General features: G+C 31.1%; 104 protein-coding genes and 5 tRNA genes (2 of these 109 only partly in view). 41 read left to right on the top strand and 68 right to left on the bottom strand.

The features are described 5' to 3' along the window. From ACQ65T_RS06610 to ACQ65T_RS06595, 4 genes are all read right to left on the bottom strand, one after another. Positions 1-106 carry the start of an ABC transporter permease gene (locus tag ACQ65T_RS06610; protein ID WP_430400295.1) on the bottom strand. It extends 1,202 nt beyond the left edge of the window, so only the first 106 of its 1,308 coding nucleotides appear in the window; it begins with the start codon at positions 104-106; its stop codon lies off the left edge, out of view. Between the two features lie 24 nt (positions 107-130). Further along, positions 131-1,051: an ABC transporter ATP-binding protein gene (locus tag ACQ65T_RS06605; RefSeq protein ID WP_430400294.1), complete on the bottom strand. Its 921-nt coding sequence runs from the start codon at positions 1,049-1,051 to the stop codon at positions 131-133. Between the two features lie 159 nt (positions 1,052-1,210). Beyond that, positions 1,211-2,335 (bottom strand): molecular chaperone DnaJ, encoded by a 1,125-nt coding sequence (dnaJ, locus tag ACQ65T_RS06600; RefSeq protein WP_430400293.1) that lies wholly within the window; start codon positions 2,333-2,335, stop codon positions 1,211-1,213. A 36-nt stretch (positions 2,336-2,371) separates the two neighbouring features. Continuing rightward, positions 2,372-2,935, bottom strand: coding sequence for a nucleotide exchange factor GrpE (locus tag ACQ65T_RS06595; RefSeq protein ID WP_430400292.1), 564 nt, complete (start codon positions 2,933-2,935; stop codon positions 2,372-2,374). 158 nt (positions 2,936-3,093) lie between these two features. Here ACQ65T_RS06595 and ACQ65T_RS06590 point away from each other — a divergent pair, with 158 nt between their 5' ends. Then, positions 3,094-3,726 carry a YceI family protein gene (locus tag ACQ65T_RS06590; protein ID WP_430400291.1) on the top strand — a complete coding sequence of 211 codons (633 nt, stop codon included), beginning with the start codon at positions 3,094-3,096 and terminating at the stop codon, positions 3,724-3,726. A 43-nt stretch (positions 3,727-3,769) separates the two neighbouring features. Here the strand turns inward: ACQ65T_RS06590 and ACQ65T_RS06585 are convergent, their stop codons facing one another. After that, positions 3,770-4,675, bottom strand: coding sequence for a TIGR01777 family oxidoreductase (locus ACQ65T_RS06585; protein ID WP_430400290.1), 906 nt, complete (start codon positions 4,673-4,675; stop codon positions 3,770-3,772). Positions 4,676-4,757: 82 nt separating this feature from the next. Then, positions 4,758-5,213 carry a DUF4442 domain-containing protein gene (locus ACQ65T_RS06580; protein ID WP_430400289.1) on the bottom strand — a complete coding sequence of 152 codons (456 nt, stop codon included), beginning with the start codon at positions 5,211-5,213 and terminating at the stop codon, positions 4,758-4,760. Between the two features lie 154 nt (positions 5,214-5,367). Between ACQ65T_RS06580 and ACQ65T_RS06575 the strand changes: the two genes are divergently transcribed. From ACQ65T_RS06575 to ACQ65T_RS06555, 5 genes are all read left to right on the top strand, one after another. Next, entirely contained in the window at positions 5,368-5,823 is a 456-nt protein-coding gene (locus ACQ65T_RS06575) for a DUF4870 domain-containing protein (protein WP_430400288.1), read from the top strand. Positions 5,824-5,884: 61 nt separating this feature from the next. Beyond that, positions 5,885-6,214 (top strand): PadR family transcriptional regulator, encoded by a 330-nt coding sequence (locus tag ACQ65T_RS06570; RefSeq protein ID WP_430400287.1) that lies wholly within the window; start codon positions 5,885-5,887, stop codon positions 6,212-6,214. Positions 6,215-6,219: 5 nt separating this feature from the next. Continuing rightward, entirely contained in the window at positions 6,220-7,962 is a 1,743-nt protein-coding gene (locus ACQ65T_RS06565) for a PspC domain-containing protein (protein ID WP_430400286.1), read from the top strand. 11 nt (positions 7,963-7,973) lie between these two features. Continuing rightward, entirely contained in the window at positions 7,974-8,699 is a 726-nt protein-coding gene (locus tag ACQ65T_RS06560) for a head GIN domain-containing protein (RefSeq protein WP_430400285.1), read from the top strand. Between the two features lie 311 nt (positions 8,700-9,010). Further along, positions 9,011-9,844: a GIN domain-containing protein gene (locus ACQ65T_RS06555; protein ID WP_430400284.1), complete on the top strand. Its 834-nt coding sequence runs from the start codon at positions 9,011-9,013 to the stop codon at positions 9,842-9,844. A gap of 76 nt (positions 9,845-9,920) precedes the next feature. Here ACQ65T_RS06555 and trxB read toward each other — a convergent pair whose 3' ends face one another. From trxB to ACQ65T_RS06480, 15 genes are all read right to left on the bottom strand, one after another. Next, positions 9,921-10,868 (bottom strand): thioredoxin-disulfide reductase, encoded by a 948-nt coding sequence (gene trxB, locus ACQ65T_RS06550; protein ID WP_430400283.1) that lies wholly within the window; start codon positions 10,866-10,868, stop codon positions 9,921-9,923. A gap of 131 nt (positions 10,869-10,999) precedes the next feature. After that, positions 11,000-11,326 (bottom strand): hypothetical protein, encoded by a 327-nt coding sequence (locus ACQ65T_RS06545; protein WP_430400282.1) that lies wholly within the window; start codon positions 11,324-11,326, stop codon positions 11,000-11,002. 46 nt (positions 11,327-11,372) lie between these two features. Next, a complete protein-coding gene (locus ACQ65T_RS06540; RefSeq protein ID WP_430400281.1) occupies positions 11,373-11,864 on the bottom strand; it encodes a hypothetical protein in 492 nt (163 codons plus the stop codon). 130 nt (positions 11,865-11,994) lie between these two features. Next, positions 11,995-12,930 (bottom strand): hypothetical protein, encoded by a 936-nt coding sequence (locus ACQ65T_RS06535; protein ID WP_430400280.1) that lies wholly within the window; start codon positions 12,928-12,930, stop codon positions 11,995-11,997. Positions 12,931-12,960: 30 nt separating this feature from the next. Continuing rightward, complete coding sequence (locus tag ACQ65T_RS06530) at positions 12,961-13,476, bottom strand: nuclear transport factor 2 family protein (protein WP_430400279.1); 516 nt, start codon at positions 13,474-13,476, stop codon at positions 12,961-12,963. 5 nt (positions 13,477-13,481) lie between these two features. Then, positions 13,482-14,249: a hypothetical protein gene (locus tag ACQ65T_RS06525; protein ID WP_430400278.1), complete on the bottom strand. Its 768-nt coding sequence runs from the start codon at positions 14,247-14,249 to the stop codon at positions 13,482-13,484. A 1-nt stretch (position 14,250) separates the two neighbouring features. Then, positions 14,251-15,111 carry a hypothetical protein gene (locus tag ACQ65T_RS06520; RefSeq protein WP_430400277.1) on the bottom strand — a complete coding sequence of 287 codons (861 nt, stop codon included), beginning with the start codon at positions 15,109-15,111 and terminating at the stop codon, positions 14,251-14,253. A 59-nt stretch (positions 15,112-15,170) separates the two neighbouring features. Beyond that, complete coding sequence (locus ACQ65T_RS06515) at positions 15,171-16,403, bottom strand: hypothetical protein (RefSeq protein WP_430400276.1); 1,233 nt, start codon at positions 16,401-16,403, stop codon at positions 15,171-15,173. A 59-nt stretch (positions 16,404-16,462) separates the two neighbouring features. Beyond that, a complete protein-coding gene (locus tag ACQ65T_RS06510; RefSeq protein WP_430400275.1) occupies positions 16,463-16,804 on the bottom strand; it encodes a hypothetical protein in 342 nt (113 codons plus the stop codon). Positions 16,805-16,843: 39 nt separating this feature from the next. Next, positions 16,844-17,230, bottom strand: coding sequence for a hypothetical protein (locus ACQ65T_RS06505; RefSeq protein WP_430400274.1), 387 nt, complete (start codon positions 17,228-17,230; stop codon positions 16,844-16,846). Continuing rightward, positions 17,230-17,616, bottom strand: a complete 387-nt coding sequence (locus ACQ65T_RS06500) for a hypothetical protein (RefSeq protein WP_430400273.1) — start codon at positions 17,614-17,616, stop codon at positions 17,230-17,232. Before ACQ65T_RS06500 ends, ACQ65T_RS06505 begins: the two co-directional genes overlap by 1 nt. Positions 17,617-17,686: 70 nt before the next feature. After that, positions 17,687-18,565 (bottom strand): hypothetical protein, encoded by an 879-nt coding sequence (locus ACQ65T_RS06495; protein ID WP_430400272.1) that lies wholly within the window; start codon positions 18,563-18,565, stop codon positions 17,687-17,689. Positions 18,566-18,699: 134 nt separating this feature from the next. Then, the gene (locus ACQ65T_RS06490) at positions 18,700-19,440 is read right to left on the bottom strand and encodes a LytR/AlgR family response regulator transcription factor (protein WP_430400271.1); all 741 of its coding nucleotides are present in this window, start codon (positions 19,438-19,440) and stop codon (positions 18,700-18,702) included. Beyond that, positions 19,440-21,620 (bottom strand): tetratricopeptide repeat-containing sensor histidine kinase, encoded by a 2,181-nt coding sequence (locus ACQ65T_RS06485; RefSeq protein WP_430400270.1) that lies wholly within the window; start codon positions 21,618-21,620, stop codon positions 19,440-19,442. Before ACQ65T_RS06485 ends, ACQ65T_RS06490 begins: the two co-directional genes overlap by 1 nt. 172 nt (positions 21,621-21,792) lie before the next feature. Beyond that, positions 21,793-21,867, bottom strand: a tRNA-Pro gene (locus ACQ65T_RS06480). A gap of 123 nt (positions 21,868-21,990) precedes the next feature. Between ACQ65T_RS06480 and udk the strand changes: the two genes are divergently transcribed. From udk to ACQ65T_RS06445, 7 genes are all read left to right on the top strand, one after another. Then, the gene (gene udk, locus ACQ65T_RS06475) at positions 21,991-22,599 is read left to right on the top strand and encodes a uridine kinase (RefSeq protein ID WP_264560604.1); all 609 of its coding nucleotides are present in this window, start codon (positions 21,991-21,993) and stop codon (positions 22,597-22,599) included. After that, positions 22,600-22,941 carry an FtsB family cell division protein gene (locus ACQ65T_RS06470; protein WP_430400269.1) on the top strand — a complete coding sequence of 114 codons (342 nt, stop codon included), beginning with the start codon at positions 22,600-22,602 and terminating at the stop codon, positions 22,939-22,941. Between the two features lie 12 nt (positions 22,942-22,953). Further along, on the top strand, positions 22,954-24,324 hold the full coding sequence (locus tag ACQ65T_RS06465) for a methylmalonyl-CoA mutase subunit beta (protein ID WP_430400268.1): 1,371 nt from the start codon (positions 22,954-22,956) through the stop codon (positions 24,322-24,324). Between the two features lie 3 nt (positions 24,325-24,327). Continuing rightward, positions 24,328-26,469, top strand: coding sequence for a methylmalonyl-CoA mutase (gene scpA / locus ACQ65T_RS06460; RefSeq protein WP_430400267.1), 2,142 nt, complete (start codon positions 24,328-24,330; stop codon positions 26,467-26,469). A 134-nt stretch (positions 26,470-26,603) separates the two neighbouring features. Beyond that, positions 26,604-27,872, top strand: a complete 1,269-nt coding sequence (locus tag ACQ65T_RS06455; RefSeq protein WP_430400266.1) for a Y-family DNA polymerase — start codon at positions 26,604-26,606, stop codon at positions 27,870-27,872. Next, positions 27,863-28,297, top strand: coding sequence for a LexA family protein (locus tag ACQ65T_RS06450; RefSeq protein WP_430400265.1), 435 nt, complete (start codon positions 27,863-27,865; stop codon positions 28,295-28,297). The genes ACQ65T_RS06455 and ACQ65T_RS06450 overlap by 10 nt, the downstream gene beginning before the upstream one ends. Before the next feature lie 2 nt (positions 28,298-28,299). Then, complete coding sequence (locus ACQ65T_RS06445; protein ID WP_430400264.1) at positions 28,300-29,427, top strand: methionine aminotransferase; 1,128 nt, start codon at positions 28,300-28,302, stop codon at positions 29,425-29,427. 190 nt (positions 29,428-29,617) lie between these two features. Here the strand turns inward: ACQ65T_RS06445 and ACQ65T_RS06440 are convergent, their stop codons facing one another. Continuing rightward, entirely contained in the window at positions 29,618-30,175 is a 558-nt protein-coding gene (locus tag ACQ65T_RS06440; RefSeq protein WP_430400263.1) for a hypothetical protein, read from the bottom strand. 154 nt (positions 30,176-30,329) lie between these two features. Here ACQ65T_RS06440 and ACQ65T_RS06435 point away from each other — a divergent pair, with 154 nt between their 5' ends. The 7 genes from ACQ65T_RS06435 to ACQ65T_RS06405 are packed head-to-tail and all read left to right on the top strand — an operon-like array spanning position 30,330 to position 36,007. After that, the gene (locus ACQ65T_RS06435) at positions 30,330-31,094 is read left to right on the top strand and encodes a ParA family protein (RefSeq protein WP_430400262.1); all 765 of its coding nucleotides are present in this window, start codon (positions 30,330-30,332) and stop codon (positions 31,092-31,094) included. Between the two features lie 5 nt (positions 31,095-31,099). Further along, on the top strand, positions 31,100-31,999 hold the full coding sequence (locus ACQ65T_RS06430; RefSeq protein WP_430400261.1) for a ParB/RepB/Spo0J family partition protein: 900 nt from the start codon (positions 31,100-31,102) through the stop codon (positions 31,997-31,999). Continuing rightward, complete coding sequence (locus ACQ65T_RS06425; RefSeq protein WP_430400260.1) at positions 31,999-32,553, top strand: DUF5683 domain-containing protein; 555 nt, start codon at positions 31,999-32,001, stop codon at positions 32,551-32,553. Before ACQ65T_RS06430 ends, ACQ65T_RS06425 begins: the two co-directional genes overlap by 1 nt. 45 nt (positions 32,554-32,598) lie before the next feature. Then, positions 32,599-33,294, top strand: coding sequence for a 4-hydroxy-tetrahydrodipicolinate reductase (dapB, locus tag ACQ65T_RS06420; protein WP_430400259.1), 696 nt, complete (start codon positions 32,599-32,601; stop codon positions 33,292-33,294). 29 nt (positions 33,295-33,323) lie between these two features. After that, a complete protein-coding gene (gene lepB / locus ACQ65T_RS06415; RefSeq protein WP_430400258.1) occupies positions 33,324-34,934 on the top strand; it encodes a signal peptidase I in 1,611 nt (536 codons plus the stop codon). A 17-nt stretch (positions 34,935-34,951) separates the two neighbouring features. After that, positions 34,952-35,395, top strand: a complete 444-nt coding sequence (locus tag ACQ65T_RS06410) for a hypothetical protein (protein ID WP_430400257.1) — start codon at positions 34,952-34,954, stop codon at positions 35,393-35,395. Then, a complete protein-coding gene (locus ACQ65T_RS06405; RefSeq protein WP_430400256.1) occupies positions 35,396-36,007 on the top strand; it encodes a WbqC family protein in 612 nt (203 codons plus the stop codon). Here the strand turns inward: ACQ65T_RS06405 and ACQ65T_RS06400 are convergent. The 7 genes from ACQ65T_RS06400 to ACQ65T_RS06370 all read right to left on the bottom strand — a co-directional run bounded on the left by ACQ65T_RS06400 (position 36,000) and on the right by ACQ65T_RS06370 (position 42,207). Continuing rightward, entirely contained in the window at positions 36,000-37,043 is a 1,044-nt protein-coding gene (locus tag ACQ65T_RS06400) for an endonuclease/exonuclease/phosphatase family protein (protein WP_430400255.1), read from the bottom strand. The two genes, ACQ65T_RS06405 and ACQ65T_RS06400, sit on opposite strands and share 8 nt — an antisense overlap. Beyond that, positions 37,043-37,903 carry a rhomboid family intramembrane serine protease gene (locus tag ACQ65T_RS06395; protein WP_430400254.1) on the bottom strand — a complete coding sequence of 287 codons (861 nt, stop codon included), beginning with the start codon at positions 37,901-37,903 and terminating at the stop codon, positions 37,043-37,045. The genes ACQ65T_RS06400 and ACQ65T_RS06395 overlap by 1 nt, the downstream gene beginning before the upstream one ends. 10 nt (positions 37,904-37,913) lie before the next feature. Further along, positions 37,914-38,666 (bottom strand): rhomboid family intramembrane serine protease, encoded by a 753-nt coding sequence (locus ACQ65T_RS06390; RefSeq protein ID WP_430400253.1) that lies wholly within the window; start codon positions 38,664-38,666, stop codon positions 37,914-37,916. Beyond that, positions 38,663-40,522 (bottom strand): DNA mismatch repair endonuclease MutL, encoded by a 1,860-nt coding sequence (gene mutL / locus ACQ65T_RS06385; protein WP_430400252.1) that lies wholly within the window; start codon positions 40,520-40,522, stop codon positions 38,663-38,665. The genes ACQ65T_RS06390 and mutL overlap by 4 nt, the downstream gene beginning before the upstream one ends. Beyond that, a complete protein-coding gene (locus ACQ65T_RS06380; protein ID WP_430400251.1) occupies positions 40,523-40,822 on the bottom strand; it encodes a hypothetical protein in 300 nt (99 codons plus the stop codon). 109 nt (positions 40,823-40,931) lie between these two features. Next, complete coding sequence (ribH, locus tag ACQ65T_RS06375) at positions 40,932-41,420, bottom strand: 6,7-dimethyl-8-ribityllumazine synthase (RefSeq protein ID WP_430400250.1); 489 nt, start codon at positions 41,418-41,420, stop codon at positions 40,932-40,934. 1 nt (position 41,421) lies between these two features. Beyond that, positions 41,422-42,207: a tetratricopeptide repeat protein gene (locus ACQ65T_RS06370; RefSeq protein WP_430400249.1), complete on the bottom strand. Its 786-nt coding sequence runs from the start codon at positions 42,205-42,207 to the stop codon at positions 41,422-41,424. A 124-nt stretch (positions 42,208-42,331) separates the two neighbouring features. Here ACQ65T_RS06370 and recF point away from each other — a divergent pair, with 124 nt between their 5' ends. From recF to ACQ65T_RS06325, 9 genes are all read left to right on the top strand, one after another. Next, positions 42,332-43,411, top strand: coding sequence for a DNA replication/repair protein RecF (gene recF, locus ACQ65T_RS06365; protein ID WP_430400248.1), 1,080 nt, complete (start codon positions 42,332-42,334; stop codon positions 43,409-43,411). Positions 43,412-43,455: 44 nt separating this feature from the next. Then, entirely contained in the window at positions 43,456-44,463 is a 1,008-nt protein-coding gene (gene murB, locus ACQ65T_RS06360; RefSeq protein ID WP_430400247.1) for a UDP-N-acetylmuramate dehydrogenase, read from the top strand. A gap of 60 nt (positions 44,464-44,523) precedes the next feature. Further along, entirely contained in the window at positions 44,524-44,727 is a 204-nt protein-coding gene (locus ACQ65T_RS06355; RefSeq protein ID WP_430400246.1) for a membrane or secreted protein, read from the top strand. Between the two features lie 15 nt (positions 44,728-44,742). Next, the gene (locus ACQ65T_RS06350; protein WP_430400245.1) at positions 44,743-45,852 is read left to right on the top strand and encodes a glycosyltransferase; all 1,110 of its coding nucleotides are present in this window, start codon (positions 44,743-44,745) and stop codon (positions 45,850-45,852) included. Next, positions 45,843-46,409 carry an RNA polymerase sigma factor gene (locus ACQ65T_RS06345; RefSeq protein ID WP_430400244.1) on the top strand — a complete coding sequence of 189 codons (567 nt, stop codon included), beginning with the start codon at positions 45,843-45,845 and terminating at the stop codon, positions 46,407-46,409. The genes ACQ65T_RS06350 and ACQ65T_RS06345 overlap by 10 nt, the downstream gene beginning before the upstream one ends. A gap of 48 nt (positions 46,410-46,457) precedes the next feature. Continuing rightward, positions 46,458-47,702: an MFS transporter gene (locus ACQ65T_RS06340; RefSeq protein ID WP_430400243.1), complete on the top strand. Its 1,245-nt coding sequence runs from the start codon at positions 46,458-46,460 to the stop codon at positions 47,700-47,702. A 78-nt stretch (positions 47,703-47,780) separates the two neighbouring features. Beyond that, positions 47,781-48,650, top strand: a complete 870-nt coding sequence (gene lipA / locus ACQ65T_RS06335; RefSeq protein WP_430400242.1) for a lipoyl synthase — start codon at positions 47,781-47,783, stop codon at positions 48,648-48,650. 2 nt (positions 48,651-48,652) lie between these two features. Continuing rightward, complete coding sequence (gene gap, locus ACQ65T_RS06330; protein ID WP_430400241.1) at positions 48,653-49,654, top strand: type I glyceraldehyde-3-phosphate dehydrogenase; 1,002 nt, start codon at positions 48,653-48,655, stop codon at positions 49,652-49,654. A gap of 45 nt (positions 49,655-49,699) precedes the next feature. Further along, entirely contained in the window at positions 49,700-51,907 is a 2,208-nt protein-coding gene (locus tag ACQ65T_RS06325) for an ATP-binding protein (protein ID WP_430400240.1), read from the top strand. Here ACQ65T_RS06325 and ACQ65T_RS06320 read toward each other — a convergent pair. Both ACQ65T_RS06320 and lpxK read right to left on the bottom strand, forming a co-directional pair. Next, a complete protein-coding gene (locus ACQ65T_RS06320) occupies positions 51,891-52,703 on the bottom strand; it encodes a purine-nucleoside phosphorylase (protein WP_430400239.1) in 813 nt (270 codons plus the stop codon). The genes ACQ65T_RS06325 and ACQ65T_RS06320 overlap by 17 nt on opposite strands. Beyond that, entirely contained in the window at positions 52,675-53,694 is a 1,020-nt protein-coding gene (gene lpxK / locus ACQ65T_RS06315) for a tetraacyldisaccharide 4'-kinase (protein ID WP_430400238.1), read from the bottom strand. Before lpxK ends, ACQ65T_RS06320 begins: the two co-directional genes overlap by 29 nt. A gap of 66 nt (positions 53,695-53,760) precedes the next feature. On the opposite strand from lpxK, the gene ACQ65T_RS06310 reads away from it, so the two are divergent. Beyond that, complete coding sequence (locus ACQ65T_RS06310) at positions 53,761-54,855, top strand: Nif3-like dinuclear metal center hexameric protein (RefSeq protein ID WP_430400237.1); 1,095 nt, start codon at positions 53,761-53,763, stop codon at positions 54,853-54,855. 1 nt (position 54,856) lies between these two features. Further along, entirely contained in the window at positions 54,857-55,636 is a 780-nt protein-coding gene (locus ACQ65T_RS06305; protein ID WP_430400236.1) for a zinc ribbon domain-containing protein, read from the top strand. A 47-nt stretch (positions 55,637-55,683) separates the two neighbouring features. On the opposite strand, the gene ACQ65T_RS06300 is transcribed toward ACQ65T_RS06305, so the two are convergent. After that, positions 55,684-57,000, bottom strand: coding sequence for a TlpA family protein disulfide reductase (locus ACQ65T_RS06300; RefSeq protein WP_430400235.1), 1,317 nt, complete (start codon positions 56,998-57,000; stop codon positions 55,684-55,686). A gap of 69 nt (positions 57,001-57,069) precedes the next feature. Between ACQ65T_RS06300 and rluF the strand changes: the two genes are divergently transcribed. Further along, a complete protein-coding gene (gene rluF / locus ACQ65T_RS06295; RefSeq protein ID WP_430400234.1) occupies positions 57,070-57,858 on the top strand; it encodes a 23S rRNA pseudouridine(2604) synthase RluF in 789 nt (262 codons plus the stop codon). Here the strand turns inward: rluF and ACQ65T_RS06290 are convergent, their stop codons facing one another. The 31 genes from ACQ65T_RS06290 to ACQ65T_RS06140 all read right to left on the bottom strand — a co-directional run bounded on the left by ACQ65T_RS06290 (position 57,859) and on the right by ACQ65T_RS06140 (position 90,200). Next, positions 57,859-58,875, bottom strand: a complete 1,017-nt coding sequence (locus ACQ65T_RS06290; RefSeq protein WP_430400233.1) for a hypothetical protein — start codon at positions 58,873-58,875, stop codon at positions 57,859-57,861. 4 nt (positions 58,876-58,879) lie between these two features. Continuing rightward, complete coding sequence (locus tag ACQ65T_RS06285; protein ID WP_430400232.1) at positions 58,880-59,377, bottom strand: GNAT family N-acetyltransferase; 498 nt, start codon at positions 59,375-59,377, stop codon at positions 58,880-58,882. A gap of 56 nt (positions 59,378-59,433) precedes the next feature. Continuing rightward, the gene (locus ACQ65T_RS06280; RefSeq protein ID WP_430400231.1) at positions 59,434-59,742 is read right to left on the bottom strand and encodes a DUF3467 domain-containing protein; all 309 of its coding nucleotides are present in this window, start codon (positions 59,740-59,742) and stop codon (positions 59,434-59,436) included. 77 nt (positions 59,743-59,819) lie between these two features. Continuing rightward, positions 59,820-64,127, bottom strand: a complete 4,308-nt coding sequence (rpoC, locus tag ACQ65T_RS06275) for a DNA-directed RNA polymerase subunit beta' (RefSeq protein ID WP_430400230.1) — start codon at positions 64,125-64,127, stop codon at positions 59,820-59,822. 219 nt (positions 64,128-64,346) lie between these two features. Continuing rightward, complete coding sequence (gene rpoB / locus ACQ65T_RS06270; protein WP_430400229.1) at positions 64,347-68,159, bottom strand: DNA-directed RNA polymerase subunit beta; 3,813 nt, start codon at positions 68,157-68,159, stop codon at positions 64,347-64,349. Between the two features lie 124 nt (positions 68,160-68,283). Further along, entirely contained in the window at positions 68,284-68,652 is a 369-nt protein-coding gene (gene rplL, locus ACQ65T_RS06265; protein ID WP_430400228.1) for a 50S ribosomal protein L7/L12, read from the bottom strand. A gap of 58 nt (positions 68,653-68,710) precedes the next feature. After that, positions 68,711-69,208, bottom strand: a complete 498-nt coding sequence (rplJ, locus tag ACQ65T_RS06260) for a 50S ribosomal protein L10 (RefSeq protein ID WP_430400227.1) — start codon at positions 69,206-69,208, stop codon at positions 68,711-68,713. Between the two features lie 22 nt (positions 69,209-69,230). Continuing rightward, on the bottom strand, positions 69,231-69,920 hold the full coding sequence (gene rplA, locus ACQ65T_RS06255) for a 50S ribosomal protein L1 (protein ID WP_430400226.1): 690 nt from the start codon (positions 69,918-69,920) through the stop codon (positions 69,231-69,233). 11 nt (positions 69,921-69,931) lie between these two features. Further along, positions 69,932-70,375 (bottom strand): 50S ribosomal protein L11, encoded by a 444-nt coding sequence (gene rplK, locus ACQ65T_RS06250; RefSeq protein ID WP_264560532.1) that lies wholly within the window; start codon positions 70,373-70,375, stop codon positions 69,932-69,934. A gap of 61 nt (positions 70,376-70,436) precedes the next feature. Next, complete coding sequence (gene nusG, locus ACQ65T_RS06245; RefSeq protein WP_430400225.1) at positions 70,437-70,988, bottom strand: transcription termination/antitermination protein NusG; 552 nt, start codon at positions 70,986-70,988, stop codon at positions 70,437-70,439. Between the two features lie 7 nt (positions 70,989-70,995). After that, complete coding sequence (secE, locus tag ACQ65T_RS06240; protein ID WP_320815228.1) at positions 70,996-71,190, bottom strand: preprotein translocase subunit SecE; 195 nt, start codon at positions 71,188-71,190, stop codon at positions 70,996-70,998. A 15-nt stretch (positions 71,191-71,205) separates the two neighbouring features. After that, positions 71,206-71,276: transfer RNA gene (locus ACQ65T_RS06235), tRNA-Trp, on the bottom strand. Between the two features lie 64 nt (positions 71,277-71,340). Next, entirely contained in the window at positions 71,341-72,528 is a 1,188-nt protein-coding gene (gene tuf / locus ACQ65T_RS06230) for an elongation factor Tu (protein ID WP_430400224.1), read from the bottom strand. Between the two features lie 65 nt (positions 72,529-72,593). After that, positions 72,594-72,665: transfer RNA gene (locus ACQ65T_RS06225), tRNA-Thr, on the bottom strand. Between the two features lie 64 nt (positions 72,666-72,729). After that, positions 72,730-72,811, bottom strand: a tRNA-Tyr gene (locus ACQ65T_RS06220). A 36-nt stretch (positions 72,812-72,847) separates the two neighbouring features. Continuing rightward, positions 72,848-72,921 (bottom strand) — tRNA-Thr (locus ACQ65T_RS06215). Between the two features lie 91 nt (positions 72,922-73,012). Continuing rightward, complete coding sequence (hpf, locus tag ACQ65T_RS06210; protein WP_430400223.1) at positions 73,013-73,315, bottom strand: ribosome hibernation-promoting factor, HPF/YfiA family; 303 nt, start codon at positions 73,313-73,315, stop codon at positions 73,013-73,015. Between the two features lie 33 nt (positions 73,316-73,348). Continuing rightward, positions 73,349-74,245, bottom strand: coding sequence for a tyrosine-type recombinase/integrase (locus tag ACQ65T_RS06205; RefSeq protein ID WP_430400222.1), 897 nt, complete (start codon positions 74,243-74,245; stop codon positions 73,349-73,351). 71 nt (positions 74,246-74,316) lie between these two features. Beyond that, positions 74,317-74,511 carry a 30S ribosomal protein S21 gene (rpsU, locus tag ACQ65T_RS06200; RefSeq protein ID WP_264560526.1) on the bottom strand — a complete coding sequence of 65 codons (195 nt, stop codon included), beginning with the start codon at positions 74,509-74,511 and terminating at the stop codon, positions 74,317-74,319. A gap of 85 nt (positions 74,512-74,596) precedes the next feature. Next, positions 74,597-75,766 (bottom strand): acyl-CoA dehydrogenase family protein, encoded by a 1,170-nt coding sequence (locus tag ACQ65T_RS06195; protein ID WP_430400221.1) that lies wholly within the window; start codon positions 75,764-75,766, stop codon positions 74,597-74,599. Between the two features lie 25 nt (positions 75,767-75,791). After that, entirely contained in the window at positions 75,792-76,553 is a 762-nt protein-coding gene (locus ACQ65T_RS06190) for a ComEA family DNA-binding protein (protein ID WP_430400220.1), read from the bottom strand. A 127-nt stretch (positions 76,554-76,680) separates the two neighbouring features. Next, positions 76,681-76,842, bottom strand: a complete 162-nt coding sequence (locus tag ACQ65T_RS06185; protein WP_430400219.1) for a hypothetical protein — start codon at positions 76,840-76,842, stop codon at positions 76,681-76,683. Positions 76,843-76,864: 22 nt separating this feature from the next. Then, the gene (locus ACQ65T_RS06180; RefSeq protein WP_430400218.1) at positions 76,865-78,535 is read right to left on the bottom strand and encodes a sodium-dependent transporter; all 1,671 of its coding nucleotides are present in this window, start codon (positions 78,533-78,535) and stop codon (positions 76,865-76,867) included. An 83-nt stretch (positions 78,536-78,618) separates the two neighbouring features. Continuing rightward, complete coding sequence (locus tag ACQ65T_RS06175; RefSeq protein ID WP_430400217.1) at positions 78,619-78,837, bottom strand: PspC domain-containing protein; 219 nt, start codon at positions 78,835-78,837, stop codon at positions 78,619-78,621. A 9-nt stretch (positions 78,838-78,846) separates the two neighbouring features. Next, positions 78,847-80,112 carry a DUF2851 family protein gene (locus ACQ65T_RS06170; protein ID WP_430400216.1) on the bottom strand — a complete coding sequence of 422 codons (1,266 nt, stop codon included), beginning with the start codon at positions 80,110-80,112 and terminating at the stop codon, positions 78,847-78,849. Positions 80,113-80,205: 93 nt separating this feature from the next. Beyond that, positions 80,206-81,567: a pyridoxal-phosphate dependent enzyme gene (locus ACQ65T_RS06165; protein ID WP_430400215.1), complete on the bottom strand. Its 1,362-nt coding sequence runs from the start codon at positions 81,565-81,567 to the stop codon at positions 80,206-80,208. A gap of 159 nt (positions 81,568-81,726) precedes the next feature. Further along, positions 81,727-83,622 (bottom strand): putative porin, encoded by a 1,896-nt coding sequence (locus ACQ65T_RS06160; protein ID WP_430400214.1) that lies wholly within the window; start codon positions 83,620-83,622, stop codon positions 81,727-81,729. 93 nt (positions 83,623-83,715) lie between these two features. Further along, a complete protein-coding gene (locus ACQ65T_RS06155) occupies positions 83,716-84,717 on the bottom strand; it encodes a hypothetical protein (protein WP_430400213.1) in 1,002 nt (333 codons plus the stop codon). 13 nt (positions 84,718-84,730) lie between these two features. Then, entirely contained in the window at positions 84,731-85,573 is an 843-nt protein-coding gene (locus ACQ65T_RS06150) for a hypothetical protein (protein ID WP_430400212.1), read from the bottom strand. 16 nt (positions 85,574-85,589) lie between these two features. After that, the gene (locus ACQ65T_RS06145) at positions 85,590-87,077 is read right to left on the bottom strand and encodes a SusD/RagB family nutrient-binding outer membrane lipoprotein (RefSeq protein ID WP_430400211.1); all 1,488 of its coding nucleotides are present in this window, start codon (positions 87,075-87,077) and stop codon (positions 85,590-85,592) included. Between the two features lie 12 nt (positions 87,078-87,089). Then, positions 87,090-90,200, bottom strand: coding sequence for a SusC/RagA family TonB-linked outer membrane protein (locus ACQ65T_RS06140; RefSeq protein WP_430400210.1), 3,111 nt, complete (start codon positions 90,198-90,200; stop codon positions 87,090-87,092). Positions 90,201-90,400: 200 nt separating this feature from the next. On the opposite strand from ACQ65T_RS06140, the gene ACQ65T_RS06135 reads away from it, so the two are divergent. Then, positions 90,401-91,000, top strand: a complete 600-nt coding sequence (locus ACQ65T_RS06135) for a ribonuclease HII (protein WP_430400209.1) — start codon at positions 90,401-90,403, stop codon at positions 90,998-91,000. Here ACQ65T_RS06135 and lipB read toward each other — a convergent pair. Next, on the bottom strand, positions 90,997-91,704 hold the full coding sequence (gene lipB, locus ACQ65T_RS06130; RefSeq protein ID WP_430400208.1) for a lipoyl(octanoyl) transferase LipB: 708 nt from the start codon (positions 91,702-91,704) through the stop codon (positions 90,997-90,999). The two genes, ACQ65T_RS06135 and lipB, sit on opposite strands and share 4 nt — an antisense overlap. A gap of 269 nt (positions 91,705-91,973) precedes the next feature. Between lipB and lysS the strand changes: the two genes are divergently transcribed. The 3 genes from lysS to ACQ65T_RS06115 all read left to right on the top strand — a co-directional run bounded on the left by lysS (position 91,974) and on the right by ACQ65T_RS06115 (position 94,622). Continuing rightward, positions 91,974-93,671: a lysine--tRNA ligase gene (gene lysS / locus ACQ65T_RS06125; protein ID WP_430400207.1), complete on the top strand. Its 1,698-nt coding sequence runs from the start codon at positions 91,974-91,976 to the stop codon at positions 93,669-93,671. Between the two features lie 129 nt (positions 93,672-93,800). After that, positions 93,801-94,223 (top strand): Spy/CpxP family protein refolding chaperone, encoded by a 423-nt coding sequence (locus ACQ65T_RS06120; RefSeq protein ID WP_430400206.1) that lies wholly within the window; start codon positions 93,801-93,803, stop codon positions 94,221-94,223. Positions 94,224-94,295: 72 nt separating this feature from the next. Further along, a complete protein-coding gene (locus tag ACQ65T_RS06115; RefSeq protein ID WP_430400205.1) occupies positions 94,296-94,622 on the top strand; it encodes a hypothetical protein in 327 nt (108 codons plus the stop codon). Between the two features lie 34 nt (positions 94,623-94,656). On the opposite strand, the gene hemL is transcribed toward ACQ65T_RS06115, so the two are convergent. Genes hemL through ACQ65T_RS06095 form a run of 4 tightly spaced genes read right to left on the bottom strand, consistent with a single transcriptional unit; the run spans position 94,657 to position 99,605 of the window. After that, the gene (gene hemL / locus ACQ65T_RS06110; RefSeq protein WP_430400204.1) at positions 94,657-95,946 is read right to left on the bottom strand and encodes a glutamate-1-semialdehyde 2,1-aminomutase; all 1,290 of its coding nucleotides are present in this window, start codon (positions 95,944-95,946) and stop codon (positions 94,657-94,659) included. Continuing rightward, positions 95,946-96,806 (bottom strand): glucosaminidase domain-containing protein, encoded by an 861-nt coding sequence (locus tag ACQ65T_RS06105; RefSeq protein WP_430400203.1) that lies wholly within the window; start codon positions 96,804-96,806, stop codon positions 95,946-95,948. The genes hemL and ACQ65T_RS06105 overlap by 1 nt, the downstream gene beginning before the upstream one ends. Then, positions 96,796-97,692 carry a 1-aminocyclopropane-1-carboxylate deaminase/D-cysteine desulfhydrase gene (locus tag ACQ65T_RS06100; protein WP_430400202.1) on the bottom strand — a complete coding sequence of 299 codons (897 nt, stop codon included), beginning with the start codon at positions 97,690-97,692 and terminating at the stop codon, positions 96,796-96,798. The genes ACQ65T_RS06105 and ACQ65T_RS06100 overlap by 11 nt, the downstream gene beginning before the upstream one ends. A gap of 56 nt (positions 97,693-97,748) precedes the next feature. Next, complete coding sequence (locus ACQ65T_RS06095; RefSeq protein WP_430400201.1) at positions 97,749-99,605, bottom strand: T9SS type A sorting domain-containing protein; 1,857 nt, start codon at positions 99,603-99,605, stop codon at positions 97,749-97,751. A 230-nt stretch (positions 99,606-99,835) separates the two neighbouring features. Between ACQ65T_RS06095 and ACQ65T_RS06090 the strand changes: the two genes are divergently transcribed. The 5 genes from ACQ65T_RS06090 to ACQ65T_RS06070 all read left to right on the top strand — a co-directional run. Next, on the top strand, positions 99,836-105,877 hold the full coding sequence (locus ACQ65T_RS06090) for a GEVED domain-containing protein (RefSeq protein ID WP_430400200.1): 6,042 nt from the start codon (positions 99,836-99,838) through the stop codon (positions 105,875-105,877). A 207-nt stretch (positions 105,878-106,084) separates the two neighbouring features. Then, on the top strand, positions 106,085-111,448 hold the full coding sequence (locus ACQ65T_RS06085) for a GEVED domain-containing protein (RefSeq protein ID WP_430400199.1): 5,364 nt from the start codon (positions 106,085-106,087) through the stop codon (positions 111,446-111,448). Between the two features lie 155 nt (positions 111,449-111,603). Beyond that, positions 111,604-113,298, top strand: coding sequence for a hypothetical protein (locus tag ACQ65T_RS06080; protein ID WP_430400198.1), 1,695 nt, complete (start codon positions 111,604-111,606; stop codon positions 113,296-113,298). 165 nt (positions 113,299-113,463) lie between these two features. Further along, positions 113,464-114,963: a hypothetical protein gene (locus ACQ65T_RS06075; RefSeq protein ID WP_430400197.1), complete on the top strand. Its 1,500-nt coding sequence runs from the start codon at positions 113,464-113,466 to the stop codon at positions 114,961-114,963. Positions 114,964-115,115: 152 nt separating this feature from the next. Then, a protein-coding gene (locus ACQ65T_RS06070; protein ID WP_430400196.1) for a hypothetical protein crosses the window boundary here: on the top strand, positions 115,116-115,343 show its 5' portion. The gene runs 462 nt beyond the window's last position; 228 of the gene's 690 nt are visible here — the first part of the coding sequence; the start codon lies at positions 115,116-115,118; its stop codon lies off the right edge, out of view.

Below are 115,343 nucleotides of genomic sequence, written 5' to 3'. Positions count from 1 at the left end.
ACATCCCTACAAATAAAAGTGGCCCTAGGAAAGTCATCACAATAAATGACTTATTACGAACTTTCGCTATGAATTCTCTTTTTATAATTAAACTTAAAACGTTCATATATTCTTTATTTTAATTGGCGATTTATTTACTAACTGATTGAATAAAAATATCATTTACACTTGGTATTTTCTCAACAAAATGAGTTACTTGACCAAAATTGGTTAAAATTGACAACAGTTCATTTGAGTTTAAATTCCCTAACTCTACTTCAAGTTTAATATCTTCATTCAATGATTTAAAATTAGTAGGTCCAACTTTAAATTTTTGAGTTAACTGAACCATTAAACCTTCAATATTTTGAGTTAAAATTCCGACTTGGAAAGTATTTGATCTGTATTGTCTTTTAACTTCAGATAGTTTTCCTTCGATTAATTTATTAGATTGATGAATTAATGCAATATAATCACACATTTCTTCGACACTTTCCATTCTATGTGTTGAAAAGATAACTGAAGTTCCGTTTTTATTCAATTCAATTATTTCGTCCTTAATTAAATTTGCATTTACGGGGTCAAAACCAGAAAATGGTTCATCAAGAATTAATAATTTTGGTTTGTGTAGAACAGTTACCACAAACTGAATTTTTTGAGCCATTCCTTTTGAAAGTTCTTGGATCTTTTTGTCCCACCAACCTTCAATTCCTAGCTTTTCGAACCAATATTTCAATTGTTTTTTAGCTTCTTGGTAAGAAAGTCCTTTTAACTGAGCTAAATACAAACATTGTTCCCCTACTTTCATGGACTTATACAGTCCTCTCTCTTCAGGCAAATAACCAATATATTGAACATCATCTGGCATTAATTTCTTACCATCCAAAAATACTTCTCCAGAGTCTGGCATTGTAATTTGATTGATGATACGAATTAAAGTCGTTTTACCAGCTCCATTTGGACCTAACAAACCATAAATACTTCCTTTAGGTACCTCTAAAGAAACATTACTTAAGGCATTATAATTGCCAAATTGTTTAACTACGTTTTGAACTTTTAAAATAGAATCCATTCTAAAATTTTTAAGTGATGTAAATTAGTACGAAAAGCAAGCCTTTTGTTACAAAAAAACCCACCCTATTTTGCAATAGGATGGGAAAATTGCTATGAAAAAGAAAATTCACTTTTTAATGCAAAAAAGTGAATTCCAAATGTATATAATTTTATTGAATTATGAAAACATATCTTTTACTTTCTCAAAAAAAGACTTATCTGACTTTTCTGGATTTGGAATAAAATTCTCATCATTCAACATTTTTTCAAAAAAATGTTTCTGTTCTTTATTTAAAGTTTTTGGAGTCCAAACATTAACATGAACCAGTAAATCACCAGTTCCATAACTATTTATACTTGGCACACCTTTACCCTTTAGTCGTAAAATTTTACCCGACTGAATTCCTTCATCAAGTTTAATTCTAACTTTCCCCGAAACAGTTTCAATTTCTTTAGAAATTCCCAAAGCGGCTTCAGGAAAACTTACATACAAATCATAATGTAAATTTTCACCTTCACGTTTTAAAAATTCGTGTTCTAACTCTTCAATTGCAACAATTAGATCTCCAGAAACACTATTTGAACCCGGAGCTTCGTTTCCTTTACCGGAAACTTTTAACTGCATTCCGTCAACTACACCAGCAGGGATTTTAATAGAAACAGTATCATCTTGAAGTATCATTCCTTGCGCATCTGCACCTTGAGGTTTATTGTCGAGCATTTGTCCAGCTCCACCACAAGAAGTACATGTAGTTGCAGTTTGCATTCTTCCTAAAATGGTATTCGCAATTTTCATTACTTGACCGCTACCGTTACAAGTAGGACATGTTCTATACGTTACGCCTTGTGCTTGGACTTTACGCTTTACTTTTACTTTCTTCTCAACACCGTTAACAATTTCTTCTAAAGTTAGTCTTACTTTAATACGTAAATTACTTCCTTTTACACGTCTTTGACCACCGCCAAATCCGCCTCCAAAACCACCTCCACCTCCGAAAGCACTTCCGAAAATATCACCGAATTGACTGAAAATGTCGTCCATATTCATATGTCCGCCACCGCCATAACCGCCTCCTGCACCATCAAATGCTGCATGACCGTATTGATCGTATTTTGCTTTTTTATTAGGGTCGCTTAACACTTCGTATGCTTCAGCGGCTAATTTAAAGTTCTCTTCTGCAGAAGCATCACCAGGATTTTTATCAGGGTGAAACTCGATTGCCTTTTTTCTATAAGCTTTTTTTATTTGGGAAGCATCAGCACTTTTGCTAATACCTAATATTTCGTAAAAATCTTTTTTCATTCTCTAAGTTAAATTCATTAAAAAAGCAAAACGGGATTATTGACCGATAACTACTTTTGGGAAACGGATAATTTTATCTCCCAATTTATATCCTTTTTCAAGCACATCTACAATTTTACCTTTCAGGTCGTCTGAAGGAGCTGGAATTTGAGTAATCGCTTCTGCAAAATCTGCATTAAAAACATCTCCTATCCTAACTTCAACCTCTTCTAAACCTTTAGAAACTAAAGTGTTTTTTAATTTTTCATGAATGAGCTCAACTCCCTTAACAATAGCTTCGTCTTCAGATTTAACAATTTGTGTCATAGCTCTGTCAAAATCGTCCATTACTGGCAACATGGCCTGTAAAACTTCTTGATTTGCAGTTTTAAACAAATCTATACGTTCTTTTGCCGTTCTTCTTTTGTAATTTTCAAATTCTGCAAATAATCTTAAATGCTTATCTTTTTCTTTTGCTAAATCTTCCGTAAGCTGCTCTTCAACAGTTAATTCTGGCTGTTGTACTTCTTGATTTTCTGAAACATTCTCTTCTTGTACAATTTCTTTCTCAATGTTTTCAGTATTATCCTGACTCATATATTTGCGTATTTTTTTAAACATTTTACTATTTTAAATATAATTGCAAATGTATTGCCAAATGTTTAAAAATGTCAAATTGTCATATAGTCTTTTTTAATTTAAAAAAAGTGACTATATTTATTGGAACTTAATACTTTATATATTGAGTGAAGTTTTTATTTAACCTTAATATTGATTCTATGAAAAAAATTTTGTTATTAGGAATTGGAGTTTTATTATTTGTAAGCTGCAAAAAAGAAGAAAAAATTGAACCCACAACTGTAGAAACTGGTATTAGCGGTATGTTTATTACAGATTCTACCTCAACTTTAAACTGGACTGGATCTAAGCAAACCGGTAAACATAGTGGAACTATTAAAATTAAAACCGGGGGATTTACTGTTGAAAATGGTAAAATAACTGATGGCAAATTTACCATTGATATGAATTCTATTTCAGTAGATGATTTAGAAGGTGATGATAAAATAAATTTAGAAGAACATTTAAAAGGAACTAAACCAGACGTTGTAGATCATTTTTTTAATGTTGTAAAATACCCTGAAGCGACTTTTATAGTTACTGGTTTTATGAATGAAAATGGATCTGATATGCTTGAAGGAGATTTAACCATAAAAGATAAAACAAATAAAGTAAAGTTTGCCGTTTCATTAACAGAAGCAGATGGCTTTGTAACTATGAGTTCACCAGAATTTAAAATTGATAGAACGCAGTGGGGAGTAAATTATGGTTCAAAATCAATATTTAGTGATTTAGGAGACAAATTTATCAATGATGATATTGCACTACAAATTAACATGAAAGCAAAAAAATAGTACCTTATTAAAATAAAAAAAAGCACTCAATGAGTGCTTTTTTTTATTTTAATAAATCTTGAAGCGCTTTATCTAATGCTGCATATTTAAATTGAAAACCTTTATCTAAAAGTTTTCTTGAACTTACATTTTGACTTGAGAATAAAATTTCATGCATTTCACCAAGAAGTAATTTCATTACAAATTTTGGAATATTTGGCAAAAACAAAGGCTTATTAAGTTGTTTTGCAATTGCTTTAGTTAACTCTTTATTTGTTACAGGATAGGGAGAAACTGCATTATAGACTCCTTCAAGTTTATGTGTAATTGCAAAATAGAAAACATTAACTAAATCTTGTAAATGTATCCAAGATTGGAATTGCTCACCTGTTCCGAAAGAAGAACCTAAACCGTACCTAATAGGTTGTGTCATTTTTTGAAGCGCACCACCCTCTTTTGCTAAAACAATACCTATTCTTATTTTTAAAACTTTTATTGATAATTTTTCAAATTCTGCAACTTCATTTTCCCAGTGATTAACTACTCTACCTAAAAATGAATCATCTACTTTGCTAAAATCTTCTTGATATACTTGATTTAGACTATTGGGATAAATCCCAATAGCAGAAGCTGAAATAACTTGCTTTACTTGATGATTTATTTTATCTAAAGTTTTATATAATAACTTTGTAGATTTAACTCTACTTTCAATAATTTCTTGTTTATAACTATTTGTCCAGCGACTTGCTACATTTGCTCCTGCTAAATGTACAATAACATCAACCTCATCAAAAGCATTTTCATTTATTTCACCAGCAATAGGATTCCAAAAAAAACCTTTGTAATTGGTTTCATTAGCTATTTTGTTTCTAGAAGTTGTCAAATAATTTACTGATATGCCATTTTGTAAAAGAATTTTTATCAATCCATTACCAACTAATCCAGTTGCACCTGTTATTAAAACTTTCATTAGAAATTATTTTCTTCAAAGTTACAAATGAAAAGAGGTAATTAAAAGGTAATTAACTTATCTTAACAGTTGTTGAAAAAAACTATTTACGAACTCTAATAGACCATTCAAATTGCATTTCTGAAACTTGTTCCCCGTTTTCATTTACACCAACTGAAGTTAACCAAATAGTTTGCCCTTCCATTGAATCAATAGCTTCTTGTATTACTTCTTTAATTAAGTCTCCTTGATTGCAAGTAAAAGTAATTCTTCCCGTAGCCTTTTTTGTAAAAGTAGATTTATTATTAGCTACTAACATTGATATACTTTTACCACTTTTCTTTACTTGAAGCATAACTAATGCCCCAGTAGTGAATTCAGCCGCCATTGCTTGAACCGCAAAATACATAGAATTAAATGGATTTTGGTTGAACCATCTATATTTAACAGTAGCCTCACATTTCACTTCAGTAATAGATTTTACTCTAACTCCGCTCCAAAATGCAGATGGTAATTTAAAGAATATAAATGTGTTTAATTTTGAGGGAGTAAATTTCATTTTATCAATATTTTTTGTAAAAATACAAAAAATACTATGCATACCTATAATTTTTAAAAATGTTAAATTTATGTTAAATTTAAGTACTATGTGTTACATAATACCTTTTTTTAGACATATATTTGTATAAGAAATTAATAGCTATAGTATAATTATGGAAACTTCAAACGAAAAAAGCACTGCTACATTAATACATTTAACAACATTATGTCAATACATAATACCTTTTAGCAATTTTATTTTACCATTATTAATATGGTCAAATAAAAAAAATGATTCAAAGTTTATTGATCATCATGGAAAACAAGCATTAAATTTTCAATTAAGTATATTATTATACACAGTTGTCTTTTTAATAATTGCAGTACCTACATTTATATTATGGTTAATTAATATAATTGATATTTCGAAAGTTAACGAGCGTGAAATGTTTTTAAATGAAATAATAACAAATCAAAATATAACTGGGTATGCTATTTTAGGTTTTATAGCCATTTTGATATTATTCTTTGTTAAGCTTAGTGAGTTTTTCTTAATAATATATGCTTCGGCTAAAACATCAAACGGAGAATATTATAAATATCCATTAACAATACCGTTTTTAAAATAAATCATCAATTCAATCAAAAATCAAAAAATGAACAGTTTAATCAAAAAAATCAAAAAGTATTATGAACATTGAAAACACAAAAGCTCAAATGAGAAAAGGTGTTTTGGAATTTTGCATCCTATCTGTCTTAAAAGAAAAAGATGCTTACACTTCTGAAATACTTGAAACTCTTAAAGAAGCAAAGCTACTAGTTGTTGAAGGAACAGTTTATCCTTTACTAACACGACTAAAAAACGATGGCTTATTAAGTTATCGCTGGGAAGAGTCAACATCTGGACCGCCAAGAAAATATTATGGCCTAACAGAAGATGGCAAAGAATTTTTATTAGAATTAAATACAACCTGGACAGAACTATCTGATGCGGTAAATATTATAACAAGTCAAAACTAAAAGTCATGAACAAAACAATAAGTATAAATTTAGGAGGTTATTTTTTTCATATAGATGAAGATGCCTATCAAAAGTTATCAAGATACTTTGATGCCATAAAACGTTCACTTTCTTACGAAGGTAGAGATGAAATTATTAAAGACATTGAAAGTAGAATTGCTGAACTTTTTCAAGAGCGTTTACAAAACGAAAAACAAGTTGTTGGAATTAAAGAAATCGATGAAGTAATTTCTATTATGGGACAACCTGAAGATTATAAAATTGATGAAGACACTTCTTCAAATTATAATTCTGATTTTTCTAGTACTAGATCATATTCAAATACTAGAAAACTTTATAGAGACAAAGATAATTCAATGTTAGGTGGAGTTATATCAGGACTTGGTCATTATTTAGGTATAGATCCTTTATGGTTAAGAATAATCATGGTAATATTATTTTTCGGATTTGGAACTGGTTTATTAATCTATATTATTTTATGGATTTTAGTACCCGAAGCGATAACAAACAATCAAAAATTAGAAATGAAAGGGGAACCAATAAATATTTCTAATATTGAAAAAAAAGTAAAAGAAGGATTTGATGATATAACTGGAAAAATAAACAATTTGGATCATCAAAAAATTGCTAATACTGCGAAATCAGGAGCAAATCAAGTTGCTTCAACGATAGGAGATCTATTTTTAACAATTTTCAAAGCATTTGCAAAAATAATTGGTGCTTTTATGATGTTCTTTTCATCAATGGCCTTATTGGGAATCACTATAGCGTCAATCATAATGATATTTTCTTCTTCATTATCAGACAAAATGAAATTCAATTTTATGGATACACCATTTGATTCAGATGTTCCATTTTGGTTACAAGGAATTTTATTACTGTTTACCGTTGGAATACCATTCCTGTTTTTAATTATTTTAGGTTTAAAACTATTATTAAACAACATGAAGCCAATGGCTAATTATGTAAAATATGGTTTAATTGCTATTTGGGTAATTGCTTTAAGCGCTAGTATCTATCTAGGAATACAACAAGCAAAACAGGTTGGTTTTAAAGGCAAAGTGGTTCAAAAAGAATATTTAAACATTCAGTCTACTGATACACTTTTTATAAAAATGGAAATAAATGATTTCTATACGAAAAATGTAAATAGAAGAAGAAATGCAGAGTACACTCACGATGAACAAAATAATGAAATTATTTATTCAACAAATGTAAGGTTACATTTAATGAGAACTGATAAAGACGTTCCTTATTTCCAAATTGAAAAAACAGCAGATGGAAAATCTATTAATGAAGCTAAAAACAGAGCTGAAAAAATAAATTATCATTTTGAGGTTAAAGGGAATAAAATTAACTTAGATAATTATTTAACTACAGGTTTTAAAAATAAATACAGAGACCAAGAAGTACATGTTTATCTTTATTTACCAAATGGATTTGTAATATTTCCAGATGAATCAATAAGTGATTACTTAACATCTAACAATTCAGATATTGGGAAATATTATGGTCATGAAGGATACTTTTACAAAGTTAATGGCTCTGAGTTAGATTGTTTAAATTGTATTGAAGAAAATGATGGAATTGAAATCAATGAAGACATTAATTCAAATGCATCAACAACACTATATTATGATGAAAATGGTGTTTTAGTAAAAAAAGTCATCAATTCTGAAAAAACAATTGAAGAAATTAAAGATGAAATAAAATCTGAAATTCAAAAAATCAAAGTAGAAATCAACTAAATTAACTAAAAATGAAAACAGCAATTAAATTATTCTCTTTATTATTAATCATTGGATTTACTTCATGTAAAAGTGATATTAATTTTGGAAAAGGTATTGACGGAAGTGGAAATGTTATAACTGAAAAAAGAAATATTAGTCAAAAATTTACTAAAATTTCAACAAGTTCAGGTGTTAATGTTATTTTAGAACAAGGAAGTCCAACTATGGTTGAAGTAGAAACAGATGATAATTTAATTGAACATGTTGTTACTGAAGTAGAAAATGGAACATTAGTAGTAAAAATACAAGGTAACATTAGTATGATGACTTCAATAAACGTAAGAATTAAAACAGAAACAATCTCTAGTTTAGAATCATCAAGTGGTTCGTCAATAAAATCTAAAAATACAATTAACGGTTCCTCTATAGCCTTAAAATCGAGCAGTGGAAGTGAAATTAAAGTTGATTTAGAGTATGAAAGTGTAAGCTGTGAATCTTCAAGTGGAAGCGAAATTAAGGCCTCTGGAAAAACATTGCGTTTAGAAACTAAATCATCTAGTGGAAGTGAAATTGACGCGAGTAATCTTGCAGCAAACGAAGTTTATGCACAATCTACTAGTGGAAGTTCTACAACTGTAAATCCTATTGTAAAATTAGATGGAAAAGCTTCAAGCGGAAGTTCTATTGATTATATTAAAGAGCCTAAAAAAGTAACAAAAGAAGAAACCTCGGGCGGAAGAGTGGATAAGGAATAATTCCATTAAGCTTGTCTTTAACAAACAATTAATATTTAATTAACAGCATTAAAATTACAATTAATTAAATTTACGTTTTAATAAAAAAATCTAAAGTCATGATAAAACTAGTTGTCCAAATAATAGAATTTGTATTTACGTTTATCATTAACATTATACAATCAATATTTTAATTAATACAAAATTCAAACATCAGTTCTTTCACTGATGTTTTTTTTTATATTTGTCGCACAAGTAATTTAATATTATTTCAAAATAATATAAATGGAATGATTATTGAATTAGCATACAAAACAAATAAATTCATTAGAATGAAAAAAATTACACTTATATTTTTATTAGTATTATCTACTTCATTAACATTTGGTCAAAAAAAAGAAAGAATTAAAGGTTCTAAAATTGTTACTTTAAGCATCAAAAAACTTGAAAATTTTCAGAATATAGATATTGAAGACAACTTAGAAATATATTTGGTAAAAGCAGATTCTGCATCTTTAGAAATTGAAGCAGATGATAATTTGCACGATGTAATAAATTATACTGTTTTAGGAAATACTTTAAGAATAAATTCGCTGAAAGATGTTTACGGAGAAAAGAAATTTTCAATTAGAATTAATTATACTGATAATTTAAAACTAATTACCGCAAAACATGACACTAAGCTTCATGCTTTAGCAGACATTGAATTAGAAAACATTACAATTAAAAACTATGACAATTCACGTTCATTTTTAAATGTAAAGTCAAAACTTTTTGCCATCATGCTAAATGATAAGTCAGAAGCTGAATTAAATATTAAAGCAGACAACACAACTATTGAGGTTAGTAAAGATGCAGAAGTAAAAGCATTAATTGCTTCGCCGATAGTTAAAATTGATTTATACCAAAAAGGAAAAGCGATAATTGAAGGTGATGCAGCTTCGGCAAAAGTAAGGTTAGATAATAGTTCAGACTTAATCGCTAAAAACTTTACTATTTCAAATTTAGAAATTACAACAGAGAGCTATTCTAAAGCAATTGTAAATGTTGCTAAAAATATTAAAATATCTGCTGCAGGAAAATCAGAAATTGAATTACTTGGTGAACCAAAAATTGAAATTATAAAATTCACTAACAATACAACTTTGTATAAAAAAGAAAAGTAATAATCTCTTTAAAATCAACATAAAAAAATACCGAATTAATTTAATTCGGTATTTTTTTTATCTATTAATTTAAAAATTAATCTTTAGAAGCTAAATATCGCTCTGCATCTAATGCAGCCATACAGCCTGTACCAGCAGCAGTAACCGCTTGTCTATAAACATGATCTGCAGCATCTCCACCAACAAAAACACCCGCTACATTTGTTTTAGAAGTTCCTGGGATGTTTTTAATATAACCTGTTGCGTCTAAATCTATATAATCCTTAAAAATATCAGTATTTGGTTTATGACCAATAGCTACAAAAAATCCAGTTGCAGGAATTTCTGTTAACTCTCCAGTAACATTGTTTTTTAGTCTTACACCTGTAACCACTTGCCCATCTCCTAAAACCTCATCCGTTTCAGTATTGTACATAATGGTAATGTTTTCTGTTTTACGTACTCTTTCAGCCATAATTTTAGAGGCTCTAAATTCATCTCTTCTTACAACCATTGTAACTTTAGTACACAGTTTAGATAAATAATGAGCTTCCTCACAAGCACTATCACCTGCTCCAACAATTACAACTTCTTGATTTCTGTAAAAGAACCCATCACAAACTGCACAAGCAGATACTCCACCTCCTAATTGTAGGTATTTTTGTTCAGAAGGCAATCCTAAATATTTAGCAGAAGCTCCTGTAGAAATAATTACCGTTTCACAGTGTATTTCTTTTGTATCGTTAATCCAAACTTTGTGAACATCGCCGCTAAAGTCAACTTTTGTTGCCCAACCATCGCGAACATCAGTTCCAAAACGTTCTGCTTGACCTTGTAATTGAATCATCATTTCTGGTCCCGTAACACCATCTACATAACCAGGAAAGTTCTCAACTTCATTAGTAGTTGTTAATTGACCACCAGGCTGAGTTCCTTGATATAAAACTGGGTTCATATTTGCTCTAGCAGCATAAATTGCTGCAGTATAACCAGCAGGACCTGAACCTATAATTAAGCATTTAACTTTTTCAATTGTATCTGACATAATTGTATTGTATTGTTTATAAAGTTCAAAAGTAATAAATTTGAAAGTATTGAAGTGTTATATAAATTACAAAAAACCAATTTAACTATAATTTAATTTTATAATACTCTGTATATCTTAAAACAATTTAACTATTTCCAAGCATAATAACAACTTTGACTGTAAAGTCCTCTGAGATTTTTATCAGAAATCCAATCGTAATTTGTTTTGATGAAATTTTCGAATACAGAAAAAGTAATAAACTCAATTTCGTTTTCTTTTTTTACAGGATTATCATAAACGAAATCGTTAGCCAATTTATTTACTTTTTTACATAATTTATCACATGCGTTTAATTCTGACGGAGTCAGATTAGGATATTTAGCTAATAATCTATCGTTTATTTCTAGCAACCAATTCTTTCCAAATTCCATTGAAAAATTTAATCCTGAATTTAATATTTCATTTGATAACTTCATTTTAAATGATTTCCTAAAATTCTTTATAATTTACATGTGATATATTTTAATTTAAATGATTTTCTTTACAATCATCTATTAAAATTTCAGAATTAAATTCGAGTCCGTCTTTAAAATAAATTAAGTTACCAAGATAATTAAGACTATCATTTTTACACTGTTTTAACTCAAAATAAGCCATTTTTTGCTCTTGATAATTATCTAATTCTTCACTACTAAATCCGCCCGGATCTTCTTTATTTTCTATGAAATGTTTTGTTCCATTACTAAAACCCCAAGCAGTAGTATATACGTAAAAACGTATTCTGTTTTCCTCAATGTTGTTTTTATTCCAAACAAACTGATTATTCATATCTTGAAGAACTTTATTTTTTATACTCTTATTTAATGAATCTCTGTCTTCTATAGGATACTTTACTAAATACAAATTAGGATATACTTTTGATTGTATAAATTCCATTTTCTCAAAAAAGAGTTTATGAATCAATCCCGATAAAAGCATAAGAACAACAAACGTAAAAGCATAGATTCTTCTCATTCTATTATTGAGAATCCATTTGAAAATTTTGAAGATTATATATAAAAATACAATAATCAATATCAGTAAAAAAAGCACTAATACTATTTCCATAACTCAAGACAATCTAATTAGTTTAAGGACTTCCATTTCACCTAAAAGCATTTAATTCATCATAAGTTAAAGGAAAACCAGTTTCACACGGCGTCATAGCATGCGGAAATGATGGTGTAATTGTAACACCTTCTTTGGTTAAAACCCAAGAAGAATATTCCCATAACTCTTCTCCTTGTGTAAAATATTCGCATTCAACTTGCTGTTCTGAATCGTTATCATACTTTTCTTTTAGTAACTGATAATGATTTAAAGTAGGATAAATGTCGGTTAATTTATGAAGTTGAAGGTTGTTTTTATAATCGAAATTATATCCTAAAGTATTATAACTAGGATGTGCACCACCACAATAAATATTTGAATATTCGCTAAAACTAATGTATTGATTACTGACTAATTCAATTTCAGTATTTATATCTGCCCAATCGCATTCTAGTCCAATTATAGCATAATTTGTATGGATAGAATCCAATTTTTGATTCAAAAATTCCCGCTGAGAATTTGTAAAACCATTACCTAATCTAAAAAGTGTTTTTTTAGAATATTTTTCGGTAAACCAAACCAATTCTTTTTTATCGTAAGTAGCTATACTATCTCTAATAAATTCTAATTTTAGTAATTTGAATTCTTCAAAATTTGTTGTTGTTGGCCTTAATTTAACATTTAATTCTTTTCCTTTGTTTTGCCAAGTTCCAACTATTTTATTGTTCTTTATTGATAATAAAAAGAGCTCTTTCTTTTCTTCTTTTATGCTAAATTTTTCAAAAAGAGTTATTTCTGAATTATCATAAGTTCCTTCTAAATTAATATTTTTTAATTGAGATTTATAAAAATAAAATGCCGTTACTCTATTATCATCATAATCCATATCCAATTCTAAAAATATTGGATGTTTACCAATTTTCCCTTCATAAGTTTGTGCTTGAGAATAGACTGAATTAATAAAAAATATAATTATGAAAATGTATTTCATTTTTCTTTTCTTTTCTTTTATTCAATTTAGTTATTTCTTTTCTATATCTAGAATTTCTTTTCCATCTTGATGATCATAACTTAAACCTTTAGTCAGCTTCCATTTTCCGTTTTCTAAAATCCATAAATGAGTAAACTTTGCTGTACTTGTTAGGTATTCTGTATTGTCTTTTTCAATAGCGTAAAATTTATGTATTCCATTTTGAATAGCTCCATATAAAACTCCATTTTTCTTTAAAGGAAATATTTCTAAAGAATTTTTATCCAATACTCTTTTAGGTTTGTAATCTAATTTACAAAGTCCGTTTTCAATACTTTGAATAAATGCTGACTTTGAATTTGTAATTCCAGATTGGTCATGATAAAACTCAAAATTTTCACTAATTAAGTTTTCGAACTGTAATATATCACAATTATTAAATCCTAAATTAAACAGAAGGCTGTCTCTTTTACTTATAGTTATATAGAGTTCCGATGATTTTTCTTCTTGCGCAAAGCACATTGAATTAAGTACTAATAAAGTTAGTAAAGTATATATTTTATTCATTTAGATTATTTATAATGTTCTTTTATCTCATTGATAATATCATACACCATTTTATCATTTTTTTCTAATTCTCTTCTTTTCCAAAACGTTGTATACCAAAACTCATCGTGTTTGTTTTTTGTTTCTGCTTCGTAATATATTTTTTTAAAAAATGCTTCTTTGTCTTTTTGCTTGTTAATTGTATTATAACTGTTTGTGAAATTATTTAAGGTTTTTTCGAATAGTTTTTGATACAAACTTTTTGAAATATTTTGAAAAAAATAATTCTTGTTTTTATCAAATTCAGTTTTAAGCTTTTCAGGGTTTCTGTAGCGATTCATAAACGTAAAAATTAATTTTGAGGTAATCGCTGTTTTTTCATTATTTGATGGAAATAGTGTTTTGTAAAAATCATATTTAAAAGTAACATCATTACTATAATTAATCATGTTGCCTAATATGGCAGTAATTAATTGTGTTTTTCCCATTTTGTCAATTACGACGTCAAGTATAATATCTTCGCATTTACTATTTGCATTATTATCGTTTTCATTTATAATGTTTTGGAGACAATTATTAACAATAATGTGATCTTCTTGTTTCAGGTCCATATTTTCAAAATAATAGACAAATTCAGCATCTGAAGCAATTGATTTAGAAGAAATATTTGCATCAATTTCATATACCCTTTCTTCACTTTCATTAATTAATTCTGAAGATTTTTGCATGAAATAATAAGCATATCCAAAAAACAAAATACTTAACGTAACTAATATTATTATTGCTTTCTTCATATTAATTTTCGTAATGATTTTTAATTTCTTTTAGAATTTTAAGTATAGCCTCGTCATTTTTTTCAGCAAATCTTCTGTCCCAAAAACTAAATGGCCAACTGTACTTATATTTTTTTACATATTGTGCAGAAGGAAAAGTATAAAATATAGAATCGGACACATTGTATTTTTTGTAAAACTCTTTATAATTTGGTTCTTGGCTAATTTTACTGTTCACTTCTATTAAATCTGAAATTACTTTTTTAAATAACCTTTCATATTTTGATTTAGTTATAATAGTGTAAAAAAACACTTTATTATCATTCCAAATAGTTTCAATATTTTCTGAAGATCTATACAAATCATAAATTTCATTTTGCCAATATTCTTTATTGCTGATGTTTTCAATAACCTGAATATCATCTTCATCTTCTAAATTTTCATTTACGTATTCAATTGGAATTCTAAAAATGGCACTGTAAGAATCTAAAGGTTTTTTTTTACCTGAAGAAAAATCATTAAAAAAACTATCAAACAAAGTATTCCAATACGTTTGAGAATATTTTGAATTTTCTAATTGAGTTATGAATTTTTCCTTGAGTAAATTGGCATAAGAAAAACTGCTTGGATCATAATTTATAGCCGATTCGTTTAAAAAAGCTTCATAACCCAATAATATATTTCGTTGTTCTCTAAAGCTTTCTAGCGAATTTATATCGTCATCAGTTAAGTCAACTGAATTTGAATTAATTTTTGGACTGTCATTAACGTATCGCTCAACTCTTTTATTATAAGCGGTATATTCATTAAATAGCACAAATGACGTTGATAAAAACAACCCAATTGAAAGAATTAAAATAACAATTATTCCTTTTTTTTTCATTTATTATATTTTTAAAAAGGTATGAATATATCTTTTGTTTTTTTATGTAAGGTAAAATATTATTGTATTAATTTAGTAATTCCTCTTTTGATATTAAAATTTACATTGTCTAAGGAAGTCAAAATATAGGTTTCAGAAACTACAACATTTCCTCCATCTCCACCTCCAACATTATGAATTGTGATATTTATTTTTTTTGTTTTATCTGATTTTATAATTTTAACATCATTAAAATCATAACTACTCAAATCAAAACCTTCATTACTTTCAATGGTTAAAATGTTATTTTCAAAATTAATATTTTTTATATGAGCATTGCTTTTTTGAATTAATTTCCATTCTCGAATTATAAAATTTTTTAATGCTACAATATATTTTTGACTTTCATTTAATTTAATTGCTTTTGCCTCAAGTACTGTTTCTTTAAAATCTAAAGTTTCGTTATCACCAGCTAGCCAAATACTGTCCATTTTCCATGTTATTTTAATAATGTCACCCGTATTAAAATTATATTTTTCTGCACTTTCCCAATCATTGTTATAAATTAGAACTATTTCTTTATTTTTCTTATTTCCAATGAGTAATTTATAATCTCCATCATCATTATAGTTAAGAAATTCAATAGTATCTGTATAAGTTTTGTTTAATAAAATAGCTTCATAAGGTCTAATAGTACTCGTAAAAACACCTTTAATAAGATTGAATTCTCCTGAAGTGTTCACATGAAATTTTGAGATTTCAACTTTAGTTTCTTCCAAATAAACCTCGTGAGTAATTGTAACAAAATTATTTTCAATTCTAGAAGTTGTTTTTACCATACTTTCTGCAATTTCATCATAGGCAATTACTTTAAAATCAGTCAGTTTTTCTTCTAAATTATAATTTATAAGAACGGTTTCTATCTCGTTATCACCTTTTAAAACATGTACGACAATTGAATAAAAATTTTGAGAAAATTCTAATTTATAAGCTGCTTGAAATTTATAATTATAGCCTTCTTTTTTATATTCTGAATATATTTCGTTTAATTTTAAAAGTAATATCTCATTTTCGCTGAGTTCATTTTCGATTTTTATAGTGTCGAAGTTTGTATTTTCAAGAACTGGAAATTGTTTCATTGGAAGTTTTTGCCAAATTTCACGTAATGTGTTTAATGAATTGACTTTTCTAGATGTATTTTCTATAACAGTTTCATTTTTAGAAACATCATTTTCTTTTTTTGATTTAGAATTACAAGCAATGAAGAAATGACATGAAATTAGTAAAAATACGTATGTTATTTTTGATTTCATTTTAAAATTATATTTCATACTGTTTTTAAAATTATTACTCTAATTTACAATTATTTATATCAAACAACATCAATAACTTTTTCTAACATATAATGAATTAAACCAACGAAAATAGTACTAATTAGAATTATGAACAAACGCAAAACTAAAGACATTACATTGTTTTTGAGTCGTTTAGACAAATAAAAAATATCAAGTAAAAAAAACAAAAGGAATACAATGCTGACAATAATTAATCCAATATGAAGAAAAGCATAATCGTAAAACAGACTAAACATCGTCATTAAAACAGATGTTGATTCTGGTTTAGGACCTAAAATAAATCGCATATATAAAAAAGCAGCTAAGAATGCTACTAATGCCCAAGTAAAGTAAAATAAAAATCTTTTTAAAATACTCATAACTACATTTTTAGAATTCTTAACTGCCTTATATTAGTTTTATTTATCAGCAGACTGCGCTTTTTTAGTAAGAAAAGGTTTTATTGAAAAAATAATTCCTAAAAATATTAATATATACATACCATAACTAGAAAGAAACTTACCAAAAACAGTTTCTAAAAGAATAGGATTCTTTTTATTATAATTAATAGCAACTGTATCTCCTACAGATTTCATGCTTCCTATAAAGGGAATTCTAAAAAGCTCGACACTTCCTAATTGTTCTGTTCCATCTTCTAAATTAAATTTCACAACAGCTGTTTCTCTAGTTTTCCTTCCGCTATGAATTGTAATTTCAGTAATTGTTCCTTCTTTTTTCACCCAATCTTCTTGTGAAAAACTACTTACAGAAGTAAAAAACAATACAAAAAATAATAAATACTTCATTAAGCAGTGATTTTATTAAATACTTGTTCCAATTCTTGAAAAGCTTTGTTTTGAGCAGAAGCAAGTAACGTTTCTTTTATCTTTCCTGTAACTATTTCAAGAATGTTTTGATGACTTTTTTGACTTTTTCCAAAATAAGCATTCATCAATTTATTAGGAATAATATAATCCAACTTCAAAGTATTGTCTTTTTGAAAATACACTTTCATTCCATGCATTGCACTTTTTTTAATGATAAGGCACTGTTCCATTTGTCCGTTAGCATCTGTTCTTACATCCCAACTATCATATTCTTTAGAAGACTCAAAAGTATTTTCATTTTTTAAAAAATCGTTAAGTAAATCTAATGAATTGTACTCGCTTTTAATTGTAATTACCTTTTCCATTTTTATTAAGTTTTTAAGTAAAAAACAAACCATCTTTTGAGATGGTTTGTTGGTCTGTTTTAATTTTTATTTATTCAAAAGTTCTTACCGCTCTAACACTTGCAAAATTAATTGCAAAACCACCATTTTCACCTGCTGTTAAGAGATTTACAAGATATACACTACCGCCATTACTCTGCTGTGAACTACTCCAGTAACCATTAGAGACGTTAGCAGGTTCTGCAACAAGAGATGTTCCAGAATTGGCAGCTGCTGTAGCGTCTATTTCAGCTCTGTTATTGGCCATTTCTTTCAACTCATCAACACTTGGTAAAAACCAATCGGTAAAACCACCTCCATTATATGCTCGTGCAACACCAGCAGCATAGCTATTACCTAAACTGGCAATAATTAAATCGGTATTAGTTGAGCCTGTTTGTATGTTTGTACTAGTCATTCCTGTAATAGAAGGCTGTTGTGTATTATGCCATCTTATACTAGAACTTTGATCTGTTATTGCACAAACTAATCCTTTAGTATTATCTGTTGGATCAATCCAAAACACTACACCTCCATGGTTGTAATCGCCAATTTCATTGATATTTACTATGTTAATAGTTACAGATGATGTTGCTGTATTTGTGGTATTATTTACTGAAATAACAGCTGAAATGGTTTGATATTCCTCATAGTTAAACAATGTAGCATCAGCAACAGATAATTCTCCAGTAATTGAGTTAATGTTTAGTGCTCCCGAAGGAACCTGAGAGATTATACTATAACTTAAAGTTCCATTACCACTTACCTGAATTGAACCAATAGATTGGTTATTAGTAGGATTTTCATCAATACTTACAACTAAATCTTGAGCAGTGATATTATTGTTGTCTTGGTCGTCATTACTACAACCAATTATTGTAATCGTTAATACTAACACCAATACGTTGATAAATTTTAAATTCGATTTCATATAGTTATATTTAATTATTTGAATAAAAGTATACGAATGAATCTAAGAAAAAAACAATCAATCAATTTTTGAAAAAGCAAAATAAATATATGCTGGGTATGAATCAATATCCGTATTTGGCATAGTGAGAAAATTTAGTCTTTTTTATTCCAGTTGAATAATGAAGATAGGAAGTTTTCTTTTTTTCGAGAAGACACAGGGATTTTAGTTCCGTTTTTTAAATAAATTGTTCCTGATTTATCATATTTATCAACAAACTTCATATTAATCATAAAAGATTGATGTGGTCGTTGAAAATTTGCTTCTAATAAGCGTTCTTCAAAATCTTTTAGTGTTTTGGAAACTAAATATTTGTTACCATCACTACAATAAAAAGTGGTATATCCTTTATCGGATTCACAGTAAATTAATTCGTCTAAATTGATTACTTGGTAACTATCGTGAAAAGATAAAATGATATGATTTACTTCATTATTAAATACTTGTTTTGCCTTTACTATTTGATTTTTTTGATCGGCAGCAGTTAATTTATCTACTTTCTCTAAAGCCATTTTAAGTTCTTCAACATCGACTGGTTTTAGTAAATAATCAACCGCACCAATTTTTAATGCTTTTAAAGCATATTCTTCATAAGCCGTAATGAAAATAATTTTAAAATCGATAACTTCTATTTTATCTAAAAAGTCAAAAGCGGTTCCATCGGATAAATTAATATCTAAAAAAACCAATTCTGGTTTACATGTTTTCGCAACTATTAAAGCTTCTTGAACCGATTCGCATTCGCCTATTATTTCAATTTCAGCATCAATACTAGAAATAAGACTAATTAATCCTTTTCTAATGTATTCTTTATCTTCAACTATTATTGATTTCATTATGCTTCTTGTTTTAAAAAAGGAATTTGGATGGTTACTTTTGTGCCTTGTTCATTATACTTATTTCTGTCCTCAATGGTTATTGAACCGTCCATTTTAAAATCTTTTGACAAATATTGTAAACGTTCGGAAGTGATTTTTGTAGCCAATGATTTTTTATTCTTATTTTTATTTCTTTCACTAGAATCAATTCCCATTCCGTTATCTAAAATAGTACAAGTTAATTTTGAATCAATTAAAACAAGATATATTTCAATTTTACACGTTTCTTTTTGATTTTTAAAAGCGTGTTCAATAGCATTTTCAACAAACGGTTGAATAAGCATTGGGGGAACTTTTATTTTATTGGGCTGAATAGATTGATCCACTTCAAGTTTAAAATTAATTTTTTCATTTTCAATATTTTGAAGTAATAAATAATGATCAACCGCTTCTAATTCTTGACTTAATAAAACCGTTTTATCTCTTGAATTTTCTAGTGTAATACGAAGTAATTTTGAAAATTTTGACAAATAACTCACCGACTTAGATTCTTCTTTGTTTAAAATCATCCCTTGCAACACCGATAGAGAGTTAAATATAAAATGCGGGGTCATTTGGGTTCGTAAGAGTTTTTGTTCTGTAATGATATTTTGTGTTATAGCTCTTGAGCTTCTTAATTTTAAATAGAAAATAACACTCCCTAATATTATTGCTACAGCTAAAAATGTAATAATTCCAAGTAACAAATTACGTTGAGATTTTTCTAAATCTTGAGTAGTAGTTTGAACAGTTTCATTTAATTTTGTTTCTCTCTCTTTTGCAGAATCTATCTCTTTTTTATATTTATACTCATATTCCAAAGCTGCTATTTTTTCAATTTTTTCTTTATTGAAAAGACTGTCGTTTAGTGTTTTAAATTGCTGATGACTTTTCAAAGCTTTTTCAAAATCTCCAGTATTTTCATAAATTTTTGAAAGTAATTCTTGCGCATCTTTTCTTTGTACTAAAAGTTTATGTTCCGTTGCAATTTCGTTTGCTTTTAAAACATTAGTTAAGGCTTCTTTATACTTTTTTTCGTTAAGATAAGATTCTGCAATTCCTAAGAGACTAACTGACAATAATTCTTTAGATCCTATTTCCTGACTAATATCGTTAGCCTTTATAAAATTTTCACGAGCCGTTAAGGGTTGATGAAGTAATAAATAAATCTTTCCTATATTATTAAAACAAACAGAAGTTTGTTTTGTATTATTGATATCAATACTTGTTTCTAATGAAATACGATAATATTTTAAAGCCTTATCATATTCTTTTTTATGTCGATATATAGTTCCAATATTACTATTATTTATTGCTACATTATTTTTACTTTCTTTTTGTAGTGAAAAACTTAAAGATTTTTTATGATATGCTAAAGCTTTGTCATATTTACCCATGGTAGTGTAAACCTCTCCAAAATGATTAAGGATAAGCGCCATTCCTAAAGTGTCTTTAGTCTTTTTGTTGTACTCTAATCTTTTATTGTAATTAAGAATTGCTAATGGATAATTTCCTTGTAATTTATATACAACTCCCAAGTTAGCGTGTACAAAAGAAACACCATCTTCGTCATTAATTAACTCACTTTGTTTTAATGCTTTTTTATAATTGGAAACTGCTTCATCGTATCTTCCTAATTCCGAATAAACATTTGCTGTATTTATTAAACTGGTAATAAGTTCTCTTTTATCTCCTAAATCTTGATAAATTTGTGTTGCTTTTTTATAATACTTTAAAGCTTCTTCATATTGCGCTAAATCATAATAATTAATTCCAAATGCAATGTAAACTGATGCTATTCCATCTCTATCGTTAATATTTTCATAATGTTTAAGTGATTGTTTAAAAAAAGTTAAGCTTGTTGTATAATTAGATTTTATATTTTCAAGTATACCTTTTAGGTATACTATTTTTGCTTTACCTTTTATATAATTTAAACTAGAACTTAACTCTTCAGCTTCTTTCAAATACAAATTAGTTGCTTTCAAATCTTTTTGAAAATTAGAAAAAGCTAAACTATATAATATATCTACTCTTACGCTATCCTTTTTTTTGTGATTTTGTAATTCAATTTTTAAACTATCAATAGCTTTATCCTGAGCATAAACACCTTTGGAGAAAGAAAAAAGAAAGAAGAAAAAAAGAAATAATTTATTCATTACATTCATGTAATTACTTTTTTAATATTTTTTAAAAGAAATGAAATCTTTTTAATTTTTTTAAAGTTAAAAGAAATAATTTAAAAAATACCAACCATATTATAAATAAAATCGTGAAGAAAAAGATCTGGTATTAAAAAGAAAAAGCCTTACTTTATCAGTAAGACTTTTGTCGGGGTGGCAGGATTCGAACCTGCGACCTCCTGCTCCCAAAGCAGGCGCGATGACCGGGCTACGCTACACCCCGTATTAGCGAGTGCAAATATAGCCCTATAAATTACAACTACAAATTATTAACTTGTTTTTTTAGAAAAAAATATCCGCAAGAATTAAATTCAAAATGTTTAAATTTGTCAAAAATAATACAACTATGTTAATCATTGGAATTGCCGGAGGTACTGGAAGTGGAAAAACAACAGTAGTTCATCAAATTATGAACGAATTACCTGCAACAGAGGTCGGAATTATTTCTCAAGACTCCTACTATAAAGAAACACATCATTTAAGTTACGAAGAACGTACAAAAATAAATTTCGATCACCCAAGGGCTATTGATTTTGATTTACTAGTTGCACATTTAAAAGATTTAAAAGCAGGCAAAACAATTGAACAGCCTGTTTATTCTTTTGTAACTCATGACAGAACAGATGATTGTATCATTACACACCCAAGAAAAGTAATGATTGTCGAAGGAATTTTAATTCTAACCAACCCAGAATTAAGAGATATGTTCGACATTAAAGTATTTGTACATGCAGACTCTGACGAACGCTTAATAAGAAGATTAAAAAGAGATATTGCAGAAAGAGGTAGAGACATGGAAGAAGTGTTAGGGCGTTATCAAAATACTTTAAAGCCAATGCATCAACAATTTATTGAGCCTACAAAAGCATATGCCGATATTATAATTCCAAATGACAAATACAATACTGTTGCTATTGATGTAGTAAGAGCCGTAATTAATCAAAGACTTGTTTAATTGAAAAAACGTTTTCAAAATATAACAGCGAAGTTTCCATTTCTAAAATTTCTAAGCAATCGATATATTTTAGTCTTGGGGTTGTTCTCTATTTGGATGCTTTTTTTGGATAATTATTCTTATTTAGAACATCGTATTTTAGATAAAGAAATTGATGAATTAGAAAGCAACGAACAATACTATATTAATGAAATTAAAAAAGACAGTTTAAAAATTAAACATCTTAAAAATAGCGATCAGATTGAAAAATATGCTCGTGAAAAATATTTCATGAAACGCGAAAATGAAGATATTTATCTTATTGAATTTGAAGAAGATCAAGAAGTTAAAACAACTAATTAAAATTACAAATCTGTGCGAGATAATAAAAACCAATTATTTAATGAATTTGAAGCTGTTTCTTCGAAAGAATGGAAACAAAAAATTCAATTTGAATTAAAAGGAGCCGACTATAATGACACTTTAGTTTGGGAAAGTCTTGAGGGAATAAAAGTAAAACCTTTTTATCATCAAGATGAATTAGAAAACATTCTTAGTACAAAAACCAATGTTTCAAATTTTAAAATTTTACAAGATATTTTTGTTTTTGATGTTGAAAAATCAAACAAAAAAGCAAAAAATTCTATAGAAAGAGGCGCAGAATCTATTCGTTTTACTTTAGAAAACGAAAACATCAGTTTACATGATTTAATGAATAATTTACCTATTGAAAACATTTCTTACTTTTTCAATTTAAAGTTTCATTCATTAGATTTTATTCAAAAAGTAGCTGACTTTTCAAAAGAAAAAAACGCAACAGTATTTCTTCAAACAGATCCTATTGGTCAATTAGTAAAAGACGGAAATTGGTTTAAAAATTTAGACCAAGATTTTGAAATCTTAAATAAAATTAACGTTTTAAATGTAGCTTCAAGCATAACTATTCAAGCAAATACTTATCAAAATGCGGGCGCAAACATGACGCAACAATTAGCTTATACATTAGCGCATGTTAATGAATATTTCAACCGAATTACAGCAATAAAAAAGCCTATTGTTATTGAAGTAGCCATAGGAACCAATTATTTCTTCGAAATTGCCAAACTAAGAGCTTTACGCATCTTATTCAACACTTTAGCTGCCGAATATAATCATAATTTCGATTGCCATATTGTAGCAACTCCTACCAAAAGAAATAAAACACTTTACGATTACAATGTAAATATGTTGCGCACAACTACTGAATGCATGAGTGCAATTCTTGGTGGTGCAAATACCATTTCTAATTTACCTTATGATGCTTTATATCATAAAACGAATGAATTTGGCGACAGAATTTCTCGCAACCAATTATTAGTATTAAAAAATGAAAGTTATTTCGACAAGGTAGACAATCCAGCAGATGGAGCTTATTATATAGAATCACTTACGAATCAATTGGCAGAAAAAGCATTAGATTTATTAAAAAAAATAGAATCAAAAGGCGGGTTTATCACTTTATTAATTGAGGGAACTATTCAAAGAAAAATTAACGAAAGTGCTCAAAAAGAACAAGAATTGTTTGATTCTGGAAAAGAAGTTTTATTAGGAACCAATAAATATCCTAACAAAAACGACAAAATGAAACACGATTTAGAATTGTTCCCTTTTGTAAAAACCAATCCTCGAAAAACGTTAATTACTCCTATTATCGAAAAACGTTTAGCCGAAAAACTAGAACAAGAACGTTTATCTCAAGAAGAATAAGCCATGAGAAAAGACATACAACATTTAAAGTTAGAAGTTAGAAGTCAGAAGTTAGAAGTTGTCACATCGAGCGGAGACGAGATGCAAGAAAACTTTTTAACCGCTGAAGGAATTGAATTAAAATCAAGCTATTCTAAAGAAGATTTAGAATACATAGAGCATCTTGGTTTTGCTGCAGGTTTTGCACCTAATTTACGTGGACCATACAGTACAATGTACGTTCGTCGTCCTTGGACCGTTCGTCAATACGCAGGTTTTTCAACTGCCGAAGAAAGTAATGCTTTTTACAGAAGAAACTTAGCCGCTGGACAAAAAGGACTTTCAGTTGCATTTGACTTAGCAACTCACAGAGGGTATGATTCAGATCATGAACGCGTTGTAGGTGATGTAGGAAAAGCAGGTGTTGCCATTGATTCTGTAGATGACATGAAAATTCTTTTCGATCAAATTCCTTTGGGCGAAATGTCGGTTTCCATGACTATGAATGGTGCTGTTTTGCCTATTATGGCCTTTTATATTGTTGCGGCTGAAGAACAAGGGGTTGACCCAAAATTACTTTCAGGAACCATACAAAATGATATTTTAAAGGAGTTTATGGTTAGAAACACGTACATCTATCCTCCTACTCCTTCTATGAAAATCATTGCTGACATTTTCGAATATACGAGTAAAAACATGCCAAAATTCAACTCTATTTCTATTTCGGGTTACCATATGCAAGAAGCTGGTGCAACTGCTGATATTGAATTGGCCTATACTTTAGCAGACGGTTTAGAGTACATTCGTACCGGTTTAGCGGCCGGAATGGATATTGACACCTTTGCTCCTCGTCTTTCGTTTTTCTGGGCAATTGGAATGAATCATTTTATGGAAATCGCAAAAATGCGTGCTGGAAGAATGATTTGGGCAAAATTGGTAAAACAATTCAATCCAAAAGACGATAAATCATTAGCCTTAAGAACACATTGTCAAACTTCAGGTTGGAGTTTAACCGAACAAGACCCTTTCAATAACGTAGCCAGAACTACAATTGAAGCGGCTGCAGCTGCTTTTGGAGGAACACAATCTTTACATACAAATGCGCTAGATGAGGCAATTGCTTTACCAACCGATTTTTCGGCGCGTATTGCTCGTAACACACAAATTTTCTTGCAAGAAGAAACTAAGATTACCAAAACGGTTGATCCTTGGGCAGGAAGTTATTATGTAGAAAGCTTAACGGCTGAAATTGCTGAAAAAGCGTGGGCTTTAATTGAAGAAGTAGAAGCACTTGGCGGAATGACAAAAGCGATTGAAGAAGGTATTCCTAAATTACGTATTGAAGAAGCGGCTGCACGTAAACAAGCGCGTATTGACAGTACACAAGATATTATTGTGGGTGTAAACAAATACCGTTTAGAAAAAGAAGATCCATTGCATATTTTGGATGTAGACAATCAAATGGTGCGCAAACAACAATTAGAATTATTAGCAAAAATTAAAAGTGAAAGAAATACCGAAAAAGTAAAAGCTTCATTGGCTAAATTAACAGAAGCTGCAAAAACAGGTAAGGATAATTTACTATCTTTAGCAGTAGAAGCAGCTCGAAACAGAGCAACTTTAGGTGAAATTAGTGATGCTTTAGAAGAAGTATTCGGAAGATATAAAGCACAAATTAGAAGTTTTAGCGGCGTGTACAGTAAAGAAATTAAAAACGATGAAAGTTTTGAAAAAGCAAAACAATTAGCCGACGCTTTCGCGAAGAAAGACGGTCGTCGTCCTCGTATTATGATTGCTAAAATGGGACAAGACGGTCACGATCGTGGTGCTAAGGTAGTAGCAACAGGTTATGCTGATGTTGGTTTTGATGTAGACATTGGTCCGTTATTTCAAACGCCTACTGAAGCAGCAAAACAAGCTATGGAAAACGACGTACATATTTTAGGTATCTCTTCATTAGCAGCCGGACACAAAACATTGGTTCCTCAAGTAATTGAAGAGTTAAAAAAATATGGGCGTGAAGACATTATGGTTATTGTTGGTGGTGTTATTCCATCACAAGACTACCAATTTCTTTTCGATGCTGGCGCAGTTGCTGTTTTTGGCCCTGGAACTAAAATTAGCGATGCTGCCATTACCATTTTAGAAGTTTTATTAGAAGATTAACCACAAACTCATTGCGAGGAACGAAGCAATCTTAAAAATATACAAAACACCAACATTTCTGTTGGTGTTTTTTTTGTTTATAATTTAATCCCAACCTCAAAAAGAGCAAGCAAATTATACTTTATCTTTGTAGTATGTTTGCATTGGTCGATTGTAATAACTTTTACGTGTCTTGTGAGCGTGTTTTTCAACCTCAATTTCAAAACAAACCAGTAGTTGTCCTTTCTAATAACGACGGTTGTGTTATTTCGAGAAGCGAGGAAGCAAAAGCGCTTGGTATTCCTATGGGTGCACCTGAGTTCCAATACAAAGACCTCATCAAACAACATAATATTAAAGTTTTCTCTTCTAATTATGCCTTATATGGCGACTTGAGTAATCGGGTAATGAAAACATTGCAAGATTTTACACCAGATATTGAAAACTACAGTATTGATGAAGCTTTTTTAAACTTCGAAAAGGTAAAAATAGACAATTATAACGCTTATGGTATTCAAATAAAAAAACGCATTCAAAAATGGGTTGGAATTCCGGTTTGTGTGGGTTTTGGAGAAACAAAAGCACTTTCTAAAATTGCCAACAGAATTGCTAAAAAATTCAAAGAACGAACAGCTGGCATTCATGTAATTGACACCGATGAAAAAAGGACAAAAGCTTTAAAATGGACAAAAATTGAAGATGTTTGGGGAATTGGTTATCGTTTGTCAAAAAAAATGAAAGCAAAAAACATCCATACCGCTTACGATTTTACATTAGCGCATAACACCGCTTTTATTCGAAATTGTATGGGTGTTTTAGGCTTGCGCTTACAAATGGAACTGCAAGGAAAATCGGTTTTGCAATTAGAGGAACAACCTTCTGCTAAAAAAAGTATTGCGGTTACCCGAACCTTTGAAAAATCGGTCACTACATTTGATGAAATGAAAGAACGCGTTTCTACTTTTGCTACAGTGGCTTCTGAAAAATTACGAAAGCAAAATTCGTGTTGTTACGGAATTGTTTTATATATTCGAAAAAATCAATATCAAACCAATAGTTCTCGTTACAATTATAGCATGTTTACCCATTTGCCTTTTGCAACACAATCGGCATTAACATTAAGTCAAACGGCTATTAAAATGTTGAAAAATGTGTTTGAAGAAGGTGAAATTTACAATAAAGCCGGAATTATTTTAACCGAAATTATTCCGCAAGAAGAAAAACAATTTCACTTGTTTGAAGAAGAAAATCCGAAGCACGAGAAGTTGATGAAAGTGATGGATACCATTCGTAAAAAAACGGGCGAACGCAAAATTAGATTAGGCAACCAAGACCTAAATAAAACTTGGAAAATGAAACAAAATCATTTATCGAAAAGATATACCACAAATAGTAAAGAATTACTTGAAATAAAATGTCACTAAAACCCGAACTTACTTTTTTTATTCCTGATACGGAAAACGCAAAAGAATTCCCTTTTATCGCTGATGGAATTAAAGCTGGTTTCCCTTCGCCCGCTGCTGATTTTGACGAAACAAAAATAAGCATAGACCAACTCGTTGTAAAAAATGAAACCGCCACTTTTTACGCCAAAGCAAATGGGAACTCAATGATTGGCGCTGGAATAGATGATGGCGATATTTTAGTGATTGATCGAAGTATTGAACCAACGGATAATAAAATTGCAGTTTGTTTTATTGATGGCGATTTCACCATTAAACGTATTAAAATAGAAGAAGATTGTATTTATTTACAACCAGAAAACCCAAAATTTAAATCTATAAAAGTTACAGAAGACAATAACCTTATCATTTGGGGAATTGTAACTTATGTAGTTAAAAAAGTATAAAAATGTCAAAATTACCTAACGTAACAACGAGCATATTCTCTGTAATGTCGCAATTAGCAAACGAACACGGAGCCATTAATTTATCGCAAGGATTTCCAAATTTTCCAGTGGATGAACGATTATTACAAATATCAGAACGCCTAATTCGCGAAAACATTCATCAATATACGCCAATGGCAGGCTTGCCATCCTTGATGGAGAAAATTGCGTTGCTTACAGAGAAAAATTATCAGCGAAAAGTAAACATTGGTACAGAAATGCTCATTACGGCTGGCGCTACACAAGGCGTTTTTACTACTATTAATACTTTTGTAAACGCTGGTGACGAAGTTTTGATTTTAGATCCAAGTTACGACAGTTACGAACCTTCGGTTTTAGTAGCTGGCGGAAAGCCTGTTCGAGTTTCTTTAAACCATGATTATTCTCCCAATTTTAACACGATTGAAGACGCAATTACTTCTAAAACAAAGCTGATTGTAATTAATAATCCGCACAATCCAACTGGTAGAATTTGGACAGAAAGTGAAATTGAAACTTTAGAAACGATTTTAGAAAAGCATACGGAAATTTTGATTTTAAGTGATGAAGTGTATGAATATATTTCGTTTTCACATCCACATATTTCATTTAATACACGACCAAAATTAATAGTGCGAACAATTGTAGCTTCTTCTTTTGGAAAATCGTTACACGTTACAGGCTGGAAAGTAGGCTACTTAATTGCTCCAGAAAAACTAATGTTTGAAATAAAAAAAGTGCACCAATTTTTAGTATTTAGCGTGAATAGTTTTTCACAAAATGCTATTGCCGAATATTTAGATATTGTTGATTTTAGTGAAGTTGCTAAAATGTATAAAGCAAAACGCGATTTGTTTCAAAGCTTATTAAAAAATAGTCGTTTTGAATTGATGCCTTGCGATGGAACTTACTTTCAAGTAGTGAATTATAATCAAATTTCAACTGCAAACGATGTAGATTTCGCCAAAGAATTAATTACAAAAAACGGAGTAGCTTCGATACCAATTTCGGTATTTTATAACGATGCAACAGACAGACATATGTTGCGTTTTTGTTTTGCAAAAACAGATGAAACATTAATTGCGGCTGCAGAAAAATTAAATAAAATTTAATTGTTTTATTTAAGCTATCTTTACTTAAAACATAGAAATTATGGCAAAAAGTCAAGACGCAAAGAAAACGGCTAAAAAAGAACCTTTAAAAACTGCTAAAGAAAAAAAAGCAGAAAAACGAGATAAGAAAAATTCGCCAAAGCGAGATTAAATAAAAAAACACGAAATCTATTCGTGTTTTTTTATTTAATTAATTCATATTTTCAATTGCTTTAATGGCTGGTAGAAAATCAATTTCTTTTACATGCTCGAAAAAATCAATTTCAGTTTCGTGCGGTAAAAAGTCAGAAATAATTCTAATAATAAAATCTTGAGGTCTTTTTAAGAACATGAACGTGTAATCTTCCATGTTTACAACGGTTTCAACTTTTAAATTGGTTGTTCGAACAAACTTATCAGAAGTCAATGAGGAAAGCTTTGGTAAATTCAGTTTAGCATCAACCTGAATTGGCTCTCCATTTTCAAACAAACCGCCTTCATAACCGTACAAAGAAGCGATTGTAATTTCAATTGGTTTTCCGAAACCTAAATTCAAAGGTAATTCTTTCTCTTTACCAACTATTGCAGCAAAACCAAGCAACACTAAACAATCAGAATCTGGTAAATGCATTATGGTTTTAGCCATGCTTTCACGACCAATTCCTGAGGCAAAAACCTGGTATTTATGTCTAGAATTTGATATTTTATTTATGGCAGTTAACGCTTTTTCGCGTTCGATTTCCATAGGTGTGATGATAATAATATTCATTTAAAACTATTTATTACAAAAGTACAATTCATATTTAAAATAACACGAATTAATGAACAAGTTCAAAAAAATCATATTTTGCTTTGTTAATAAATAAGACTTGAATAAACCATAAATAATTGTATTTTTACCATTCGAAAATTTAAAAAATCAAATGGGTAAAATTATAGCAATTGCGAATCAAAAAGGCGGTGTAGGTAAAACTACAACTTCTGTGAATCTTGCGGCATCACTAGGTGTATTAGAAAAAAAAGTGCTCTTAATTGATGCAGACCCACAAGCAAATGCTAGTTCTGGTCTTGGTATAGACGTAGAAAATGTAGAAGTAGGAAGTTACCAAGTTATAGAACATAGTAGTACGCCTAAAGAAGCCATTATTACTTGTTCGGCACCAAATGTTGATATTATCCCAGCTCATATTGATTTAGTTGCAATTGAAATTGAATTAGTTGACAAAGAGAATCGTGAATATATGCTTAAAAAAGCATTGGAATCTATAAAAGACGATTACGATTATATCATTATAGATTGCGCACCTTCATTAGGTTTGCTTACTCTAAATGCGCTTACTGCAGCTGATAGTGTTATTATTCCTATTCAGTGTGAATACTTTGCATTAGAAGGTTTAGGAAAGCTCTTAAACACAATAAAAAGTGTTCAAAAAATTCACAATCCTGAACTTGACATTGAAGGTTTATTGTTAACGATGTATGATTCTCGTTTAAGATTATCAAACCAAGTAGTTGAAGAAGTACAAAAGCATTTTAACGACATGGTTTTCGAAACAGTAATTCAAAGAAATATTAAGCTAAGCGAAGCTCCAAGTTTTGGGGAAAGTATTATTAATTATGATGCGACTAGTAAAGGTGCTTCTAATTATTTAAGTTTAGCAGAAGAAATTATCAATAAAAACAAATAATTTTTATGGCAAAAGCGGTAAAAAAACAAGCATTAGGAAGAGGATTATCGGCTTTATTAAAGGACCCTTCAAATGATATTAAATCAGCTGAAGATAAAGGTGCAGATAAAGTTGTAGGAAGTATTATTGAGCTTGAATTAGATTCAATTGAATTAAACCCTTTTCAACCAAGAAGCAACTTCAACGAAGAAGCCTTACAAGAATTAGCTGCTTCTATTAAAGAACTAGGCGTAATTCAACCTATTACGGTTAGAAAATTAGACTTTAATAAATATCAATTAATTTCTGGGGAACGTCGTTTACGTGCTTCTAAATTATTGGGGCTTGAAACAGTACCAGCGTATATTCGTTTGGCAAACGACAATGAATCTTTAGTTATGGCTTTAGTTGAAAACATTCAACGTCATGATTTAGACCCTATTGAAGTAGCTATTTCGTACCAAAGATTAATTGAAGAAATCAATCTAACTCAAGAAGAATTGAGTGAACGAGTAGGAAAAAAACGTTCTACAATTACCAATTACCTGCGTTTATTAAAACTTGATCCGATTATTCAAACTGGAATGAGAGATGGTTTTATTTCTATGGGACACGGCAGGGCTTTAATTAATATTGATGACCAAGATGCTCAAAGTGACATTTACCACAAAGTTGTTACCGAGAACTTATCCGTTAGAGATACTGAAGCATTGGTTAAGAAATACCAAGAAAGTTTAAAACCAAAATCAGCAAAATCTAAAAGTAAATTATCTTTTGAATTAAAAGATGAAGACAAGAAAGCTTTTGCTAATTATTTTGGAACTAAAGTTGATGTAAATGTAGCTAATAATGGGAAAGGTAAAATCACTATACCATTCCATTCTGAAGAAGATTTCAATAGAATTTTAAAACTAATCAATAGTTAGTGAAAAAGTATATTTTATTTTTCATCCTAAGCGTTTTTTCTTTTAATGGCAATGCTCAAGAAGAGGTTTCATTAAAAGTAAAAGATACTGTACAAACTATTATAAATCCATTATCTCCCGCAAAAGCAGGATTTTATTCAGCAGTTTTACCTGGTTTAGGACAAGCTCATAATAAGAAATACTGGAAAATTCCTATTATCTATGTTGGTTTAGGTACTGGAGTGTATTTCTATTCTTGGAATAATAAAAAATACCATGAATTTAGAGATGAATATAAAAGACGATTAGCTGGAACTTCTGACCCTAATCATCCAATTTACGGAGAACTAGACAATGATCGTTTAATTCGTGGTCAAAAATTTCATCAAAAAAACAGAGATTTATCTGCATTAATAACAGCTGCAATTTATATTTTAAATATTGTAGATGCTAATGTAGATGCACATTTAATGCAGTTTAATGTAAATGACAACCTTTCGATTAGTCCGGAATTTAATCAAAATGAAATTGACTACAAATTTAGTACGGGAGTAAAATTAACGTTGAATTTTTAACATTTAATTAGCTAACACAAATCAAAAAAAAAACACTAATCCTTCATGAAAATTGCACTATTAGGTTACGGAAAAATGGGCAAAGTTATTGAACAAATAGCTTTAGAAAGAGGTCATACTATAGTTCTTAAAAAAAGAAGTTCAGATGATTTTGAAGGGCTAGAAAATGCAGATGTTGCTATTGACTTCAGTGTTCCAAAAAGTGCGGTAAATCATATTTCAGAATGTTTGAATAATAACATTCCTATTATTTCTGGAACAACAGGCTGGCTTGAAGATTATGACAAAATGGTTGATTTATGCAATCAGAAAAATGGAAGTTTTATTTATGGTTCAAATTTTAGTTTAGGAGTAAATATATTTTTTGAATTGAATAAACAATTAGCAAAAATGATGCAAAACTTGAAACAATATAACGTTTCAATGGAAGAAGTTCATCATACTCAAAAATTAGATGCACCTAGCGGAACGGCGATTTCACTTGCTAATGATATTATTAAAAATTCAAATTATACAAATTGGTCTTTAACAAAAGACGATACAAATTTGTTTATAGATGCAAAAAGAATTGAAAATGTTCCAGGAACACATAGTGTTTTTTACGATTCAAAAGTAGATCAAATTGAAATAAAACACACCGCACATTCAAGAGAGGGATTTGCATTAGGCTCTGTTATTGCAGCAGAATGGATAAAGGATAAAAAAGGAGTATATACTATGAAAGATGTTTTAGGCATTTAATCATAGTATTAATATAAAAGAAATAGAATATGTCAATAACAGGTTGGTTACTATTTATAGTAGTTGTTCAAGTAATTCATTTTGCTGGAACATGGAAATTATATGAAAAAGCAGGTAGAAAATCTTGGGAAGCAGCTATTCCGGTTTATAATGCTATTGTTTTAATGAAAATTATTAATCGACCTACTTGGTATACATTATTACTTTTCATTCCAATAATCAACTTAATTATGTTTCCAGTAATTTGGGTTGAAACATTAAGAAGTTTTGGAAGAAACAGCGTGCTAGATACCGTATTAGCAGTAATTACATTAGGTCTTTATGTTGCTTATGTAAATTACACTCAAGATGTAACTTATATTAACGACAGAAACTTAACCCCTGAAAATAAAGGTGCTGAAACTGTAAGCTCGTTATTATTTGCAATTGTAGTTGCAACGTTTGTACATACTTATTTTATACAACCTTATACTATACCTTCTTCATCATTAGAGAAATCATTGTTAATTGGAGACTTTTTATTTGTAAGTAAGTTTCACTATGGAGCCAGAACACCAATGACTACTGTTGCTGCACCAATGGTACATGACACTTTACCTTTAATAAACAAAACTTCTTATTTATATAACGATAACGACAATACTTCTTGGAAAAACAAACTACAACTACCATATTTTAGATTTCCAAGTTTTCAAAAAATTGAACGCAATGACATTGTTGTTTTCAACTGGCCAGCAGATACTTTATACAACATGTACAAGCCAGCTGACAGAAGATATAGCAAACCAATTGATAAGAAAACTAATTATGTAAAAAGATGTACAGCTATTGCTGGAGATACACTAAGCATTGTTGACGGAATTGTATTTATAAACGGAAAAGAATCTATTTTACCAGAAAGAGCAAGGCCTCAGTATTCATATAAAGTTGCTTGGGATGGAAAAACTCCAGTTGATTTAGAATATATAAAAAATGAATTAGATATTACAGATGGTTTTGGTCAAATTCCAAATACAAAAGACACTTTATTTTTTAGTGCTTTACCATTTGACAATGCAGAGCGTTTAAAAAATATTCCAGGAATTACACTTGTTAAAAGAGTAATTAGTAAAGGTAGTGAAGATGGAATTTTTCCTGATTTTGGAGATGGAAAACCATCAACAACAAGAGAATGGAACAAAGACAATATGGGACCTATTTATATTCCAGAAGCTGGTAAAACAGTTTCTTTGAACAGAGAAAACCTACCTTTTTACAACAAAATTATTAGCGAATATGAAGGTAATGACTTAAGTGTTTCTGGTAATGAAATTAAAATTAATGGTCAAGTTGCTAAGTCGTATACCTTTAAACAAGATTACTATTGGATGATGGGAGACAACCGTCATAATTCATTAGATGCGAGGTACTTTGGGTTTACTCCAGCTGATCATATTGTAGGTAAACCAATTTTCATTTGGATGAGTTGGAATTCTTCTGGTAAAGGAATTATGAATAAAATAAGATGGGAACGTTTATTTACAACCGTAAGCGGAGAAGGACAACCTCAATCTTATTTTAAATATTTCTTGGGTTTATTGGCCTTATATTTTGTAGGTGAGTACTTTTGGAAAAAGAGAAAAGCGAAAGAGGAAGCTTAATTAAATTAATTAAAAACATGAAAAAAATAATATTTGTTTTACTTATTATAATTTCCGGAAATATATATTCTCAAAAAAAGCCTATAGATTTAATTAATGATTTTTTTAACACATACGAAAAAGATGCGGGCAAAGCCGTAAAGGATTTATATGCAACAAATCCATGGACTGAAAGAAAAAAAGATGATATAGAACAAATCATAAGTACAGTTAATGGCTTAAATGAAAATTATATTGGAAAATATTATGGTTTCGAAATCATTACCACAAAAAAATTCTCTGATAGTTTTATTTTATACTCTTATCTAGTAAAATACGAAAGACAACCTCTCAGATTTACTTTTAAATTTTACAAACCAAATAACAAATGGGTATTATTTTCGTATGCTCTTGACGACAATTTAGATGATGAAATAGAAGAAGCTGCAAAACTATACAACTTGGATTTAGACAAAAAATAAATGAACATTTTATTACATCCAACCTATTTCCCCTCTATTAGCCATTATGTGGCAATGATGAGAGCAGAAACAATTACTTTTGAAGTAGAAGACAACTTTCAGAAACAAAGTAATAGAAACAGGATGTATATTTATGGACCAAATGGCTTACAATTATTAAACATTCCTGTTGTAAATTCTTCTGAAAGGCATCAAAAATATAAAGATGTAAAAATAGATTATAGCGATAATTGGCAAAAAAATCATTCTAAATCTTTAGAAGCTGCTTATAGAAATTCTCCTTTTTATGAAATTTTAGAACATGATTTACAGCCTGTTTTTGAAAAGAATCATACTTTTTTATTAGACCTTAATTTTAAAATTTTTGAAATACTAAATGAATGTTTAAGAGTTGAATTAACTTTTTCTAAAACTACCGATTATTGTCATAAAACAAATGAGTTTACAGATTTTAGAGATTTAGTAAACGGAAAAAAAGACACTTTTATAAACGAGCGTTACACTCAAGTTTTTGAAGATAAAGAAGGCTTTCTTCCTAATTTAAGTGTTTTAGATTTGCTTTTCAATGAAGGTCGATGCTCAAAAGACTATTTGAAAGAGCAAATTATTTAAGATTATTTACATCTAAATTTAATCTTGTAAATACTGGAAAATGGTCGCTTAACTGAACCGAATTGTCAGTTATAAATTCTTTTACTTCAATTCCTTCTTCAACAAAAACATAATCTATACGAGCAGGATAATATTTAAAGTTATAAGATGCTCCAAAACCTGTTCCTGCGCTTTCAAAAGCATCTACCATATTTCCCCTAATATTTCTATAAACGTATGAAAAAGCACTGTTATTCATATCTCCACATACAATTTTAGGATAACTACATTCTTCATAGTGTTTTTGGATTAATTCTGACTGTAATTGTTGTTCTTTGAACGCACTACTTATCCGCTTAAATATAAATTTTGACTTATTTTCATCAATATTTTCATGAATATCAGTACTAATTTTAATCGACTGTAAATGCATGCTGTATACTCTTATTGTATCAATATTTTTAATGATATCAGCATAAATAACATTATTACTTGAATTTGGAAAATTAATCTCACCTGTATTAATAATTTCGAACTTAGAGAAAATAGCTTGTCCATATTTATTTTTTCCACCTTCTAATTTAATATGCTTATAAGTAAAATTCCTAACTCTGACCTTATCATTAGGTGAATATTCTTGCAGGCATAAAATATCCGGATTATAGTTTTGAATAACCTCTGTAATCTGCTCCGGAACTTCTTTATTAGGCAACCAATCATACAAATTAAATAAACGAACATTAAAACTCATTAAAGTAAAATCAGTGCTTTCTTCTTTAATATTCGTTTCAGAAAACTTATAAAATTTATTTATAAAAGTAAAGCCTATGAATAGTACAAAAGCAGATAGCAAAAATTTTCGCTTTAACTGAAGCAGCCAAACCATAAAAAAAATGAAGTTTAGAAACAAAAACAAAGGCATTGATAAAGTTAAAACACTTAAAAAAGGAAATAATTTTGGAGAAAGAAAAGGCAATATGTAAGCAACCAACGTTAATAAAGCAAGTACTTTATTAAAGAAAAAGGCTATTTTACTTATCCACGACTCTTCTTGCATTATTTACCAACTTTAAATAAAAATTCTTTCTCTTCTTTTGTTAAACTATCATAACCCGATTGAGAAATTCGGTCTAATATATCATCAATCTTTTTCTGATCCATACTTTTCTCTTTTTTAGTAAAAGAAGTTGAGCTTGAATTAGCTTTGTTTTTATGCACCTTCTTAAAAGGTGTTTTTTTCTTTGGTTTAAGTATATTCTCAATAAATTCTTGAATAGAAGATATTATTTTAGAAACATCTGTACCCGAATTTAGCATTTTTATATACAAAAAACCGAATAAAGCTCCAGCTAAATGCGCTAAATGCCCACCACTATTATCTAAAGGTAACTGAATTAAATCCAACAAAACAATAACAAATGCTACTTGCCAAAGTTTAACAACTCCTATTAGCATTAATCGAATTTGCATAAAAGGAGCATATGTTGCAGTTGCAATTAACAAAGCCATAATTGCTCCACTTGCTCCAACTAATACAGAAGTTTTACCAATAAGCAAAAATGAAACTAAGAATGCTATTCCAGAGAAAATTCCGCCTAAAATATATAATCCAAATAATTGTTTTTGTGTAAAATACGTCTCAAATAATCGTCCTGAAAAATGTAAAACCATCATGTTAAAAAGCAAATGCAAAAAACCTGCATGCAAAAACATATAACTGAACAATGTCCAAGGAGAAAAGATAAAATCATCAAAATTAGAATACAATGCTAACCAAGAAGGAAAATTGAAATTTCCAAAGGAGAAATTATAGAAAAAAATAAGAGACAATAAGTAGAGTCCAATATTCCAAAATATTAGTTTTTGAACTATTCCACCTGTTCTATATTGACTCTTTATATCTTCAATTATATTCATTTTATTTAAACTATCTATCCCAACGATTATTATTAAACTGATTTTTTTTCCAGTACCACATCATTAAAAATCCGCATAAAGCACCACCTAAATGTGCAAAGTGAGCAACTCCAGTTCCTCCACTTCCAAATAATGAATCTCCCTTTAAGCCTAAAAACAAATCTACAAGTAATATACCTGGGACAAAATATTTTGCTTTTATCGGCATTGGTATAAACATTAAAGCCAATTCAGCATTAGGAAACATAAATGCAAAAGCTACAAGTAAACCATAAATGGCTCCAGAAGCACCTACTGCAGGTGTTAAGAAAGCACTTGCCATACTATCCATTGAGCTTTGAGAAATAATTTCAAGCCATTGTGTGTTATACTTTCCTTCATTTAAAACTTTGAAAATTTCTGCTTGATTTATTCCGTTTTCCACTAAAACATCTAAACTATTATGAAACATATAATAATTAACTCCTGTATGCAATAACATTGAACCTATTCCACATGATAAATAGAAAAATAAAAACTTTTTACCTCCCCAAAATTGTTCTAATGCACTTCCAAAAGAAACCAAAGCAAACATATTAAAGAAAATATGCATTAAACCTCCATGCATAAACATGTGTGTTATAGGTTGCCATACTCTAAATTTATCGCTTTCAAAATAATGTAAGGCTAATAATTCTGATGAATTAGGAACCATAAAACTACCAACAAAAAATATAATATTAATGATTAGCAAATGCTTAACCATATCAGTCATGTTCATCATAATGCGAATTTTTTATCTAAATCTTCAACACTTAACGTGATGAATGTAGGTTTATTAAAAGGGGAAACACTTGCATCTTTACACGCAAACAATCCGTTTACTAAATTTTCTTGCTCTTTTTCTGTCAAATATGTTCCGTTTTTAACGGATATACTTTTTGCCATTGATTTTGCAATTCCGTCATTCAATGAAAATGAATTTTCTGGAATTTCTTCTTGTAAAGTATTAATTAACTCTTCTATTACAATAGGAATTTCACTTTCTTGAACGTTAACTGGAATCCCAGAAATTAGAACTTTATCATTTTCAATAGAATCAAAGATAAAACCTGTATTTTCTAATGAAGGCTTTAATTCTATGATAAACTGAACCTCATCGTTTGAAAAATACAATTCTAAGGGAAACAGCAATTGCTGACTTGATGCTTTATTAACTGTAATACTAGTTAGAAATTGTTCATATAAAATTCGTTGATGTGCTCTACTTTGGTTAATTACGAGCATCCCTGACTTTATAGAACTCACAATGTATTTTTTGTGTATTTGGTAAGTTCTTGATGGGGATTCATCAATTTCTCTATCATTAAATAAAGAACCTGTTATTTCATGATTTTCAAAAGAGTGTGAATGAATTTCCTGAGTATCTTGTTTTAGTCCAACATATAAATTATCCCAATTAGTGTCATTATTTTTAGGCTTATAATTTTGAAAAGAAGCCGATGAAGAAGTTTTCTTTATACCTTCATTTGATTCAAAAGGATTAAAAGTTGTATCTATTTGAATGGTTGGAAACTCTCCGTCTTTGTTTTTATAATCGTAAGGCGTATCTAAATTAGCATCTCTTTCGAAATCTAAAACCGGAGCCACATTAAATTGACCTAAACTGTGTTTCACAGCCGAACGCAAGATAGCATATAAAGCATGTTCGTCGTCAAACTTAATTTCAGTTTTTGTGGGATGAATATTAATATCAATAGTATTTGGCGGAACATTTAAATACAAAAAGTAACTAGGTTGGTTTCCTTCACGCAATAAACCTTCATAAGCATTCATAATTGCATGGTGCAAATAACCACTTTTAATAAATCGATCATTTACAAAGAAAAACTGCTCTCCTCTACTCTTTTTTGCATGCTCAGGTTTACCAATAAAACCACCAATAGAAACAATCTCCGTATCTTCCGTTACTGGAACCAATTTTTCATTAGTTTTTCCTCCAAAAACATTTACAATTCGTTGTCTGTAACTTGAATTAGGTAAATTAAACGTCTCGCTTCCATTATGAATCAATGTAAAATATATTGATGGATGTGCTAAAGCCACTCGTTGAAATTCATCAACAATATGTCTAAATTCAACCGTATCAGATTTCAAAAAATTTCTCCTTGCTGGAATATTAAAAAACAAATTTTTAACTGCAAAAGAAGTCCCTTTTGGTAATACCGCAACATCTTGTGAAGCAAATTTACTTCCCTCAATAATAATATGTGTTCCAAGTTCTTCTTGTTCTTGTTTTGTTTTTAATTCTACATGCGCGATTGCAGCAATTGATGCTAGAGCTTCCCCACGAAAACCTTTGGTATTTAAAGCAAATAAATCTTCTGCATTACGAATTTTTGATGTAGCATGTCGTTCAAAACACAAACGAGCATCAGTCACATTCATACCAGAACCATTGTCAATTACTTGAATTAACGTTTTTCCAGCATCTTTAACAATTAGCTTAATATCTGTTGCTTTTGCATCAATTGCATTTTCAATCAATTCTTTAACTACAGAAGCGGGTCTTTGAACGACCTCTCCTGCAGCAATTTGATTGGCAACATGATCTGGTAAAAGTTGAATTATACTTGACATTTATTCTTTTCTAAAAATAGATAAATCAAAATCGATGATATACATGAACGCTAAAAGCAATACTAAAACAATAATCATAATTCTAATGTTAAAGTTTCTGTTACCTCTATGACGACTATTTTGACGTGCTTCACTCCAATGTGCTCTTAAATCATTATAACTTACGGCATCTCTATCTTTTTTAATTATAGAATCAAAATCATAAGGGTTGTCAATCACTTTCCCTTCATAGTGACGTGGAGTGTAATTAAACTTCTTGTTTTTTGGCAATTTAAGTGAGCCCCGACCGAATTTAAACATATCAATCTATTTTTTTCAAATTTAAGAATTTCTAATCTTTTTTATCTGAATTATTTGTTAACAAAAATCCCGCCAATAGCGGGATTTTAATTTTATAAGTAATAAAAAATTAAGCTTTTCTATTTAAGTCTACCATTTTAATAGCGGCAATAGCAGCTTCAGTACCTTTATTTCCGTGTTTTCCACCACTTCTATCAATTGACTGTTGCATTGAATTATCTGTTAATAAACAAAAAATTGTAGGAACATCGTATTTTAAATTCAAATCTTTTACGCCTTGAGTAACTCCATCACAAACAAATTCAAAATGCATAGTCTCTCCTTTAATTACACAGCCAATTGCTATTACACAATCTACTTTTTGAGTTTCAATCATTTTTTTTGAACCATAAACCAATTCAAAACTTCCAGGGACATCCCAACGGATTATGTTTTCAGCTAAAGCTCCACAATCTAATAATGCCGCTTTTGCCCCATTAAACAAACCATTTGTTATTTCATCATTCCATTCTGAAACAACAATCCCAAACCGAAAGTCTTTCGCGTTTGGGATTGTGTTTTTATCGTATTGTGATAAATTTTTATTTTCTGTAGCCATATTATTCTGTCATCGCAATGTAAGCGTCAATATTTAACCCTTCTCTAGAAGTTTCGTATTTTTCTTTAATTTGAGTAAACAATTTATTTGCTTCATCTTTCTTATTTGCTGTTAAAGCTAATTGAGCTGCTTTGAATAAAAATCTTGGTGTAGTAAAATCATTTTCATTAGCTTCTGCTGCCTTTTTGTAATACGAAATAGCATCATCAACTTTATTTGTTTCAGAATAAGCATCTCCTAATCCTCCTAAAGCCATTGCGTTTAATATCATATCATTTGAAGAAAACTCTAATAAATACTTTTCAGCATTTTTAAAATCTTTGATATTTAAATAAGACATACCTGCATAGTAATTAGCAAGATTTCCTGCTTTTGTACCTGAATATTGATCAGCTACACCTACAAACCCTTGTTTTCCTTCACCTCCTTTTAATGCAAGATTGAATAATGAATCTGGATTTTCAGTATTTGCTAAAGCTTGATTAAAATATTCTTGAGCTTGGAAAATCTCATTAAAAGCTTTGTCTTCTTTAGGTTCTGCAACAAATTTATTAAACAATAAATATCCAATTGTTACCAATGCAATTGCACCAACTACACCTAATACTAATTTTTGGTTTTTAGCAACCCATTCTTCTGTTCTAGAAGCAGTTTGGTCTAAAGTATTAAAAACTTCTTCAGTAGTACTTTCTCCTGAAGTTTCAATTACTTCTTCAAATTCATTTTCGTTATTATCTAACTCTTCTGGTTTTGAAGCCTTATAGCCTCTTTTGTTATATGTTGCCATTTATTTTAAATTTATTGAGGTGCAAAAATATAATTTTTATTGAAAATTAAAAGCCCTTTTTATGGTTATTTTTCTATTTTGCAACTACTTTTGCAATACGGCTACAAATAAAGGAAAATAAACTGTGTATTTAAAACAATTATCATTATTAAATTATAAAAACATTTCAGACAAATCTTTTGATTTTGATGAAAAGATAAATTGTTTTGTGGGCAAGAACGGAAAAGGAAAAACAAATATATTAGATGCTATTTTTCATTTATCTTATGGTAAAAGTTATTTTAATCCGCTTGCTGTTCAAAATATTAAACACGAAGAAGAGTTTTTTTTAATTGATGGAACTTTTTCTAAAAACGAAAAAGAAGAAAAAATTGCTTGTAGCCTAAAAAGAGGGCAAAAAAAAGTTCTAAAAAGAAATAATAAAATTTACGATAAACTTTCTGACCATGTTGGTTTCATTCCTTTAGTAATTATCTCTCCATCCGATACTAATTTAATTTCTGAAGGAAGTGACGTAAGACGTAAATTTATTGACAGCGTAATTTCTACTTTAGACAATTCATACCTCAACGAATTAATTCAATACAACAAACTGGTTGCTCAACGAAATGCTCTTTTAAAATATTTTGCACTGAATCAATCTTTTGACAATGAAACTTTAAGTATTTATAATGAACAAATTATTCCTATTGGAACAAATATTTTTGAAAAAAGAAAACAGTTTTTAGAACACTTTATTCCCATTTTTCAAAAATACTATCAGCTAATTACTGATAATGCAGAAAATGTTCAATTGGTTTATTCTAGTAATTTATTTGAAAGCACTTTTGAAGAGTTACTATCAAGTAACGTTAATAAAGATAAAGCTTTACAATATACAAGTGTGGGAGTCCATAAAGATGATTTATCATTTGAAATTGACAACTATCTTATTAAAAAATTTGGTTCACAAGGTCAGCAAAAGTCATTTTTAATAGCTTTAAAGTTAGCTCAATTTGATTTTATAAAACAACAAAGCGGTGTTTTACCAATTCTGCTTTTTGATGATATTTTTGACAAATTAGATGAATCAAGAGTTCAGAAAATTGTAGCAATGGTTAACGATGATGTTTTTGGGCAAATCTTTATTTCCGACACTCATGTAGAAAGAACTGAAGCCATAATAAAAAGCACTCATCAATCTTATGCGATATTTCAGTTGTAATTGAAATAATTCTTACTTTTACACTGATTTTTTTTAAACAACTTATGAATATTCAAACTGATTTTTCTTTAAAAAACTACAATACTTTTGGAATTGAAGCAAAAGCAATGCAATTTACATCTGTACAAAACACAGAAGAACTTATTGAAGTTTTACAACTCAACAAAGATATTTTTGTTTTGGGCGGAGGAAGTAATATGCTCCTAACACAAAATATTAATAAACTTGTAGTTCATATCAATATTAAGGGAATTTCTATTTTCAAAGAAAATGAAGACTTCGTTTGGGTAAAAGCAAATGCAGGAGAAAATTGGCATGAATTTGTTTTATGGTGCATAGATCATAATTATGGTGGAATAGAAAACCTATCTTTAATTCCAGGTAATGTGGGTACTACTCCAATACAAAACATTGGCGCTTATGGTGTTGAAATAAAAGACATGTTTTCTTCATGTGAGGCGGTTAATGTTACAGAGCGAACAATTAAAACGTTCAAAAAAGAAGATTGTAATTTTGGCTATAGAGAAAGTGTTTTTAAAAACGAATTAAAAAATCAGTATATTATTACAAGTGTTGTTTTTAAACTTACTAAGATAAATCACAAAACAAACAGTTCTTACGGAGCTATTGAAGCTGAATTAGCTCAAAATAATATTACATCTCCAACAATAAAAGACATTAGTAATGCTGTAATTGCTATTAGAAAAAGTAAACTTCCAGATCCAAAAGTTTTAGGAAACAGTGGCAGTTTCTTTAAAAACCCAATTATTCCTATCGAATTATATAAAAAAACATTACTTCAATATCCTGAAATGCCACATTATGTGGTTTCTGAAACAGAAGTTAAAGTACCAGCAGGTTGGTTAATTGAACAAGCAGGGTTTAAAGGTAAAAGATTTGGAGATGCAGGAATACATGAAAAACAAGCCTTAGTACTTGTAAATTATGGCAATGCAACTGGAGAAGAAATAGTTACAGTTTCTAGAAATATTCAAAAAGCCATTTTGGATAAATATGGCATTTCAATAGATGCTGAAGTAAATATTATTTAACCTTTTTTTGCTTTTCATTGGGGTTTGTTTCGTAAATTTGCAGTCTCTAAAAAATTTAAAATGAAACTTGTTTTATTAACTATCGGATTACTTGCAATTGCTTTCGCAGGAATTGCAATTAAAATATGGACAAAGAAAGATGGAAAATTTTCAGGTACTTGCGCTAGTCAAAGTCCGTTCTTAAATAAAGACGGAGAAAACTGTAGTTTTTGCGGTAAAACTCCAGAAGAAATGAAAGACTGTACAAACGATTCTGACAAATAATTACTCTAAAAAAAGATGCTTTTAAATATACTTCTGTTAAGTTTTATAGTAATCATTGCAATTCAAATAATTTACTATTTATTTATATTTGGAAATTTTTCGTTTGGAAAAATAACAAATGGAAATTCTTCACGAGTTCCAGTTTCCGTAATCGTTTGTGCTAAAAACGAAGCAGAAAATGTAAAAAAATATTTTCCCCTTTTAATTAATCAAAATTACCCTGAATTTGAAATCGTACTAATTGACGATGCATCAAATGACGAAACACTAGATTTATTTGAAGAATATGAGAAAACATACAAAAATGTGAGAGTCGTTAAGGTTCAAAACAATGAAACATTTTGGGGAAACAAAAAATATGCACTTACATTAGGAATTAAAGTAGCAAAATACAAACATTTACTATTTATTGATGCCGATTGTAAACCGGCTTCTTCAGAATGGTTAAGCAGCATAAGTATGAACTTCACTCCTAAAAAAACAATTGTTTTAGGATATGGAGCTTACAATAAAGTTAAAAATTCGTTTTTAAATAAATTAATTCGTTTTGAAACTTTAATGACTGCTGTTCAATATTTTTCTTGGGCGAAAATAGGTTCACCATACATGGGTGTTGGTCGAAATTTAGCATACAAAAGTGATGAGTTTTACAAAGTAAATGGTTTTATAGATCACATGAAAATTCGTTCTGGAGATGATGATTTATTTATCAATCAAGCTAGCAATAAAGAAAATACAGCTATTTGCATTGAACCGTATAGCTTTACCTATTCTGATGCTAAAATAAGCTTTAGTGAATGGTTTAATCAAAAAAGAAGACATATTTCAACAGCTAAATATTACAAAGGGTTTGATCAATTTAAATTGGGTTTATTTTACCTAACTCAATTGTTCACCGTTATTCTTGGAATACTATTATTAGTTTTAAACTATGAAATGATATTAGTTGTTGCGTTAATTACCTTTAGATATTTAATTGCTTGGACATCTTTAGGATTTAGCGCCTCAAAATTAAAAGAAAACGATGTAATGTATTTTTATCCATTTATTGAATTAATACTTATCTTCACACAGCTTTATTTATTCATCATTAACTTATTCTCAAAACCTAAGCATTGGAAATAACTTCTGAAATAATTCAAAAAAACATAGAAAAAGCTAAAAACGGCGATCAAGTTGCTTTTACTTTTCTATTAGATTTCTTTTGGAACGAAGTCTTTGGATACATGCTTAAGAGAACAGAAAATGAAGCTGACACAGATGATATTGTGATTGAAACTTTTGCAAAAGCTTTTGATAAAATAGCAACCTATAATTCTGAATTTGGTTTTAATACTTGGTTAATTGCAATTGCTAAAAATGTTCATATTGACATGTTAAGAAAAAAGAAAACTTCATTATTCTTAGACATGAATGATAACGAAAACAGTAGAGCATATCAAATTGTTGATGAAACTCCAAGTGCAGAAGATGACATTATTACTGAGCAGAATCTTTCTCAATTATTAGGATATATTAAAGAATTAAAACCTGCTTACCAAGAAGTAATTCAATTGCGTTATTTTCAAGAGATGAGTTATCTTGATATCGCTGAAACTCTTGAAGAACCTTTAAACAATATCAAAGTAAAATTACTTAGAGCTAAAAAATTATTGGCTGAAATTATTTCCAAAAGAAACTAATTTTTGCACTTTTAAGTATTTTATGTACGTTTGAAAAAAATCCCATAAATGGAAAAGTTTTCAAACAGTCAAAAATTCAAACACTTATTTTCTTTACCTGTAATCATTGCTGCATTAGGATATTTTGTAGACATTTATGACTTGCTTTTATTTGGAATAGTTAGGGTTCCCAGCTTAAACAGCTTAAATTTAGATGCAGACCAAGCTGGAACAATGATACTTAATTTTCAAATGGTTGGCTTACTTGTTGGAGGAATATTATGGGGAGTTTTAGGTGATAAAAAAGGAAGATTATCAGTGCTTTTTGGCTCAATTTTAGTTTATTCGTTAGCTAATATCGCTTGTGGATTTTTACCTTATTTTCCTTCTGAAAACATAACTGAAATATATGCTGTATTACGCTTTATTGCTGGCGTTGGTTTAGCTGGTGAACTTGGTGCTGGAATTACTTTAGTTTCCGAATCTTTACCAAAACAACTTAGAGCTATAGGAACATCAATAGTTGCAGGGTTTGGATTATTAGGAGCTGTAGTTGCTCAACTAACTGTTGAATTGGCTGGAGATTGGACTTATGCCTATTTTATTGGCGGAATACTCGGGTTACTATTGTTGTTTTTAAGGATAGGCGTATCTGAATCTGGAATTTATAAAGATATTGAACACGCTACAAACATAAAAAAAGGAAATTTCTTTTCACTTTTTACAAATAAATCAAGACTCATAAAATACCTGAAATGCATAGCAATTGGGCTTCCTACATGGTTTTGTATAGGAATACTAGCAGTTATGGGAAATCAATTTGCTCCAGCATTTGGAATCGATAATATTAATCCTGGAAAAGCAATTATGTGGGCGTATATAGGGATTTCAATTGGAGACTTTGCCAGTGGATTTATTTCTCACTTATTAAAATCAAGAAAAAAAGCTATTTTCTACATGATGCTTTTTACAGTTATTGGTGTTATTCTAATGCTTTACGGCGGCTCAAAAACCGAAAATATGTATTATTTTTATTGCGCTTGGCTGGGGTTAGGAACTGGTTATTGGGCAATGTTTGTAACTGTAGGAGCAGAACAATTTGGCACAAATATTAGAAGTACAGCCGCAACAACAATACCCAACATGGTTAGAGGCCTACTGCCTATTATGCTTATTAGTTTTGATTTTTTAAAAGTAAATAATGGCGTAATAACTGCCGCTAGCATTGTTGGCTTTGTTGTTTTCTTTTTAGGAATTTATTCAACTTTAACAATTCCAGAAACCCATAATAAAGATTTAGATTTCACAGAATAATAAACTTTGTAAAGTTCTTTTATACTAAAGATAATTCTAGTTACCTTTGTGTTTTAAACACTATTTGAAAAAGATAAAATGGCAACAGAAAATGTTTTTCCACCAAGAGAACCAAAACCAAAATGGCTTCGTGTAAAATTACCAACAGGTAAAAAATATACTGAACTAAGAGGCTTAGTTGACAAATACAAATTAAATACAATTTGTACTTCAGGTAGTTGCCCTAATATGGGTGAATGCTGGGGAGAAGGCACGGCTACATTTATGATTCTAGGAAACATTTGTACCCGTTCTTGTGGTTTCTGTGGTGTAAAAACAGGAAGGCCAGAAACGGTTGACTGGGATGAACCTGAAAAAGTAGCTCGTTCAATTAAAATAATGGGGATAAAGCATGCAGTAATTACAAGTGTAGATAGAGATGATTTAAAAGATATGGGATCTATCATTTGGGCCGAAACCGTGAAAGCTATTCGTAGAATGAATCCAAATACAACATTAGAAACACTAATTCCAGATTTTCAAGGAAACACAAAAAATATAGACCGAATTATTGAAGTTGCACCCGAAGTAGTTTCTCATAATATGGAAACCGTAAAACGTTTAACTAGAGAAGTTCGTATTCAGGCTAAATATGAAAAAAGTTTAGAAGTTTTAAGGTATTTAAAAGAACAAGGAATCAAGAGAACTAAATCAGGAATTATGCTTGGTTTAGGAGAAACTGAAGAAGAAGTAATTCAAGTACTTCATGATTTAGCAGATGCTAAAGTAGACATTGTTACTATTGGTCAATATTTACAACCTTCAAAAAAACATTTACCTGTTAAAGAATTTATCCGTCCTGAACAATTTGAGAAGTACGAAAAAATAGGAAAAGAACTTGGTTTTAGACATGTAGAAAGTGGCGCATTAGTTCGTTCTTCTTATCACGCAGAAAAACACATCCACTAAAAATGAACAAAACAAGAATAGCAATAAACGGTTACGGAAGAATAGGTCGAAATTTATTCCGACTATTACTTAATCATCCTGCTATTGAAGTTGTGGTAATAAATGATATTGCCGACAACAAAACAATGAGTCATCTAACCAAATATGATAGTATTCATGGTGTTTTACCTTATGAAGTAAGTTTTACAAACTCATCTATTATAGTTGACAAAAAAGAATATTTATTTTTCCACGAAAGTGAAATTTCTAATTTAGATTGGAAAACATTAAATATTGATATTGTCATTGAAGCAACGGGAAAATTTAAAACTTATGAATTAGCCAACCAACATATTGTTGCAGGTGCAAAAAAAGTAATTCTTTCTGCTCCTTCTGAAGACGAGACAATTAAAACCGTTGTCATGGGAATCAACGAAAGCATTTTAGATGGTTCTGAAATTATTATTTCTAATGCAAGTTGCACTACTAATAATGCTGCACCCATGATAAAAGTAATGCAATCTTTAGGAGAAATACAGCAAGCCTACATTACAACTATACATTCTTATACAACTGATCAAAGTTTACATGATCAACCGCATAAAGACTTAAGAAGAGCACGAGGAGCATCACAATCTATTGTTCCTACCACAACCGGAGCAGCAAAAGCAATAACTAAAATTTTTCCAGATTTAGAAGGAAAAATAGGTGGATGTGGAATACGTGTTCCTGTACCAGACGGATCTTTAACTGATATCACCTTTAATTTAAAAGAAAAAGTAACTATTAAAGAAATAAACAACGCTTTTAAAAAAGCATCTGAAAATGAACTGTCAGGAATTTTAGCTTATACAGAAGATCCAATTGTATCAGTAGATATTATTGGAAATAAAAATTCATGCTTATTTGACTCTCAATTAACTAGTGTAATTGACAATATGGTAAAAGTAGTAGGTTGGTATGATAACGAAATTGGATACTCTTCAAGATTAATTGACTTAATTAGCTTCATCTCCAAAAAATAATTTTTATATTTATACATTATTATTTTTTACTTAAATCCATTAGCATTGCAAATTAAAGGATATTTATTCGCTCTTTTATTTTTAACTTCTTTAGGTTATTCGAAATCTCTATACAAAGAAAACACTAAAATAAATGATAGTGTAGATTATTTTTTGGAAGTAGCTATTTTTAATAAAGACGATAAAAAATCTTTCAACAAAGCAATTATTTATTCTGAAAAAGCAATTGAATATGCAAAAGAAAATAATTTAAATGAAAAGCTTGGTGATTGTTATTTAGTCTTAGGTAGTGTACATTTTGATTTGAATAAAACAGATATCGCAATTGAAAACTTTATAAGGAGTATAAATCATTATAACAACAAAGAAAAAAGTACAAACTTAGCTTTAGCTTACTATAATCTAGGAAATTGCTATTTGATTAAAAACAAAACAGACCTTTCTGAAATTTATTTTAATAAATCAGCTCAACTATACAAACAATTTAATTTTACAGATGCAATTGATTTAATCAATCTTCAAAAAGGAATTATTGAAAAGAAGAAAAATAATTTTGTAGAAGCTGAAAATATTTTTCAAAAAATAATTATTGACGTTGTAAATGAAGATTTTATTGACACTAAAGTAGAAGCTTTTTTTCAATTAGGACAAATTGCTTTCATAAAAAAAAATACTGATAAATCAATTCAATATTTTGAAACTGCATTAAAAACCAACAGAGCTGGAAATAAGAATAATTCGCTCGAAATAAAAACTATAAAAGAACTCAGCAAAGTATATAAGAGCATAAATAAGTTTGAAAAAGCAAATTTTTATTTAGAAGAGTATGCAATAATCCTAGACTCTATTGGCAGTAATTTCAATAACTTAATTTCAGAAAACACTTTTGATGAAATTAAATTTGACAAACAACTTCAAACTATTGAACAATTAGACAAAGAAAAAAAGAGCCAACAAAGAACTTTGCGTTTTTCAAAATTAATTAGCATTCTAAGTATTGCTTTAATATCTATTCTTTCATTATTGAGTTTATCTTTATACAAAAACAATAAAATAAGAATAAGCACAAACAAACTATTAAAAAATAAAAACAAAGAATTAATTGCTCAAAAAGAAAAAGTAGAACTTGCGTCAAAAGCGCGTTCTAAATTTTTAGCAACAGTAAGCCACGAATTAAGAACTCCACTAAATGCTATAAATGGAATAACTTACCTCCTATTACAAGAAAAGCCAAAAGCAAGTCAAATTCAATATTTAAAATCATTAGAGTTTTCAGGAAACTATTTATTAAATTTCATAAATGATATTTTAGAAATCAATCGTTTAGAATCAAACAAGGTTTTAAATGAAGAAATTAACTTCAATATTATTGAATTGGTTGATAATATTAAAACTTCATTTAACGAATTTATATCAGAAAACAATGTTGACTTTCATATAGAAATTGATAATTCAATTAATCACAATTTAATTGGTGACCCAACAAAACTTTCTCAAGTATTAATAAACCTCTTAAATAATGCTATTAAATTTAGTAAAAACGGAAAAGTTTGGATTACTATAAATAAACCTTTTGAAACTAAAGAAGAAGCAATTCTTTTCTTTGAAATTAAAGATAATGGAATAGGAATTCCTTTAGACAAACAAGATGGAATTTTTGATAGTTTTAGTCAAGGCTCAGTTGAAATCAACCGAACGTATGGAGGTACTGGTCTTGGATTATCTATTGTTAAGAAAATTCTTGAAATAATGGGTTCTCAAATTAAGCTAAATAGCGATGGAAAAAACGGAAGTACATTTAGCTTTTCTATTCCTTTTAAAAAGGCCAATGAAATTTCTAAAGAAATTGAAAACTTAAAACCAACTGTCGAATTTGAAACTTCTAATAAAAAAATATTATTAGTTGAAGACAATAAGATAAATCAAATGATTACTCAAAAAATGTTAGAAAAGAAAAATATTTCTTGTGTAATTATTGATAATGGAGAAGAAGCGATTGAGCACATGAGAGACAACTCATACGATTTAATTTTAATGGATGTTCATTTACCAGGAATAAATGGTACAGAAGCAACTGAAGAAATTAGAAAATTTAATTCAACAGTTCCAATAATTGCTTTAACAGCAATTTCATTAAATGAAAATAGAGAGATGTTACTATCGTATGGTATGAATGAAGTTATAACCAAACCTTTCTTACCCGAAAAATTTTATGAAATTGTAACAGAATATCTAACTAATAAGAAAGGATAAATTCTTTTATTAATTTTCTAACGATTGGCTCTGCCTGTTTTGCAGCTTCTAATACTTCGTGATGATTCACCTCTTCAATATTATCCTCATCTCCCATATCTGTAATAATAGAAACACCTATACAGTCCATACCCATGTGCTTTGCAACAATAATCTCTGGAACAGTTGACATTCCCACGCAGTCTGCACCAACAGCCTTAACCATTCTATATTCTGCTAAAGTTTCAAAAGTAGGACCTTGTAAAGCTAAATAAACACCCTCTTTTAAATCAATATTAAATTCTCGAGCAACCTTCCTAATCTGAGTATTCATATCTTTAGAATAAGGCTCACTCATATTTACAAATCGTGGCCCAAAACGCACATCATTACTACCCCTTAAAGGATGTTCTGGCATCATATTAATATGATCTGTAATCAACATAACATCGCCAACTTTAAATGAAGGATTTACACCTCCTGAAGCATTTGAAACAACCAATTTTTCAATACCTAATTGCTTCATAACTCTTACAGGAAAAGTAACTTGCTTCATATCATACCCTTCATAGAAATGAAAGCGACCTTGCATAGCCATAACCTTCTTGCTTCCTATTGACCCAAAAAGCAAGGCACCTTCGTGACCTTCAACTGTAGAAATAGGAAAATTAGGTATATCCTTATAATCTAATTTATACTCAACTTCAATATCGTTTACAAAGCCTCCTAATCCAGAACCTAAAATGACACCATAATCTGGTGTGTATTTAACTGCTCCTTGAATAAATTCAACTGTTTCTACTACTTTTTCCCACATAATCTAAAATTATTTTATCTAAAACATCAGCATCTTTAAGAAAAACACTCTTAATGGGTAAGTAGAAAAGTTGTTCTTTAGACAAACTTCCTTTTAATCGCATAAAGTCTTTTTCTGTTGTAATAATTGCATTGTTTTTAGATACTTTTTTAATGTTGTCGATCTCTTTTTCAGTAAAATTATGATGGTCTGAAAACCGTAAAACCAAATCATCTTCTTTCTTTAAGTGACTTATAAAAGGAAATGGTTTTGCTATGCCTGTAATAATTGTTTTTTGAGCTTGTTTTATATCGGATGTTCTAATTGGTTTTATTTCTGAATATACTAATTCATCATATTCAATTTTACTAAAAAAAACAGGGACTTCAACATCTAATTTCTCCTTAATTTCACTCATGGCAAGTTCGGAAATATCATTCGGACATTTAGTGACAATTATCATATTTGCTCTTTTTTTACCTGAACTCGGTTCACGTAAACTTCCAAAAGGTAATATAAAATCATCACAAAATAATTCTGAATAAGTAGTCAATAGAATATAAAATCCCGCTTTTACTTTTCTATGCTGAAAAGCATCATCTAACAATATAACATCTGGGTTATCATCTAATCTTAAAAGCTGGTTAATTCCATTGATCCTATTAGCATCAACAGCAACTTTTATTTTCGGAAATTTGGTAAAAAACTGAAAGGGTTCGTCGCCTAACTCTTGAACAGTTGTAGAAGTATTCGCTAATACAAAAACATTCGTTTCTCTTTTATAACCGCGACTTAATGTTGCAACATTAAACTGATCTTGTAATAAGCGAATTAAATACTCAATTTGAGGTGTTTTTCCTGTACCACCAACACTTAAGTTACCTACAGCAATTATTGGTAAATCAAACGATTTACTTTTAAAAACTTGCTTATCGTAAAAAAAATTACGCATCCAAGTAACAATCCAGTAAACAAAAGCAACCGGAAAAAGTATTTTTCTTAAGAAATTCATAGTACGAAAGTAGCGTTTTTTTATCTTTGAATAAAATAAAACCTATTCTGGTTAAATCTATTGAACATGAAACTACAAGAAATCACTTCCGTTTTAGAAGAACTTGCTCCTCTCGCTTATGCAGAAGACTTTGACAACGTAGGGTTATTAGTGGGTAATAACAACGCAGTTATAAATGGAATTCTTGTTTGTCATGACGCTTTAGAAAATGTAATTGATGAAGCTATAGCTAAAAACTGCAATTTAGTTGTTTGCTTCCATCCTATTTTATTTTCAGGAGTAAAGAAAATAACAGGTAAAAATTATGTTGAAAGAGCCATTATTAAAGCTATAAAAAATGACATTGCCATTTATGCACTGCATACTGCTTTAGACAACCATAAAAAAGGGGTCAACAAGATTTTTTGCGATGCTCTTGGCTTACAAAACACAAAAATTTTAATTCCAAAAGAAAATTTCATTCGAAAACTAGTCACTTATACTATTCCAGAAAACGAAATACATCTAAGAAATGCCCTTTTTGACGCAGGTGCAGGTCAGATAGGAAATTATGAAAATTGTAGCTTTAATTCGGAAGGAATAGGAACTTATTCTGGCAATGAAGAAAGTAATCCAAAAATAGGTTCAAGATTTGAATTTGTTCAAGCAAAAGAAATTAAAATTGAAGTAACTTTTGAAAGACATTTAGAAAATAAGATTCTAAAAGCATTATTTACCAATCATGAATATGAAGAAGTAGCTTATGAAATTTATGAAACCAAAAATAAGCATCAAAATATTGGATTAGGAATGATAGGAGAATTTAATGAAGGGCTATCCGAAGAAGACTTTTTGTCTTTAGTAAAAACCAAAATGCAATGTGGAGGAATTAGACATAGTGCTTTATTAGGAAAAAAAATAAAGAAAGTTGCTGTTTTAGGAGGTTCAGGAAGCTATGCCATTAAAAACGCATTACATGCTGGTGCAGATGCTTACTTGACTGCTGATTTAAAATACCATCAATTCTATGAAGCTGAAAACCAACTACTTCTAGCTGATATTGGTCATTTTGAAAGTGAAAGATATACAAAAAATTATATTTTAGATTATCTTAAAGAAAAAATCACTAATTTTGCAATCATTTTATCAGAAGAAAACACTAATCCTGTTCAATATTTTTAGTATGGCAAAGACAAAAGAACTAAGCGTAGAAGATAAGTTAAGAACACTTTATTCATTACAATTAATCGATTCAAAAATTGACGAAATTCGTAACGTAAGAGGTGAACTACCTTTAGAGGTAGATGATTTAGAAGATGAAGTAGCTGGCTTAACTATCCGTTTAGATAAACTTAAAGGAGATTTAGATATCATAGATACTCAAATTAAGGAAAAGAAAAATGCGATTGATGAGCACAAAGCTGCTATCAAAAAATATTTAGAGCAACAAAAAAATGTTCGTAATAATAGAGAATTTAACTCTTTAACTAAAGAAGTTGAATTCCAAGAATTAGAAATTCAATTGGCTGAAAAACACATTCGTGAAATGAAAGCTTCAATTGAGCATAAAAAAGAAGTTTTAGATCAATCTAAAGAAAGACTTGATGCAAAACAACAGCATTTAAAACATAAAAAAGCTGAATTAAGCGATATTATGTCTGAAACTGAGAAAGAAGAAGATTTCTTAAACAAAAAATCTGAAGAATATCAAGGTAAAATTGAAGAGCGTTTATTAGCTGCTTACAAAAGAATTAGAGGAAGTGTAAGAAACGGTTTAGCTGTTGTATCTATCGAAAGAGGAGCTTCTGCAGGTTCATTCTTTACTATTCCGCCACAAACTCAAATGGAAATTGCGGGTCGTAAGAAAGTTTTAACTGATGAGCACAGTGGACGTATTTTAGTAGACAACGTTCTTGCTGAAGAAGAAAGAGAAAAAATGGAAAAAATATTTGCAAAAATGTAATTCCAATTTTATATAAAAATTTAAAATCCTGCAATAGCGGGATTTTTTTATTTAATAAACTCATCTAATTTATCTAACAATTCTGCACCGCCAATATAAATAATTTCTCTTTTTTTATTCACTAAAATAAAAGTTGGATAAACTTTAATTTCATGATTTAATATAAATTCTGGCTTATTGTTTATATCAACAAAAAGTTGTTGCCAATTAATTTTTTTCTTTTTTAAATATTTTAAAACTACCTGTTTTTCTTTATCTACTGCTATACCTAGCATACTTAATATATCAGAATATTTTTCTTCAATTTCTTTTAACTTAGGCGCTAATTGAACACAAGGTCCACACCAAGTTCCCCAATATTCAATTAAAGCAAAATCTTTTTTATTTAAAAATTCATGTAGATTGATTTCCTTATCAAAGACGTCTATATAATCAAAATCATTAATCTCATTCCCAACAACAAGTTTTAAATTCTTTTGTTCATCTAGTATTTCAGTCAAATACATTGCAGACAAATCCGGTTCAAAACTTTCAATTTTTAATTTCTTCTCATTTATATTAATTATATCAGTGACTCTATAATTAAATTGACTGTTAAAAATAACATCTGATTTACTAAATAAAATATCTGTTGGCTTAATTATCAATGAACCTGGTTTTAAATAAACATCTATGGATTCACCATTAAGGACTAAATTACCTTTCCAGTAATTTTTATACCCGAATTTTGTTGAATATTCCATTTCATACTTTCCGCCATCTCCTATTGGCGCGTTAATCTTTGAAGGGTATAAAACTATTTCCATTTCACGCTCAAATATTCTCCCGCTTTTAAATACTTCATACTTATAGGAAAAAGATGGGAATTTAGAGATTACCTCTTTTTTTAAAACAGAATTATTTCGAAATTCTCTATCAAACCAAATTAATTTATCATTCGAAAAATCTTTATTTCTATCAAAATCTCCAACGATGAATTGTTTATTTCCTTTAAAACCAACTGCAATAATCAACCCTTGGTTTATTTTTGTTTGTGATAATTTTAAAGTATCAACTTTCCAACCAGAGAAGTACTGAAGCATAGTTTCTTTTTCAAACTTATTAGACTTTACCAAATCATACATTAACTGAACAGGGTCTTCAAAATAACCTAAAAATCGAATTGAATCATTAGCTGGTATACCTTTATAAACTTCAACTACTTCTTTTTTAATTTCTTTATAAAAGTCTAAAGATTGAAAATAAAAATAATCTTCATTAACCAACAATAATGAATCATTAACAACATTATCCATCTTTACTTCAATCTTGCTCTGAGCTATTGAAATTGAAGAAAAAAGAAAAAAACAAACTAAAATTCGCATAAAAATATTTTTACCAAATATAATAATTCAATTGAAAAAACAGAATTTATATTTCCATATCTTTGTACCATGGAAAACAATTTAGTTCGCATCAATAAATTTTTATCAGAAAGCGGTTACTGTTCGCGTAGAGAAGCCGATAAGCTAATCGACCAAGGAAGAGTTACCATAAATGGTGTTGTACCAGAAATGGGTACAAAAATTAGTCCCACTGATGAAGTGCGTGTAAATGGCGAATTAATTAAAGAAAAAAAAGACCAACATATTTATTTAGCATACAATAAACCTGAGGGAATTGAGTGCACTACCAATTTAGATGTTCGCGATAATATTATTGAAGCTATTAATTATCCTGAACGTATTTTTCCTATTGGTCGATTAGACAAAGGAAGTGAAGGATTAATTTTTATGACTAATGACGGAGATATTGTAAACAAAATTCTTCGTGCAAGAAACAATCACGAAAAAGAATATGTCGTTACTGTAAACAGAACAATAACCGACCGATTTATTGACCAAATGAGCAACGGAATCCCTATTCTAGATACCGTTACTCGTAAATGTAAAGTGGAACGCATAAGCAATAATGTATTTAGAATTGTATTAACACAAGGTTTAAATCGTCAAATTCGTAGAATGTGCGAATATTTAGATTATGATGTTGTGGCCTTAAAAAGAACTCGTATTATAAATATTAAGTTAGATTTACCTGTTGGAAAATATAGAAATCTAACACCAAGTGAATTAGAAGAGTTGAATTCTTTAATTTCAGATTCTAGTAAAACCGAAGAAGCAAGTTTCCCAAGTAATAAAGCTAAATTTACAGGAAGTAGAAACTATGGAGAGAGGAATAGATAACTATCTATGGTGAAATAATCCATAACTAAATATAAAATTATGTTTAGTTTCATACTCTTTTTTCATCAAATCAACCTCAAAAGAATTTATATATAGAGACTTTCTATTTTTGTTTATTTTTTTGATATCCCATAAATTATTATGATAAGTTGTGAAAATATTATTACCAAAATAACCTTTTAGTTTCTTAGTTGAACAAAATGAACAACGATAAGTGTTATCGTGAAGCATTCCAACAACTCTTGGATGTACATTGCCCTTTTTTATTTCAGTAATCCAATAATCACTATATCTACTATAAGAATCAAATTGATGAACAAATATTAAATAAGGTAATTTAAGACACATTTCTGCTTCTTCTAAATTAAAATAACCTATAACTTTATTAAATCTATCAATTTTTTTTACTCGAGCATAGAAATCTAATTTATTAGAATTAAGGTCTTTAAAAATTGTAGAATCGGAAATTCCTAATAATTTTTCCCCTGGAAAACCGTATTGAATTATTTTTTTTTCTATTAAGGTAATAGAATATTTAATTTTTCCTTTATAAATTTTCCTTTCCTTATGTTTGTCAATCTGATCATTAATAGAAAGGTTATAAATAAAATCTAAGTAGTCTACATTTATCCTTTTTAAATACTTATCTCTATTAGTCTTAAATAAATCAATTACTTTTTTGTTTGTTTTGTTTTTAAAATAATACTTCTCTACTAATGGAATGGACTTCAAATGCTCTATTTTCAATCCATTGGAAAAACCCAAAAATATGTATTGATCAAAAGGTTTGTTCTCGAAACTAGCAATTTGAATAGAAGTAAGAATATCCCTAACAAAAATAAAATCAAACTCTTTAAAAGTTTTATTATAATAGAATAATGCACTATCTACATTTTTCTCTATAAAATAAAAATTTTCAGCTTTATTAATCTGATTGTGATAATCAAAGTAATCTGACTTAAATTCTTGAGAAAATAAGCTAGATGAAATAAAAAATAGAAGGAATAAACATCTCATAAAATTAATTAACTTCAATTTCCATTACATAATCATCCATAATATAATTGTTACCAATATCAATTACTTCTTCTATAGTAATTACAAAGCCAAGTTTTTCGTAAAACAACTTAGCATTATTATATTTATTTACATTTAGGTAAACCGTTTTTTGGTTATTTTCTTTCGCTTTTTCTATAACTAGGTTAAAAAGTAATTTTCCAACTCCAGTTCCTTGTGTTTCTGGCAAAACATAAATTTTATGAATTTTCGTTTTTTGAGGTTCGCAGTTTATTTCATAAGATACAAAACCTACATTTTTGTCATCATTATTCACTGCTATATAAAAAACATGTTTCTTTTCCTCCATTTGCTGCTTTAAAGCCGTTTCAGAGTAGAACATGCTCAACATATATGTCAATTGCTCTTGTGAAAGAATTTCACCATAAGTAGAAGGCCAAATAGCATAAGCTAAATCTTTAATAATGCTTAAATGTGATGGATTTGCTAAAATGAATTGCATAATGTATAATTTATACAAAAATAAAAAAGTCGCGCGAATTGCGAGACTTTATTTTATTAAGCTTGACCTGTTGGACCAAAATTAAGCGGAATGTGTGGTTGATCACCTTCTTTAATCTCTCCATGAGCAGTTTCAAATCGTTGAATATTTTCAGCTAATGCTTTTAATAATCTTTTAGCGTGTTGAGGCGTTAAAATAATTCTCGATTTCACCTTCGCTTTTGGAGCTCCAGGCATAATTGAAACATAATCCAAAACAAACTCACTATTTGAATGATTTATAATAGCTAAGTTAGAATAAATTCCTTCAGCCGTTTTTTCATCTAATTCAATGTTAATTTGTCCTTGTGGGTTGTTATTTTCCATAATTAGTTGTTTTAAAAAAGCCTAACAGAAAACATCTGTTAGGCTTTTAAGTTATTTTGAAAGCTTAAAGATGAATATTAATAATTAAATTCTTCTTTAGCAGCCATTAATTCATTGAATTCTTCTTTAGAACCTACAATTATATCATCATAATCTCTCATACCAGTTCCGGCAGGGATTCTATGTCCTACAATTACATTTTCTTTCAATCCTTCTAACGTATCAATTTTACCTGCAACAGCAGCCTCGTTTAACACTTTAGTAGTTTCCTGGAACGATGCCGCAGAAATGAATGATTTAGTTTGTAAAGAAGCTCTTGTAATACCCTGTAGAACAGGAGTTGCAGTTGCTTGAATTACATCTCTAGCTACAGCCAAGTTTTGATCGTTACGTTTTAAGATAGAATTTTCATCTCTTAATTGACGTGGTGATATAATTTGACCTGCTTTAAGTGTTTCAGAATCTCCTGCATCTTCAACAACTTTCATACCGTATAATTTATCGTTTTCAACAATAAAGTCTCTAGTATGAGCTAATTGATCTTCTAATAATAAAGTATCTCCTGGATCAACAATTCTAACTTTACGCATCATTTGACGTATTACTACTTCAAAGTGCTTATCGTTAATTTTTACACCTTGTAAACGGTAAACTTCTTGAATTTCGTTTACTAGATATTGTTGCACTGCAGAAGGTCCTTTAATATTTAAGATATCAACTGGAGTAATTGCGCCATCAGATAATGGAGTACCCGCTTTTACAAAATCGTTTTCTTGTACAAGAATTTGATTCGATAATTTAACTAGGTATTTCTTAACATCACCAAACTTAGATTCAATTGCAATTTCTCTATTTCCTCTTTTAATTTTACCAAAAGTAACAACACCATCAATTTCAGAAACTACAGCTGGGTTTGAAGGATTACGAGCTTCTAACAACTCAGTAATTCTAGGTAAACCTCCTGTAATATCACTTGATTTAGAAGAACGACGAGGAATCTTAACAAGAATTTTTCCTGCTTTAATTTTCTCTCCATCATCAACCATCATGTGAGCTCCTACTGGTAAGTTGTATGAACGAATTAATTCACCGTCTTTACCATAAATATGTAATGTTGGGATTAATTTTTTATTACGAGCTTCAGAAACTACTTTTTCTTGGAAACCAGTTTGTTCATCAATCTCTACAGCGAAAGTTTCTCCTTGCTTAAGATCTTCATATTCTACTTTACCTGTAAATTCAGAAATAATAACTCCATTATATGGATCCCATTTACAAATAGTTGTTCCTTTTTCTACAGTATCACCATCTTTAACAAAGATACTTGAACCGTAAGGTATATTATGTGTATTTAAAACAATTCCTGTTTTAGAATCTACTAATTTTAATTCAGTTGAACGAGAAATAACAGTATTAACAGTATTTCCATCAGCATCTTCACTTTTAACCGTTTTTAAATCTTCAATTTCAAGTTTACCTGCAAAACGAGTTACAATACTTGATTCTTCAGAAATACCTCCAGCAACCCCTCCAACGTGGAAAGTACGTAGTGTTAACTGTGTACCTGGCTCTCCAATAGATTGAGCAGCGATTACTCCAACTGCCTCACCTTTTTGAGTCATTTTACCTGTTGCAAGGTTTCTTCCATAACACTTAGCACAAATTCCTTTTTCTGCCTCACATGTTAATGGTGAACGAACTTCAATTCTTTCTAATGGAGATTCATTAATTGCTTGTAAAGAAGATTCTTTAATTTCTTCACCTGCTTTAACGATAACTTCAGAAGTTAAAGGATTGATTATATCATTTAAAGTAACACGACCTAAAATTCTTTCGCCTAAAGATTCAACAATTTCCTCGTTTTTCTTTAAAGCTTCAACTTCTACACCTCTTAATGTACCACAATCAACAGAGTTTACAATAACATCCTGAGATACATCATGTAATCTTCTGGTTAAGTAACCTGCATCGGCAGTTTTAAGAGCCGTATCGGCAAGACCTTTACGAGCACCGTGAGTAGAGATAAAGTATTCAAGAATTGATAAACCTTCTTTAAAGTTAGAAAGAATTGGATTCTCAATAATTTCACCACCACCAGCAGTAGATTTTTTTGGCTTGGCCATTAATCCACGCATACCAGTTAACTGACGAATTTGTTCTTTAGATCCCCTTGCTCCAGAATCAAGCATCATATATACCGAGTTAAACCCTTGTTGGTCTTCTCTAATATTTTTCATTGCTAATTCTGTTAATTGAGCATTTGCAGAAGTCCAAATATCAATAACTTGGTTATAACGTTCGTTATTAGTAATAAGACCCATGTTATAGTTTAAAGAAATACCATCAACTTGTGCACGAGCATCAGCAATTAATTTTCCTTTTTGTTCAGGAATTCTAATATCACCTAATGAGAAAGACAAACCACCTTGGAAGGCAAATTTATAACCCATATTTTTGATATTATCTAAGAATTCTGCAGTTACTGGAACACTAGTCACTCCTAAAATTTTACCAATAATATCACGTAAAGATTTCTTAGTTAAAACTTCATTGATATAACCTGCTGCTTCTGGAACAACTTCATTAAATAAAACTCTACCTGCGGTAGTTTGAATAATTTTATTTACTAATTCTCCATTTTCATTAAAATCTTTAGCTCTTACTTTAATACGAGCATTAAGTTCTAATCTTCCTTCATTTAAAGCAATATTTACCTCTTCAGCAGAATAGAAAGTTAATCCTTCACCTTTAATTTTTCTTGTATCGTCAGACAAACGTTCTTTAGTCATATAATAAAGACCAAGAACCATGTCTTGAGAAGGTACCGTAATTGGAGCGCCATTTGCAGGGTTCAAGATATTATGAGATGCCAACATTAATAATTGACATTCTAAGATAGCTTCTGGTCCTAATGGTAAGTGAACTGCCATCTGGTCACCATCGAAATCGGCGTTAAATGCCGTACATACTAATGGGTGTAACTGGATTGCTTTTCCTTCAATTAATTTGGGCTGGAATGCCTGAATACCTAATCTGTGTAACGTAGGAGCACGGTTAAGCATTACTGGATGTCCTTTAATTACATTCTCAAGGATATCCCATACAACTGGCTCTTTTTTATCTATAATTTTCTTAGCAGATTTAACTGTTTTTACAATTCCTCTTTCTATTAATTTACGAATAACAAAAGGTTTGTATAATTCAGCTGCCATATCTTTTGGCAATCCACATTCAAATAATTTTAATTCTGGTCCAACAACAATTACCGAACGAGCAGAATAATCTACACGCTTACCAAGTAAGTTTTGGCGGAAACGACCTTGTTTACCTTTTAACGAATCTGATAAAGATTTTAATGGTCTGTTTGATTCAGTTTTAACAGCTGAAGCCTTTCTTGTATTATCGAATAACGAATCTACAGATTCCTGTAACATACGCTTTTCGTTTCTTAAGATAACTTCTGGAGCTTTAATTTCAACTAATCTCTTTAAACGATTGTTACGGATGATTACTCTTCTGTATAAATCATTTAAATCTGAAGTAGCAAAACGACCACCATCAAGTGGCACAAGAGGACGTAATTCTGGTGGAATAACCGGAATTGCTTTTAAAATCATCCATTCTGGATTATTTTCTCTGTTTTTATTTGCTTCACGGAAAGATTCAACAACATTCAATCTCTTTAAAGCTTCCGTTTTTCTTTGCTTAGATGTCTCAGTATTAGCAGCATGACGTAACTCGTAAGAAAGTTCGTCTAAATTAATACGTGCTAATAAATCCATAATACATTCAGCACCCATTTTAGCGATGAATTTATTAGGATCAGTATCATCTAAATATTGATTCTCCATAGGAATAGTATCTAAAATATTTAAATACTCTTCTTCAGTTAAGAAATCTAATCTTTTTAATTCTTCACCTTCAAGGCCTTTTGCAATACCTGCCTGAATAACTACATATCTTTCGTAGTAGATAATCATGTCTAATTTCTTAGAAGGTAAGCCTAAAATATATCCTATTTTATTTGGTAAAGAACGGAAATACCAGATGTGTGCAATAGGCACAACTAAATTGATATGACCTACTCTATCTCTACGTACTTTTTTCTCAGTAACTTCAACACCACATCGATCACAAACGATTCCTTTATAACGGATTCTTTTGTATTTTCCACAAGCACATTCATAATCTTTAACCGGACCGAATATACGCTCACAGAAAAGACCATCTCTTTCTGGTTTATGAGTACGATAGTTAATAGTTTCTGGTTTTAACACCTCACCTCTAGATTCTGCTAAAATTGATTCAGGAGAAGCTAAGCCTATCGTAATTTTGTTAAATCTCTTAACGGGATTTTTGTCTTTATTATTTCTATTATTCATCATAGTTTTTACTATTGATTTATTTGCAATTAAAAAATTGATTTTGTTTTATGTTAAACATAAAACTACTACCTCGGGTTACTTCTCTAAACTTCCAACTTTAGTTGCGAAGTGCTAATTATAATATATATAAAAAATCGGAACGGTTTACGGGTATAAATCTTAAAAACTTATAAAATAGTAATCAGTCTTTATAAATAAAGACTGATTACTGTAAACTAATTATTCTTCTAATCTGATATCTAAACCAAGACCTTTTAATTCATGCATTAATACATTGAATGATTCAGGTAATCCCGGTTCTGGCATTGTTTCACCTTTAACGATTGCTTCGTAAGTTTTAGCTCTACCAATTACATCATCAGATTTAACCGTTAAGATTTCTCTTAATGTACTAGATGCACCATAAGCCTCCAAAGCCCATACCTCCATCTCTCCGAAACGTTGACCTCCAAACTGCGCTTTACCTCCTAATGGCTGTTGCGTAATTAATGAGTACGGTCCGATTGAACGAGCATGCATCTTATCATCAACCATATGTCCTAATTTAAGCATGTAAATTACACCTACAGTTGCTGGTTGATGGAAACGTTCTCCTGTTCCTCCATCATATAAATACGTGTGACCGAATCTTGGGATTCCAGCTTCATCAGTAAATTCATTAATTTGATCTAATGTAGCACCATCAAAAATTGGTGTTGCAAACTTTCTATCTAATTTTTGACCAGCCCAACCAAGAACGGTTTCATAAATTTGACCAATGTTCATACGAGAAGGTACTCCAAGTGGATTCAATACTATATCCACAGGTGTTCCATCTTCTAAGAAAGGCATATCTTCATGACGAACGATTCTTGCAACAATACCCTTGTTACCATGACGCCCTGCCATTTTATCCCCAACTTTAAGCTTACGCTTTTTAGCAATATAAACTTTTGCAAGTTTTAATATTCCTGCTGGAAGCTCATCTCCAACTGTAATTGTAAACTTCTCTCTTCTTAACCAACCTTGAAGGTCGTTTAATTTAATTTTATAATTATGAATTAAGTCGTTTACTAATTTGTTTGTAGCATCATCAGTTGCCCATTGACCTTTAGTAAGGTGAGCAAAATCTTCAACTGAGTTAAGCATTTTTTGAGTATATTTCTTACCTTTTGGTAATACTTCTTCACCCAAATCATTCATAACACCTTGAGAAGTTTTACCATTTACAATAGCAAATAATTTTTCTACAAGAACGTCCTTTAAGTCGTTATATTTAACTTGATATTCTGTTTCAAGATTATCAATATCTTCTTTGTCTTTAGAACGTTTACGCTTATCTTTTACTGCTTTAGCAAATAATTTTTTATCTAAAACAACTCCATGTAATGATGGAGAAGCTTTTAACGAAGCATCCTTAACATCTCCAGCTTTATCACCGAAGATTGCACGTAATAATTTTTCTTCTGGAGTTGGATCAGACTCTCCTTTTGGAGTAATCTTACCAATAAGAATATCGCCAGGTTTAACCTCTGCACCAATTCTTATCATTCCATTCTCATCTAAATCTTTAGTTGCTTCTTCAGAAACGTTAGGAATATCATTAGTTAATTCTTCATTACCTAATTTAGTATCTCTAACTTCTAATGAATAATCATCGATATGGATAGATGTGAAAATATCATCACGAACTACTTTTTCAGAAATTACAATTGCATCCTCAAAGTTATACCCTTTCCAAGGCATAAAGGCAACTTTTAAGTTTCTACCTAAAGCTAATTCTCCTTTTTGAGTTGCATATCCTTCACAAAGTACTTGTCCTTTAACAACTCTATCGCCTTTTCTTACGATAGGCTTTAAATTGATACTTGTACTTTGATTTGTTTTTCTAAATTTAATTAACTTGTACGTTTTGTCATCAGCATCGAAACTTACTAAACGCTCAGCGTCAGTTCTATCGTATTTGATAGTAATTTCGTTTGCATCAACATAAGTTACAACTCCATCACCTTCAGCATTAATTAATACTCTTGAATCAGAAGCAACTTGTCTCTCTAAACCAGTTCCAACAATTGGAGATTCTGGACGTAATAAAGGAACAGCTTGACGCATCATGTTAGATCCCATCAAGGCTCTGTTCGCATCATCATGCTCCAAGAATGGAATTAAAGATGCAGAAATAGAAGCAATTTGATTTGGAGCAACGTCAGTATAATGAACCTGTGATGGATCAACAACTGGGAAATCTCCTTCTTCTCTAGCAATTACTTTGTCAGCTAAAATTTTACCTTTAGCGTCCATTTCAATATTAGCCTGAGCAATCATTTTACCTTCTTCTTCTTCAGCGCTTAAGTAAATTGGAGTACTATTTATATCAATAACACCATTTTCTACTTTACGGTATGGAGTTTCAATGAATCCCATTGCGTTTACTTTCGCATAAACTCCTAAAGATGAAATCAGACCAATGTTTGGTCCCTCTGGAGTTTCAATAGGACATAAACGACCGTAATGAGTATAGTGAACATCTCGAACCTCGAAACCAGCTCTCTCTCTAGATAAACCTCCTGGTCCAAGTGCAGATAAACGACGTTTATGAGTAATCTCAGCTAATGGATTCGTTTGATCCATAAATTGAGATAATTGATTTGTTCCAAAGAAAGAATTAATCACTGAAGACAAAGTCTTAGCATTAATCAAATCGATTGGTGTAAATACTTCATTATCTCTAACGTTCATTCTCTCACGAATAGTTCTAGCCATACGAGCTAAACCAACACCAAATTGTGAAGAAAGTTGTTCACCAACTGTTCTTACACGACGGTTTGATAAGTGATCAATATCATCAATCTCCGCTTTCGAGTTGATTAATTCAATTAAGTACTTAACTATTGTAATAATATCTTCTTTAGTTAAGACTTGCTTATCCATAGCAATATCTAAACCAAGTTTTTTGTTCATTCTATAACGACCTACTTCACCTAAGTTGTAACGTTGGTCAGAGAAGAATAATTTATCAATAATACCTCTTGCAGTTTCCTCATCTGGCGGTTCTGCATTACGTAATTGTCTATAAATATGTTCAACAGCCTCTTTTTCAGAGTTTGTTGGATCTTTTTGAAGTGTATTGTGGATAATAGTATAGTCAGCTGCATTATTATCTTCTTTGTGTAAAAGAATAGTTTTCACATCTGCTTCTAAAATTTCTTCAACATTATCTTTATCTAAAACCGTATCACGATCTAAGATAATTTCATTTCTTTCAATAGAAACTACTTCTCCAGTATCTTCATCAACGAAATCTTCATGCCAAGTATTTAATACACGAGCTGCAAGTCTTCGTCCAATATATTTTTTTAAACCTGTTTTAGAAACTTTAACTTCTTCAGCAAGATCAAATATTTCAAGTATATCTTTATCTCTTTCGAAACCAATAGCTCTAAATAAAGTTGTTACAGGTAATTTTTTCTTTCTATCAATATAAGCGTACATTACACTATTGATATCTGTAGCGAATTCAATCCAAGAACCTTTAAAAGGAATAACTCTTGCAGAATATAGCTTAGTTCCATTTGCATGGAAAGATTGTCCAAAGAATACACCTGGAGATCTATGTAATTGAGATACAACTACACGTTCAGCACCATTAATTACAAAAGTTCCACTTGGCGCCATGTAAGGTATTGTTCCTAAATAAACATCTTGAACGATAGTTTCAAAATCTTCATGTTCTGGATCAGTACAATATAATTTAAGCCTAGCTTTTAATGGTACACTATAAGTTAACCCTCTGTCTATACACTCTTGTATTGAATAACGTGGTGGATCAACAAAGTAATCAAGGAATTCCAATACAAAGTTATTTCTTGTATCTGTAATTGGGAAATTTTCCATGAAGGTATTATAGAGACCTTCGTTGCCTCTTTCATCAGATTTGGTTTCTAGTTGGAAAAAATCTTGAAAAGATTTTACCTGTATATCAAGAAAGTCCGGATAATCTGGAATGTTTTTTGTTGAAGCAAAATTTAATCTTTCAGTCTGATTAGCAATCATCTATGGACAAATTTTTATTAAGAAAATAAATTGAAACGCATATTAACATAATATACGCAAAATGGTTTAGGCCTTTGAGAGTCAATCTCAAGGCCTAAACCTGGTTTTTTAAACTAAGTTTAGCTTATTTAAGCTCAACAACAGCTCCTGCTTCTTCTAAAGCTTTTTTAAGACCTTCAGCCTCATCTTTAGAAACTCCTTCTTTTACATTAGTTGGAGCAGAATCAACGATATCTTTAGCCTCTTTAAGACCTAATCCTGTTAATTCTTTAACAGCTTTAACTACTGCTAATTTAGAAGCACCAGCTTCTTTTAATACAACTGTAAATTCAGTTTGAGCTTCAGCACCACCTTCAGCACCACCAGCAGCAACTACTACAGCTGCAGCAGCTGGTTCGATACCATACTCATCTTTTAATATTGTAGCTAATTCATTAACTTCTTTAACTGTTAAGTTAACTAATTGCTCTGCGAATTGTTTTAAATCTGCCATTTTTTCTATCTTTAATGATTTTGTAAAATATAATTTTTATTAAGTGCGTTCTTGTAAATTATTCTGCAATTTCTTCTTTAGCCGTTTGGTTTTGAAGTGCAGAAACAACTCTTTGAATTGGCGACTGAAGTAATCCAATAATTTCTCCAATAAGCTCTTCTTTCGATTTAATAGTTGCTAATGTATCTAATTGATCATCACCAATATAAATTTCAGAGTTAATAAAAGCTCCTTTTAAAAGAGGTTTTTGACCTTTTTTACGGAAATCTTTAATGATTTTTGCAGGTCCATTTGCAGTTTCTGCAATCATCATAGAAGTATTTCCTTTTAAAACTGTTGGCAAATCACCATAGTTTGATTCAGAAGCTTCCATAGCTTTTTCAAGCAAAGTATTTTTTACAACCTCTAATTTAATTCCTGCTTTAAAACAAGCTCTTCTTAGATCTGAAGTTGTAGCTGCATTCAGTCCAGATGTATCAGCTAAATAAATAACATTAACACCAGCTAACTTTGCAGTTAAATTTTCAATCGCGATTGATTTTTCTTCTCTAGTCATACTAAAAATTTTTAACTACCAATTATACTGCTTTAGGATCTAAAGCAATAGCAGGACTCATTGTACTTGTAATATATATTGATTTAATATATGTACCTTTTGCTGCAGTTGGTTTTAATTTGATTAATGTTTGAATTATTTCATGTGCATTATCATAGATTTTGTTAGCATCAAAAGAAACTCTTCCGATACCAGCATGCACGATACCTGTTTTATCAACTTTAAAGTCGATTTTACCAGACTTAACTTCTTCAACAGCTTTTGCTACATCCATAGTTACAGTACCAGTTTTAGGGTTTGGCATTAAACCTCTTGGACCTAACACACGTCCTAAAGGACCTAATTTACCCATAACAGCAGGCATAGTGATGATTACATCAATATCTGTCCAACCGTCTTTTATTTTTTGAAGATAATCATCTAAACCTACGTGGTCAGCACCAGCAGCTCTAGCTTCAGCTTCTTTATCTGGAGTAACTAATGCTAATACTCTAACATCTTTTCCAGTACCATGAGGAAGTGTAACTACACCTCTAACCATTTGGTTTGCTTTTCGTGGATCAACTCCTAAACGAACAGCAATATCTACAGACTCATCAAATTTTGCAGAAGCAACTTCTTTAAGCAATGCAGAAGCATCTTTTAAAGAATATAATTTGTTCTTGTCAATTTTTGATGCAGCCTCTTTTTGTTTTTTTGTCAATTTTGCCATGTCTAATTCTTTTAACTATTAAAAGGAGCATCTCCTGTTACTGTTATACCCATAGATCTAGCTGTTCCAGCTAACATACTCATTGCTGATTCCATTGTAAATGCATTTAAGTCAGGCATTTTGTCTTCTGCAATAGTTCTAATTTGATCCCAAGTAACACTTGCTACTTTTTTACGGTTAGGTTCTCCAGAACCAGACTTTACTTTAGCCGCTTCTAAAATTTGAATCGCTGCTGGTGGTGTTTTTACAATAAAATCGAAGGATTTATCTTTGTACACAGTAATTTGTACTGGTAACACTTTGCCGGGTTTATCTTGTGTTCTTGCATTAAACTGCTTACAGAACTCCATGATGTTAACTCCAGCAGCACCCAAAGCAGGTCCAACCGGTGGCGATGGATTCGCTGCACCTCCCTTAACTTGTAGTTTTACTACTTTACTAACTTCTTTTGCCATTTTTTAAATTTTAGCACACTTTCATTGGAAGCGAAAATGTGGTTTATGTATGTAACAAATATTATACTTTTTCAACTTGCATAAAACTTAACTCTAATGGTGTTTTTCTACCGAAAATCTTAACCATTACTTCAAGTTTACGCTTTTCTTCATTGACTTTCTCAATAGTTCCATTGAAACCATTAAAAGGACCATCAATAACCTTAACTGTTTCTCCTATAGAATAAGGAATAGCAACACTGTCAATCTTAATTGACAATTCATCAACCTTTCCTAACATTCTATTAACTTCAGACTGTCTTAATGGAACAGGCTCACCACCTTTTGTTTCACCAAGAAAACCAATTACACTTGTAACTGATTTAATGATATGAGGAACTTCTCCCGTAAGATTCGCTTCAATCATAATATAACCAGGAAAATATACTTTTTCCTTAGCTATTTTTTTACCATCCTTAATCTGAACAACTTTTTCAGTAGGAACAAGAACTTGAGAAATGTAATCTTCCATTCCTAACCTAGTTATTTCAGTCTCAATATAAGCTTTTACTTTATTCTCTTGCCCACTTACAGCTCTAACTACATACCACTTTTTAACACTGTTCTCAGCCATAAATAAATTATTTAATTAAATTAAAAAACCCATCAAGAGCTTTTACAAATAACTCATCAACACCGAAAGTTAAAAGAGCAAATAATATCGAAAATATAGCCACAACGATAGTTAAACGTTGAACTTCAGCCCACTCAGGCCAAGTAACATTTGTTTTCAACTCGTGAAAAGCTTCTGATATATAATTAACCAATTTTGTCATTATCTTTATAATTTGCACGGGCGGAGGGATTCGAACCCCCATCAACGGTTTTGGAGACCGCTATTCTACCCTTGAACTACGCCCGTTTATTGAAGCCAGTTGATGAAAAATCACCAACTGGCTTTTAAAATATTTATAAACTAATATAAATTAGTCTAAGATTTCTGTAACCTGACCAGCACCTACAGTTCTACCACCTTCACGAACAGCAAAACGTAAACCTACTGATAATGCGATAGGGCTTAATAAATTAACTTCAATAGTTAAGTTATCACCTGGCATAACCATCTCTACACCTGCTGGTAAAGTAATAGTACCTGTAACATCAGTTGTACGTACATAGAACTGAGGACGGTAGTTATTATGGAATGGAGTGTGACGCCCACCTTCTTCTTTTTTCAAGATATAAACCTCTGCTTTGAAATGAGCGTGTGGCTTAACAGATCCTGGCTTAACAATAACCATTCCTCTTTTAATATCTTCTTTTGCAATACCTCTTAATAAGATACCTGCATTATCTCCAGCCTCACCTCTATCTAAGATTTGACGGAACATTTCGATACCTGTAATAGTTGAAGTTAACTTCTCAGCTCCCATACCAACGATTTCAACAGCATCACCTGTATTAGCGATTCCAGTTTCGATACGACCTGTAGCAACAGTTCCACGACCAGTAATTGTAAATACATCTTCGATAGGCATTAAGAAAGGCTTATCAATATCACGTGGAGGTAATTCAATCCAGTTATCAACTGCTTCCATTAATTCCATAATAGTAGCAACCCATTTTGGATCTCCATTTAATCCACCTAAAGCAGAACCTTGGATAACAGGACCATTGTCACCATCATATTGATAGAAAGACAATAAATCTCTAATTTCCATTTCTACTAATTCTAATAATTCAGCATCATCAACCATATCCACTTTGTTCATGAAAACAACCATTCTAGGAATACCAACCTGGCGACCTAAAAGGATGTGCTCACGAGTTTGTGGCATTGGACCATCTGTAGCAGCAACTACTAAGATAGCACCGTCCATTTGAGCAGCACCAGTAACCATGTTCTTTACGTAATCCGCGTGACCTGGACAGTCAACGTGAGCGTAATGACGATTAGCTGTTGAATACTCAACATGTGAAGTGTTAATTGTAATACCTCTTTCTTTTTCCTCTGGAGCGTTATCAATCTGATCAAATGATCTAGCTTCAGATAAACCTGCATCTGACAATACTTTCGTAATTGCAGCTGTCAAAGTAGTTTTTCCGTGATCTACGTGCCCGATAGTACCAATATTTAAGTGCGGTTTCGAACGATCAAAATTTCCTTTTGCCATGACTTAATGATTTTTAATCTTAGTGTTATATAATATATTAGTGTTCAATTCAATACACATTTATGAGCCAATGACGGGATTTGAACCCGTGACCTCTTCCTTACCAAGGAAGCACTCTACCCCTGAGCTACACCGGCTAAAATTCCTCAGGTCCAATAACTTTACAAGCTATAGTTTCAATTTACTAAATACAAAAAAATGTGGGGAGAGCAGGATTCGAACCTGCGAAGACGTAGTCAGCGGATTTACAGTCCGCCCTCGTTGGCCGCTTGAGTATCTCCCCTTTTAAACATTTAATTTTCAGTATTTTAAGAACTTGAGCCGATAGAGGGACTCGAACCCACGACCTGCTGATTACAAATCAGCTGCTCTAGCCAGCTGAGCTACATCGGCTTATTTCAATAAAAAAGTCCGCTATTTCTAACGGACTGCAAATGTATATAATTTATTTTTTATTCAAAACTTTTTTACTGTTTTTTTTACATTAAGGATGCATTCTAATTTTTTCCTTTCTTTTTAACAACATTCTTTCAGCAGAACTTGAAGCAGAATCTACCGCTTCCTCAAAAGACTTACCTGTTTTTTTTACAACAATTTCATCGCCAGGTACATGTATTTTAATTTCTGCTGTTTTATTTTCCTTATCACTAGTGTTTTCTAATTTTAAATAAACATCTGAAGAAACCACCTTATCATAATACTTTTCCAGTTTATCTAATTTTTCTTGAACAAAATCGACAAGCTTTCTGTCAATATTGAAATTTACTGCGTGAACACTTACCTTCATACTTTATTAGGTTTAGTTGGTTAAACAATAGAATTATTTTTTACTTCTTGGATGCGCCTTACTATATATTTTTTGAAGCTCAGACAAACTGCTGTGCGTATATATCTGTGTAGACGACAAACTTGAATGCCCCAATAATTCTTTTACTGAATTTAAATCGGCTCCATTATTCAACAAATGGGTTGCAAATGAATGCCTAAGAACGTGCGGACTCTTTTTTACTTTTTGAGACACAGTACTAAAGTAGTTATTTATTAATCTATAAACAAACGATTCACTTATTTTATTTCCTTTTTTTGATAAAATTAACAAGCCTTTTTCTTCATTTAAATTAACTTGATTTTTCTTACTTAAATACAACTTAAGCAACTCTAGAGTACAATCTAATAAAGGTATAATTCTTTCTTTACTTCTTTTTCCAAAAACCTTTATCGTTTTGTTTGAAAAATCAACATTATTTTCATTTAATGTAATTAACTCTGCTCTTCTCATTCCAGTAGTATAAAAAAGCTCAATAATTAATTTATTACGAACACCTTCAAAATCAGTTTCAAAATTATTAAAGTTAAAAACTTCATTTAGCTCTTTCTCCGAAAAAGGGATTTGAATTTTTTTTGCTGTTTTTAGAGACTTATGCTTCAAAAGAGGATTGTGATTTATAGCTTTTATTTTTAACAAAAACTTATAATAAGATTTTAATGAAGAAATCTTTCTGTTTACAGACACATTGGAATTATTATTTTCAACCAAGAATACAATCCAACTTCTTATCAAGGAATAATTAACCGTCTCTATAAAAACTTCATCATGTTGATTTATTAAATATTGACTGAACGCCACTACATCTCCTAAATAAGCTTTAATGGTTAATGAAGAGTAATTTCTCTCTTTTAATAAATAATTTTGATATGCCTTTAAGTTTGAATCCATAAAAAAAACCGCTAGTTACAAAGTTACACTTTATAAACTAACGGTTCTATATTTTTAGCAATCAATAATTACTATCCTTCTAAAGCGTCATTCATTCGTTGAATATAATAAGCTTTTTGAATCTTAGCTCTGTTTGTAACAGATGGCTTAATGAATTGTTGACGTGCACGTAACTGACGAACAGTTCCTGTTTTATCAAATTTTCGTTTATAGCGTTTTAGCGCTTTGTCGATATTTTCTCCGTCTTTAATTGGTATAATTAACATAATCTTGACACCTCCTCTCGTTAAGGGTGCAAATTTATAAAATATTTATGAATTATAAACCATTAATTTTAAATTAATTCAGAAATTAATCTTTAACAGCAGGCTTATAATTTTGCTTATCAATAATCATTTTAGACAAAATTTCTTTTAAGATCTCGGAAGTACCACCCCCAATTGGACCTAAACGACTGTCTCTAGAGAGGCGAGCTAACGGATACTCCTCCATATAACCGTAACCTCCTAAAAACTGCAAACAACTATATATAGTTTCATCTGCCACTTTGGTAGACTTTAGCTTTGCCATCGTAGCCTCTTTAACCACATATTCTCCCTTATTTAATCTATCCACAGCAGCGTAGTTAAATATCTTACAATGCTCAACATCAGTAGCGTGCTCAACCATTTTATGTCTTAATGCCTGAAACTTATTGATTGTCTTACCAAAAGCTTCTCTTTGAGACATATATTCTATAGTGTAATCTATTGCATATTCAGCTCTAGCATGTGCATTAATCGCCATAATCAAACGTTCTAATGCAAAGTGCTGCATGATGTAAGGAAAACCTTTACCCTCTTCACCCATTAGGTTTTCAAGAGGTATCTCAACATTATCAAAAGCTATTTCAGCAGTATCAGAAGCTCTCCAACCTAACTTATCAAGTTTGGTAGCAGAAACTCCATTTAAATTGGTATCAACTAAAAAAATACTGATTCCTTTATTTCCTTGCTCTGGATTTGTTTTAGCAGCAACTACATAATAATCAGCATAAACACCATTAGTAATAAAGGTTTTAGAACCATTAATAATATACTTATCACCCTTCTTTTCTGCTGTGGTTCTCATACCGGCAACATCACTACCGCCAAAAGGCTCAGTAATACATAATGCCCCAATCTTATCACCAGATATACTTGGCACCAAATAATCTTGTTTTATTCTTTCATCACCTTCTGCATTTAGATGTGTCATTGCTAAGTAAGCATGCGCCCACATGGCAGCAGCAAAGCCAGCAGAATTAATTTTTTGAAGCTCTTCTAAAAAAATTACAGTATAAAACAAATCTAAATTCATTCCCCCATAAGCTTCAGGATATCTGATTCCGAAAAAGCCCATTTCTCCAAATTTTTTCCAAATGAAACGTTCTATAGTACCTGTTTTTTCCCATTTTTCAATATGAGGCACAACTTCTTTTTGTAAAAAATCGCGGAAACTTTCTCTAAACATTTCATGTTCTTCGGTGAAATATAAATTCATTGTGTAGTGTATTTTGTATTATTTTTTAGAATTCCAAATATAAGGCTATTATTTTTATTTTTTCGTTAGGCATTCCTTTAATTTTTGTTAAATCATCAATGCTTTTAAAATCACCATTCATACTTCTGTGGGTTACAATTTCTTTAGCAATATTATACCTAAAATAAGGAAACTTTGCCAATTCCTTAGTAGACAAATTATTGATATTATATTTTATAATTTGAGTGTTTGAATTTACAAAAAATTTCTTCCTTAAAAGAGACAATACTTCAGGTGAAACGCCCCAAACATACTCAAGCTGATCCATTGATACAAAAGCTCCAAACTTATCTTTTTCTTGCAAGATTATATCCGAAATTTTATCACCAATTCCATAAATAGCCATAAGCTCTTCTTTAGTTGCCGTATTAATATCTTTCTGAACAATTAAATCCTGAGATTTATTATAAAACTTATGAGAAGCATTGCTTTGATGCTTTTTATTATCGTTCACCCAGTCTGGAAACTTAAAATTTGGAGAAATCACTTTTAATAATGAATCAGAGACTTTAGTCACATTTTGAAATTCTTTGGCTGAATTCACAAAATTATTTTCTAATCTAAATTGATGCAGTCTATCTATTTCTTTAACAGACATACCTAATAAATATCCTTTATAGTCAGAAATAAAATTTGGATTAAAAGGAGTGATTTTAAATTTTTCCTGTTTTGTAACAACGTTCAAACTATCGATTTCAGATTGAACCAAAAGCCATTCATTATCAGTATCATTTGAAGAATGTTTCAAACTTGAAAAATCAACAAAAAAATATACTAGTTGGGTAATTACAATTAAAAAAAAAAGCAAAAAAATCCCACTTCTATGTTCTTTCGAAAACAGGAAGTAGGACTTTATATTATTCATCTCAAGTGTGTTATTTTTTTTCTGGCTGTCTTTCTATTACATCGTCATTTTCAGAATAAGAATCTGGTTCTTGTTTTGGTTTAATTGTCAAAACTTTATAGAAAAAGTAAGCTGCAAAAGAAATTACAATCCCTTGAGTCAATATCATTGTTATTAATGCTTCTGTGTTCATTTGAATTGTGTTTTTAAATTAATTATACTGTAGCTCTACCTTCTCTACGTCTTTTCTGAAATGCTAAATAAACTAACAAACTAATAAAAACAAAAAGACCAACCAACAATAATCTTGCAAAATTTAAATAGAAAATTTTATCTTGTAACTGTTCAATAATAATAGGATCTGTAGCTAATGCAATCTGTTCTTTAATCCCAGAATGCATAATAGTTTTAATTATAGAGCCATTATCTAAAGTCCAACCGTTCCCAGAGAAAAAACTAGAAACATTTCCTGACCAATCATTATTCAAAGGCTTAAACAAAGAACCTAAGAAAATAATTATCAACATAATTGGAGTTACGTATTTGATTATAAATTTATAAATGTTTGGCACTTTAATATCAGCACCGCTTGTAATCTCTCTCCATCCTTTATCCATACCAAAAATCCAAGAGAATAATATTGTTTCTAACATTGCAAAAACTACCAAACTTACAGTTCCTGCCCAATAATCATATTCATCAAAAACACCTTCTTGATAAAATATAACAGTAGGTAAACCTAATATTAAAATCATAGCTCCAAATGACCATGCTCCTTTGTTTTTAGACCAACCAAATTCATCTCTCATGAATCCCATCCATGGTGTACCCATCGCTAATGAAGACGTAATTCCAGCAAAGAATAATAATCCGAACCAACAAACACCAGCCACAATAGCTAAAGTAGAGCCCCATTGCTGAAATAAATATGGCATAGTTTGAAAAGCCATACCAAAACCTGCATTTTGAATAACCCAATCCAAACCTAAATAACCAGCTGCTATAGGAATTACAATTAAACTCCCTAAAACAACTTCAACAAATTCATTCATAAACCCTGCAGAAACAGCATTTAAAGCAATATCATCTTTAGATTCAATATAAGCCGCATAACAATGAATCGTTCCCATACCTACAGATAGCGTAAAGAAGATTTGACCGGCTGCAGCCATCCAAACTTTTAAATCGAGTATTGATTCGTATTGAGGTGTCCAAAGAAAATTCAAACCATCCCATGCATTTGCATCTGGAAAAATTTCTGAAGCTCCAGAAGTACCAAGAGTTAAACCTCTAACTGCTAATATAACACCAAAAAGTATTAATAATGGCATACCCACTTTTGCAACTTTTTCAATTCCTCCAATACCTTTTGATAAAATAAATGTATTTAAAACTAAACAAATGATATAGAAAACAACCGCTTCATAAGGAATACCCGTTGTAGAATGAGCAACATCAACATAAGAATTAAAAAAACCAGCTACATTAGCTTGACTCATTCCATCAAATGTTCCAATTAATGTATGATACACATATGACATTGTCCAAGACTCTATATAACAGTAATATGCAGCAACGGCTATATTTGTAAAAATTCCAAATACACCAATGTATTTAAGAATTCTACCTTTTACCATTGAATCTAGTATATATGGAGTACTGTGATTTCCAGATCTTCCTCCGAATCTTCCAGACGACCATTCTATAAATAATAACGGTATTCCCATTACTAGAAAACATACTAAATAAGGAATAATAAAGGCTCCTCCGCCATTTTGAACTGCTTGCACTGGAAATCTAAGAAAATTTCCAAGACCAACAGCGTTACCTGCCATTGCTAATATAAGGCCAACTCGTGACCCCCAAGAATCTGCTTTTGTAGACATATTATTTTATTGGTTGTTAATTTCTCAAAGATAATAAAACTATCGAAAAAAAAAAGAATAATTAACTCAATGATAATCAGAGACTATAAATCAAACACTGAACTTCTTTTAGTATAAATCATATCTTTTAACTTCAAAAGAAATGCTATTGTAAGATAAAAACCAAAACCTAGGCCAACAGTTACAAAAGAAATATAAACAAAAAAAAGCCTAACATTTGTTGCCCTCATACCAAGTCTTTCTGCTAGTCTTGAAGCTACAAAAAAACCATGCTTTTCAAAAAAATGAAGGATTTGGTACATTTTTATATTTTATTTAAGCAAAGATAAACCAATATCACAATTCAAGCATCTTTTATGATTGCAATAATGGTTTTTTAAATGAATTAATGTTTGTGAATCAAATGCCGAATTAGATTTAAATTTGTAAAACTCAAATTTATCTACAATATTATTTGTCTCAGATGGAATTTGAAGTAACAACTCAATTAAATAATCTACATTATTTTCCCCTCTTTGCTTTAAATACAGAAAGCTAATTGGAATTACTACATTAATAACAAGTAAATTAACAAATGATTTAGAAAGCTTTTTACTCTTTAACCTGCTTTCTTTATCAAAAACATAACGCGATTTCCAATATTCTGAAACCTCAGAACTAAATAACTTATGAAAGTCACTTAAATTATTAGCATCAATAACTTTAGAAAATAAATTGACATTTTCATGATACAAAACTGCCAGTTGAGACAACCTAATAGTTGGAAAATTATCAGGCCTTAATTTGAAAAACTGAAGATTTATAAAATCATCATTACTGAGTTTATATTTATGTTTTAAATATATCCATTGTTGTTTTAAATTTAGAAAATAAACATCCTCTTTTTCATCATTTAATAAATTAGCAAAACCAAATAACAATGCTTCTAAACTAAATAAATCATTTTGTTCTTTTCTAATTATTGAAAATGGAATACTTACTGCAATTTTATAAAAAGCTTCACCATTTACATTTAACCCAAAGTATTTAGCAAGAAAAACGAAAAACGTTGCTTCCCAATCATTCTCACTTTTATCTAAGAAATGCTGAATAGATTGTGTTTTCAGTTCCAAACGCTCTAAAAACAAACGCTCTTGCCATTTTTTCAACGTAAAGGAATCTACTTTACAAATATCTTTTTCACAATTAATCCAAGTTTTTCTTTCAAACAAGTATGCGTGTTTTTCAAGTTCAACATTTGAAACATACTTTTTTAATTCTAAAACAGGAATATTTGAATTATTTTTTCGAAAAACGTCGACATCGTGCACCCAAACTACATGAAGAATAACATTATCGTAATTTGCGTCTAACTCGTGATTGTGAATATACCAATCTGAAGATTTAATGTGAATTTCAACATTACCAGCCCATTTTTGATTAGCAATAATGAGTTGAGCGTTAAAGAAATCAGGACCTTCTTCTTTTAAATAAGCGCCCGAATTAAGAATTACAATTTCTTCACCAGAAACGGTTTGTAAATTTGAAATATCAAATTTTTTATTTCTCCACAAGTAATGCAAAAAATCTTCCTTCATAAAACATTGAAAACAATTATCAAATATAAAATTATTCCAAAAAAAATACCACGCTTTAAACGTGGTATTTTTTTTTATATATTTTAAAACTAATTATTTTATAGCTCCAATAATGTCATATTTTGTAATGATATGGTGTTTTTCATCACCTAAGTCAATCAAAACAGCTTGATTTTCTTTATTTATTAATTTTGAAACCTCTTCAATACTAGCTCCTTTTTTAACAATTGGATAAGGCTTGCCCATGATTTCTTTAATAGGTTTATCAGCAACATTATTATCACTTAAATAACTATCAAATAAATTAGACTCATCAACAGAACCCACAAAACCATTAATATCAACTACAGGAATCTGTGAAATTTTATATTTACGCATACGTTCAATTGCATGTGAGACTAACTCTTCAGTACGAACTACAACCAAAGGTTTCTCAATATGTTCTTTAATTAAATCTTCAGCTTTAGTGATTTCATTCTCTAAAAATCCTCTCTCACGCATCCAATCATCATTGAACATTTTACCTACATATCTACTCCCACTATCATGAAATAAAACAACAACAACATCTTCTGGTTTGAAGTGTTCTTTTAATTGCAAAAGACCTTTAACAGCGGAACCAGCAGAATTTCCAACAAAAATACCTTCTTCTAAAGCAATTTTACGAGTGTAAACCGCCGCATCTTTATCAGTTACTTTTGTAAAGCCATCAATAATTGAAAAATCAACATTTTTTGGCAAAATATCTTCTCCAATTCCTTCTGTTATGTAAGAATAAATTTCGTTCTCATCAAAAATACCTGTTTCATGATACTTTTTAAATACTGAACCATAAGTATCTACACCCCAAATTTTAATATTTGGATTTTTCTCTTTTAAATATTTACCAATTCCAGAAATAGTACCGCCTGTTCCTACTCCAACTACAAAATGAGTAATTTTCCCTTCTGTCTGTTCCCAAATTTCAGGTCCGGTTTGTTCATAATGTGCAATTGCATTAGAAGGATTGTCGTATTGATTAACGTACCAAGAATTCTCTGTTTCTTCAGCAAGGCGCTTAGAAACAGAGTAATAAGAACGAGGATCTGTAGGTTCAACATCTGTAGGACAGACTACAACTTTTGCTCCCACAGCACGTAGAATATCCATTTTCTCTTTAGATTGCTTATCAGAGATCACGAAAATACATTTATAACCTTTAACAATTGCAGCCAAAGCTAAGCCCATTCCAGTATTACCTGAAGTTCCTTCAATGATGGTACCACCTGGTTTTAAACGACCGTCAGCTTCTGCGTCTTCGATCATTTTCACTGCCATTCTATCTTTTACAGAATTTCCAGGATTAAAAGTTTCTACTTTAGCTAGAACTAAAGCATCCACTTCTTGTGTTAATTTATTTAGTTTTACAAGTGGTGTATTACCAATAGTTTCTAATATATTTTTTGCGTATTTCATTAATGTCTAAAATTAATTCAGAATAACTGATTTTATATTGACGCAAAGGTATTTTATAAATTAATGGTTTCCAAATTCTAAAACATAACACAATAGAAATATTGGGCGAATAGACTATAAAGTAAAAAAATGAATTTATAAAAACAAAAAAGTTAGTTTCTATTGAAAGAAATTCCAGACAATTCCAAAACGCACAAGGAAATCACGATAAGGGTAATTTGGCGCAGAATAAAAATTATAACCAGTCCAGGCAGAGTTAAAATGTTCAGCCTTTAAAAACAATCGGGCTTGTTTTACTTTAGCATTTATAAAAAAATCAATCATTGGAAAATCACCAATTTTTGTTTCATTTTGTGTATAAAATTCTCCTAACAAAGGATTATAATCGTTTGCATAGTATTTTGAAAAATACTGAAATGTGAAACCTGTTTGTATTTGCATTGCATTTTTAAAAACATAATCCGTGTAATACAAGGTATTTCTTGTTACAATTTTTGGAACATTTATAACATCATCAGATTGATCTACACTTTGATATAAAAAAGTATTATCTAATGCAAAACGACCTAATCTAAATTCTTTATTAACTTTAAGCGATGAATAGTTTATTGTATTAGAATACTGGAAAGGCTTTACAGTAAGCTGTGTAATATTGTTAGTAACATTATCAAAATATAAATGGTCGTTAAGAATTGCATATTGAAATTCTAAATTAAACCATTGGCTTTTAAAAAATACATCAAACTGATTTCTTTTTTCGTTTTTAAAGTTATTAGACCAATTGTAATCAATATAATCACTTTGGTAAAGTAAATAGTTCAAACTTGGTAAAGAGTTTCTCTTTGTGTATTTAAATTCAATTGAAGCTATACTATCCAGTATATACTTTCCAAAAAACTCAAAGTTTGAAATATCTTGATCTGATATTGAGTTTTTTACACTTGCCCCAAAATTAATTCCTTTATAATTAAAAGTATAATCGACACCCAAGCTATGTATTTTATCATTGATGGAATTTGGAACTTCTATATTTCCAAAATTGTCATAAACTACGCTGTTATAAAAGTAATTAAAAGTATTAGTATCTAAATATGCTGAAATTTTTCCGAAATTTTTAGAATCTAAATCAAAACCAATTTTATTATACAATTGATTGAAACGGGTTTTATTATTAATAAAAGTGGAATAAGCATCGCCAAATCTAGAACTTACAGTAGGTTGAGAATACTCAAAAAATTTATATTCATGATTAAACTGATGTGAAATATTCAAAGAAAAATCATCATTAGACTTAAGGATGTAATAATGATCTATAAAAAAACGATTCCCTTTTAAAAAAGATGTAGCATCTTTAAAATAAACATCTAAACGATCCCTTTGATCATAGGGAGCTTGACTAGTATTGAATAAAGAAGTGTCTATAATACCACCATTTTCTTGATTTGAAATATCTTGACCAGTAAAATGTGTGTTAAGAAAATATTTTTTATTAGTACTATGATAACTTGAAGTAAACCTTAAATTTCCTGAACTTACTATATTATTAATATATTTTCCATTTGAACGCAAACCCTTATAAGCAATAGAAAAATTTAAATTTGGCTTTGTGTTTATTGTAAGAAAAGCATCAACTGATTGACCTTGCTCCATTACAGTTTTAAAATACAAATCAGTTAAAGGAGTTGGGACATTATAGTATTTAATATCAGAAACTTCAAAATAGTTAAAATGTTTTGCTTTAAAACCAAAATTTGGAGAAAGAGTATTCTCATTCAAAGAATAATCAAGGGTGTTATAAGTTTGTCCCTCATTTGAAAAAGGCATTAAACCAAATATATCTTTACGAAGTAGATTATATTTATATTCTTTTTGAATAGATAGTGTGGTATCAATATAAGTTGTATCACTATCAATAGAATACATTTTATACAATTTAATTGAAGGCTTTATATTACTATTAATAGAATTACCTTTATTAACAACAAGACCATCTTCTTGACAATAAGCTAAAGCAGTTGTCAAAAATAAAACAAGAAAAAAAAATAAATTTTTCATCAAAATAGTTAAAGCAACAAATGTAAGCGAATTATATAAATAAAAAAAGAGCTACATAAATGTAGCTCTTTAATTTATATAAACTTTAAAATACTATTTTGAAGTCTTTCTTGGTAATCTTGATTTTAAACTAGTTGATTTACCTGAAGCTAAAACGTTAGAGTCTAAGTCTTCCAATAAATAAGTAGAACCAGTTTTAGTTAAAATTCCAGCGAATTGGTATGCCTCAGGGTTACCTTCGTCAGCACCACCATCAGTAGAATTCCAAACATCATCAAAGTTAGTTTCATACATCCAAACACCTGGCTTAGCGATAGTAACTTTTACTTTGAAGCTGATTTCTTCAGCTGGATCAGTTGGACCTGCATTTGTCCAGAAACTTGGAACTATGTAATACACATCATCAGGATCAGTAGAAAATACAGTAGCTGTTTCAGGGCAAGAAGAATAACTAGTAGCTAAAATTCCAAAACCTGAATCATAAATTTCTAAATCGAAATCATAATCACAGTACTCATGCATTAAATCATCAGTTCCTAAATACTCACCTGCTTGTAAAGTACCGAAAGAATCTCTAGAAGACTGAGACCAATCAACAACAGTAACAACGTCATCCATTGTTCCATTTGCAACATTAACAGTAATTGTTTCAGAAGCTGCATCAACTAAACCATTAGCATTACCCATAGAATAAAATCTGAAAACTAAAGTTTCAGCACCTTCTGGATAAAAATCTAAAATAGCATTGATATCAAAAGAAAAAGTTGTTGCGTAAGCTGGGAAATCGATAGCATGACCGATAACACCATAACCATCATCAATAGTAGTTTCATTTCCAGAAGTTGTATAGTCTGAAAAAGAACCTGTACCACCTACTAACTCTAACTTAAACTGCATATCTTTATTATACACAGTATTAGTTGTTAAAGTAACAGTAGCTGACTCTCCTTCTGTAATAGAGAAAGAAGTCTGATCTGCAGTTACAATTGGCTTAATACCTCTTTCTAATGTTGCATCTTCATCATCATTACAAGAAGCAAATAAACCTAAAATTGCAACAGCAAAAATAAATTTAAAATTACTTAATTTTTTCATATTTCAATTTTTTTTAGTTTCTAACGTAAGTATTAGTGTATTGTCTGTTACCAGCAGCAAACGTAATTTCATAAGTAGCATTAAAGTTGTTGATATCATCAACTTCTCCATCTGTACCATCTGAAGTTAAACCGTAAACTTGGTTTGAATAATAACCTTGACATAAACCTTGAACTGGAACAGTAATATCTCCACAAATATCTATGAAGTTATATGCTTGGTCTGGAGCAATAGTTCCAGCAGCCCAAGTACCAGTTGTAGTAGTTTTTAAAGTATTGATATCTACTAAAGAAACTGTTTCAGAAGATCTTACAACTGTTGCACCGTCATTTCTAACAATAGTACAAGTAAAACTTCCTGGAGAACCTGCAGTTGCAATTTGAGTTTGACATCCAACAAAAACAATTCTTAATCTATTGTATTGAGCTCCTACAACAGTACCTTCTGATGAAGTAGTCAAATTTAAGATTAATTCAGTTTTCTCAGTTGGGTTCAAATCTCCTGTATTAACCATTAATGGAAACATTCCAAAAGTCGAACCTGCTGGAATAGTAACCATTCCTGAAGTATCAGCGAAATCAAATTCTACACCTTCAGTAGCAGTACTTGCAGCATCTACTTCATAAGTAACAGTAATATCAGTATCTGATAATTGACCGTTACCATTCCCTAAAATGTTAACTGGAAAATTACGCTCAACAGCTCCTAAATCTTCGAAATAAGCAACTGATTCAAAATTTGAAGAAAATCCAAGAACCTTAGGTCCGTTAGAGAAATCTTGCTCCTCTTTAATATTATCGTCTGTACATGCTAAAAAAGCAGCAGAAGCGAATAATAACGTTAATATTTTTTTCATAATTATTTTTTTTTAATTAGTTTTTCCAGAAAGGAGCCGTTGTAAACGAATCGTTAATAGTTTGTGCCGGTACATTTGCAGAGTTACTAGCTAACTCAGATGTAGGGTACATTAAACGCATTGGTTTAGCACCAGTTGGAGAAGAAGCACCCATAGGCATTGGAATATTATTGATATATCCAGTTCTTGTGTACTCAATCCAAATTTCAGCACCATTGATTCCGTTTAAACAAATACTTTTTTGATACATGATTGCTTGAATCTTATCAGTACTTGCAGCATAACCTTTACCGTTAATTAAGTTAACAGAAGCAGTATAACCACTATCAGTAGCACCTAAAGTAGCCATAGAAGCAGCAATTGCAGCATCATATAAAGCTTGAGGATCTCCAGTTGTGATATAACCTCTTTCAACAGCTTCAGCTTGTAATAATAAACTTTCAGCTAAAAGCATCATGTAACCATCTTGTGAAGAATTCTGAACAAGACCTGGCCCTAAAGCAGATAATGAAGCAGGAGCACCACCGTCTGGAGCAGATGCATCACCTTGAATAACACCAACTACTTGACCACCTATTAAAGTGAACAATCTTCCTCTACGAGGGTCTGTTGGAGAAATATTCAATTGAGTAGCAATATAATCTGAAGCTCTTCTAAATCTGTAAGTATTTCTTTGAGTAACATCATCTAATTCGAACATTAAGTTAACGAAAGGATTTTGTTGAGAATCACTTGCATTAGAATAACCAGGATTAATAGTTACATCAGCATTAACAAAAGTATTGTCTAAAAGAGCAAATTGATCAGTTAAATATGTATCAGTTGCAGCATCAGTCTCAGCTAAAGTAGCTTGTCTTAATAATATTCTTAATTTAAGAGTATTTGCAAATCTAATCCATCCGTTCATATCACCTTGTAAAATAACATCTTCACTTCCTACAGCAACTGTAGTAGAAGGTGCATTGTTTATCATGTTGATAGCATCGTCTAATTGAACGATTAAATCACGGTAAATAGCTTGGTCATCATCATAAGCAGGCGTAGTGTTAAGTGCACCTAAATGAGCTTGAGAATAAGGAACATCACCATATAAATCTACTAAATATTGAAAGTAGAAAGATTTAAGGATTTTAGCTATCGCCTTGTGATTATCATAATCAGCAGAAGGATAATTAATAATCTTTGAATATTCATAAGTATTTCTGTAAACAGAATTCCAAATGTCTTCGTAAAAGTTATTACTCATAGTGATACCAAATTCTTCAGCATAACCACCAGTAAATGAATTTACGTTAGCTCCCCAGTTGTTCATAAAAACGTTACCAACTTCATTCATTCTTCTTGTTAAAGTAGAATAAGACGCTGTTTGAGCAGCAGAAATCGATAAGTTCGGAGTAATTTGAGACGCCAATGGGTTATTAGGCGAATCATTTACATCTAAATAATTGTCACACGAAAATAACGCTAAGGCTATAAGTGGCAATATTAATTTAATTCTTTTCATATCTGTCTTTTATTAAAATGATGCGTTAATTGAGAAACCAAAAGTTCTAGTTGCAGGGTATTGACCTGTAACAGCTAAACCTTGATCGTTACCTGAAGTTCTTGATTGCTCTGGATCATTATACCCTCTGTTCTCTTTAGGTAAAACAATAAAAGGATTTCTTGCATTAACACCAACTCTTAAAGAAGAGATACCTGTGTTATCTAGAACTTTATTAGGCAATGAATAACTTAATGACAACTCTCTAACTTTAAACGCAGTAGCATCCAATACGAAGTTTTCAACAACAGCTCTATATTCATTAGAGAAGTAATTTAAGTAACTAGTGTAAGAGTTACCACCTGTAACAACTGAAGTGTTTTCAGTATAAACACCTGGAGCAGTTTCTATAGCAGAATTAGGGAAAATAAATCCACTTCTTCCGTTTTCAGCTGACTCATATAAGTGACCAGACCAAGATAACCAGTCTTTAGTTCCAGACCAGAATTGGTGACCAGTTCTATAATCCATAACAGCAGCTAATCTAACACCTTTAAACTCAACAGCAGTGTTGTAGTTAATGATGTAATCTGGAGTAGCTTGACCTAAGATTTCATAGTTATTTGTTCTTAAAGGATTACCATTAGTTGGGTCAATTAAAACTCTACCTTGGTCATCTCTTTGGTAAGCGATACCTTTAATTAAAGGAAACTCTTCACCTTTAGTTGCAAAAATACCAACACCTGTTCCAGTGAAGTTAACTAAAGCAATTTCATCAGCTTGATCAGTTACCTTATCAACAATAGATTTTGAAGTTGTATAAGCTACACGATTTTCCCATTTTAAACCTAAACCACCAAAATCAGACTTTTTAATTGGAGTAAATCCAAAATCAAGTTCAAATCCTGTAGTAGTCATTTGTCCAATGTTTGTTAACAAAGTATTAAGACCTGAACCAGCAGAAGTTGATTGGTTAGTAATTAAGTCAGTAGTAGTTGTTTTGTAAACAGAACCTTCAAAAGTAAATCTGTCATTTAAGAAACCTAAATTCCAACCAAACTCTGTAGTTGTCATAAACTCAGGAGATAAACCTGGATCTGTAGGAGATAAATTTGGAGCAAATGAATTCAATGTATTGAATGGGTAACCTGTTGCAGAACCATAAACATCATTTAATCCGTATGCAGCTAATCTTGAAGCATTACCAACTCTAACAATACTACCATATAATTTAGCATAGTTTAAAGTTTTGTTATTTCTTAGACCATCAAATGCTTTTGTTGGAATGAAAGAAACCCCAGCAGAAGGATAGAAATAGTTATTTTTCTCACCACCTGTAAATCTTGAATCCCAGTCATTACGAGCTGTTAAGTTTAACGTTAAATATTCAGAACCTTCTTCACCGTTACCTAAACCTAAGTCAACGTTAGCAAAGAAAGAGAATCTTCTTGTTCTTGAAAAACTATTACTTCTTCTTGGGTCTCCAGTAATGTTATCAATATTATAATAACCTGGTACTGTTAAGTTATCTCCACCTACACTTGTAAATTGAGACATTCTATCTTGAATATTGTTACCAACGTTTGCTTTAAATGAAACTTTGTTAGACAACATATAATCAAAGTTAACTAAGAAATCACCATAGTAGTTTCTTGCGTTTTGATTTGAAGTATCAAAAGATGAAATAGTAGTATGGTTACCACCTCCAACTTGTAATAAATCAATGTACTCATTAGTATAAGAAATAGCATTTGCTTGAGAAAACTGAATGTTAGCAACATAATTAAAATTAATGTGCTTGTTTAATTCATAGTTTAATGTAGCAATACCACTCATGTAATCAGAACGGTTAATGTTTCTGATGTTATCTCTCATCCAGTAAGGATTTCTGTAGTAAGAAGTCCAGTGACCCTCATTACCAGAATTTTCAAAACGCTCTACAGGAATATTTGTAGCTGTTTGTAATAATTCAGTAAATAAACTTGATGAAGTAGTTTGAGTTTTTTGAGTAATGTAGTTAACGTTACCATCAACAGACCATTTTCCGAATTTTTTACCTGCTCTAAATAAGAATGAACTTCTATCCAATCTATCTTTATCAACAACGAATTCAGTATTTTGTCTGTTAGCAGATAATAAAACATATCCATCTTCTGGAGTACCTCCACTAATAGATACACCATTCTGCATTACAGTACCTGTACCAAAAAATTCTTTAATATTATCCTTAATAGAAGAATAAGGAGCCATGATATAAGTACCATCAGCTTGAGCTAAACCAACAGGTCTTACAACACCGTCAAATTCAGCACCCCATCCACCATTTTCATAAGAAACGTGAGTTCCATTCCAACCTTGACCATAACGTCTTTGTCTTTGAGCAATAAAAGATACTTCTTCAAAATCCATAGATGAATTTACAGAAACTCTTAATTTACCTTCTTTAGAACCTCTTTTAGTTGTAACGATGATTACACCATTTACACCTTGCTCTCCGTATAAAGCAGCTCCTTGAGCACCTTTTAATACGTTAGTAGATTCAATTAATTCTGGAGCTAAAGCTTGTAAAACACTTGCAGAAGAGATTACATTATCAATAACTACTAAAGCCTGGTTATTACCAGAAATCGATCTGTTACCACGTAAAACAATTCTAGTAGTAGCATTTACACCATTATTAGTAGTGTTAATTTGCAAACCAGAAACCTTACCTGCTAAAGATTGAACAACGTTAGGGTTAGCTGCTTGAGTTAACTCCTCAGCTTTAACCAATTGAGTTGATGATGTAATTTGATCAACTCTCTTTTTGATACCTAATGCACCAGTAACAATAACTTCAGATCCTGTAAGAATATCTTCTTGCATTACCATGTCAATTTTGTTAGATGCACCTACAGTAGCTGTAGTTTTTTTCATACCAGTGTAAGTAAACACTAATACATCACCTTGTTTTGCTTTGATAGAATAGTTTCCATCAAAATCTGTAGTTACCCCATTAGTTGTTCCTTGAACAACAATATTAGCTCCTCCTAAAGGACCTAATGCATCAGATACTACACCTGTGACAGTTTTCTCTTGCGCGAACGAAAACTGCATTGAAAACGCCATTAAAAGCGTAAAAATCCATTTAAACTTCGATCTCATATTAAATTTATTTGAGTTAGTTATTTCGCAAACTTCTTAATTATTTCTTAAATAACCAAATAAAACTAAGGAATATTCGTAATTAATTTTGTTAAATTTTTTAGCGCTAAACTTATTGTTTACGAAACAATCTTACTTATTAGATGCATTATTCGCAGTATGGTTGCGTTAAAAATTATATTTTTGACAAAAAATAAATTATGTTAAGTAAATGTTATACAGACAAAATAATAGAATGCGGAACCGACGAGGCAGGTAGAGGATGTCTTGCAGGTCCAGTTACTGCAGCAGCAATAATACTGCCCGAAAGTTTCAATTTAAAATTACTAAATGACTCCAAAAAGGTTTCAGAAAAAAACAGAGCAAAATTAAAACCTTTAATAATAGATCAAGCTGTTTCATTTGGAGTAACACATATAGAGCCTCAAATTATTGACGAAATAAATATATTAAATGCATCAATTTTAGCGATGCAGGAATCTATTCTTAAATTAGTTCCAGAACCACAACATATTATTGTTGATGGAAATAGATTTAAACCACTAAAAAACATTCCTTACACTACCATAATAAAAGGAGATAGTAAATATATGAGTATTGCAGCTGCATCTATTCTTGCAAAAACATATAGAGATGCTTACATGGATAAAATTCACGAAGAATTTCCAATGTATAACTGGAAACAAAACAAAGGCTATCCCACAAAAGAGCATCGAGAAGCTATAAGAAAATATGGAATTACAAAATATCATAGAAAATCATTCAGATTACTACCCGAACAATTAACACTTGATATTTAATTAATAATTTTAGACTCAAAAAGGGTTGCAAAATGCTGGAGTATTTTCCCTTTTACTTCATCTTCATTAACCTTCTCAACACCCAATTCAACATTTAAAGAGGTAACAGCTTTACCTTTTATCCCACAAGGAATAATATTATCAAAGTAACCCAAATCTGCATTGACATTTAAAGCAAATCCATGCATAGTAACCCAACGGGAAGCCCTGACTCCCATAGCACAAATTTTTCTAGGAAACGGGGTGCCTATCCCCAACCAAACACCTGTTTCTCCTTCACTACGAGTTGCTGAAATCCCATACTCTGACAACGTAAGAATTATTGACTCTTCTAAGAAACGTAGGTATTTATGAATATCAGTAAAAAAATTCTCTAAATCAAGGATTGGATACCCTACAATTTGTCCTGGGCCATGATAAGTAATATCTCCTCCTCTATTTATTTTGTAGAAAGTTGCTCCTTTTTCTGCTAGTTGTTTTTCCGAAAGTAACAAATTAGAAAAATCACCACTTTTACCCAATGTATATACATGCGGATGTTCAACATACAAAAAATAATTTGGCGTTTGAAGTTGTAGTTCTTCTCTTCTGTTTCTGATTTTTAAATCGACAATTTCTTTAAAAAGCTCTTCTTGGTAATCCCAAGTTTCTTTATAGTCTTTACTGCCTAAATCTTGAAACTTTATTTTTTTATTTTGAAGCACGGAATTGTATTGAAAATTAATTTTACAAATATACAAATGATTTATCTAATAGCCCTGAGAGGAATGGCATCCTTTTTTGTCCTTCGGCAAAAGCTCAGGATGACAAAAAAGATAGAATGAATGGCAGGAATTACAAATCCAAACAAAGCTAAAGTTTGAGCTCTTAACAAATTGTTAGATTATTGGATTTGATGCTAAAACTTTTAAACTCATAAACTTTTAAACTTCTAAACTAAAACTTATCTTTGCAGACTTAAAATTAAAAAATTATGCAACTTTCAGAACAAGAAATTATCCGAAGAGAAAAGTTAAATAGTTTGCGTGAATTAGGAATCAACCCTTATCCAGCAGACTTATTCCCAGTTAACCATACTTCTAAACAGGTCAAGGATAATTTTGAAGAAGGTAAACAGGTCATTTTGTCTGGAAGAATCATGAGCAACAGAGACATGGGAAAAGCTTCTTTTGTTGAATTACAAGACAGCGAAGGAAGAATTCAATTGTATTTTAATAGAGATGTAATTTGCCCAGGTGAGGATAAATTAATGTACAATCAGGTGTTTAGAAAACTTACTGATTTAGGTGATTTTATAGGGATTGAGGGAGAATTATTCTTAACTAAAGTAGGAGAAAAATCGATAAGAGTTGATAAATTTACCTTTTTAAGTAAAACATTACGACCATTACCTTTACCAAAGAAAGATGAAGATGGAAACACACATGATGCATTTGTAGATCCTGAATTACGATACAGAATGCGTTATGTAGATTTAGTCGTAAACCCTCAAGTAAAAGAGGTTTTTGTAAAAAGAACTAAATTATTTACAGCCATGAGAACTTTCTTTAATCAAGCGGGTTATATGGAAGTTGAAACTCCGGTTTTACAATCAATTCCTGGTGGAGCAGCTGCACGTCCATTCATCACACATCACAACAGTTTAGACATTCCATTATACATGCGAATCGCTAATGAATTATACCTAAAAAGATTAATTGTAGGTGGTTTTGATGGTGTTTATGAGTTTTCTAAAAATTTCCGAAATGAAGGAATGGATAGAACACACAATCCTGAATTTACAGCAATGGAAATTTACGTAGCCTACAAAGACTACAATTGGATGATGGAATTCACCGAAAACCTATTAGAATATTGTGCAATACAAGTAAATGGAACTACCGAAAGTACTTTTGGAGATAAAAAAGTAGATTTCAAAGCACCTTATGCTCGTGTAACAATGACGGATGCAATCAAGCAATTTACAGGTTTTGATATAACCGGAAAAACGGAAACTGAATTATTTGAAGCCGCTAAAGGAATGGGAATTGCCGTTGATGAAACAATGGGTAAAGGAAAGTTAATCGATGAAATTTTCGGAGAAAAATGTGAAGGCAACTTTATTCAACCGACATTTATTACAGATTATCCAAAAGAAATGTCCCCTTTATGCAAACAACACAGAGATAATCCTGATTTAACAGAACGTTTTGAACTAATGGTTTGCGGAAAAGAAATTGCAAATGCGTATTCAGAATTAAATGATCCAATTGACCAAAGAGAACGTTTTGAAGCTCAAATGGAATTAGCTGCTAAAGGAGATGATGAAGCAAATGGAATTATTGATGAAGATTTCTTAAGAGCTTTAGAATATGGAATGCCGCCAACTTCTGGTTTAGGAATTGGAATGGATCGATTAATCATGTTTTTAACCAACAATGCATCCATTCAAGAAGTTTTATTCTTTCCACAAATGCGACCTGAGAAAAAAGGTCCAGAATTAACTCAAGATGAAAAACACATTATTGAAATACTTAAAGCAAATGAAGGAATTTCAATTGGTGATTTAAAAATAAAATCAGAATTAAGCGGAAAAAAATGGGATGCTGCAAGTAAAGGAATCAGCAAACATGGTTTAATGAAAATAAAAGTAGACGGGGAAAGTAAAATTGCCGAGTTTACAGGGAAATAAGATTTTCAAAATATTTATATTAAAGAGTGCTTATTTTTATAAGCACTCTTTTTTTATAAAATTATCACAACAATTAAACCTTTTTAAATTTCAATTGTCTTAATCACATAACAATTAAAAACACAAATTATGAAAAAATTATTTTTAGCAGCACTTTTATCATTATCAATGATCACTGTAGCACAAGAGGAAGGACATGGAGGAGACCAACTGACTGTTGAACAAAGAACTGAATTAAAAATCAAGAAAATGACTTTAGATTTAGATCTTAATTCAAAACAACAGCAAGAGTTAAAGACATTATTTCTTGAAGAAGGAAAAAAAATGGAAAGCAAGAAAGAAGAGATGAAGGCAAAAAGAGAAAAAAAAGAAAAGCTTACTGCTGAAGAACGATTTGAATTGAAAAACAAAATGTTAGACAAGCAAATTGAAATGAAGGCGAAAATGAAAAAAATTCTTACTCCTGAACAAATGTCTAAGTTTGAAAAAATGAAAGACAATAAGCCAAATAGAATGCAGAAAAAAGAGCGAATGCATCATCCAAAAAAGTAATTAATCTCTTTATTTGGTTGCAAAACATTTTTAGTTTATTTTTGTTTGTATCTAAACTATAAAAAACCCAAAATGAAAAAATTTATTTCTTTATTTATTTTATGCTTTACTTTAAGTTTCTCAGCTAATGCTCAGGAATCAAATAAAGATGAAATGCAAACTTTAATAGAAAATGACATCAAGTCATTATCAGAATATATCAAAATTGATAACGAAGTTGCGAAAGAATTACACTATGTCTTTTTACAAAAACAAAAAGAAAAAGCTGAAATTAATGGTGAAGAAGCTGAAATAATGCTTGAAAGAAAAATTACTTCTAAACTTGAATCGGTTTTAGGCAAAGAAAATTTTTCCAAACTATCAAAAAATAAAGCTTTACTTAACAAGTTAACTCATTAATAAAAAAATCCCAATCATTTGATTGGGATTTTTTTTATTTTAATTCCTTAGAAACTTCATCAATACATTTTATTGTATAATCTAAATCTTCATAACAAAGCGCATCGGTAATAAACCAAGTTTCATAAGCTGATGGAGCAATATAAACTCCTTTTGAAAGCAAACCGTGGAAGAACTTCTTAAACAAATCATTATCACCGTTTTTAGCAGTTTCAAAATCGTAAACACTTTCCTTGTGAAAATGAACAGATATCATTGACCCAACTCTATTAATTGTGAATTCAACGTTGTTTTTTGCTAACTTCTCTCTAATTCCAATTTCTAAATATTTTGTTTTTTCTTCTAGTCTAGAAAATAAATTTTTATCTTGATTAATATTCTCTAACATTGAAAGTCCTGCTGCCATAGCTAATGGATTTCCCGACAAAGTACCTGCTTGATAAACAGGTCCAAGAGGAGATAAATAGTTCATTATTTCATTTCGAGCAGCAAAAGCACCAACAGGCAAACCTCCTCCAATAACCTTTCCAAAACAAACAATATCAGCTTTTACATTGTATAATTCCTGAGCACCACCTTTAGCCAGCCTGAATCCAGTCATTACTTCATCAAACACAAGCAAACTATTGTTTTCATCACAAACCTTTCTTAAATCGTTTAAAAAACCATCATTCGGAGGTATACAGCCCATGTTTCCCGCCACAGGTTCAATGATTATTGCAGCTATTTCGTTTTCATTAGCTTCAAATAAAGCTTTAACATTTTCAATATCATTATAATTGGCCAACAATGTATCTTTTGCTGTTCCTTCAGTGACACCTGGACTATTAGGTACACCAAAGGTACTCAAGCCACTTCCTGCAGCAATTAAAAAGGAATCTGAATGTCCGTGATAACAACCTGAAAATTTTATTATTTTATCTCTTTTTGTATATCCTCTAGCAAGTCTAATAGCACTCATACATGCCTCTGTACCTGAATTAACAAATCTAATTTTATCTATATTTGGTACCATAGATATTGCCAATTCTGCAATCTTTGTTTCAAGCTCTGTAGGAGTACCAAAAGAAGTGCCTTTTTTTGTTCTTTCAATAATTGCATTTACTACAGGCTCAAACGCATGACCTAAAATCATTGGCCCCCATGAATTGATATAATCCACATATTTATTTCCATCTTCATCAAACAAATAAGCCCCTTTGGCTTCTTTGACAAATATTGGAGTTCCACCAACACCTTTAAATGCCCTTACTGGCGAATTAACTCCTCCTGGAATAACTTTATTTGCTTCAACAAATAATTCGCTACTTCTCTTATACAACATTACTTAATTTTAATTTTTTGATCAATTGACAATGAGTTATCACTCATGTTATTCATTCTCTTTAATTCCTCAACAGTTAAATCATACTTTCTAGATAAAGAATACAACGTATCTCCTTTTTCAACAACATGATAAAATTCATTATTTTCTTTAATAATTTCGGGCTGAAAATGATAATCACGATTCAAAACTTCATTATCATATTCATAGAGTTGGTACCTCTCAATAATACCAATTAATTTATCAGGATATTTTGGATCTGTAGCATATCCAGCAGCTTTTAAACCTCTAGCCCATGACTTATAATCTCCTTTATCCAAGTTAAACAATCCATTATATCTACTTCTTGAAGTTAAAAACAACGAATGATCTCTATATGATTCTGATGGATCTTGATATTTTCTAAAACATTCTTGTGCAGCATCATCATCATGTGAAACAGACTCACCTGTCCAACCTGTATGACATTTAATCCCAAAATGATTATTGGCAATTGTACATAATCTTCCTTTACCCGCTCCAGACTCTAAAACACCTTGAGCAAGCGTAATACTGGCTGGCACACCATGTTCTTTCATATTATGTTTAGCTACTTCTTTAAATCTATCAATATAGACTTTTACATCATCTGAAGTAGTTGATACTTTTGAAGTCGCAACTAATTCTTCCGAAGTATTCGTTTCTTTTGATTGAGCAACAGAAGTTTCGGTCTTTGGTTTAACAACTTCCTTAACAGGCTGCTTTTTTGTAGAAGTTCTGTTAGTATTTGGTTTAGAAACAGTTCTGACAACAGGTCTCTTAGAGCTACAACTTACCATCAAAATAGTAAACACTAAAAAAAGAATTTTTTTAAAAATCATAATTAATTATTTCTTTATTTTTTTTTCTCAACAAATCATTCATCCCTTTAATACCTTGCAATCCTCCAGTATGAATCATTAAAATTTTAGAATTATTTGAAAAATAGTCCTTTTTAATTAAATCATAAACTCCATAAACCATTTTACCTGTATAAATAGGATCCAAAGGTACATTCGTTTTTTTATGAAACTCATTTATAAAAGCAATCAACTCATCATTTACCTTACCATATCCTCCAAAATGATAATCAGTATTTAACGCCCAATTGTTCTTGTTTACAAAATTACTAATTTGTTCAGAAAGAAAGTCACCTTTAAGAGAAGAAAATCCAAGTATTTTTTGAGACACAAAAGAAGAATTAATGATTCCCGAAATCGTACCTCCTGTTCCTACAGAACAACATACATGCGTAAAATCATTCAAGTCTTCTGTTATAATTTCTTCACATCCCTTTATAGCAAAATCATTTGTTCCGCCCTCGGGAATAACATATTGATTTTCAGTTTCTAAATTAAATTGATCCAAAAAAGATTCATCACTTTTATTTTTGTACATTTCTCTAGATACAAAAACAAATTTCATTCCTAAACTTTGAGCTAATTGAAGGGTTGGATTATCAGAGACCTTATCTATCAATTCCTCTCCCCTAACAACACCAATCGTGTTAAACCCGTTTTCTTTACCTGCAGCAGCAACTGCTAAAATATGATTTGAAAAAGCCCCTCCAAAAGTCACCAAAGTATCTGCTCCTTTTCTCTTAGCTTCAATTAAATTATATTTTAGCTTTCTAAATTTATTACCAGAAATAAGTGGGTGCAATAGATCTTCTCGCTTAATAAATAAGGAAATATTTTTATCATTATTCAGGTTAATCTTTTGAATCATATAAAACAAAAAAAAGCAGCTTATTACTAAGCTGCTTTGTATAATTATAATAAAATTTATTTTCTATAAATTGAAACTTTTTTATCAATTGATAAATTGTCTCTAGTGTTCAACTTAACAATATAGATACCGTCACTTAAACCTGATGTAGAAATTTCATATTGATCTGATTTACCTAAATTTAATTTAGATACTACAATTTTACCAGTAACATCATACAAGCTTAATGAAGTAACATCTTTTTTCAATGTATTCACAATTGTTAACATTGAATTGTTATTGTTTTGAAACACTTGAAAAGAATTAAGATCATTATCATTGGTATTTAATACTTCATTGAAATTTTTAAATGTAATTTCAAAACGAGTTTTATTATCACCAACAGGAAGATTCATGTCAAAAATTCCGTTTTTTATATCATAATAGATGCCTGTTTCTTTATCGTGCATATACACTTTTTGAGAATCATCAAAATCATAAGCATCAATAACAGAAACTTTAAAATTTGCTTGTTGATTTGTTCTAAATCCTACAGGTATTCTTTTATCTATATCAAAGTTTGTAGCTAAAGCTGTAAAGCCTTCAGCCTCGCCTTCAATAATATAATAAAATTCCATAGGAGTTAAATTTGAAGCTGAATGGCCATCAAATCCGAAATCAAAACCATCTGTAGCTCTATCGTCTAAAGCTAAAGTTGTAGGAGCAGTTGGTCCGTTATTATAAACTGCATTAATTTTTAAATGTGGAGATGAACCTTTTTTCATTTGCGTGTAATCAATACCTGCAACGTTAGGAATTTCAGGGTAAAATTCTGGATCTATCAACCTGTCTTGACCAGAATTTCTTTCAAATTCAGACTCATTAGCGACACCTTCTTTAACGAAAACTCTGTAATAATTTCTCATTGTTACATTACCAGCAACAGCACCCCTAACCATAAATCCCTGACCTACAGGTGAAAACTTTCTTTCATAAATAGTTCCAGGATCTGCGATATTAATTTCTTGATTACCTGAACTGTCATAATTCCAAAAAGCAGCTGGAGTATATATATTAGTTGCCGGAGTATATATACCATAACCTCCATTATAATCAGTAATATAATGAGTTGAACCAGCTTGTTCCCAAAAATAAGCAACCCCTGTAGAATTAGGATTTCCTAAAATTGCCGGAAAACCATCACTAGCTCCACCAATTAAAAAATGTTTCAAATTAATTGCACTTGGATAAGGATTACCTACCAAAGTAAAGTTACCCACAGAAACCAAATTAGACATCGATCCGTCATTTGGTAATCCTCTAAAATCATATCTTTGACCGCCTGCATTATTTGCCACCCCTTCAGTTGCATCAGCAATTGTTCCATCAGCCAAATCAGTACCTTTCATCGTAAAACCTAAACCAGGAGCTATTGTAGATGCAGAACCCACCAATCCCCATTGAGCATAAGTACTTGATGTTGAAAAAGTATAAATCCATCTAGGAGCAATAGACAAAGGAGTAGACAATCCATCAAGAGCAGACATAGGCAACATTGTTGCAGCAGTACTTGCTGTTAAAGTAGTAGGTCTATTCAATCTAGTGATTCCAAAATTTTGATTACCAGCAGCAGCATTAGGAACACCTACAGGCGAACACCAATAATTATATTTTGTTGCACCCGAAGTTCCTTCTTGAAAAATTGACAAGTTACCCAAACCTCTATTAGCACCTGCACCAGCAGTTCCTTGAAGAAGTTGAGAATTATTCCTCAAATAAAAATTACTTGTAGCGGCATTTAAATTTACGTCTTGTGTAACATAAACAAACTGATCATTTACAAACACATAACTGTTAGGGCTAACATACATTTGCGAGAAGCAAATTGCCGTAAACCCTGCTGTTAAAGCTAAAGTGAGTAGTAATTTTTTCATAGTCAATTATTTAGAATTAGTAACATAACAAATATAAAGCTTTTTTTTTAGCCCACAAGGAATTTTTAACTAAAATAATTTATTCGATGAACGGTAAGTTTTTATAGATTAAAATCACAAAAATTAGAAATTTGTTATATTTAAAACAATCAACAATTTAACTATATAATATTCAAAAGAATTATTTTTTTTATATATATTTACCACACTATATGTTAAAAAACTGTCTTATGAATAAAAATTACTTAACATTAACTATAAAAACAATGGATAAATCAGCTGCAAAACTGAATTCATTTTTCATTCTTATTGCTTTCTTTTTTGGAATTAACTTAAGTTTAGCGCAATCTCCTGCTACATACACTACTTCTGGCACTTTTACAGTTCCATTAGGTGTTACAAGCATTACTATTGATTGTATTGGAGCCGGTGGTTCTGGAGGAACAGGAAGAGGAAATAATAATCAAGGGGCCGGTGGTGGGGCCGGTGGTCAATATGCGAGATCTACTATAGCAGTTTCAGCTGGACAGGTTTACACTGTTACCGTAGCTGGAATAACAATTGCACCAAGTGGAACAAATTACCAAAACGGTAATACTGGAAGCTTTTCAGAGGTAACTCGTTTAGCAGTTACACATGCAAGAGCTAATGGAGGAAATGGTGGTATTGCCGCTAATGCTTCTCGAGCTGGAGGAATTGGAAATACTACTGGAGCAGTAGGAAATGTTGTTGTAAGAAGAGGTGGTAATGGCGGTAATGGAACCGCAAGCGCTAGTGGTGCAGGTGGTGGTGGTGCAGGAACCACAGCTAATGGAGGAGATGCAACAGGTACTACAGCAGGAACTGGAGCCACTTTATTGGGAGGAAATGGTGCACCAGGATATGCTGCTAATAATCCAGGGACTTCAGGATTTGATTATGGTGGTGGAGGTTCAGGAGGAAGAAGAGATAATACTGGAGGAAATGGCGCTCAAGGTTTTGTACAAATAACATACACTTGCCCTGCATTAGTTTCAAACGCAGGACCTAACCAAACATTAGCGGCATGTGCTACAACAGCTACTTTAGCTGCAAACACACCGGTAAATTCAACTGGTTTATGGACAGTAGTTTCTGGATCAGGAGCAGTTACAACACCAACCTCTCCTACTTCAGGGGTTACCGGTATTGTACCAGGAACACCTTTAGTTTTAAGATGGACAGTTTCTAATGGTTCATGTGGCTCTACAAATACTACTGTAACCATTACTTCTCCAATTGGAGCAGGTTGTTTAGCATATTGTACACCAAGTTTTACTTCAGGTGTTGAACCAATAAGCAATGTAACTTTTAACACAATAAATAATAGTTCTGCAAATGTTTGTGGAGCAGGTTCTCAATATGAAAACTTTTCAGCAACTAGCACAACTGTTATAAAATCTTCAATTTATAATTTATCTGTAACAGGAAATACTTGTGGAAATTTTACAAATTACATTAGAGCATATGTTGACTGGAACATAGATGGTGACTTCTTAGATGCTGGAGAAAGTTTTGACCTTGGAACAATTGTCAATACAACTACAGGGCTAGTAACGCTTCCAATAACAATTCCTGCAGGCGCAACAACAGGTGCTGCAAGAATGAGAATTATGAAAAGATTTAATGCTTATTCTGCAAATGCATGTGAAACTGGCGCAGGATTTGGTCAGGCAGAAGATTATACACTTAACATTATTGATCCAGCACCTTGTGTTACACCAACGACACAACCAACTGCATTAGTATTAACACCTGCAAGCAGTACAATAAACGGAACATTTACAGCTGCAATACCAGCTCCTAATAGCTACTTAGTGGTTATGAATACTACTGGGGTTACACCAACACCAACAAACGGAACAACTTACACTATAGGTTCTACAGTGCTTGGAGGAACAAATGTAATTATAGACACAGATTCTAATACGAGTTTTTCTGCTACTTTATTAGCACCAAATACAACTTATTATTTCTTTATATATTCATTCAATAACTTTTGTACTGGAGGACCTTTGTACAGGACTGTAACTCCATTGACTGGAAACGCAACAACTCCATTAACATATTGTACAGTTGCTGCACAAAATGTTGGATTTAACGACGGTATAACTAGAGTTCAATTTAATACAATTAACAACATAACTTCTGCAAATGCAGGAAATGAATACAATGATTATACTGCAATAAGTACAACCGTTACTCAAGGACAATTTCACAACTTGAGTGTCTATGTAAATACTGATGGAGCATTTACACAATATCAAAGAGCATGGTTTGATTGGAATAGAGATGGTGATTTTGACGACGCGGGAGAAGCATACAACTTAGGATCTGCTACAAATGTAGCTAACGGAATAAGTTCACTTTGTCCTTTATCAGTTTTAATTCCTGTCACTTCAGTAACAGGAGCAATTAGAATGAGGGTTTCTTCTAGATATAATACATATGCAAATCCTTGTGATACTGGTTACGATGGAGAAATAGAAGACTATACTATTATCATAAATGCTGCTCCACCTTGTGTGGCACCTACTGCTCAACCTACTGCTTTAATACTAACTGCAGGAACTCCTTCTGGAACTGCAATTAATGGAAATTTCGTTGCAGCAATACCAGCAGCACAAAGTTATTTAGTAGTAATGAACACTACTAATATTGCACCAACTTCACTTATTACAAATGGATCAACATATACAATAGGTGGAAGTATTGGAGTTGGTAATACTGTAGTAGATACCGATACAAATACTACATTCACTGCTACGGGATTAAATAATTCTACAACTTATTATTTCTTCATTTATTCAATGAATAATTTATGTAGCGGCGGACCATTATATAGATTAGTAAGTCCTCTAACAGGAAATGCTACTACTACAGCAACAAACCCAACATATTGTACTCCAGTTACGGTTAACCCTAACAACACTAATAGATATATCAGTAGGGTAGCTTTTATTGGTACTTTAAATGACACAGACAACATAAGTACGTTTTCAGCTGCTACTCCAGGATACCAAGACTTTACCGGATTAGCTGCAAAATCTATTCAAGCTCAAGGAGAAGGAGTTAACTTGATAGTTGAAGGAATTGGTGGTAGAGCGAAACTAATCGCTTGGATCGACTGGAATAAAAACGGCCTTTTTGAAGACTCAGAAATTGTATATAACCCTGGAGCTGCAGGAATTTCAGCTACATTCGGATTCGTAATTCCTTCTGGAACTGTTCCTGGAAATTATAGAATAAGAGTAAGAACTTTTAATAGTTTTTATAATGATGGAAATCCAATGAATGGTAACCCAGACGAATACTTTGGATATAATTTCAATTCTTGTGAAACTTTTAATACCGGAACAATAGGTGGTTTTCCTACTACACAATATGGTGAAGCTGAGGATTATTTATTTACTGTCATACAACGCTGCGATGCTAATATTTTAAGCGTTACAGATGGTCAAGTCTGTAACTCAGGAACAGTAACATTAAGCGCAACAGGAACTGCAGGTACAACTCAATACAGATGGTATGCAAATGCTACCGGAGGAGCTCAATTGGCAGGTTCTCCGACAGTTGGTAGCTGGACTACCCCATCAATTTCTACAACTACTACATATTATGTTACAGCATTTAACGGCTCATGTGAATCATTAGTAAGAACTCCAGTTGTAGCAAATGTAAATAGTGTACCAACTCTAACATTTACACCATCTTCACCTGAAACATGTGGAGAAAATAATATAATATCCCTAACAGCGTCTGGTGATAAACAACTGTCGAATTTATTATTTGAAAATTTTGAAAGCGGACTTGGGTCTTTTACAAATGTAAACTCAGACCCTTCTGCAGCAAATATTAAAAATGATACTAGATGGACACAAAGAAGCAGTACTCATATTCCTGCAGCAGGAATCTCATGGAAGCCAGCAATCTCTAGTGGATTAGCTCCAAATAGTTTTGCTTTAGCAAATGCTGACCCAGGAACTGCTCCAACGACTTTAATTGAGAACTCATTAGTGTCAGGTGTATTAAATTCTACTGGATATTTAAACCTTACAATGACGATGAAGTTCTACTACTCTCGTTATTACCCAGACAATACTAACAATGCAGATGAATTTGTTCGAATTCAAATTTCTCAAAATGGAGGAACAACTTGGACAACTCTAGGAACTGATATTGTAGCAGATACAGGAATAGGAACAAGATTTGCGAACCTAAGTTTTAATCTAAACGCATATATCAACCAAACAAACCTAAGAGTAAGAATATTACATCATTCATTAGGTAGCGTTACAGGTTGGTTACCAGATGGAGTTGCAGTAGATGATATTAAAATATTTGGCGAAGTTCCATTAGGAACATCATTTAACTGGGTAAGTGTTCTACCTGTAGACGCCTACCAAGATGCAGCATGTACTATTCCTTATGTTTCAGGAACACCTGCCATAATAGTATATATAAAACCAACTTTAGCGCAATTAGAACAAACAACTTATTCTTTTACCGCAAGTGCTTTATTAAGTAATGGTTGTTCAGCGAGTAGTCTTGTTTCAATAAACAATAAATCGAAAGTTTGGAAAGGTAGTACTAATGGAGATTGGAACAATGCAAACAACTGGTCACCAGTTGGTGTGCCTGATGCGACAACTTGTGTAATTATACCACCTGCTCCAAATAATTCTTTAGTTGGAGGAACAAGTTTTAATGGTTTTGGTAAGACATTACAAGTAATTAACGGAGGTAATTTAAGAATAGACCCAACAAACACTTTAACTATTACAGATTTAGTTGAAGTAAGAGGAGGAACAAGTATATTTGATATTGAAAATTCAGCAAGTCTAATTCAAATAAATAATGTTGCAAATATTGGAAACATTACGATGAGAAGAACTGCAACTGCCGGTGCTTTAGACTATGTATATTGGTCAACTCCTGTAGCTGGGTTTAGCATAAACAATGTACTTCCTACAGCAGGTATAAATAGATACTTATGGAATCCAACTGTAAATAATGGAGGAACTTATGCAGGTAATTTTGGAAACTGGTCTGTTGCCGCAGGTGCAATGACAACTGGTAGAGGTTATATTAAGTTAAATTCTGGAGGCACAACAAACTTTGTTGGTGTCCCAAACAATGGTAACATAAGTATTCCTATTACAAGAGGTACATATAATCTTCCTGGAACCTATGTGGGACCAACAGCAACTCCAGTAACGAGAGATGACGACAATTGGAATTTACTTGGGAACCCTTACCCTTCTGCAATAAATGCTGTTGATTTCTTAGCAGCTAATACAGGCATTAGCGGATTTGTTAAAGTATGGTCACACGGTACATTACCAGTTAGTGCAGTTGATCCATTCTATCAAGATTTCGTTTTAAATTACACTACTTCTGACTACATTACAACTAATGGTGTTGGAAGCACACCTCCAGGTTATGACGGAAGAATTGGAGCAGGACAAGGTTTCTTTGTATTAATGAACCATGCTACAGCCACTCCAGGAACAGTTGTATTTAATAATACTATGAGAAGTAATGCATATAGAAACGATCAATTCTATAGAAGTGATGATGAAAAAAACAGAATTTGGTTAAGTATTATCTCACCTTCAAATACTAGCATTACTACTTTAGTTGGTTACGTAACAGATGCAACAAATAATTTAGACAATATGTATGATGCAATTGCTCAAGGTGTAAAAACTAATTTTGAATTGTATTCAATTGCAGAAAGTCAAGAATTAATTATTCAAGGTAGAAGTTTACCATTTAACCAAAATGATGAAGTTCCATTAGGTGTATCAATTCCTCAAAATGGGATTTACACAATTGCAATTTCAAATGTTGACGGATTATTTACTGATTTAAGTCAAGGTATTTATATAGAAGACAAACAATTGGGTATTATCCATGACTTAAGAACTGCTCCTTATACATTTACAGGAACAGTAGGAAGAGATGAAAACAGATTTACTTTACTTTATAATTCTTCAAGATTATCTCAAGATGATATTAATTTTGTAAACAATGTTTTAGTAGCTACTAATGAAAATGTGACTGTTTATTCTTCAACTGAATCAATAGACAGCATTGAAGTATATGATCTTCTAGGGAAATTAGTAAAAAGTTACTCAAATATTAATTCTTCAGAATTCATATTAAATAATTTAAATAAAAATGATACTACTTTGTTATTGAAAATTAAATTAAATAACGGTTCAATTGTAAATAAGAAAATAATTTTCTAAAACTCCTTATTTAAAATAAAAACAAAAAGGGTTTATGCTAGCATAAACCCTTTTTTTATACACTTAATCGGCAAAAATTGTATTTTATCTATTTTAACGACATTATTATTAACAACTTATCAATAATATAGGTGAAATTTCACTAAAAAAAATATATTTGTAAATAGAAATTAAGTATAAACTAATCTTATTTAATCTTTACATTGAATGAAATATTACAAATTATATCAAAGAGCGAATTACATCATTAAAAAAATTCTTTCTATATACATTTTACTGTTCTCTTGCATACTGTTTTCACAACGAAATGATTGCGATAACAATGCTGGAGGAGAATTAACAGTAAATAGTTCTTGTACAACCACAACTTTTGACTCAAACAATAATACCGATTACTGGAACAGTGCAACTGGTTGCAGCGGAACTGATAATGATGATGTTTGGGGTTGGTTTGACGCAACAAGTACATCTACTACAATTACCTATCAACCAGCAGCAAATAGAGATGCAATATTACATTTATTTACTGGCGCTTGTTCGGTAACTATGAGTGCTTTAACATGTTCAAATACAGGAGGTGATGGTGTAGCTGAAACAATCACTTACTCCACAACTATAGGAACAAGATATAGAGTTAGAGTTCAGAGAAACGGAAGTGATAACAACATGTCAGGAACAATATGCGTATATAATTCTGCCCCCCCATCTTCAAACTTTACATGTGCTACTGCAGACAGCTTACCATGTGCCACTACATCTTTAGCCGGAACAACAGTTGGTTCACCCGGAACACCTGCGCACGGAACAGGTTGTTCAATGAGTAACTATGGTGCTTGGTACACCTTTGTTGGAGACGGTCAATTAACAACAATTTCTTCAACTGCAGGAGCTGGGTTTGACCATGAAATGTCTATTTCAAGTGGTACTTGTGGAAGCCTTACAAATATAACATGTCAAGACTCTGGCTTCACAGCAGGAACCGAATCTTATACTTTTACAACGACAATAGGAACCAATTATTACGTATATATTGCAGACTACTCTACTTTTGGCTCAACTACAGGGACATTTACAATTTCAAGAACATGTACCGCTCCAATTGCTAACGACAATTGTTCAGGCGCTGTTAACGTAACTGTAAATCCAACGAGAACTTGTACCGCAACAACTTCTGGGACTTTATTTGGCGCAACAGATTCTGGAGTAACAGGTAGTACTTGTGGAGGAACAGATGATGATGATGTTTGGTTCAGCTTTGTAGCAACTTCTACAACTCATCACATTGAATTATTAAACGTTGCTGGAAGTACTACTGATTTATACCATGCTGTCTATGCTGGATCATGCGGTACACTTGGAGCAGCAATATTGTGTTCTGACCCCAATACAAGTGTTGTTTCAGGGTTAACAATTGGAAATACTTATTATCTTCAAATATATTCTTGGACAAGTACGAGTGGACAAAACAGCACATTTGATATTTGTATTTCAACTGATCCCCCGTGTACTACACCAGCAGCACAAGCAACTGGATTTACACCAGGAACAATAACCTCAACAGCATTTCCGGCAACTTTTTCAGGAACAGCTGACTCTTATCTGGTAATAAGATCAACATCAGCAACCCCTCCTACTCAACCAGTTAATGGAGTTATTTACAATAATGGAAACGTAGGAACATTAGGAACAGGACTTAGCTTTATTCAATCTGGGACTTCAACTACAATTATAGGGAATGGATTATCAGGCAACACTCAGTATTATTATTTCATTTATGCTTACAATAATACAAATTGTTCCGGAGGACCTTTATATAATGCAGCTGGAGCATTAACCGGAAATGCAGTCACATGCCCCGTTACTCCGTCGCCAGCTTCAACAAGTTCTACTATAAATTCAATAAACTTTTCTTGGACTTCTTCAATAGGTGGAGGAGCAAATGCTGTTACTTATCAGTTACAAGTTACAACTGATGCAGGATACACCGCAAATGTTCCAGGGTCGCCATTCACAATAAATGATCCAACCGTTACATATAATTTAACAGGTTTAACTGCAAATACAACATATTATTATAGAATAAGAGCAAACAATGGATGCTGGAGTACATATACTACTGGTTCAGCAACTACTGGTTATTGCGCAGCTACTAATTCATCTAATACAACTTATTATATTAGCGGCATAACTACAACAGGTGGTGTTGCTAACATAAACAATACACCAACTGGATTTTCAGCTGGAGGATATGCTAACTACACTGCAATGGTTGTTTCTCAAGATGCAGGTTTGAGCTTTAACATTACAGCCACTCACCCTTCAAGCACTTACGGATATACTGTTTGGGTAGATTGGAATAACGACCTTGATTTCAACGACGCCGGTGAAACAGTAATTTCTACTGGTTATTTAGCAACACCTGCTGCTCTAGGAACTGTTACTATTCCAGGTGGAACTCCTCCAGGAAACTACAGAATGAGAATTAGAAATGCTTATTTAAGTAATCCTGCTCCTGCTTGTGGCAGTTTCGCATATGGAGAAGCTGAAGATTATACAATTACAGTATTAGTTCCTGCACCATGTAGTGGTACACCAAATGGAGGAACAGTAACTACTACACCTAACACAAGTTGGCCGGGAAGCGCTTACACAGTATCTTCTACAGGATATTCTTATGCATCAAACTTAACTTATCAATGGCAATTTAGTACAGACGGAGGAACCATATGGACAAATGCCGGAGCAGCATCTAGTTCATACGCTGATTATTCTGCTACTGCACCAGCGAGTGGAATAGTTCACTGGCAATTATTAGTTACATGTTCAAATAGCGGTCAAACCGGTACATCATCTACAGGAATCTTTACAACCATGGAAGTTAGTGATGTTGAAACAGGTTGTCCTAATGTAATATCTGGAGGATTTGGTTTAGCAGGAGCTGACCCAGCAGCATTTAACTGTACAGACGCCTCAACTTGTGTAGATCTAGAAGCGACTTATTTAGATTTAGGAGACACTTCAAGCTATTTAGTTGAACCTATACAATATAATCCACCATTTAGTTTTAGTGGTCTAGCAAACCCTGTTAGTGTCAATACTGATGATATATGGTCACCATTAATAAATTTACCTTTTGATTTTTGTTTCTACGGGAATACTTATAATCAGTGTTTAATAGGCTCTAATGGGGTTATTACGTTTGATACATCTGTAAACAATAGCCCTGGAGGATATTGTAGTTGGGAATTTGACTCTTCAGATCCTGGAAGTTTACCAATAAGCGGTCACAATGCATTAGTTGAAAACTCAATCTTTGGAGTGTTTCATGACATCAATCCTGGTGCAGGTGGAGAAGTGGGTTGGGAATTAATAACGTTACCATCTGGATGTAGAGCATTAGTAGCATCATGGTCTAATGTTCCTATGTTTGATGAAAATGTAATTCTTTATACTGGAATGATGGTGTTATATGAAAATTCAAATATAATTGAAGTATATATACAGGAAAAAAATATAGATAATTTTGGTGCAGGAACATGGAACGATGGAAATGCAATAGTGGGTATTCAAAATGCTAATGGTACAATAGCATCCGTTGCTCCTGGAAGAAACGGATTAGATGCAAACTGGACATCTACTAATGAAGCTTGGCGTTTTGTTCCAAATGGAACTTCAATTACTACTCTTCAATGGTATGAAGGATCAGGTGTTTCAGGCCCTGCAATAGGAACAACAGATGTAATAAATGTATGCCCAACTTCAACAACTACTTATACTGCAGAAGTAACTTATACACTTTGTGACGGATCAACTATAACTGAAATAGAAGAGACAACTGTAACCGTAAACGGAGCGAAAGTCTGGAACGGCTCAGTTGATACGGACTGGGACAATGATAACAATTGGGCTCCGGTTGGAAAACCTACCGCTCTCGATTGTGTAGTAATTCCGAATGTTTTGAATGACCCTATAATATCTGGTACTGGTTATAATGGATTGGGGTTAAACATGAGTATTCAAAACAATGCGAACTTAACCGTTTACACTGACAATGCCGTAACAATAACAGATTGGGTAAACATTAACTCTTCTGGGATTTTAAACTTACAAAACAGTGCAAGCTTGGTACAAGTGAACAATATAGCAAATATAGGAAATATAAATATGGAACGTATTGCTAATGTAAGATTACAAGATTATTCTTATTGGTCATCTCCAGTAGCAGGTTTTCCAGTACAAAATGTATCACCGCTTACTCCTGCAGGTTTCATTTTCGAATGGGGAACAACAGCTATGAATACAAATGGCGGTCAAGGAACCTGGATGAATACTACTGAAAACATGATACCTGCCAAAGGGTACATTCTTCGTGCTCCATCAGGTTTCAGTAATGCTTCTCCAAGTGCTTTAACTACAAACTTTATTGGGGTACCTAATAATGGTACATTTACCCCAACAATTTATAGAGGAACTGATTATTCTACTACAGGTACTCAAGGTATTCCTAGAGCAATTACAGATGACAACTGGAATCTTGTAGGAAACCCTTACCCATCGGCTATAGGTGTAAATGAGTTTTTAACCTTACCGGCAAACAGTGATATTGTGGGTGGTGTTAGAATATGGACACACGGGCAATTACCAACAAATGCTTCAGATCCTTTTTACCAAGACTTTGTAACCAACTACTATCCTTCTGATTACATAACTATCAATTTGACTGGAGCAACAAGTGGACCTGGAGATTATAAAATTGGAGCTGGTCAAGGATTTATGGTTCTTATGAGTGCTGGTGCGCCTGGTTCTAGTTCAGTAACTTTTGATAATTCTATGAGAAGCGCTGCTTTTGCAAATAACCAATTCTACAGAAATGGAAACTTCCAGGATAAAGAAAATAATATTGAACAAAATAGAATTTGGTTAGATTTAGTAAGTCCAACAGGTTTAGTTAATAGAACACTAGTGGGATATGTAACTGGTGCTACACAAGCAGAAGATTATCTATATGACTCTTTTACTGATTATAAGCCTAGTCAGAACTTCTATTCATTGATTGGAAATGAACCAATGGCAATTCAAGGAAGAGCTTTGCCTTTCGACGATAACGATAAAGTGAACTTAGGTATTAAAGTTTCTGAAGAAGGACTATACAGTATAGCAATAAGCGAATTAGATGGCTTATTTGAAAACACAAATCAAAATGTATATATAGAAGATCTAAGCATAAATATAATTCATAATCTTAGAGACACTCCTTATCACTTCATGACGACAGCAGGAAATATTAATAATAGATTCGTATTAAGATTCAAAGATAAAAATACAGATACTGAAGAATTAATTGAGAATGATGTATTGTTAATTTCAAATGATATTTTATCTATAATTTCAACAAAAAACAAGATAAGGTCTATAACAATTCATGATGTGATTGGAAGATTAATCAGTAATAAGAAAAATCTAAATACAAACGAATATTCATTTAATTCATTACAAAAAAACAATACTACCCTATTGGTTAAAATTGAATTAACAAATGGACAAACAATAACTAAAAAAGTAATTTTTTAAAAGTTAAATAATTTTAAAGCAAAGGGCTTAGTTTAAAACTAAGCCCTTTTTTATTTCAATTGAAATAAAAAAGATTTTAACATAAAATTTGGATTATTATTATTATTTTTCTAAATTTGACAATCATTACATTTTTAAAATAATACATAGCAATTATGAAAAGAAAACTACTATTAATTACGTTTATTTCATCAATTGGGCTGTTTGCTCAAGTTGGAGTTGGAACTACTACACCTAGAGGAGCTCTAGATATAAATTCAAGCACTACAGGAATGATTCCACCAAGAGTAGCTTTAACAGCAACTAATGTTGCAGCACCAGTTGTAAATCCACAAGGAGGTGCTTTAGTAGCAGGTACACTAGTTTGGAATACAAATACTGCTGGTGTGATACCAACTAATGTTGCACCGGGAATGTATTATTGGGATGGCACTCGCTGGGTTTCTTTAGCAGGTTCACCAGGAGGTTTAGATTGGTCAATTATTGGAAATGGAGGTATTGACGGGGGTGTTACTGGAATTACAGGAGTTCCTGCAACTTTGGGAACGCATTTTGTTGGAACCTATGACGTAACCAACTTTGACGTTAGAACTTCAGGTTTACCAGCAGCACGTTTTTCATCTCTAGGAGAGTTTTTCATTGGAGACATCGAAACAGTATTACCTGGCGACCTAATGAACGCAGTTAGTGAAGGAAATGCTACCTTTCCATGGGCTGTAAATGGCTACACAGATCAAGCCGGCGGAGGTATTTATGGATCTACAACGGGAGGAAATACAGCATTTGCATCTGTACAAGGCGAATATGATGGAACTAGCACAGTAAGCGCAGGTGTTCGTGGTACAAATTTTGCTTCTATCACACTTAACGGAACCAATTTTGCAAACCCAATCTCTGGTGTCAATGGAGCATTACCTAACACTGCACCTGGGACTTACTCAAGAACAAATCAATTTGGTGTCTATGGAGCAAATTCATCTAATACTGGAAGAACTGTTGGAGGAGTATTAGGTGTGAATTTTCAAAATGGTGCGTTTGGAATGGTAGGTTACGAAAGAAGTAACGGAGCCAATGTTGGGGTTTTATCATCAGTAGCAGTTGTAGTTGGGGGAGCTAGATCATCCAATGATTCAAATGCTTCAATAGGAGTTGCAACTCAAGGGGGGTTTTTAGGACTTCATACCAAAGGAAATCAATATGGTTTAATTACAAAAGGAGAACTAGCAGGACAATACATTGATGGATCATCAATCTCAAATAAAGGTTATGCGGTAGTTAACACAAGTTCAAGTGGAAACAAAACAGTAACTTATGCATCAACTTCTACAACAGTTGATTTATCTACAAAAGGAGCTGGTAAATTAGTAAATGGTTTTGCAAAAATCTCTTTTGATAGAAATTATTCGCAATTAACTGCCAAAGACAAACCAATTATTGTTACAGTAACTCCAATGGGAGAATCAAATGGCGTACACATTGTAGAGGTAAATAATGATGGTTTTATTGTGAAAGAAAATGGAAACGGAACTTCAAATGTTTCATTTTACTGGATTGCTATAGGTGAAAAAGCTAATGCAAATGAGTTAAATGTTCCTAAAGATTTACTAGAAAAAGATTTTGACACCAATTTAGATAGTTTCTTAACTATTGATGAAGATAAAGGTACTTCTAAAGCAATGTGGTGGAATGGAACTAATTTAGAGTTTGGAAATTATGCGCCTTCAAATCAAAATGAAAAAATTGAAATAGCAACAAAGCCAGAAGAAACTCAACGTTTAAATCCAAATAAAAAGAGAACTAAAAAAGAAAATTTAAGAGCATCTCAAATAAAAGAGCTCACTAAAGAATAAATACTAAAATTTAATATAAAAAAACCAGCCTAATAGCTGGTTTTTTTGTTTTTAAACGGAAAAATATTGTGTTTTAACGATTGTATTAAATTTATTAATATATAACGAATATAATATACATATATTTATATTAATATTATTTTTTTAACTAAAAATACAAAGTATATGAAAAAAAATTTACTATTAATCACATTATTACTCCCGTTTACGTTTTTTGCTCAAGTAGGAGTAGGAACTACAACACCAGCTGGAGCTTTAGATGTAAGCTCTACTACACAAGGTATGATTCCTCCACGTGTAGCGTTAACAGCACTTAATGTTGCAGCACCTGTTGTTAATCCTCAAGGAGGTGCTTTAGTTGCTGGCACATTAATATGGAATACAGCAACTGCAGGAACAATTCCAAACAATGTGGTACCAGGTATGTATTATTGGGATGGAACAAGATGGATTTCTTTAGCAGGTTCACCAGGTGGATTAGATTGGTCATTATCAGGAAATACGGGAACTAACCCAGCAACTAACTATGTTGGTACTACAGATAATGTTCCTTTAATACTTAGAGCTAATAGTATAGAAAGAATAAGAATGGGAACAGCTGAAACTGTTATAAACGAAGATGCACAAAACTATGACTTTAGAGTTGAAGGAACTGGTGAACCAGAGATGTTTTTTGTAGATGCTAGTACTAATCACGTGCATGTTAGAGCCGCATCTCCATTCCCAACTATTGATATGTTTACATCTGTTGGACCTGCAAATGACTATCCTATTAACGGATACGCTTCTGGTCAAAGCAATGCTGCCATATATGGACAACATACAACAGCAGCAACTGGAACAAACATGAATGTCGCTGGAGCTTTTGATGGTTCAGGAAATGGTTTTTCAACTCAGCCAGGATGGAATGTAGGAGCTGTAGGTACAGGAACACAAGCTGGTTTAATAGGAACTGCAACAAACCCATCAAGCAATACTAATGCTAGACAAGGGGGTTATTTTTCAATAACAAATACAGCAAATATTCTTCAATCCACAGCAAGTATAGCAGGATATGACAATACTAACTCAATGTATTACGGAGGATACTTTGATGGAGGTCAAGATAGTGTTGGAGGTTTTATATCTAATCCTGCAGGAGATGTTAATGGAGATGCAAATACAACTGATTATGCATGGGTAGGTGTTCGATATTCTGGAACAAATTATAAAATAATGGGAGGAGGCTCAGTTTCTACAATTGTTAATGATGAGAATAACAAAGGAAGAATTTTATTTTGCCCTGAATCACCAGAAATAACATTTACAGATTCTGGAGTTGGTAGATTAGTGAACGGAATTGCCGAAATTAAAATTGACCCAATTTTAGCAAAGAATATTTTTGTTGACGAAAAACACCCATTAAAAGTTTTCATCCAATTAGAAGGAGATTGTAACGGTGTTTATGTTACAGAAAAATCTGCAAATGGGTTTGTGGTAAAAGAATTACAAGCAGGAAAATCAAATGTATCTTTCTCATGGCAATTAATTGCAAATAGAGCAGACAGTAAAACATTGGATGGAAAATTAATTTCTAAACATGTTGATGTAAGATTCCCTGACGCTCCAAAAAAACCAAAAAAACTTGAGCAAGGAACAAGTAAATCAATTAAAGACAAAAAATAATTTTTATATAAAACTATAAAATTTCCAAAAAGGCCTTTTCTTTAAATAGTTAAGGTCTTTTTCTTACAAAAAAAAGCTTATTATAACAATTTGACAATCAATTGTTATAATAAAATTAATATTTATATATTTGCGCTCAAATCTAACAAATTATGAGAACGAAAAAATTAATTATAGCACTAACAATTAGCTTAATAGCTCATTTTAGTGTAGCACAAGTAGGTATAGGAACTACTAACCCTCAACAAATGCTTCATGTTTCTGGTACAGCGGCAGGTCTTCAAACCATCCGAATTGATGACGTAGCTGTTACTGCAGGAGGAACTAATCCTGGAGAATTAGCAACATCTACCACATCTGCAAACAAAACTCTAGTAGTT

Source organism: Flavobacterium sp., assembly GCF_965284515.1.
Lineage (GTDB): Bacteria > Bacteroidota > Bacteroidia > Flavobacteriales > Flavobacteriaceae > Flavobacterium.
This window is presented reverse-complemented; position numbering and strand designations above follow the sequence as displayed.

Coding starts and splice junctions, on each gene's coding strand:
- ACQ65T_RS06340 (WP_430400243.1), top strand. CDS start 46,458: ATGGAAAAGTTTTCAAACAGTCAAAAATTCAAACACTTATTTTCTTTA.
- ACQ65T_RS06535 (WP_430400280.1), bottom strand. CDS start 12,930: ATGAAATACATTTTCATAATTATATTTTTTATTAATTCAGTCTATTCT.
- ACQ65T_RS06205 (WP_430400222.1), bottom strand. CDS start 74,245: ATGGATTCAAACTTAAAGGCATATCAAAATTATTTATTAAAAGAGAGA.
- ACQ65T_RS06400 (WP_430400255.1), bottom strand. CDS start 37,043: ATGCAAGAAGAGTCGTGGATAAGTAAAATAGCCTTTTTCTTTAATAAA.
- ACQ65T_RS06435 (WP_430400262.1), top strand. CDS start 30,330: ATGGGTAAAATTATAGCAATTGCGAATCAAAAAGGCGGTGTAGGTAAA.
- rplA (WP_430400226.1), bottom strand. CDS start 69,920: ATGGCAAAATTGACAAAAAAACAAAAAGAGGCTGCATCAAAAATTGAC.
- ACQ65T_RS06585 (WP_430400290.1), bottom strand. CDS start 4,675: ATGAAAGTTTTAATAACAGGTGCAACTGGATTAGTTGGTAATGGATTG.
- ACQ65T_RS06595 (WP_430400292.1), bottom strand. CDS start 2,935: ATGTTTAAAAAAATACGCAAATATATGAGTCAGGATAATACTGAAAAC.
- ACQ65T_RS06145 (WP_430400211.1), bottom strand. CDS start 87,077: ATGAAAAGAATTAAATTAATATTGCCACTTATAGCCTTAGCGTTATTT.
- ACQ65T_RS06280 (WP_430400231.1), bottom strand. CDS start 59,742: ATGGAAAATAACAACCCACAAGGACAAATTAACATTGAATTAGATGAA.
- ACQ65T_RS06410 (WP_430400257.1), top strand. CDS start 34,952: ATGAAAAAAATAATATTTGTTTTACTTATTATAATTTCCGGAAATATA.
- ACQ65T_RS06390 (WP_430400253.1), bottom strand. CDS start 38,666: ATGATGAACATGACTGATATGGTTAAGCATTTGCTAATCATTAATATT.
- ACQ65T_RS06565 (WP_430400286.1), top strand. CDS start 6,220: ATGAACAAAACAATAAGTATAAATTTAGGAGGTTATTTTTTTCATATA.
- ACQ65T_RS06115 (WP_430400205.1), top strand. CDS start 94,296: ATGAAAAAATTTATTTCTTTATTTATTTTATGCTTTACTTTAAGTTTC.
- hemL (WP_430400204.1), bottom strand. CDS start 95,946: ATGTTGTATAAGAGAAGTAGCGAATTATTTGTTGAAGCAAATAAAGTT.
- ACQ65T_RS06495 (WP_430400272.1), bottom strand. CDS start 18,565: ATGAAATCGAATTTAAAATTTATCAACGTATTGGTGTTAGTATTAACG.
- ACQ65T_RS06485 (WP_430400270.1), bottom strand. CDS start 21,620: ATGAATAAATTATTTCTTTTTTTCTTCTTTCTTTTTTCTTTCTCCAAA.
- ACQ65T_RS06405 (WP_430400256.1), top strand. CDS start 35,396: ATGAACATTTTATTACATCCAACCTATTTCCCCTCTATTAGCCATTAT.
- rpoC (WP_430400230.1), bottom strand. CDS start 64,127: ATGATGAATAATAGAAATAATAAAGACAAAAATCCCGTTAAGAGATTT.
- scpA (WP_430400267.1), top strand. CDS start 24,328: ATGAGAAAAGACATACAACATTTAAAGTTAGAAGTTAGAAGTCAGAAG.
- ACQ65T_RS06605 (WP_430400294.1), bottom strand. CDS start 1,051: ATGGATTCTATTTTAAAAGTTCAAAACGTAGTTAAACAATTTGGCAAT.
- ACQ65T_RS06080 (WP_430400198.1), top strand. CDS start 111,604: ATGAAAAGAAAACTACTATTAATTACGTTTATTTCATCAATTGGGCTG.
- ACQ65T_RS06090 (WP_430400200.1), top strand. CDS start 99,836: ATGAATAAAAATTACTTAACATTAACTATAAAAACAATGGATAAATCA.
- ACQ65T_RS06570 (WP_430400287.1), top strand. CDS start 5,885: ATGAACATTGAAAACACAAAAGCTCAAATGAGAAAAGGTGTTTTGGAA.
- ACQ65T_RS06100 (WP_430400202.1), bottom strand. CDS start 97,692: ATGATTCAAAAGATTAACCTGAATAATGATAAAAATATTTCCTTATTT.
- ACQ65T_RS06140 (WP_430400210.1), bottom strand. CDS start 90,200: ATGAGATCGAAGTTTAAATGGATTTTTACGCTTTTAATGGCGTTTTCA.
- gap (WP_430400241.1), top strand. CDS start 48,653: ATGAACAAAACAAGAATAGCAATAAACGGTTACGGAAGAATAGGTCGA.
- ACQ65T_RS06520 (WP_430400277.1), bottom strand. CDS start 15,111: ATGAAAAAAAAAGGAATAATTGTTATTTTAATTCTTTCAATTGGGTTG.
- rpoB (WP_430400229.1), bottom strand. CDS start 68,159: ATGATTGCTAATCAGACTGAAAGATTAAATTTTGCTTCAACAAAAAAC.
- lpxK (WP_430400238.1), bottom strand. CDS start 53,694: ATGAATTTCTTAAGAAAAATACTTTTTCCGGTTGCTTTTGTTTACTGG.
- rplK (WP_264560532.1), bottom strand. CDS start 70,375: ATGGCAAAAGAAGTTAGTAAAGTAGTAAAACTACAAGTTAAGGGAGGT.
- ACQ65T_RS06300 (WP_430400235.1), bottom strand. CDS start 57,000: ATGCGAATTTTAGTTTGTTTTTTTCTTTTTTCTTCAATTTCAATAGCT.
- ACQ65T_RS06455 (WP_430400266.1), top strand. CDS start 26,604: ATGTTTGCATTGGTCGATTGTAATAACTTTTACGTGTCTTGTGAGCGT.
- ACQ65T_RS06095 (WP_430400201.1), bottom strand. CDS start 99,605: ATGAAAAAATTACTACTCACTTTAGCTTTAACAGCAGGGTTTACGGCA.
- lipA (WP_430400242.1), top strand. CDS start 47,781: ATGGCAACAGAAAATGTTTTTCCACCAAGAGAACCAAAACCAAAATGG.
- ACQ65T_RS06580 (WP_430400289.1), bottom strand. CDS start 5,213: ATGAAATTTACTCCCTCAAAATTAAACACATTTATATTCTTTAAATTA.
- ACQ65T_RS06285 (WP_430400232.1), bottom strand. CDS start 59,377: ATGCAATTCATTTTAGCAAATCCATCACATTTAAGCATTATTAAAGAT.
- ACQ65T_RS06155 (WP_430400213.1), bottom strand. CDS start 84,717: ATGAAAAAATTAAGTAATTTTAAATTTATTTTTGCTGTTGCAATTTTA.
- mutL (WP_430400252.1), bottom strand. CDS start 40,522: ATGTCAAGTATAATTCAACTTTTACCAGATCATGTTGCCAATCAAATT.
- ACQ65T_RS06135 (WP_430400209.1), top strand. CDS start 90,401: ATGTTAAGTAAATGTTATACAGACAAAATAATAGAATGCGGAACCGAC.
- ACQ65T_RS06555 (WP_430400284.1), top strand. CDS start 9,011: ATGAAAAAAATTACACTTATATTTTTATTAGTATTATCTACTTCATTA.
- lepB (WP_430400258.1), top strand. CDS start 33,324: ATGTCAATAACAGGTTGGTTACTATTTATAGTAGTTGTTCAAGTAATT.
- ACQ65T_RS06380 (WP_430400251.1), bottom strand. CDS start 40,822: ATGTTTAAATTCGGTCGGGGCTCACTTAAATTGCCAAAAAACAAGAAG.
- ribH (WP_430400250.1), bottom strand. CDS start 41,420: ATGGCTACAGAAAATAAAAATTTATCACAATACGATAAAAACACAATC.
- ACQ65T_RS06305 (WP_430400236.1), top strand. CDS start 54,857: ATGGCAAAGACAAAAGAACTAAGCGTAGAAGATAAGTTAAGAACACTT.
- udk (WP_264560604.1), top strand. CDS start 21,991: ATGTTAATCATTGGAATTGCCGGAGGTACTGGAAGTGGAAAAACAACA.
- ACQ65T_RS06150 (WP_430400212.1), bottom strand. CDS start 85,573: ATGAAAAAAATATTAACGTTATTATTCGCTTCTGCTGCTTTTTTAGCA.
- ACQ65T_RS06170 (WP_430400216.1), bottom strand. CDS start 80,112: ATGAAGGAAGATTTTTTGCATTACTTGTGGAGAAATAAAAAATTTGAT.
- ACQ65T_RS06590 (WP_430400291.1), top strand. CDS start 3,094: ATGAAAAAAATTTTGTTATTAGGAATTGGAGTTTTATTATTTGTAAGC.
- ACQ65T_RS06395 (WP_430400254.1), bottom strand. CDS start 37,903: ATGAATATAATTGAAGATATAAAGAGTCAATATAGAACAGGTGGAATA.
- ACQ65T_RS06355 (WP_430400246.1), top strand. CDS start 44,524: ATGAAACTTGTTTTATTAACTATCGGATTACTTGCAATTGCTTTCGCA.
- rplL (WP_430400228.1), bottom strand. CDS start 68,652: ATGGCAGATTTAAAACAATTCGCAGAGCAATTAGTTAACTTAACAGTT.
- ACQ65T_RS06505 (WP_430400274.1), bottom strand. CDS start 17,230: ATGAAGTATTTATTATTTTTTGTATTGTTTTTTACTTCTGTAAGTAGT.
- ACQ65T_RS06500 (WP_430400273.1), bottom strand. CDS start 17,616: ATGGAAAAGGTAATTACAATTAAAAGCGAGTACAATTCATTAGATTTA.
- ACQ65T_RS06290 (WP_430400233.1), bottom strand. CDS start 58,875: ATGAGATGTTTATTCCTTCTATTTTTTATTTCATCTAGCTTATTTTCT.
- ACQ65T_RS06160 (WP_430400214.1), bottom strand. CDS start 83,622: ATGAAAAATTTATTTTTTTTTCTTGTTTTATTTTTGACAACTGCTTTA.
- ACQ65T_RS06075 (WP_430400197.1), top strand. CDS start 113,464: ATGAAAAAAAATTTACTATTAATCACATTATTACTCCCGTTTACGTTT.
- ACQ65T_RS06085 (WP_430400199.1), top strand. CDS start 106,085: ATGAAATATTACAAATTATATCAAAGAGCGAATTACATCATTAAAAAA.
- ACQ65T_RS06350 (WP_430400245.1), top strand. CDS start 44,743: ATGCTTTTAAATATACTTCTGTTAAGTTTTATAGTAATCATTGCAATT.
- nusG (WP_430400225.1), bottom strand. CDS start 70,988: ATGGCTGAGAACAGTGTTAAAAAGTGGTATGTAGTTAGAGCTGTAAGT.
- ACQ65T_RS06105 (WP_430400203.1), bottom strand. CDS start 96,806: ATGATTTTTAAAAAAATTCTTTTTTTAGTGTTTACTATTTTGATGGTA.
- ACQ65T_RS06175 (WP_430400217.1), bottom strand. CDS start 78,837: ATGTACCAAATCCTTCATTTTTTTGAAAAGCATGGTTTTTTTGTAGCT.
- ACQ65T_RS06195 (WP_430400221.1), bottom strand. CDS start 75,766: ATGAATTTATATTTCACCGAAGAACATGAAATGTTTAGAGAAAGTTTC.
- ACQ65T_RS06575 (WP_430400288.1), top strand. CDS start 5,368: ATGGAAACTTCAAACGAAAAAAGCACTGCTACATTAATACATTTAACA.
- hpf (WP_430400223.1), bottom strand. CDS start 73,315: ATGAAGGTAAGTGTTCACGCAGTAAATTTCAATATTGACAGAAAGCTT.
- ACQ65T_RS06445 (WP_430400264.1), top strand. CDS start 28,300: ATGTCAAAATTACCTAACGTAACAACGAGCATATTCTCTGTAATGTCG.
- dapB (WP_430400259.1), top strand. CDS start 32,599: ATGAAAATTGCACTATTAGGTTACGGAAAAATGGGCAAAGTTATTGAA.
- ACQ65T_RS06450 (WP_430400265.1), top strand. CDS start 27,863: ATGTCACTAAAACCCGAACTTACTTTTTTTATTCCTGATACGGAAAAC.
- murB (WP_430400247.1), top strand. CDS start 43,456: ATGAATATTCAAACTGATTTTTCTTTAAAAAACTACAATACTTTTGGA.
- ACQ65T_RS06560 (WP_430400285.1), top strand. CDS start 7,974: ATGAAAACAGCAATTAAATTATTCTCTTTATTATTAATCATTGGATTT.
- secE (WP_320815228.1), bottom strand. CDS start 71,190: ATGACAAAATTGGTTAATTATATATCAGAAGCTTTTCACGAGTTGAAA.
- ACQ65T_RS06540 (WP_430400281.1), bottom strand. CDS start 11,864: ATGAGAAGAATCTATGCTTTTACGTTTGTTGTTCTTATGCTTTTATCG.
- dnaJ (WP_430400293.1), bottom strand. CDS start 2,335: ATGAAAAAAGATTTTTACGAAATATTAGGTATTAGCAAAAGTGCTGAT.
- ACQ65T_RS06515 (WP_430400276.1), bottom strand. CDS start 16,403: ATGAAATCAAAAATAACATACGTATTTTTACTAATTTCATGTCATTTC.
- ACQ65T_RS06490 (WP_430400271.1), bottom strand. CDS start 19,440: ATGAAATCAATAATAGTTGAAGATAAAGAATACATTAGAAAAGGATTA.
- tuf (WP_430400224.1), bottom strand. CDS start 72,528: ATGGCAAAAGGAAATTTTGATCGTTCGAAACCGCACTTAAATATTGGT.
- ACQ65T_RS06310 (WP_430400237.1), top strand. CDS start 53,761: ATGAAACTACAAGAAATCACTTCCGTTTTAGAAGAACTTGCTCCTCTC.
- ACQ65T_RS06525 (WP_430400278.1), bottom strand. CDS start 14,249: ATGAAGAAAGCAATAATAATATTAGTTACGTTAAGTATTTTGTTTTTT.
- ACQ65T_RS06545 (WP_430400282.1), bottom strand. CDS start 11,326: ATGAAGTTATCAAATGAAATATTAAATTCAGGATTAAATTTTTCAATG.
- rluF (WP_430400234.1), top strand. CDS start 57,070: ATGGAAAACAATTTAGTTCGCATCAATAAATTTTTATCAGAAAGCGGT.
- lysS (WP_430400207.1), top strand. CDS start 91,974: ATGCAACTTTCAGAACAAGAAATTATCCGAAGAGAAAAGTTAAATAGT.
- ACQ65T_RS06165 (WP_430400215.1), bottom strand. CDS start 81,567: ATGAAATACGCAAAAAATATATTAGAAACTATTGGTAATACACCACTT.
- ACQ65T_RS06120 (WP_430400206.1), top strand. CDS start 93,801: ATGAAAAAATTATTTTTAGCAGCACTTTTATCATTATCAATGATCACT.
- ACQ65T_RS06510 (WP_430400275.1), bottom strand. CDS start 16,804: ATGAGTATTTTAAAAAGATTTTTATTTTACTTTACTTGGGCATTAGTA.
- ACQ65T_RS06370 (WP_430400249.1), bottom strand. CDS start 42,207: ATGGCAACATATAACAAAAGAGGCTATAAGGCTTCAAAACCAGAAGAG.
- ACQ65T_RS06185 (WP_430400219.1), bottom strand. CDS start 76,842: ATGAACACAGAAGCATTAATAACAATGATATTGACTCAAGGGATTGTA.
- trxB (WP_430400283.1), bottom strand. CDS start 10,868: ATGTCAGATACAATTGAAAAAGTTAAATGCTTAATTATAGGTTCAGGT.
- rplJ (WP_430400227.1), bottom strand. CDS start 69,208: ATGACTAGAGAAGAAAAATCAATCGCGATTGAAAATTTAACTGCAAAG.
- ACQ65T_RS06320 (WP_430400239.1), bottom strand. CDS start 52,703: ATGTGGGAAAAAGTAGTAGAAACAGTTGAATTTATTCAAGGAGCAGTT.
- ACQ65T_RS06180 (WP_430400218.1), bottom strand. CDS start 78,535: ATGTCTACAAAAGCAGATTCTTGGGGGTCACGAGTTGGCCTTATATTA.
- rpsU (WP_264560526.1), bottom strand. CDS start 74,511: ATGTTAATTATACCAATTAAAGACGGAGAAAATATCGACAAAGCGCTA.
- ACQ65T_RS06440 (WP_430400263.1), bottom strand. CDS start 30,175: ATGAATATTATTATCATCACACCTATGGAAATCGAACGCGAAAAAGCG.
- ACQ65T_RS06530 (WP_430400279.1), bottom strand. CDS start 13,476: ATGAATAAAATATATACTTTACTAACTTTATTAGTACTTAATTCAATG.
- ACQ65T_RS06430 (WP_430400261.1), top strand. CDS start 31,100: ATGGCAAAAGCGGTAAAAAAACAAGCATTAGGAAGAGGATTATCGGCT.